The sequence below is a fragment of the Escherichia sp. E10V5 genome (assembly GCF_004212315.1).
Classification (GTDB): Bacteria; Pseudomonadota; Gammaproteobacteria; order Enterobacterales; family Enterobacteriaceae; genus Escherichia.
The window spans coordinates 57,672-171,302 of sequence record NZ_RHJM01000013.1; the positions used below are offsets into that span (position 1 = coordinate 57,672).

119 protein-coding genes, 2 tRNA genes and 1 other RNA gene (2 of these 122 running past the window's edge) are annotated in these 113,631 nt (G+C 51.4%); 60 read left to right on the forward strand and 62 right to left on the reverse strand.

The window, feature by feature from the left end; genetic code table 11:
- Window positions 1-311: the 5' portion of a type II toxin-antitoxin system toxin HigB gene (gene higB / locus D9738_RS10260; RefSeq protein ID WP_000550189.1), read on the reverse strand. It extends 4 nt beyond the left edge of the window; 311 of the gene's 315 nt are visible here — the first part of the coding sequence; its start codon is at window positions 309-311; the stop codon falls past the left edge of the window.
- A 284-nt stretch (window positions 312-595) separates the two neighbouring features.
- Complete coding sequence (gene rlmG / locus D9738_RS10265; protein WP_130210408.1) at window positions 596-1,732, reverse strand: 23S rRNA (guanine(1835)-N(2))-methyltransferase RlmG; 1,137 nt, start codon at window positions 1,730-1,732, stop codon at window positions 596-598.
- Between the two features lie 84 nt (window positions 1,733-1,816).
- Between rlmG and D9738_RS10270 the strand changes: the two genes are divergently transcribed.
- From D9738_RS10270 to sstT, 5 genes are all read left to right on the forward strand, one after another.
- Window positions 1,817-2,320, forward strand: coding sequence for a M48 family metallopeptidase (locus D9738_RS10270; RefSeq protein WP_001295542.1), 504 nt, complete (start codon window positions 1,817-1,819; stop codon window positions 2,318-2,320).
- A 76-nt stretch (window positions 2,321-2,396) separates the two neighbouring features.
- The gene (locus tag D9738_RS10275; protein WP_130260148.1) at window positions 2,397-3,089 is read left to right on the forward strand and encodes a vancomycin high temperature exclusion protein; all 693 of its coding nucleotides are present in this window, start codon (window positions 2,397-2,399) and stop codon (window positions 3,087-3,089) included.
- A 78-nt stretch (window positions 3,090-3,167) separates the two neighbouring features.
- Window positions 3,168-4,154, forward strand: a complete 987-nt coding sequence (locus D9738_RS10280; protein ID WP_130260149.1) for a Gfo/Idh/MocA family oxidoreductase — start codon at window positions 3,168-3,170, stop codon at window positions 4,152-4,154.
- A gap of 282 nt (window positions 4,155-4,436) precedes the next feature.
- Window positions 4,437-5,402 (forward strand): TerC family membrane protein Alx, encoded by a 966-nt coding sequence (alx, locus tag D9738_RS10285; protein ID WP_001098819.1) that lies wholly within the window; start codon window positions 4,437-4,439, stop codon window positions 5,400-5,402.
- Between the two features lie 444 nt (window positions 5,403-5,846).
- Window positions 5,847-7,091, forward strand: a complete 1,245-nt coding sequence (gene sstT, locus D9738_RS10290; RefSeq protein ID WP_130210400.1) for a serine/threonine transporter SstT — start codon at window positions 5,847-5,849, stop codon at window positions 7,089-7,091.
- A 3-nt stretch (window positions 7,092-7,094) separates the two neighbouring features.
- Here the strand turns inward: sstT and D9738_RS10295 are convergent, their stop codons facing one another.
- The 3 genes from D9738_RS10295 to uxaC all read right to left on the reverse strand — a co-directional run bounded on the left by D9738_RS10295 (window position 7,095) and on the right by uxaC (window position 10,802).
- On the reverse strand, window positions 7,095-7,646 hold the full coding sequence (locus D9738_RS10295; RefSeq protein ID WP_130210398.1) for a YgjV family protein: 552 nt from the start codon (window positions 7,644-7,646) through the stop codon (window positions 7,095-7,097).
- A 241-nt stretch (window positions 7,647-7,887) separates the two neighbouring features.
- Complete coding sequence (gene uxaA, locus D9738_RS10300; protein ID WP_130210396.1) at window positions 7,888-9,375, reverse strand: altronate dehydratase; 1,488 nt, start codon at window positions 9,373-9,375, stop codon at window positions 7,888-7,890.
- Window positions 9,376-9,389: 14 nt separating this feature from the next.
- A complete protein-coding gene (uxaC, locus tag D9738_RS10305; RefSeq protein WP_130210394.1) occupies window positions 9,390-10,802 on the reverse strand; it encodes a glucuronate isomerase in 1,413 nt (470 codons plus the stop codon).
- A gap of 483 nt (window positions 10,803-11,285) precedes the next feature.
- Here uxaC and exuT point away from each other — a divergent pair, with 483 nt between their 5' ends.
- The 11 genes from exuT (at window position 11,286) to D9738_RS10360 (ending at window position 18,902) form a co-directional block, all read left to right on the forward strand.
- On the forward strand, window positions 11,286-12,584 hold the full coding sequence (gene exuT, locus D9738_RS10310) for a hexuronate transporter ExuT (protein WP_130210392.1): 1,299 nt from the start codon (window positions 11,286-11,288) through the stop codon (window positions 12,582-12,584).
- A gap of 129 nt (window positions 12,585-12,713) precedes the next feature.
- Window positions 12,714-13,490: a transcriptional regulator ExuR gene (exuR, locus tag D9738_RS10315; RefSeq protein WP_064529587.1), complete on the forward strand. Its 777-nt coding sequence runs from the start codon at window positions 12,714-12,716 to the stop codon at window positions 13,488-13,490.
- 344 nt (window positions 13,491-13,834) lie between these two features.
- A complete protein-coding gene (gene yqjA, locus D9738_RS10320; protein ID WP_064529586.1) occupies window positions 13,835-14,497 on the forward strand; it encodes a DedA family general envelope maintenance protein YqjA in 663 nt (220 codons plus the stop codon).
- A 3-nt stretch (window positions 14,498-14,500) separates the two neighbouring features.
- Window positions 14,501-14,884: an EnvZ/OmpR regulon moderator MzrA gene (mzrA, locus tag D9738_RS10325; RefSeq protein WP_130260150.1), complete on the forward strand. Its 384-nt coding sequence runs from the start codon at window positions 14,501-14,503 to the stop codon at window positions 14,882-14,884.
- A 146-nt stretch (window positions 14,885-15,030) separates the two neighbouring features.
- Window positions 15,031-15,399, forward strand: coding sequence for a DUF1090 family protein YqjC (yqjC, locus tag D9738_RS10330; protein WP_130210388.1), 369 nt, complete (start codon window positions 15,031-15,033; stop codon window positions 15,397-15,399).
- A 37-nt stretch (window positions 15,400-15,436) separates the two neighbouring features.
- A complete protein-coding gene (locus D9738_RS10335; RefSeq protein ID WP_130210386.1) occupies window positions 15,437-15,742 on the forward strand; it encodes a YqjD family protein in 306 nt (101 codons plus the stop codon).
- A gap of 2 nt (window positions 15,743-15,744) precedes the next feature.
- Window positions 15,745-16,149 carry a phage holin family protein gene (locus D9738_RS10340; protein ID WP_130210384.1) on the forward strand — a complete coding sequence of 135 codons (405 nt, stop codon included), beginning with the start codon at window positions 15,745-15,747 and terminating at the stop codon, window positions 16,147-16,149.
- Window positions 16,139-16,438 carry a YqjK-like family protein gene (locus D9738_RS10345; RefSeq protein ID WP_130210382.1) on the forward strand — a complete coding sequence of 100 codons (300 nt, stop codon included), beginning with the start codon at window positions 16,139-16,141 and terminating at the stop codon, window positions 16,436-16,438. The genes D9738_RS10340 and D9738_RS10345 overlap by 11 nt, the downstream gene beginning before the upstream one ends.
- A 186-nt stretch (window positions 16,439-16,624) precedes the next feature.
- Entirely contained in the window at window positions 16,625-17,017 is a 393-nt protein-coding gene (locus tag D9738_RS10350) for a DoxX family protein (RefSeq protein ID WP_063100739.1), read from the forward strand.
- A gap of 246 nt (window positions 17,018-17,263) precedes the next feature.
- On the forward strand, window positions 17,264-18,250 hold the full coding sequence (gene yqjG, locus D9738_RS10355) for a glutathionyl-hydroquinone reductase YqjG (RefSeq protein WP_130210378.1): 987 nt from the start codon (window positions 17,264-17,266) through the stop codon (window positions 18,248-18,250).
- A 283-nt stretch (window positions 18,251-18,533) separates the two neighbouring features.
- Window positions 18,534-18,902 carry a DUF805 domain-containing protein gene (locus tag D9738_RS10360; RefSeq protein WP_130218283.1) on the forward strand — a complete coding sequence of 123 codons (369 nt, stop codon included), beginning with the start codon at window positions 18,534-18,536 and terminating at the stop codon, window positions 18,900-18,902.
- Window positions 18,903-19,109: 207 nt separating this feature from the next.
- Here D9738_RS10360 and yhaJ read toward each other — a convergent pair whose 3' ends face one another.
- Window positions 19,110-20,006 carry a DNA-binding transcriptional regulator YhaJ gene (gene yhaJ / locus D9738_RS10365; RefSeq protein ID WP_001041008.1) on the reverse strand — a complete coding sequence of 299 codons (897 nt, stop codon included), beginning with the start codon at window positions 20,004-20,006 and terminating at the stop codon, window positions 19,110-19,112.
- A 104-nt stretch (window positions 20,007-20,110) separates the two neighbouring features.
- Here yhaJ and D9738_RS10370 point away from each other — a divergent pair, with 104 nt between their 5' ends.
- Both D9738_RS10370 and yhaL read left to right on the forward strand, forming a co-directional pair.
- Window positions 20,111-20,812 carry a pirin family protein gene (locus D9738_RS10370; RefSeq protein WP_130260151.1) on the forward strand — a complete coding sequence of 234 codons (702 nt, stop codon included), beginning with the start codon at window positions 20,111-20,113 and terminating at the stop codon, window positions 20,810-20,812.
- A 21-nt stretch (window positions 20,813-20,833) separates the two neighbouring features.
- A complete protein-coding gene (gene yhaL / locus D9738_RS10375; protein WP_130210466.1) occupies window positions 20,834-20,998 on the forward strand; it encodes a protein YhaL in 165 nt (54 codons plus the stop codon).
- Window positions 20,999-21,037: 39 nt separating this feature from the next.
- Here the strand turns inward: yhaL and D9738_RS10380 are convergent, their stop codons facing one another.
- From D9738_RS10380 to tdcA, 10 genes are all read right to left on the reverse strand, one after another.
- On the reverse strand, window positions 21,038-21,442 hold the full coding sequence (locus tag D9738_RS10380) for a hypothetical protein (protein ID WP_130260152.1): 405 nt from the start codon (window positions 21,440-21,442) through the stop codon (window positions 21,038-21,040).
- Between the two features lie 76 nt (window positions 21,443-21,518).
- Window positions 21,519-22,829, reverse strand: coding sequence for a cysteine desulfidase (cyuA, locus tag D9738_RS10385; RefSeq protein ID WP_130210816.1), 1,311 nt, complete (start codon window positions 22,827-22,829; stop codon window positions 21,519-21,521).
- Window positions 22,830-22,856: 27 nt separating this feature from the next.
- A complete protein-coding gene (locus D9738_RS10390) occupies window positions 22,857-24,188 on the reverse strand; it encodes an amino acid permease (protein ID WP_130210814.1) in 1,332 nt (443 codons plus the stop codon).
- A 277-nt stretch (window positions 24,189-24,465) separates the two neighbouring features.
- Window positions 24,466-25,830, reverse strand: a complete 1,365-nt coding sequence (tdcG, locus tag D9738_RS10395; RefSeq protein WP_130210812.1) for an L-serine ammonia-lyase — start codon at window positions 25,828-25,830, stop codon at window positions 24,466-24,468.
- Between the two features lie 69 nt (window positions 25,831-25,899).
- Window positions 25,900-26,289, reverse strand: a complete 390-nt coding sequence (locus tag D9738_RS10400) for an enamine/imine deaminase (RefSeq protein ID WP_064529572.1) — start codon at window positions 26,287-26,289, stop codon at window positions 25,900-25,902.
- 13 nt (window positions 26,290-26,302) lie between these two features.
- Window positions 26,303-28,597 (reverse strand): 2-ketobutyrate formate-lyase/pyruvate formate-lyase, encoded by a 2,295-nt coding sequence (tdcE, locus tag D9738_RS10405; protein ID WP_130218293.1) that lies wholly within the window; start codon window positions 28,595-28,597, stop codon window positions 26,303-26,305.
- Between the two features lie 33 nt (window positions 28,598-28,630).
- A complete protein-coding gene (tdcD, locus tag D9738_RS10410) occupies window positions 28,631-29,839 on the reverse strand; it encodes a propionate kinase (RefSeq protein ID WP_130259083.1) in 1,209 nt (402 codons plus the stop codon).
- Window positions 29,840-29,864: 25 nt separating this feature from the next.
- Window positions 29,865-31,196, reverse strand: a complete 1,332-nt coding sequence (gene tdcC / locus D9738_RS10415; RefSeq protein ID WP_130210806.1) for a threonine/serine transporter TdcC — start codon at window positions 31,194-31,196, stop codon at window positions 29,865-29,867.
- A 21-nt stretch (window positions 31,197-31,217) separates the two neighbouring features.
- Window positions 31,218-32,207: a bifunctional threonine ammonia-lyase/L-serine ammonia-lyase TdcB gene (gene tdcB, locus D9738_RS10420; protein ID WP_130210804.1), complete on the reverse strand. Its 990-nt coding sequence runs from the start codon at window positions 32,205-32,207 to the stop codon at window positions 31,218-31,220.
- 95 nt (window positions 32,208-32,302) lie between these two features.
- Window positions 32,303-33,241: a transcriptional regulator TdcA gene (gene tdcA / locus D9738_RS10425; RefSeq protein WP_130210820.1), complete on the reverse strand. Its 939-nt coding sequence runs from the start codon at window positions 33,239-33,241 to the stop codon at window positions 32,303-32,305.
- 313 nt (window positions 33,242-33,554) lie between these two features.
- On the opposite strand from tdcA, the gene tdcR reads away from it, so the two are divergent.
- A complete protein-coding gene (tdcR, locus tag D9738_RS10430) occupies window positions 33,555-33,791 on the forward strand; it encodes a transcriptional activator TdcR (protein WP_240780566.1) in 237 nt (78 codons plus the stop codon).
- Window positions 33,792-34,058: 267 nt separating this feature from the next.
- Window positions 34,059-34,253: a hypothetical protein gene (locus D9738_RS10435; protein WP_130260154.1), complete on the forward strand. Its 195-nt coding sequence runs from the start codon at window positions 34,059-34,061 to the stop codon at window positions 34,251-34,253.
- A 3-nt stretch (window positions 34,254-34,256) separates the two neighbouring features.
- Here the strand turns inward: D9738_RS10435 and rnpB are convergent.
- The 5 genes from rnpB to garP form a co-directional block, all read right to left on the reverse strand.
- Window positions 34,257-34,633, reverse strand: an RNA gene (rnpB, locus tag D9738_RS10440) — RNase P RNA component class A.
- A 32-nt stretch (window positions 34,634-34,665) separates the two neighbouring features.
- A complete protein-coding gene (garK, locus tag D9738_RS10445; protein WP_130204650.1) occupies window positions 34,666-35,811 on the reverse strand; it encodes a glycerate 2-kinase in 1,146 nt (381 codons plus the stop codon).
- A gap of 96 nt (window positions 35,812-35,907) precedes the next feature.
- Window positions 35,908-36,798 (reverse strand): 2-hydroxy-3-oxopropionate reductase, encoded by an 891-nt coding sequence (garR, locus tag D9738_RS10450; protein WP_130260155.1) that lies wholly within the window; start codon window positions 36,796-36,798, stop codon window positions 35,908-35,910.
- 29 nt (window positions 36,799-36,827) lie between these two features.
- Window positions 36,828-37,598: a 2-dehydro-3-deoxyglucarate aldolase gene (gene garL / locus D9738_RS10455; protein WP_130204646.1), complete on the reverse strand. Its 771-nt coding sequence runs from the start codon at window positions 37,596-37,598 to the stop codon at window positions 36,828-36,830.
- Between the two features lie 15 nt (window positions 37,599-37,613).
- Window positions 37,614-38,948 carry a galactarate/glucarate/glycerate transporter GarP gene (garP, locus tag D9738_RS10460; protein ID WP_064529564.1) on the reverse strand — a complete coding sequence of 445 codons (1,335 nt, stop codon included), beginning with the start codon at window positions 38,946-38,948 and terminating at the stop codon, window positions 37,614-37,616.
- Window positions 38,949-39,322: 374 nt separating this feature from the next.
- Here garP and garD point away from each other — a divergent pair, with 374 nt between their 5' ends.
- A complete protein-coding gene (garD, locus tag D9738_RS10465) occupies window positions 39,323-40,894 on the forward strand; it encodes a galactarate dehydratase (protein ID WP_130260156.1) in 1,572 nt (523 codons plus the stop codon).
- 62 nt (window positions 40,895-40,956) lie between these two features.
- Here the strand turns inward: garD and agaR are convergent, their stop codons facing one another.
- Entirely contained in the window at window positions 40,957-41,781 is an 825-nt protein-coding gene (agaR, locus tag D9738_RS10470) for an aga operon transcriptional regulator AgaR (protein WP_130260157.1), read from the reverse strand.
- Window positions 41,782-42,029: 248 nt separating this feature from the next.
- Here agaR and kbaZ point away from each other — a divergent pair, with 248 nt between their 5' ends.
- The 12 genes from kbaZ (at window position 42,030) to D9738_RS10530 (ending at window position 52,631) form a co-directional block, all read left to right on the forward strand.
- The gene (gene kbaZ, locus D9738_RS10475) at window positions 42,030-43,310 is read left to right on the forward strand and encodes a tagatose-bisphosphate aldolase subunit KbaZ (protein ID WP_130260158.1); all 1,281 of its coding nucleotides are present in this window, start codon (window positions 42,030-42,032) and stop codon (window positions 43,308-43,310) included.
- 22 nt (window positions 43,311-43,332) lie between these two features.
- Window positions 43,333-43,806, forward strand: a complete 474-nt coding sequence (gene agaV, locus D9738_RS10480) for a PTS N-acetylgalactosamine transporter subunit IIB (protein ID WP_001352914.1) — start codon at window positions 43,333-43,335, stop codon at window positions 43,804-43,806.
- A gap of 10 nt (window positions 43,807-43,816) precedes the next feature.
- Window positions 43,817-44,596 carry a PTS N-acetylgalactosamine transporter subunit IIC gene (agaW, locus tag D9738_RS10485; RefSeq protein ID WP_130260159.1) on the forward strand — a complete coding sequence of 260 codons (780 nt, stop codon included), beginning with the start codon at window positions 43,817-43,819 and terminating at the stop codon, window positions 44,594-44,596.
- A complete protein-coding gene (gene agaE, locus D9738_RS10490) occupies window positions 44,586-45,464 on the forward strand; it encodes a PTS N-acetylgalactosamine transporter subunit IID (RefSeq protein WP_001295548.1) in 879 nt (292 codons plus the stop codon). Before agaW ends, agaE begins: the two co-directional genes overlap by 11 nt.
- 17 nt (window positions 45,465-45,481) lie before the next feature.
- Window positions 45,482-45,916, forward strand: coding sequence for a PTS galactosamine/N-acetylgalactosamine transporter subunit IIA (gene agaF, locus D9738_RS10495; RefSeq protein ID WP_130260160.1), 435 nt, complete (start codon window positions 45,482-45,484; stop codon window positions 45,914-45,916).
- The gene (nagA, locus tag D9738_RS10500) at window positions 45,913-47,046 is read left to right on the forward strand and encodes an N-acetylglucosamine-6-phosphate deacetylase (RefSeq protein WP_130260161.1); all 1,134 of its coding nucleotides are present in this window, start codon (window positions 45,913-45,915) and stop codon (window positions 47,044-47,046) included. Before agaF ends, nagA begins: the two co-directional genes overlap by 4 nt.
- Window positions 47,047-47,395: 349 nt before the next feature.
- Complete coding sequence (locus tag D9738_RS10505) at window positions 47,396-48,550, forward strand: AgaS family sugar isomerase (RefSeq protein ID WP_130260162.1); 1,155 nt, start codon at window positions 47,396-47,398, stop codon at window positions 48,548-48,550.
- A 12-nt stretch (window positions 48,551-48,562) separates the two neighbouring features.
- A complete protein-coding gene (kbaY, locus tag D9738_RS10510; protein WP_000022766.1) occupies window positions 48,563-49,423 on the forward strand; it encodes a tagatose-bisphosphate aldolase subunit KbaY in 861 nt (286 codons plus the stop codon).
- Window positions 49,424-49,589: 166 nt separating this feature from the next.
- Window positions 49,590-50,066: a PTS galactosamine transporter subunit IIB gene (gene agaB / locus D9738_RS10515; RefSeq protein WP_130219231.1), complete on the forward strand. Its 477-nt coding sequence runs from the start codon at window positions 49,590-49,592 to the stop codon at window positions 50,064-50,066.
- Between the two features lie 38 nt (window positions 50,067-50,104).
- The gene (gene agaC, locus D9738_RS10520) at window positions 50,105-50,908 is read left to right on the forward strand and encodes a PTS galactosamine transporter subunit IIC (RefSeq protein ID WP_130204632.1); all 804 of its coding nucleotides are present in this window, start codon (window positions 50,105-50,107) and stop codon (window positions 50,906-50,908) included.
- Window positions 50,898-51,689 carry a PTS galactosamine transporter subunit IID gene (gene agaD, locus D9738_RS10525; protein WP_130204630.1) on the forward strand — a complete coding sequence of 264 codons (792 nt, stop codon included), beginning with the start codon at window positions 50,898-50,900 and terminating at the stop codon, window positions 51,687-51,689. Before agaC ends, agaD begins: the two co-directional genes overlap by 11 nt.
- A 174-nt stretch (window positions 51,690-51,863) precedes the next feature.
- On the forward strand, window positions 51,864-52,631 hold the full coding sequence (locus D9738_RS10530) for a galactosamine-6-phosphate isomerase (RefSeq protein ID WP_130204654.1): 768 nt from the start codon (window positions 51,864-51,866) through the stop codon (window positions 52,629-52,631).
- A 54-nt stretch (window positions 52,632-52,685) separates the two neighbouring features.
- Here D9738_RS10530 and rsmI read toward each other — a convergent pair whose 3' ends face one another.
- Complete coding sequence (gene rsmI / locus D9738_RS10535; RefSeq protein WP_130260163.1) at window positions 52,686-53,549, reverse strand: 16S rRNA (cytidine(1402)-2'-O)-methyltransferase; 864 nt, start codon at window positions 53,547-53,549, stop codon at window positions 52,686-52,688.
- A gap of 64 nt (window positions 53,550-53,613) precedes the next feature.
- On the opposite strand from rsmI, the gene lpoA reads away from it, so the two are divergent.
- Genes lpoA through dolP form a run of 4 tightly spaced genes read left to right on the forward strand, consistent with a single transcriptional unit; the run spans window position 53,614 to window position 57,198 of the window.
- Entirely contained in the window at window positions 53,614-55,650 is a 2,037-nt protein-coding gene (lpoA, locus tag D9738_RS10540; protein WP_130260164.1) for a penicillin-binding protein activator LpoA, read from the forward strand.
- A complete protein-coding gene (locus tag D9738_RS10545; RefSeq protein ID WP_130204624.1) occupies window positions 55,608-56,003 on the forward strand; it encodes a YraN family protein in 396 nt (131 codons plus the stop codon). Before lpoA ends, D9738_RS10545 begins: the two co-directional genes overlap by 43 nt.
- 19 nt (window positions 56,004-56,022) lie before the next feature.
- Complete coding sequence (gene diaA / locus D9738_RS10550; protein ID WP_001158034.1) at window positions 56,023-56,613, forward strand: DnaA initiator-associating protein DiaA; 591 nt, start codon at window positions 56,023-56,025, stop codon at window positions 56,611-56,613.
- A 9-nt stretch (window positions 56,614-56,622) separates the two neighbouring features.
- Window positions 56,623-57,198 (forward strand): division/outer membrane stress-associated lipid-binding lipoprotein, encoded by a 576-nt coding sequence (dolP, locus tag D9738_RS10555; RefSeq protein WP_000646037.1) that lies wholly within the window; start codon window positions 56,623-56,625, stop codon window positions 57,196-57,198.
- 102 nt (window positions 57,199-57,300) lie between these two features.
- Here dolP and D9738_RS10560 read toward each other — a convergent pair whose 3' ends face one another.
- Window positions 57,301-58,341, reverse strand: coding sequence for a permease (locus tag D9738_RS10560; protein WP_130260165.1), 1,041 nt, complete (start codon window positions 58,339-58,341; stop codon window positions 57,301-57,303).
- Between the two features lie 72 nt (window positions 58,342-58,413).
- A complete protein-coding gene (locus D9738_RS10565) occupies window positions 58,414-59,049 on the reverse strand; it encodes an NAD(P)H-binding protein (RefSeq protein WP_000084526.1) in 636 nt (211 codons plus the stop codon).
- A gap of 127 nt (window positions 59,050-59,176) precedes the next feature.
- On the opposite strand from D9738_RS10565, the gene yhbO reads away from it, so the two are divergent.
- Entirely contained in the window at window positions 59,177-59,695 is a 519-nt protein-coding gene (gene yhbO, locus D9738_RS10570) for a protein/nucleic acid deglycase (RefSeq protein ID WP_000037608.1), read from the forward strand.
- Here yhbO and D9738_RS10575 read toward each other — a convergent pair.
- Window positions 59,675-60,118: a YhbP family protein gene (locus D9738_RS10575; RefSeq protein WP_130204618.1), complete on the reverse strand. Its 444-nt coding sequence runs from the start codon at window positions 60,116-60,118 to the stop codon at window positions 59,675-59,677. The two genes, yhbO and D9738_RS10575, sit on opposite strands and share 21 nt — an antisense overlap.
- A 50-nt stretch (window positions 60,119-60,168) precedes the next feature.
- Here D9738_RS10575 and yhbQ point away from each other — a divergent pair, with 50 nt between their 5' ends.
- Window positions 60,169-60,471 (forward strand): DNA damage response exodeoxyribonuclease YhbQ, encoded by a 303-nt coding sequence (gene yhbQ / locus D9738_RS10580; protein ID WP_130204616.1) that lies wholly within the window; start codon window positions 60,169-60,171, stop codon window positions 60,469-60,471.
- Here yhbQ and D9738_RS10585 read toward each other — a convergent pair.
- Complete coding sequence (locus D9738_RS10585; RefSeq protein WP_000908553.1) at window positions 60,458-60,961, reverse strand: N-acetyltransferase; 504 nt, start codon at window positions 60,959-60,961, stop codon at window positions 60,458-60,460. The genes yhbQ and D9738_RS10585 overlap by 14 nt on opposite strands.
- Entirely contained in the window at window positions 60,955-61,479 is a 525-nt protein-coding gene (locus D9738_RS10590; protein WP_046081285.1) for an SCP2 domain-containing protein, read from the reverse strand. Before D9738_RS10590 ends, D9738_RS10585 begins: the two co-directional genes overlap by 7 nt.
- Before the next feature lie 208 nt (window positions 61,480-61,687).
- Here D9738_RS10590 and D9738_RS10595 point away from each other — a divergent pair, with 208 nt between their 5' ends.
- The 3 genes from D9738_RS10595 to D9738_RS10605 all read left to right on the forward strand — a co-directional run bounded on the left by D9738_RS10595 (window position 61,688) and on the right by D9738_RS10605 (window position 64,658).
- Window positions 61,688-62,683: a peptidase U32 family protein gene (locus D9738_RS10595; RefSeq protein ID WP_059270998.1), complete on the forward strand. Its 996-nt coding sequence runs from the start codon at window positions 61,688-61,690 to the stop codon at window positions 62,681-62,683.
- A gap of 8 nt (window positions 62,684-62,691) precedes the next feature.
- Window positions 62,692-63,570 (forward strand): U32 family peptidase, encoded by an 879-nt coding sequence (locus tag D9738_RS10600; protein ID WP_001298329.1) that lies wholly within the window; start codon window positions 62,692-62,694, stop codon window positions 63,568-63,570.
- A gap of 80 nt (window positions 63,571-63,650) precedes the next feature.
- Window positions 63,651-64,658: a luciferase-like monooxygenase gene (locus D9738_RS10605; RefSeq protein ID WP_130260166.1), complete on the forward strand. Its 1,008-nt coding sequence runs from the start codon at window positions 63,651-63,653 to the stop codon at window positions 64,656-64,658.
- Window positions 64,659-64,775: 117 nt separating this feature from the next.
- Here the strand turns inward: D9738_RS10605 and mtr are convergent, their stop codons facing one another.
- The 12 genes from mtr to D9738_RS10670 form a co-directional block, all read right to left on the reverse strand.
- Window positions 64,776-66,020: a tryptophan permease gene (gene mtr, locus D9738_RS10610; RefSeq protein ID WP_130204608.1), complete on the reverse strand. Its 1,245-nt coding sequence runs from the start codon at window positions 66,018-66,020 to the stop codon at window positions 64,776-64,778.
- A 153-nt stretch (window positions 66,021-66,173) separates the two neighbouring features.
- Window positions 66,174-68,042, reverse strand: a complete 1,869-nt coding sequence (gene deaD / locus D9738_RS10615) for an ATP-dependent RNA helicase DeaD (RefSeq protein WP_130260167.1) — start codon at window positions 68,040-68,042, stop codon at window positions 66,174-66,176.
- Window positions 68,035-68,115 (reverse strand): protein YrbN, encoded by an 81-nt coding sequence (yrbN, locus tag D9738_RS10620; protein WP_010723222.1) that lies wholly within the window; start codon window positions 68,113-68,115, stop codon window positions 68,035-68,037. The genes deaD and yrbN overlap by 8 nt, the downstream gene beginning before the upstream one ends.
- Window positions 68,116-68,221: 106 nt before the next feature.
- Window positions 68,222-69,106, reverse strand: a complete 885-nt coding sequence (nlpI, locus tag D9738_RS10625; protein ID WP_000802080.1) for a lipoprotein NlpI — start codon at window positions 69,104-69,106, stop codon at window positions 68,222-68,224.
- 108 nt (window positions 69,107-69,214) lie between these two features.
- Complete coding sequence (gene pnp / locus D9738_RS10630) at window positions 69,215-71,350, reverse strand: polyribonucleotide nucleotidyltransferase (protein ID WP_130260168.1); 2,136 nt, start codon at window positions 71,348-71,350, stop codon at window positions 69,215-69,217.
- A 244-nt stretch (window positions 71,351-71,594) separates the two neighbouring features.
- A complete protein-coding gene (gene rpsO / locus D9738_RS10640; RefSeq protein WP_000059470.1) occupies window positions 71,595-71,864 on the reverse strand; it encodes a 30S ribosomal protein S15 in 270 nt (89 codons plus the stop codon).
- 148 nt (window positions 71,865-72,012) lie between these two features.
- The gene (gene truB / locus D9738_RS10645; protein WP_130204602.1) at window positions 72,013-72,957 is read right to left on the reverse strand and encodes a tRNA pseudouridine(55) synthase TruB; all 945 of its coding nucleotides are present in this window, start codon (window positions 72,955-72,957) and stop codon (window positions 72,013-72,015) included.
- Window positions 72,957-73,358, reverse strand: a complete 402-nt coding sequence (gene rbfA, locus D9738_RS10650; protein WP_001040205.1) for a 30S ribosome-binding factor RbfA — start codon at window positions 73,356-73,358, stop codon at window positions 72,957-72,959. The genes truB and rbfA overlap by 1 nt, the downstream gene beginning before the upstream one ends.
- A 163-nt stretch (window positions 73,359-73,521) precedes the next feature.
- Window positions 73,522-76,194: a translation initiation factor IF-2 gene (infB, locus tag D9738_RS10655; RefSeq protein ID WP_130260169.1), complete on the reverse strand. Its 2,673-nt coding sequence runs from the start codon at window positions 76,192-76,194 to the stop codon at window positions 73,522-73,524.
- A gap of 24 nt (window positions 76,195-76,218) precedes the next feature.
- Window positions 76,219-77,706 carry a transcription termination factor NusA gene (gene nusA, locus D9738_RS10660; RefSeq protein ID WP_130204598.1) on the reverse strand — a complete coding sequence of 496 codons (1,488 nt, stop codon included), beginning with the start codon at window positions 77,704-77,706 and terminating at the stop codon, window positions 76,219-76,221.
- A gap of 27 nt (window positions 77,707-77,733) precedes the next feature.
- A complete protein-coding gene (gene rimP / locus D9738_RS10665) occupies window positions 77,734-78,186 on the reverse strand; it encodes a ribosome maturation factor RimP (RefSeq protein ID WP_001300397.1) in 453 nt (150 codons plus the stop codon).
- A gap of 206 nt (window positions 78,187-78,392) precedes the next feature.
- A tRNA-Met gene (locus tag D9738_RS10670) sits at window positions 78,393-78,469 on the reverse strand.
- Window positions 78,470-78,816: 347 nt separating this feature from the next.
- Between D9738_RS10670 and argG the strand changes: the two genes are divergently transcribed.
- The gene (argG, locus tag D9738_RS10675) at window positions 78,817-80,160 is read left to right on the forward strand and encodes an argininosuccinate synthase (RefSeq protein WP_130260170.1); all 1,344 of its coding nucleotides are present in this window, start codon (window positions 78,817-78,819) and stop codon (window positions 80,158-80,160) included.
- A gap of 275 nt (window positions 80,161-80,435) precedes the next feature.
- Here argG and D9738_RS10680 read toward each other — a convergent pair.
- The 6 genes from D9738_RS10680 to rlmE form a co-directional block, all read right to left on the reverse strand.
- Window positions 80,436-80,522, reverse strand: a tRNA-Leu gene (locus D9738_RS10680).
- Window positions 80,523-80,536: 14 nt separating this feature from the next.
- Window positions 80,537-80,869 carry a preprotein translocase subunit SecG gene (gene secG / locus D9738_RS10685; RefSeq protein WP_001295556.1) on the reverse strand — a complete coding sequence of 111 codons (333 nt, stop codon included), beginning with the start codon at window positions 80,867-80,869 and terminating at the stop codon, window positions 80,537-80,539.
- Window positions 80,870-81,096: 227 nt separating this feature from the next.
- Entirely contained in the window at window positions 81,097-82,434 is a 1,338-nt protein-coding gene (gene glmM, locus D9738_RS10690) for a phosphoglucosamine mutase (RefSeq protein ID WP_000071137.1), read from the reverse strand.
- Window positions 82,427-83,275, reverse strand: a complete 849-nt coding sequence (gene folP, locus D9738_RS10695; RefSeq protein WP_115204343.1) for a dihydropteroate synthase — start codon at window positions 83,273-83,275, stop codon at window positions 82,427-82,429. The genes glmM and folP overlap by 8 nt, the downstream gene beginning before the upstream one ends.
- A gap of 89 nt (window positions 83,276-83,364) precedes the next feature.
- The gene (ftsH, locus tag D9738_RS10700) at window positions 83,365-85,299 is read right to left on the reverse strand and encodes an ATP-dependent zinc metalloprotease FtsH (RefSeq protein ID WP_064529531.1); all 1,935 of its coding nucleotides are present in this window, start codon (window positions 85,297-85,299) and stop codon (window positions 83,365-83,367) included.
- A 99-nt stretch (window positions 85,300-85,398) separates the two neighbouring features.
- On the reverse strand, window positions 85,399-86,028 hold the full coding sequence (gene rlmE, locus D9738_RS10705; RefSeq protein ID WP_000145975.1) for a 23S rRNA (uridine(2552)-2'-O)-methyltransferase RlmE: 630 nt from the start codon (window positions 86,026-86,028) through the stop codon (window positions 85,399-85,401).
- Between the two features lie 126 nt (window positions 86,029-86,154).
- Here rlmE and yhbY point away from each other — a divergent pair, with 126 nt between their 5' ends.
- Window positions 86,155-86,448, forward strand: a complete 294-nt coding sequence (gene yhbY, locus D9738_RS10710; protein ID WP_001054420.1) for a ribosome assembly RNA-binding protein YhbY — start codon at window positions 86,155-86,157, stop codon at window positions 86,446-86,448.
- A 155-nt stretch (window positions 86,449-86,603) separates the two neighbouring features.
- Here the strand turns inward: yhbY and greA are convergent, their stop codons facing one another.
- A complete protein-coding gene (gene greA, locus D9738_RS10715; protein ID WP_064529530.1) occupies window positions 86,604-87,080 on the reverse strand; it encodes a transcription elongation factor GreA in 477 nt (158 codons plus the stop codon).
- Between the two features lie 247 nt (window positions 87,081-87,327).
- On the opposite strand from greA, the gene dacB reads away from it, so the two are divergent.
- Complete coding sequence (gene dacB, locus D9738_RS10720; RefSeq protein WP_130204590.1) at window positions 87,328-88,761, forward strand: serine-type D-Ala-D-Ala carboxypeptidase; 1,434 nt, start codon at window positions 87,328-87,330, stop codon at window positions 88,759-88,761.
- A 39-nt stretch (window positions 88,762-88,800) separates the two neighbouring features.
- Here the strand turns inward: dacB and cgtA are convergent, their stop codons facing one another.
- The 4 genes from cgtA to rplU form a co-directional block, all read right to left on the reverse strand.
- Window positions 88,801-89,973 (reverse strand): Obg family GTPase CgtA, encoded by a 1,173-nt coding sequence (gene cgtA / locus D9738_RS10725; RefSeq protein WP_000673561.1) that lies wholly within the window; start codon window positions 89,971-89,973, stop codon window positions 88,801-88,803.
- Between the two features lie 15 nt (window positions 89,974-89,988).
- Complete coding sequence (locus tag D9738_RS10730) at window positions 89,989-90,954, reverse strand: DMT family transporter (RefSeq protein WP_130204588.1); 966 nt, start codon at window positions 90,952-90,954, stop codon at window positions 89,989-89,991.
- A gap of 125 nt (window positions 90,955-91,079) precedes the next feature.
- Complete coding sequence (rpmA, locus tag D9738_RS10735) at window positions 91,080-91,337, reverse strand: 50S ribosomal protein L27 (RefSeq protein ID WP_000940595.1); 258 nt, start codon at window positions 91,335-91,337, stop codon at window positions 91,080-91,082.
- 20 nt (window positions 91,338-91,357) lie between these two features.
- Entirely contained in the window at window positions 91,358-91,669 is a 312-nt protein-coding gene (gene rplU, locus D9738_RS10740; RefSeq protein ID WP_000271401.1) for a 50S ribosomal protein L21, read from the reverse strand.
- 258 nt (window positions 91,670-91,927) lie between these two features.
- Here rplU and ispB point away from each other — a divergent pair, with 258 nt between their 5' ends.
- Both ispB and sfsB read left to right on the forward strand, forming a co-directional pair.
- A complete protein-coding gene (gene ispB, locus D9738_RS10745; RefSeq protein WP_130204586.1) occupies window positions 91,928-92,899 on the forward strand; it encodes an octaprenyl diphosphate synthase in 972 nt (323 codons plus the stop codon).
- Between the two features lie 226 nt (window positions 92,900-93,125).
- Complete coding sequence (sfsB, locus tag D9738_RS10750; RefSeq protein WP_064529526.1) at window positions 93,126-93,404, forward strand: DNA-binding transcriptional regulator SfsB; 279 nt, start codon at window positions 93,126-93,128, stop codon at window positions 93,402-93,404.
- A 47-nt stretch (window positions 93,405-93,451) separates the two neighbouring features.
- On the opposite strand, the gene murA is transcribed toward sfsB, so the two are convergent.
- The 7 genes from murA to mlaF form a co-directional block, all read right to left on the reverse strand.
- Window positions 93,452-94,711, reverse strand: coding sequence for a UDP-N-acetylglucosamine 1-carboxyvinyltransferase (gene murA / locus D9738_RS10755; RefSeq protein WP_130204584.1), 1,260 nt, complete (start codon window positions 94,709-94,711; stop codon window positions 93,452-93,454).
- Between the two features lie 54 nt (window positions 94,712-94,765).
- Window positions 94,766-95,020, reverse strand: a complete 255-nt coding sequence (gene ibaG, locus D9738_RS10760) for a BolA family iron metabolism protein IbaG (RefSeq protein ID WP_010379217.1) — start codon at window positions 95,018-95,020, stop codon at window positions 94,766-94,768.
- Window positions 95,021-95,179: 159 nt separating this feature from the next.
- Window positions 95,180-95,473 (reverse strand): lipid asymmetry maintenance protein MlaB, encoded by a 294-nt coding sequence (gene mlaB / locus D9738_RS10765; RefSeq protein WP_130260171.1) that lies wholly within the window; start codon window positions 95,471-95,473, stop codon window positions 95,180-95,182.
- Entirely contained in the window at window positions 95,473-96,108 is a 636-nt protein-coding gene (gene mlaC / locus D9738_RS10770) for a phospholipid-binding protein MlaC (protein WP_130204580.1), read from the reverse strand. Before mlaC ends, mlaB begins: the two co-directional genes overlap by 1 nt.
- 18 nt (window positions 96,109-96,126) lie before the next feature.
- Window positions 96,127-96,678: an outer membrane lipid asymmetry maintenance protein MlaD gene (mlaD, locus tag D9738_RS10775; RefSeq protein WP_130223776.1), complete on the reverse strand. Its 552-nt coding sequence runs from the start codon at window positions 96,676-96,678 to the stop codon at window positions 96,127-96,129.
- A 4-nt stretch (window positions 96,679-96,682) separates the two neighbouring features.
- The gene (mlaE, locus tag D9738_RS10780) at window positions 96,683-97,465 is read right to left on the reverse strand and encodes a lipid asymmetry maintenance ABC transporter permease subunit MlaE (protein ID WP_000925792.1); all 783 of its coding nucleotides are present in this window, start codon (window positions 97,463-97,465) and stop codon (window positions 96,683-96,685) included.
- A gap of 7 nt (window positions 97,466-97,472) precedes the next feature.
- Window positions 97,473-98,282, reverse strand: a complete 810-nt coding sequence (mlaF, locus tag D9738_RS10785) for a phospholipid ABC transporter ATP-binding protein MlaF (RefSeq protein WP_130260172.1) — start codon at window positions 98,280-98,282, stop codon at window positions 97,473-97,475.
- A 209-nt stretch (window positions 98,283-98,491) separates the two neighbouring features.
- Here mlaF and D9738_RS10790 point away from each other — a divergent pair, with 209 nt between their 5' ends.
- The 12 genes from D9738_RS10790 to yrbL all read left to right on the forward strand — a co-directional run bounded on the left by D9738_RS10790 (window position 98,492) and on the right by yrbL (window position 107,310).
- Window positions 98,492-99,469: a calcium/sodium antiporter gene (locus D9738_RS10790; protein WP_130219199.1), complete on the forward strand. Its 978-nt coding sequence runs from the start codon at window positions 98,492-98,494 to the stop codon at window positions 99,467-99,469.
- A 13-nt stretch (window positions 99,470-99,482) separates the two neighbouring features.
- Window positions 99,483-100,469 carry an arabinose-5-phosphate isomerase KdsD gene (gene kdsD, locus D9738_RS10795; protein WP_130204572.1) on the forward strand — a complete coding sequence of 329 codons (987 nt, stop codon included), beginning with the start codon at window positions 99,483-99,485 and terminating at the stop codon, window positions 100,467-100,469.
- Between the two features lie 20 nt (window positions 100,470-100,489).
- Window positions 100,490-101,056, forward strand: coding sequence for a 3-deoxy-manno-octulosonate-8-phosphatase KdsC (gene kdsC, locus D9738_RS10800; protein ID WP_130204570.1), 567 nt, complete (start codon window positions 100,490-100,492; stop codon window positions 101,054-101,056).
- Entirely contained in the window at window positions 101,053-101,628 is a 576-nt protein-coding gene (gene lptC, locus D9738_RS10805; protein WP_064529518.1) for an LPS export ABC transporter periplasmic protein LptC, read from the forward strand. The genes kdsC and lptC overlap by 4 nt, the downstream gene beginning before the upstream one ends.
- Window positions 101,597-102,154: a lipopolysaccharide ABC transporter substrate-binding protein LptA gene (gene lptA / locus D9738_RS10810; RefSeq protein WP_064529517.1), complete on the forward strand. Its 558-nt coding sequence runs from the start codon at window positions 101,597-101,599 to the stop codon at window positions 102,152-102,154. The genes lptC and lptA overlap by 32 nt, the downstream gene beginning before the upstream one ends.
- Window positions 102,155-102,160: 6 nt before the next feature.
- Entirely contained in the window at window positions 102,161-102,886 is a 726-nt protein-coding gene (lptB, locus tag D9738_RS10815) for an LPS export ABC transporter ATP-binding protein (protein WP_000224099.1), read from the forward strand.
- Window positions 102,887-102,933: 47 nt separating this feature from the next.
- The gene (gene rpoN / locus D9738_RS10820) at window positions 102,934-104,367 is read left to right on the forward strand and encodes an RNA polymerase factor sigma-54 (protein ID WP_130204568.1); all 1,434 of its coding nucleotides are present in this window, start codon (window positions 102,934-102,936) and stop codon (window positions 104,365-104,367) included.
- Window positions 104,368-104,389: 22 nt separating this feature from the next.
- The gene (gene hpf, locus D9738_RS10825; protein ID WP_001176602.1) at window positions 104,390-104,677 is read left to right on the forward strand and encodes a ribosome hibernation promoting factor; all 288 of its coding nucleotides are present in this window, start codon (window positions 104,390-104,392) and stop codon (window positions 104,675-104,677) included.
- Between the two features lie 117 nt (window positions 104,678-104,794).
- On the forward strand, window positions 104,795-105,286 hold the full coding sequence (gene ptsN / locus D9738_RS10830; RefSeq protein WP_000183677.1) for a PTS IIA-like nitrogen regulatory protein PtsN: 492 nt from the start codon (window positions 104,795-104,797) through the stop codon (window positions 105,284-105,286).
- Window positions 105,287-105,331: 45 nt separating this feature from the next.
- Window positions 105,332-106,186 (forward strand): RNase adapter RapZ, encoded by an 855-nt coding sequence (rapZ, locus tag D9738_RS10835; RefSeq protein WP_000243741.1) that lies wholly within the window; start codon window positions 105,332-105,334, stop codon window positions 106,184-106,186.
- Entirely contained in the window at window positions 106,183-106,455 is a 273-nt protein-coding gene (npr, locus tag D9738_RS10840) for a PTS phosphocarrier protein NPr (RefSeq protein WP_000216792.1), read from the forward strand. The genes rapZ and npr overlap by 4 nt, the downstream gene beginning before the upstream one ends.
- A 222-nt stretch (window positions 106,456-106,677) precedes the next feature.
- Window positions 106,678-107,310 (forward strand): PhoP regulatory network protein YrbL, encoded by a 633-nt coding sequence (gene yrbL / locus D9738_RS10845; RefSeq protein WP_130260173.1) that lies wholly within the window; start codon window positions 106,678-106,680, stop codon window positions 107,308-107,310.
- Here the strand turns inward: yrbL and mtgA are convergent.
- From mtgA to D9738_RS10865, 4 genes are all read right to left on the reverse strand, one after another.
- Window positions 107,307-108,035 carry a monofunctional biosynthetic peptidoglycan transglycosylase gene (gene mtgA / locus D9738_RS10850; protein ID WP_130260174.1) on the reverse strand — a complete coding sequence of 243 codons (729 nt, stop codon included), beginning with the start codon at window positions 108,033-108,035 and terminating at the stop codon, window positions 107,307-107,309. The two genes, yrbL and mtgA, sit on opposite strands and share 4 nt — an antisense overlap.
- Window positions 108,032-108,685: an isoprenoid biosynthesis glyoxalase ElbB gene (gene elbB, locus D9738_RS10855; protein WP_130204562.1), complete on the reverse strand. Its 654-nt coding sequence runs from the start codon at window positions 108,683-108,685 to the stop codon at window positions 108,032-108,034. Before elbB ends, mtgA begins: the two co-directional genes overlap by 4 nt.
- Before the next feature lie 229 nt (window positions 108,686-108,914).
- Window positions 108,915-111,251, reverse strand: coding sequence for an aerobic respiration two-component sensor histidine kinase ArcB (arcB, locus tag D9738_RS10860; RefSeq protein WP_130219189.1), 2,337 nt, complete (start codon window positions 111,249-111,251; stop codon window positions 108,915-108,917).
- A gap of 95 nt (window positions 111,252-111,346) precedes the next feature.
- Window positions 111,347-112,276, reverse strand: a complete 930-nt coding sequence (locus tag D9738_RS10865) for a TIGR01212 family radical SAM protein (RefSeq protein ID WP_130260175.1) — start codon at window positions 112,274-112,276, stop codon at window positions 111,347-111,349.
- Window positions 112,277-112,950: 674 nt separating this feature from the next.
- Here D9738_RS10865 and gltB point away from each other — a divergent pair.
- Window positions 112,951-113,631 carry the 5' end (the start) of a glutamate synthase large subunit gene (gltB, locus tag D9738_RS10870; protein WP_130260176.1) on the forward strand. The gene runs 3,780 nt beyond the window's last position, so only the first 681 of its 4,461 coding nucleotides appear in the window; its start codon is at window positions 112,951-112,953; its stop codon lies beyond the right edge, outside the window.

The window sequence follows — 113,631 nt, forward strand, 5'->3', positions numbered from 1 at the left end:
TTTTTCCCCTTAGTACGATGAACGGCGGTAAAGAAATCGTATTCTTTGTGCGTCATAACTTCACGTATGTAGCACTTTTGCGATTCAAAAAAGACCATTGCTACAACACGTAATTCATTGCCCCCAACATTGAAAACATAATGCTTATCCAGATATTTGAAGTTATCCAGAGATGGGAATACTGCTTTTAATGACTCAGGTTTTTTGAAATATCCCTTAGCAATCGTGTTCCCCAGAGCCACCAACTCCGTTTTATGTTGCGGGTATTTTTCCGCAGCATCTTTCAATGCTTTTTGAGTTATCAGGTGCATTCTTCATCACGTCCGTTGACAAATTGGCAATATGATAACACCCGTTGACAGATTGGCAACGGATGATTTTATCTGCGTGACGGAAGAATAAACGTTGAACAACGCTAAACAAGAGAATGCAGAGGATGGTGACTGGGATTTTTTGTTTTATGGAAGCGCGATTCCAGAACTGGGCAGACATTGCCGGATGCGACGCTTGCCGCGTCTTATCCGGCCTGGGGGTAATGTGCTGAACGTAGGCCAGATAAGGCGTTTACGCCGCATCCGGCAGGTAACTCCCAATCTTATCGACGGCGCCCCAGCTTCACCGCTTTCAGCACCACAAATTTATTATTCGTCGCAATAGTGGTGCAGTTGCCGAAAATTTTCTTCAGTTTGTGGAAGTAATCCAGGTGACGGTTGGCAACGATATACAGCTCGCCGTTGATTTTCAGGCAGCGGCGGGCGTGGTGGAACATTTCCCAGGCGACGTTATCGGTTAGCGCATGTTGCTGATGAAACGGCGGGTTGCAGAGCACAGCATTAAAGCGGAAAGGCTCCACGCCGGAGAGCGCGTTGTTGATCATAAACTCGCAGCGATCCAACGCCTCTGGCATGTTGGTTTCGACGTTCAAACGGCTGGAAGCAACCGCCATCGGTGATTCATCGACAAACACCACTTTCGCCTGCGGGTTTTTATCAAGCAGCGTCAGGCCAATAACGCCGTTACCACAGCCAAGATCGACAATCTCCCCTTCGAGATTTTCCGGCAGATGTTGCATAAAGAAGCGCGCGCCAATATCCAGCCCGGTGCGGGAGAAGACATTCGCATGGTTGTGGATAGTCCAGTCAGTACCTTCCAGCTTCCAGCTAACGGTCTGCGGCGCATCGGCCAGCGGCGGTTCATTGAAAGTGCAATTAATCAGGCGCGCTTTTTTCCATGCCAGCGTGGTGGTGGTCGGGCCGAGCACTTTTTCGAACAGTTCCAGCGTGGAAGTGTGAATGTCACGGGCTTTGGCACCGGCAATAATGCGTGTTTCCGGCGTGACCACTTTGCGCAGCGCACGCAGTTGCTGCTCAAGCAATGCCAGTGTTTTCGGTATTTTGATCAGCACCACGCCCGGCTGTTGCGGGTAGTCAGCGGTGCTGTCAAGAAACTTCACGCTCGACTCATCAATCCCGTTGAGGCGTAAATTCTCGCGTGTCGCCAGTTCGCTGATGTATGAGTCGCCGATGCTGTACGGCTTATGTTCCGCCAGCGCACAGCTTAACGCGCCAAAAGCATCATTCAGGATTAACACCGGGCCGCGGATTTCTGTATCGTCCAACTGTTGCAGCAAATATTCATCCGCCGCTTCCCACGCCTGTAGCGGGTTAACGTCATCCGTCGCCGGAAAACGTTGTAGTGTCAGTGAACGGAAACCGTTGTCTAAGTGGCTCATCGGCCCTCCTGAATGATAAAATTTCGACGTTGCCCCTGAAAAGGGTGCGTGAGTATACCCTTTTTCTCTTTTTCGTGGGCGGTTATGAGCAATCTTACTTATCTTCAGGGTTATCCCGAGCAGCTGCTTTCCCAGGTGCGCACGCTGATTAATGAACAGCGTCTGGGCGATGTGCTGGCAAAACGCTATCCGGGAACGCACGACTACGCCACCGATAAAGCCCTCTGGCAATATACCCAGGATCTAAAAAATCAGTTTCTGCGCAATGCCCCGCCGATCAATAAAGTGATGTATGACAATAAGATCCACGTGCTGAAAAACGCGCTCGGGTTACATACCGCTGTTTCACGTGTGCAGGGCGGCAAGCTGAAAGCGAAGGCGGAGATCCGCGTCGCCACCGTGTTTCGCAACGCGCCAGAACCGTTTTTGCGCATGATTGTGGTGCACGAGCTGGCGCATCTGAAGGAGAAAGAGCACAACAAAGCGTTTTACCAGTTGTGCTGCCATATGGAACCGCAGTACCACCAGCTTGAGTTCGACACTCGCCTGTGGCTGACGCAACTGTCACTGGGACAAGACAAAATCTGAAAATGATCTCAGGCGCTATCTTTTCCTCCTTTAGCGCCTAAAATCGACCTCCCCTCTATCGTTAAGGATAACGACCATGCTGCGCGCATTCGCCCGCCTTCTTCGCCGCATTTGTTTTTCTCGCCGGACTCTCAAAATTGCCTGTTTTCTGTTGCTTGTGGCAGGCGCGACGATTTTTATCGCCGATCGGGCAATGGTCAACGCCAGCCAACAACTCACCTGGAGTGACGTCAACGCTATTCCGGCACGTAACGTGGGTTTATTGTTGGGTGCAAGGCCAGGTAATCGCTACTTTACCCGACGTATTGATACCGCCGCAGAGTTGTACCACGCAGGAAAAGTGAAATGGTTGCTGGTCAGTGGCGACAACGGACGTAAAAATTACGATGAAGCGTCAGGCATGCAGCAGGCTTTGATCGCTAAGGGCGTACCGGCAAAAGTGATCTTCTGTGACTATGCCGGATTCTCAACGCTTGATTCAGTGGTACGTGCCAATAAAGTGTTTGGGGAGAACCATATCACCATTATCTCGCAGGAATTTCATAACCAACGCGCCATCTGGCTGGCAAAACAGTACGGTATCGATGCTATCGGGTTTAACGCGCCAGACCTGAATATGAAGCACGGTTTGTATACTCAGCTGCGGGAGAAACTCGCCAGGGTTAGAGCGGTGATAGACGCAAAAACCCTCCATCGTCAGCCAAAATATCTCGGGCCGTCGGTCATGATTGGGCCCTTTAGCGAGCATGGTTGTCCGACGCAGAAATAATGCGTATCCGCGCACGTCGAAGATGAAAAAGGCGTGCTACATTGACGGCAGAATCCCTTTATGGAGTATCCACGCGTTATGATACGTTTCGCTGTGATTGGTACGAACTGGATCACTCACCAGTTCGTGGAGGCCGCACATGAGAGCGGTAAATATAAGTTAACCGCCGTCTATTCCCGCAGCCTTGAACAGGCCCAGCACTTCGCCAATGAGTTTTCTGTCGAGCATCTGTTTACGTCGCTGGAAGCGATGGCGGAAAGCGATGCCATTGACGCGGTGTATATTGCCAGCCCGAATGCCCTGCATTTTGCCCAGACGCAGCTTTTCCTTAGCCACAAAATTCATGTGATTTGCGAGAAACCGCTGGCGTCGAATCTGGCGGAAGTGGATGCCGCCATTGCCTGTGCGCGGGAAAATCAGGTGGTGCTGTTTGAAGCATTTAAAACGGCCTGCCTGCCTAACTTTCATCTGTTACGCCAGGCGCTGCCAAAAGTCGGCAAACTGCGGAAAGTCTTTTTCAACTACTGCCAGTATTCCTCGCGTTATCAACGTTATCTGGATGGTGAGAATCCCAACACCTTTAATCCGGCATTCTCTAACGGTTCAATTATGGATATCGGCTTTTACTGCCTGGCGTCGGCGGTGGCGTTATTTGGTGAACCGAAAAGCGTGCAGGCAACCGCCAGTTTGCTGGCAAGCGGCGTGGATGCCCACGGCGTGGTGGTGATGGATTACGGTGATTTCAGCGTTACGTTGCAGCACTCAAAAGTCAGTGATTCTGTCCTGGCGAGCGAGATTCAGGGCGAAGCGGGATCGCTGGTGATTGAAAAACTCTCTGAATGCCAGAAAGTCTGCTTTGTGCCGCGCGGCAGCCAGATGCAGGATCTCACTCAGCCACAGCATATTAATACCATGCTCTACGAAGCAGAGCTGTTTGCTGAACTGGTGGATGAGCATCTGATTAATCATCCGGGGCTGGCGGTTAGTCGCATCACCGCCAAACTGCTGACCGAGATCCGCCGCCAGACTGGGGTGATTTTTCCGGCAGATAGCGTAAAACACTAATGGTTACCGTAAAGCAGTGTAAAAGGCATGTAACAGACCATTGACTGGATGAATGGTCTGTCATACTTTGTTACCTGCAAAGGGGAGTAACTTCATTGCCGGTCGATCGTCATTACGATGTGTGAAAAAACACATCCGGTCACCGGGCAACCCGAAAGGAATACGCAGACGTATTCCTTTTTTGTTGTAAGTGAGACCTTGCCGGAAGGCGAGGTCTATGCATAAAAAGCAGCGGCTGACGTCTTCCGACGTTGGCCGTTTTTTTATGTGTAAGGAACTTCTATGAATACTGTCGGCACGCCGTTGCTATGGGGCGGATTCGCTGTTGTTGTCGCCATTATGCTGGCTATCGACCTGTTACTGCAGGGGCGTCGTGGCGCGCATGCCATGACCATGAAACAGGCTGCGGCCTGGTCGCTGGTGTGGGTGACCCTTTCGTTACTGTTTAACGCCGCTTTCTGGTGGTATTTAGTCCAGACGCAGGGGCGCGAAGTCGCGGACCCGCAGGCACTGGCCTTCCTCACCGGTTATCTGATTGAGAAATCGCTGGCGGTCGATAACGTCTTTGTCTGGCTGATGTTGTTCAGCTATTTCTCTGTTCCGGCGGCGTTACAACGGCGCGTGCTGGTATATGGCGTACTCGGGGCGATTGTTCTGCGTACCATCATGATCTTCACCGGTAGTTGGCTGATTTCTCAGTTCGACTGGATCCTGTATATCTTCGGCGCCTTCCTGCTGTTTACCGGTGTGAAGATGGCGCTCGCCCATGAAGATGAATCAGGCATTGGCGACAAGCCGCTGGTGCGCTGGCTGCGCGGTCATTTGCGTATGACCGACACCATCGACAACGAGCATTTTTTTGTGCGTAAGAATGGCTTGTTGTATGCCACGCCGCTGATGCTGGTGCTGATTCTGGTGGAGTTGAGCGACGTGATTTTCGCCGTGGATAGCATTCCGGCTATCTTCGCCGTGACTACCGACCCGTTTATTGTGCTGACCTCAAACTTGTTTGCGATCCTCGGCCTGCGTGCGATGTATTTCCTGCTGGCGGGCGTAGCAGAGCGTTTCTCGATGCTCAAATATGGTCTGGCAGTGATTCTGGTGTTTATCGGTATCAAGATGCTGATTGTCGACTTCTACCATATTCCGATCGCCGTTTCGCTGGGCGTGGTGTTTGGCATTCTGGTGATGACGTTTATTATCAACGCGTGGGTGAATTATCGGCATGATAAGCAGCGGGGAGAATGATTCGCTGTATATTAAGCCATTACTGGAGATAACTCATTCCAGACAAAGATGAGCTACTAATTATGTAATCGGCTTATAGCTCTTTACAAAAAGACCGCACGGGTGCAGGGGGCGGCAGCGATTGGCCGCCCCCTGCGCGCTCCCCGCGCCAGTGACTTTATATGGCATTGCACATTAAAGGAGCGCAACCGTTCTCATATTCCAAATTGTTTTGCCCATATGTCATCTAATCAGCCTTAGTAGCCAGTCCTTCCCTCTGCTTATGTCAAACAAATGTAACCATTAAGTTGCAAAACATGACCTCTCTTTAAAATCCAGCATTTTTCGCTTCCCGAAGCTGTAACTTTCCTTATACTCGACTTGGCAAACACTTTGTTACATCCTGAAAGATGCGTCGACAGAACGCACCAGGGATGTGCGACAACACAACGAAAGGATCGAAAAATGACTACGCAACGTTCACCGGGGCTATTCCGGCGTCTGGCTCAGGGCAGCCTGGTAAAACAAATCCTGGTCGGCCTTGTTCTGGGGATTCTCCTGGCATGGATCTCAAAACCGGCCGCTGAAGCTGTCGGTCTGTTAGGCACTTTGTTCGTCGGTGCATTGAAAGCTGTAGCGCCAATTCTGGTGCTGATGCTGGTAATGGCTTCCATCGCTAACCACCAGCACGGGCAGAAAACCAATATCCGCCCTATTCTGTTCCTCTATCTGCTGGGTACTTTCTCTGCCGCGCTGGCTGCAGTTGTCTTCAGCTTCGCCTTCCCTTCGACCCTGCATTTGTCCAGTAGCGCGAGCGATATTTCCCCGCCGTCAGGCATTGTGGAAGTGATGCGCGGGCTGGTGTTGAGCATGGTTTCCAACCCCATCGACGCCCTGCTGAAAGGTAACTACATCGGGATTCTGGTGTGGGCCATTGGCCTTGGTTTCGCTCTGCGTCACGGTAACGAAACCACCAAAAACCTGGTCAACGATATGTCGAATGCCGTTACCTTTATGGTGAAACTGGTGATTCGTTTCGCACCAATCGGTATTTTTGGTCTGGTAGCTTCAACGCTGGCAACCACCGGTTTCTCCACCCTGTGGGGCTACGCGCAACTGCTGGTGGTGCTGGTTGGCTGTATGTTACTGGTGGCGCTGGTGGTTAACCCGCTGCTGGTATGGTGGAAAATTCGTCGTAACCCATTCCCGCTGGTGCTGCTGTGCCTGCGCGAAAGCGGTGTATACGCCTTCTTCACCCGTAGCTCGGCGGCGAATATTCCGGTAAACATGGCGTTGTGTGAAAAGCTAAATCTGGACCGCGATACCTATTCCGTTTCTATTCCGCTAGGGGCGACGATCAATATGGCAGGCGCAGCCATTACCATTACCGTGTTGACGCTGGCTGCGGTCCATACGCTGGGTATTCCGGTGGATCTGCCCACGGCGCTGCTGTTGAGCGTAGTTGCATCACTTTGTGCCTGTGGTGCATCAGGCGTGGCAGGTGGTTCTCTGCTGCTGATCCCGCTGGCCTGTAATATGTTCGGTATTCCGAACGATATTGCCATGCAGGTGGTTGCCGTCGGCTTTATCATCGGCGTGTTGCAGGACTCCTGCGAAACCGCGCTGAACTCTTCAACTGACGTGCTGTTCACCGCAGCGGCTTGCCAGGCTGAAGATGCACGTCTGGCAAATAGCGCCCTGCGAAACTAATGCTTAGCCCCTTTCGTCTACGGCGGAAGGGGTTTTCTCCACTTTAAACGGATCAATTCCCCTTCTCTGCATACGCCAGAAACGAATGATGTTCAGGCCATTCATTAGCAGAAAACTACCCTCAATCATCGTGCCACCAATCGACCCGGCCCAAATGTTGTGAGTTAACCAACAACAAGTAGAAAACCACATCACGCAGCGCATGGTCAGTCCTTTAAAGCGAAATAGCGCCCAGGTACTGACAATCGTGCCAATGACTGGCAGCAGCTCCATCGGATGATGGAACTTCGCCAGACCAACTCCTCCCGTCAGCACGATGAAGATCGCCATTATCCATAAACTACGGGTACGCAGAGTAATTAACGTACGGATAGCATTGAGGATTGAGCTGGCCCCCGCCGGGAAGACACCCATCAGGAAAAAATGTATGCCAATAAATACGCTATAGATGGAAAGCTGAATTTTGAAGCGACGTTCATCGCGGTTGAAGAATGTTGTAATACCAATCAGAAAGGCGATGACACCCACGCCCTGGGCCAGCCAATACGCGGTCATGATAAATCCTTAGCAGGTATGGAAAAGCAAACGGCGCTTCGAGTTAGAAACGCCGCTTTAGATTGCTGACAAAGTGCATCTCATTTCTTGCCGGATGCGGCGTAAACGCCTTATCCGGCCTACAAGATCGTGCAACTTTACTATATTGCGAAGCGCATCAGGCAATTATGCGTTTATCAACAATCTTAAACGACGCTTCATATTATGAAACGCCGTTTTTTATTCACAACTTATTTCGACTTTACAGCGTTACGCCGCTTTTAAAGATCGCCAGTTCGCGGAAGTCGTTACGCTCGTTGCAGGTTTGCTTACCGTTGGCAAACTCAACGATGGTATCGATAAATTCTTCCAGCAACTGCGGCATCGCTTTACCGTGGATCAGCTGACCCGCGTCAAAGTCGATCCAGTGTTTTTTCTTCGCTGCCAGTTCGCTGTTGGTAGCGATTTTCACCGTCGGTACAAATCCGCCGTACGGCGTGCCGCGACCGGTACTAAACAGCACCATGTGGCAGCCCGCACCCGCCAGGGCGCTGGTCGCTACGGCATCGTTACCCGGTGCACTTAACAGGTTCAGCCCTGGTGTTTTCAAACGTTCGCCGTAGCGCAGCACGTCTACCACCTGGCTGGAGCCCGCTTTCTGCGTACAGCCGAGTGATTTATCTTCCAGCGTGGTGATACCACCCGCTTTGTTCCCCGGCGATGGGTTTTCGTAGATCGGCTGGTCATGGGCAATAAAGTACTGTTTGAAGTCGTTGACCATAGTGACCAGTTTTTCAAACGTCGCTTCATCGCGACAATGGTCCATCAGTAACTGCTCTGCACCGAACATCTCCGGTACTTCGGTCAGCACGGTAGTGCCGCCGTTAGCGATGACGTAATCAGAGAAACGCCCCAGCATTGGGTTAGCAGTAATACCGGAAAGGCCGTCAGAACCGCCGCACTCCAGACCAAACTTCAGTTCGCTGAGTTTACCCGGCTCGCGCTTGTCATTGCGCATGACGTTATACAGCTGATGCAAATGCTCGATCCCGGCTTCAATCTCATCATCCTGCTGTTGGCAGATCATGAAATGAACGCGTTCAGGATCGATATCGCCCAGCGTTTCACGGAAAGCATCAACCTGGTTGTTTTCACAGCCCAGACCAATGACCAACACGGCGCCTGCGTTCGGATGACGCACCATGTTTTGCAGCATGGTGCGGGTATTAATGTGATCGTCGCCCAGCTGCGAGCAGCCATAGGTGTGGCTGAAGAGGAACACACCGTCAGTACCTTCAGCGTTGTTCGTCTCTTTCAAAAAACGGTTCTGGATCTGTCGCGCGATGCCGTTAACGCAGCCCACGGTCGGCAGGATCCACAACTCGTTACGCACCCCGACATCACCGTTAGCGCGACGATAGATCTGCACTTCACGATCTGCCGCTTGCGCAGGCAGATCCTGAAAATCAGGTTGATAGCGATACTGATCCAGATCGCTCAGATTCGTGCGCGTATTGTGGGCGTGAACGTGTTCCCCCGCCGCAATATCCGCCAATGCATAACCAATCGGTAGGCCATATTTAATGACGTTGGCCCCTTTTTCGATATCTGTTAACGCAAATTTATGTCCACGAGCAACATCCTGGCGCAGCGTTACGGTCTGGTTATCGACACTGATTTCAGTGCCTTCCGCCAAATCCACTAACGCGACCGCGACGTTATCCAGCGCATGGATCTTGATGTATTGCATATCAACCCCAGACCTTAGTTCAGTTCAATGGCGAAGTAGTCACGCGCATTGTTAAAGCAAATATTTCTCACCATCTCGCCCAGCAGGTTGATGTCCGCCGGTGCTTCGCCCGCTTCCACCCAGCGGCCAATCATCTGGCACAGAATGCGGCGGAAGTATTCGTGACGGGTGTACGACAGGAAGCTACGGCTGTCAGTCAGCATCCCAACAAAACGGCTCAGCAGACCGAGCTGTGCCAGTTGAGTCATCTGACGTTCCATACCGTCTTTCTGATCGTTAAACCACCAGCCGGAACCGAACTGCATTTTGCCTGGCATACCTTCGCCCTGGAAGTTACCGATCATAGTACCCAGCACTTCGTTATCGCGCGGATTCAGGCAGTAGAGAATGGTTTTCGGCAGCAGGTTTTCTTCGTTCTGTTTGCTCAGCAGCTTAGACAGTTCTTCCGCCATCGGACGGTCGTTGATGGAGTCAAAGCCAACATCCGGCCCCAGCAGTTTGAACTGACGCAGGTTGTTATTACGCAGCGCGCCAATGTGGTACTGCTGTACCCAGCCGCGACGTGCGTATTCGGCGCCCAGGAATACCAGCACCGCAGTTTTGAACTGTGCGACTTCATGCTCACTCAGGGTTTCGCCTGCCAGACGACGTGCCAGGATGCTATCCAGTTCCGCTTCGTTCGCTTCGGCAAACATCACCACGTCCAGCGCGTGGTCAGACACTTTACAGCCGTGAGCGGCAAAGTGATCCAGACGTTTGGTCAGAGCAGTTTGCAGATCAGCAAAGCGACGAATATCGGTATCGGAAACTTCACCCAGCTTCGCCATGTAGTCGTTAAAGGTCGCCTGTTCAATGTTGAAGGCTTTATCCGGACGCCAGCTCGGCAGCACTTTGATGTTGAAAGAGCCGTCTTTGGCGATCTCTGCGTGATGTTCCAGAGAGTCGATCGGGTCGTCGGTAGTGCCGACCATTTTCACGTTCATCTGCTGCATGATGCCGCGCGCGGAGAATTTGTCCTGCGCCAGCAGTTCGTTACATTCGTTCCAGATTTCATCTGCAGTAGACGGAGACAGCAGTTTGCCAGTGATGCCAAACGGACGACGCAGTTCGAGGTGCGTCCAGTGGTATAACGGGTTACCGATCGTGTGCGGAACGGTCGCCGCCCAGGCATCAAACTTCTCACGATCAGATGCATCACCAGTACACAGGCGCTCAGCAACACCATTGGTACGCATTGCACGCCATTTGTAGTGGTCGCCTTTCAGCCAGATGTCATACAGATTCTTAAAGCGATAGTCTTCTGCGATTTGCTGCGGCGGTAAATGGCAGTGGTAGTCGAAAATCGGCTGGTCTTTTGCGTAGTCGTGATACAGACGGCGGGCAAATTCAGTATCTAACAGGAAATCTTCAGTCATAAACGGAGTCATTATCGTCTTCCTCTCAACGAGTGAGCTAGCTTGCTTAGGGTGCGATGCTGACAAAGTTATCACACCAATTTCCAGAGCCCGAAGATATTTTCGTGAGTTAGATCAATAAACGCAGTTAAAAAAATTACTCTCAAAGTGGTAAATCCCTCTGCAAGCCGCGCCAGTTCTGGCTTCGCTCTCATCCAGTAATGCCCCTACAAATATTCCCACATTTGTGATGGCTCTCACCTTTTAAAGTTGTATGACAAGTTATCTTTCTGCCGTCGCGAATCATAAGTCGACGGAATGCAAATTGCCGATTCATTCATTTGTTAGATGAATTGGGTTGACCGGTACGGAAGCCGAATTAGCACGAAACTTTCATGGCAGCGTTCGGGGTGTACCGGTTTTTTTTTCGGTCATCCGGTCGTAACTAACATCCTCTGCCCCAGGCAGGATGATGACCGCGCTTATTGCGGATATAACAAAACGATGAGGTTTTACATGCGTAAAATTAAAGGGTTACGTTGGTACATGATCGCATTGGTGACGCTCGGCACCGTGCTCGGTTACCTGACGCGTAACACTGTGGCGGCAGCTGCACCAACTCTGATGGAAGAGTTAAACATCTCCACCCAACAGTATTCCTACATCATCGCAGCCTATTCTGCTGCATATACGGTCATGCAACCTGTAGCGGGTTATGTACTGGATGTTCTGGGGACGAAAATCGGTTACGCAATGTTTGCCGTGCTGTGGGCGGTATTCTGTGGCGCAACCGCACTGGCTGGTAGCTGGGGCGGTCTGGCGATTGCCCGTGGTGCGGTAGGTGCGGCAGAAGCAGCGATGATCCCTGCAGGTCTGAAAGCCAGTTCTGAATGGTTCCCGGCGAAAGAACGCTCCATCGCAGTAGGTTACTTTAACGTTGGTTCCTCAATTGGTGCGATGATTGCGCCGCCGCTGGTGGTATGGGCAATCGTCATGCACAGCTGGCAGATGGCATTTATTATCTCCGGTGCGTTGAGCTTTATCTGGGCGATGGCATGGCTGATTTTCTATAAACATCCACGCGACCAGAAACATCTGACCGATGAAGAACGTGACTACATTATTAATGGTCAGGAAGCCCAGCACCAGGTTGGCGCGGCGAAGAAAATGTCCGTTGCTCAGATCCTGCGTAACCGTCAGTTCTGGGGTATCGCATTACCGCGCTTCCTGGCTGAACCGGCCTGGGGTACTTTCAACGCGTGGATCCCGCTGTTCATGTTTAAAGTTTACGGCTTTAACCTGAAAGAGATCGCGATGTTCGCCTGGATGCCAATGCTGTTTGCTGACCTTGGTTGTATCCTCGGTGGTTACCTGCCGCCACTGTTCCAGCGTTGGTTTGGTGTGAACCTGATTGTTTCCCGTAAGATGGTGGTAACACTGGGTGCGGTACTGATGATTGGCCCAGGTATGATCGGTCTGTTCACCAACCCGTATGTCGCGATTATGCTGCTGTGTATCGGTGGTTTTGCTCACCAGGCACTGTCTGGCGCGCTGATTACCCTCTCTTCTGACGTGTTTGGTCGTAACGAAGTGGCAACGGCAAACGGTCTGACTGGGATGTCTGCGTGGCTGGCAAGTACGCTGTTTGCGCTGGTTGTAGGTGCACTGGCTGACACCATCGGCTTCAGCCCGCTGTTCGCAGTACTGGCGGTGTTCGACCTGTTAGGTGCGCTGGTTATCTGGACCGTGTTGCAGAACAAACCGGCAATTGAGGTAGCGCAGGAATCACATAACGACCCCGCACCGCAACATTAACGCTAAATGTAAGTTTTAGTTTCCCTTCAAAGCCGCCTTCTCAGGCGGCTTTTTCACCACTGCGAGTAGAGCTAAGCTCGCAAAAGTGGTATAACAAATATAGTCTGCCGTATCATGCCTGGAGCGCATATGGAAATCACTGAACCACGCCGTTTGTACCAACAGCTCGCCGCTGACCTGAAAGAACGCATCGAGCAGGGCGTCTATCTGGTGGGTGATAAACTGCCCGCCGAACGTTTTATTTCTGATGAAAAAAACGTCAGCCGCACCGTGGTTCGTGAAGCCATCATCATGCTTGAAGTCGAGGGCTATGTAGAAGTACGCAAAGGCTCGGGAATTCATGTGGTTTCCAACCAGCCTCGCCATCAGCAGGCGGCGGACGCGAATATGGAATTTGCCAATTACGGTCCGTTTGAACTGCTCCAGGCACGTCAACTTATCGAAAGCAATATTGCCGAGTTTGCTGCAACCCAGGTAACGAAACAGGACATCATGAAACTGATGGCCATCCAGGAGCAGGCGCGCGGCGAACAATGCTTCCGTGATTCCGAGTGGGATTTGCAGTTTCATATTCAGGTCGCATTAGCGACGCAGAACTCTGCACTGGCTGCCATCGTAGAGAAAATGTGGACCCAGCGTAGCCATAACCCGTACTGGAAAAAGCTGCACGAGCACATTGATTCCCGTACCGTCGATAACTGGTGTGATGACCACGATCAGATCCTCAAAGCGTTGATACGCAAAGATCCTCATGCCGCCAAACTTGCAATGTGGCAGCATCTGGAAAATACCAAAATTATGTTGTTTAACGAAACCAGTGACGATTTCGAGTTCAATGCCGACCGCTATTTGTTCGCCGAGAATCCAGTCGTTCATCTGGATACTGTGGCCAACAGCAGCAAATAAACTCCCATTTCTGACAGGCGCAGCAACGCGCCTGTTCGCTTTATCAGTAAGCGAAAAGTATAAAGTGTCAGCCTGTGTAAATCCTCTCGCCACCCTCCTCTGCAATCAGCAAAATCAGACTCCACGGACATGTAATTTTGATAACGAACAACGTTGACCTTTGTTACAATTAGATTCAATTTGAATTTATGCTATTAAATGTTTTCTTATCTCACGTTTTAACAGGGAATAGTTCAGGCCGTATTGGTGTCTCGACCCGCAATATATACAACAACAGCAATAACCTGACGGGTGTGCATCATTTAAAACCGGCGTGGCGTTAACCGATTCACCAGGAATAATGAATGGAACTTTTGACCCAATTGCTGCAAGCCCTGTGGGCGCAGGATTTTGAAACCCTGGCCAATCCGTCGATGATTGGCATGTTGTATTTTGTCTTGTTTGTGATTTTGTTCCTCGAAAACGGCTTGCTTCCAGCGGCCTTTTTACCAGGCGACAGCTTGCTGGTGTTGGTCGGTGTATTGATTGCCAAAGGCGCAATGGGTTACCCGCAGACTATTATGCTGCTCACTGTTGCGGCCAGCCTCGGTTGCTGGGTCAGCTACATACAGGGGCGATGGCTGGGAAACACCCGTACCGTACAAAACTGGCTATCCCATTTACCTGCGCACTACCACCAACGCGCACACCATCTTTTTCATAAACACGGTTTATCTGCGCTGTTAATTGGTCGCTTTATCGCATTTGTCAGAACATTACTGCCGACCATTGCCGGACTGTCAGGGCTGAATAACGCCCGCTTTCAGTTCTTCAACTGGATGAGTGGCCTGCTGTGGGTGTTGATTCTGACAACCTTAGGTTACATGCTCGGCAAGACGCCGGTATTTTTGAAGTATGAGGACCAGCTGATGTCATGCCTGATGCTGCTCCCGGTGGTACTGCTGGTGTTCGGCCTGGCAGGTTCTCTGGTTGTGTTATGGAAAAAGAAATATGGAAATCGGGGGTAAAGGATGCAAATACCTCGCATGTCGCTTCGCCAGCTAACCTGGTTCGGCGCTGCTATATTGCTGGCTGGCACGCTGCTGCTGGCCTGGTCTGCGGTTCGTCAACAAGAATCCACGCTGGCGATCCGCGCCATTCATCAAGGGACGACGATGCCGGACGGTTTTTCCATCTGGCATCACCTTGACGCTCATGGAATTCCTTTCAAAAGCATCACCCCTAAGAATGACACTCTGTTGATTACGTTTGATTCCAGCGATCAAAGCGCCGCCGCCAAAGCGGTCCTCGATAGAACATTGCCTCATGGCTACATCATTGCGCAGCAGGACGATAATAATCAGGCCATGCAATGGCTGACCCGGCTGCGAGACAATTCTCATCGCTTCGGATAACTTCCTGTTATCCGAAACATATCACTCACTTTGGTGATTTCACCGTTACTGTCTATGATTAATAAGGCGGTGGTTAATACCACCGCCTCGTTGTCTGGACAATCGTTCCTCTGTAATGGGTCCGAGTCACAATGGAAGGTTCAAGAATGAAATACCGCATCGCTTTAGCTGTTTCTCTTTTTGCTCTTAGTGTCAGTAGTTATGCCACTACCCTTTGTCAGGAAAAGGAGCAAAATATCCTTAAGGAGATCAGCTATGCCGAAAAACATCAAAACCAGAATCGTATCAACGGCCTGAACAAAGCCCTTAGTGAAGTGCGGGCGAATTGTTCAGATAACCAGTTGCGTGCCGATCATCAAAAGAAAATCGCGAAGCAGAAAGATGAAGTGGCAGAACGCAAGCATGATTTAGCCGAGGCGAAACAAAAAGGCGATGCCGATAAGATTGCTAAACGCGAACGGAAACTGGCAGAAGCGCAGGAAGAGCTGAAAAAGCTGGAAGCGCGCGACTACTAATCCCCAATAGTTAATACTTACTCACCTGGAGAAAACTATGTCGAAAGAACACACTACGGAACACCTGCGTGCTGAGTTGAAATCCCTGTCCGATACGCTGGAAGAGGTGCTTAGCTCCTCTGGCGAAAAGTCAAAAGAAGAGCTGAGTAAGATTCGTAGCAAAGCGGAACAGGCACTGAAGCAGAGTCGCTATCGTCTGGGTGAAACCGGTGATGCGATTGCTAAACAAACCCGCGAAGCGGCGGCGCGTGCCGATGAGTATGTGCGTGAAAATCCGTGGGCGGGAGTTGGTATTGGCGCAGCCATCGGCGTGGTGCTGGGCGTTCTGCTGTCGCGTCGTTAATTATGGCGGACACTCATCACGCGCAAGGGCCCGGTAAAAGCGTTCTGGGAATCGGGCAGCGAATTGTCACCATCATGGTCGAAATGGTGGAGACGCGTCTGCGGCTGGCGGTGGTTGAGCTGGAAGAAGAAAAAGCCAATATCTTTCAGCTTTTACTGATGCTCGGCCTGACGATGCTTTTCGCTGCATTTGGTCTTATGAGCCTGATGGTGCTGATTATCTGGGCAGTTGATCCGCAATATCGCCTGAATGCAATGATTGCCACCACTGTGGTGTTGCTGCTTCTGGCACTCATCGGCGGTATCTGGACATTACGCAAGTCGCGCAAATCCACCTTGCTGCGCCATACGCGTCACGAACTGGCAAACGATCGACAACTTCTCGAGGAGGAATCCCGTGAGCGGTAAAGTCGAACGTGAACAACGTAAGGCACAGCTGCTTCGTCAGATCCAGCAGCAACGGTTGGATCTTTCCGCCAGTCGGCGTGACTGGCTGGAGGCGACAGGCGCCTACGATCGTCGTTGGAATATGCTGTTGAGCCTGCGTTCCTGGGCGCTGGTCGGCAGCAGCGTGATGGCTATCTGGACGATTCGCCATCCGAATATGCTGGTCCGCTGGGCCAGGCGCGGTTTTGGCGTCTGGAGTGCGTGGCGTCTGGTTAAAACCACCCTCAATCAGCAACAGCTTCGCGGTTAAATTCCTCTCTGGCCGGAACTATTCCGGCCTTATCCCTCAAATTTTTTGAAAATTTTTGACAGTTTTCCTTGCTAACAATCACCATTCACTACGTTTATGCTTCTCTCCATCGACAGCAATGACGCTAATACCGCGCCCTTGCACAAAAAAACAATCAGCAGCCTGAGTGGCGCAGTGGAGAGTATGATGAAAAAATTAGAAGATGTTGGTGTACTGGTAGCGCGTATTTTAATGCCGATTCTGTTCATTAGCGCAGGTTGGGGGAAAATTACCGGTTATGCAGGTACTCAACAATACATGGAAGCAATGGGCGTCCCGGGCTTTATGCTGCCGCTGGTGATCCTGCTTGAGTTCGGTGGCGGTTTGGCAATCCTGTTCGGTTTCCTGACTCGCACCACCGCGCTGTTTACCGCTGGCTTTACACTGTTGACGGCGTTTTTATTTCACAGCAACTTTGCTGAAGGCGTCAACTCGCTGATGTTCATGAAAAACCTGACAATTTCTGGCGGATTCCTGCTGCTGGCGATTACCGGACCGGGCGCGTATAGCATCGACCGTCTGCTGAATAAAAAGTGGTAAGCACGCGCTATACTTAACGATAAAAAACGAGGGGGAAACTCCTCGTTTCAGATTGTTGACAAAGTACGCGTTGTTCATGCCGGATGCGGCGTGAACGCCTTATCCTGCCTACAAAAACATGCAAATTCAATATATTGCAAGAACCTCGTAGGCCTGATAAGCATAGCGCATCAGGCAGTTTTGCGTTTGCCATCAGTCTCAAACGAGGAGAAACGCTCCTCGTTTTTGCTATTGGAGGAGAGAAAAATGGGTCAACTGATTGACGGCGTCTGGCATGACACCTGGTACGACACCAAATCCACTGGCGGTAAATTTCAACGTTCAGCTTCCGCATTTCGTAACTGGCTCACTGCCGATGGCGCACCAGGCCCCACTGGCAAAGGTGGATTTGCCGCAGAGAAAGATCGTTATCATCTCTATGTCTCACTCGCCTGCCCGTGGGCGCACCGCACGCTGATCATGCGTAAACTCAAAGGACTGGAACCGTTTATTTCCGTATCCGTGGTGAACCCGCTGATGCTGGAAAACGGCTGGACCTTTGATGACAGTTTCCCGGGTGCAACCGGCGATACGCTCTATCAACATGAATTCCTGTACCAGCTTTATCTCCACGCTGATCCACACTACAGCGGACGAGTTACTGTCCCCGTGCTGTGGGACAAAAAAAATCACACCATTGTCAGCAACGAATCAGCGGAAATCATCCGCATGTTCAATACCGCGTTTGACGCACTGGGCGCAAAAGCGGGTGATTATTACCCCCCTGCTCTGCAAACTAAAATTGACGAACTTAACGGGTGGATATACGACACCGTAAATAATGGCGTCTATAAAGCTGGTTTTGCCACCAGCCAGGAAGCGTACGACGAAGCGGTGGTGAAAGTGTTTGAATCGCTGGCGCGACTGGAACAGATATTAGGGCAGCATCGCTTCCTGACGGGTAACCAGTTAACCGAAGCTGATATTCGCCTGTGGACCACGCTGGTTCGTTTTGATCCGGTGTATGTCACCCACTTCAAGTGCGATAAGCACCGTATCAGCGATTACCTGAATTTGTATGGCTTCCTGCGCGATATCTATCAGATGCCGGGAATAGCTGAAACCGTCAATTTCGACCATATCCGTAATCACTACTTCCGCAGCCATAAGACCATCAACCCAACAGGAATTATTTCGATTGGCCCGTGGCAGGATCTCGATGAACCGCACGGGCGGGATGTTCGCTTCGGTTAAACAAAGGCACCCTTCGTGGTGCCTCTGGTTGTTGGCTAAGTGCGTGTTGTTCATGTCGGATGTGGCGGGAACGCCTTATCTGACCTACAAAACATTGTATATTCAATATATTGCAGAACCCGCCCAGGCCAGATAAGCGTAGCGCATCTGGCGATTTTGCGCTTGCCCTTATCCTTCACAGCGCCTTATTAATTCATCGAGATAATATTTACTGCAAATTCATTCATGTCTATTCTTAATTTGCTGCTTTAAAAACAAGTGATTGAGCAAAATTGAGGCAAAAATGGACTGGTATCTGAAAGTACTAAAAAATTATGTCGGTTTCCGGGGACGTGCACGGCGCAAAGAGTACTGGATGTTTATTCTGGTCAACATCATCTTTACGCTCGTGCTGGGGCTGCTGGATAAAATGCTGGGCTGGCAACGTGCCGGTGGCGAAGGCATCCTGACGACTATCTACGGCATTCTGGTATTTTTGCCGTGGTGGGCAGTACAGTTCCGTCGCCTGCATGACACCGACCGTTCAGCATGGTGGGTGCTACTGTTCTTAATTCCGTTTATCGGTTGGCTGATTATCATCATCTTTAACTGCCAGCCGGGGACACCAGGCGAAAACCGGTTTGGACCTGATCCAAAACTGGAACAGGAATAATAATGAAGCACCTTGTGAAAGGTGCTTCAGATTGTTGACAAAGTGCGCTTTGTTTATGCCGGATGCGGCGAAAACGCCTTATCCAGCCTACAAAATAGCAAAAAATCAATATGTTGCAGTAACTGCGTAGGCCTGATAAGCGTAGCGCATCAGGCAGTTTTGCGTTTGTCAGCAGTCAGAAGCACCTTGTGAAAGGTGCTTTATAGATTATTTTCCAGCGAACAACTTTGGAATTTCCCGCAGACACCAGGATTTTGCTTCTCCCATACTGTCGCGACGCCAGGCCATAATAATATCGATTTCGCTGGTCGATTCCGGACTAACTACACGCAACCGTCCTTCAGCGATATCTTTTTCTACCATCGGGTACGGCATCGTTGCGACGCCAAGCCCTGCCAGCAATGCCTGACGTTTATCTTCAATGGTGCTGACCGTCAGGCGAGGTTGTTTATCCAGTAACTGTACGGTCAATACCGGGCGTTCACGAGCAGTATCTGCCACTGCAATTCCGCGATATTTCACGCGCGTAACTTCAGAAAGCGGTTCCGGCTCCTGATGAATCGGGTGATCAGGTGCTGCCACGTAGACGTTCATCAAGGTGTAAAGCTTACGAGAGTTGATCTCCGACGAGGAACGAAAATGCATATCCGGCGCGATAACAATATCTGCTCGCCCCTGTTCCAGCCGCTCCCACGCCCCCGCCAGCACTTCGGTGATGATTGCCAGTTGGGTATTGGCTTTAGCCGCCAGTTTGTCGATCAACGGGAAAAAGGCAGGTGTGGGCACCAGCGCCTCGGTCACAATGGTGAGATGCGTTTCCCAACCACGCGCGAGGGCTTCGGCATCGGTGGTCAGTTTATCTGCGGCTTCCAGCAGAACACGTCCTCGCTCCAACAACATCCGCCCGACATTGGTGAATTTGGTGCGATGGCCCGAGCGGTCAAACAGCACCACATCGAGCTCTTCTTCCAGTTTTTGCATGGTGTAGCTAAGCGCGGAAGGCACGCGTCCCAGCTCATCGGCCGCCGCCGCAAAACTACCACGGCGATCGATCGCATCCATAACCCTTAGTGCTTCCAGCGTTAATGCCCTTTCTTTGGCCATTTCGTTCTCATTCAGGAAATTTGAACATACCGGGCAGAATATCTGGCTAACAATGTAGCGTCCAGCCCCTTACCATAAAAGGAAGTAAAGAGAGGTCAAGAATTATGATTACTACCCGAACTGCCAGGCAGTGTGGACAAGCAGACTACGGATGGTTGCAGGCCCGGTATACTTTTTCCTTTGGACACTACTTCGACCCTAAATTGTTAGGCTATGCCTCCCTGCGCGTGCTTAACCAGGAAGTGTTGGCTCCAGGGGCCGCCTTCCAGCCACGTACCTACCCAAAAGTTGATATTTTGAATGTGATTCTCGACGGAGAAGCAGAGTATCGGGACAGCGAAGGTAATCATGTTCAGGCCCACGCCGGTGAAGCCTTATTGCTTTCTACTCAGCCGGGCGTGAGTTATAGCGAACATAATATCAGCAAGGACAAACCGTTAACGCGAATGCAGCTCTGGCTGGATGCCTGCCCGCAACGGGAGAATCCGCTGATTCAAAAACTGGCGCTGAATATGGACAAGCAGCAATTAATCGCCTCGCCAGATGGCGCGAAAGGTAGCCTGCAACTGCGCCAGCAGGTGTGGCTGCATCATATTGTGCTCGCCGAGGGAGAAAGCGCGAACTTTCAACTGCACGGTCCGCGTGCTTATTTGCAATCGATCCACGGTCAATTTCATGCGATTACGCATCACGAAGAGAAAGCTGTGCTGACCTGCGGTGATGGCGCATTTATTAGTGACGAGGCTAACATTACACTCGTTGCTGATTCCCCGCTGCGCGCTTTGCTGATAGATTTACCTGTCTAGTTTTTTTACAGGGAGAAGATGATGAGTAAAAAATCGGCGAAGAAACGTCAGCCAGTAAAGTCCGTTGCAGCAAAAGAAACCACCCGCGCTACCAAAAGTTTTGGCTATGAAGAGATGTTGAGTGAGTTGGAGGCGATAGTAGCCGACGCCGAAATACGGTTAGCCGAGGATGAAGCTACCGCATAAAAACAGATTGCCGGATGCGGCGTAAACGCCTTATCCGGCCTACAAAACCAACAAATTGCACACCCCGTAAGCCGGATAAGATGCGCCAGCATCGCATCCGGCACCAGGTACAAAACCCAACAACATCAACAAATCGCACAATCCGTAGGCCGGATAAGATGCGTCAGCATCGCATCCGGCATCAGGTACAAAACCCAACAACATCAACGAATTGCACAATCCGTAAGTCGGATAAGATGCGCCAATATCGCATCCGGCATCAGGTACAAAACCCAACAACATCAACGAATTGCACAATCCGTAAGTCGGATAAGATGCGCCAGCATCGCATCCGGCATCAGGTACAAAACCCAACAACATCAACAAATTGCACAATCCGTAGGTCGGATAAGATGCGTCAGCATCGCATCCGGCATCAGGTACAAAACCCAACAACATCAACAAATCGCACAATCCGTAGGCCGGATAAGATGCGTCAGCATCGCATCCGGCATCAGGTATGACCTCCGAAATCCGGTGCTTACCTGGCCTTACTGGCCATAATCTCGATAATCTGCCGATCCGTTTGCTGCATTGAATGACTTGCCAGCGCACACAGGTTGGCGATTGACTGCTCAACATCATGCGCCACAATCCCTTCATTGCCAGTCACGGCGGTATCATCCAGCGCCATTAACACCGCTTTCCACGCCGCCGACGCACTGGTCGAAACCTTCATCGCGCAACTGTTCGACGCGCCATCGCAAATCATACCGCTAACATCACCGATCATGCTGCTGATTGCCATCGAGATGGTTTCATAACGCCCATCCACCAGCCATGCCATCCCAGCGGCGGCGCCCATTGCGGCGGTCGTTGCGGCACACAGCGCAGACAAACGCGGTAACTGGTTATGGATATAAATCGCGCTCAAATGCGAAAGCATCAGCGCGCGCGCCAGCCGTTCATCATCTGCCCCGAAGTGTTCCGCGACCACCACCACGGGCATTGTCGCGGTGATCCCCTGGTTGCCAGAACCGGAGTTACTCATTGCCGGAAGCGTTGCGCCACCCATACGCGCATCGGATGCCGCGCTGGTACGAATCACAATTGACGAGGAGAGATCTTTCGCCAGCAAACCGCGTGCACACTGTTTTTCCAGCGTCGCGCCAATATGCAGCCCCCAGTTCCCACTCAAACCTTCCTGTGATAACGCGCAGTTTAACTTCGCAGAATCGAGAATAAAGCGGATAGCCTCAAACGGCACTTCATTGACGAACTTCAGGATCTCGGCCAGCGTCGTTCTGGAGAGCACCGCCAGCGGCGACTCTTGCTCGCCCTCTGCCACACACGCCTGCTGGGTAAAAACCACGCCATTGTGCGTCTCGATATGCACAATGTTGGTATGTCCGCCGACGATGGTGACACAAGCCCACTGCTCGCCGTTCCAGACTTTGGCGCGTGAGAAGAGGATTTCATCGCAAGGTTCCTGGATCTTGACCGAGACTTTCCCCGCCGCCAGCAACGCTTTGGCATCAGCAATTGCCTGCGCCGTTGCGTCTTTCAGCACTTCCAGCCCGGCGTTGGCATTTCCACCTAACGCCCCCAGCGCCGCGGCAATCGGCAGCCCCACCATTCCCGTACCGGGAACGGTGACGCCCAGACCGTTCTTCATCAGATTTGGCGAAACCCAGGCTTCTACACGTTCAACCGGACCTTCCAGTTCTGCCGCAGCAACCGCCGCCGCCAGCGCCAGTGAGATCGGTTCAGTACATCCCAGCGCCGGTTTTACTTCCTCCTGAACTGCAAGGATGTAACGCTGCCATAACGGATTTAAAGTCGAATCAAACATAATAAAAACCTTAAAATTTCAGGTAAATCATGAAAATGCCAGGAACGGAGAAACACAAAGCAACAAACCGGTGACGATAATCAGGTACAGAGAGGCACCTTTGTATTTGTGCAATGCCGGTACTTTGTAAACCAACCACGCAGGGATCAGGCACCCTACCATGCCGAAAATCGGGCTACAGATAGAGGTAAAGCTCAACACTGGCGCATTCAGTACGATGGCGCTCCAGGCCAGTAAAATGGCGAAAATCATGATGCCGCGCTGAACGAGATTTTCGTTAATCTTCTCAGCTGGCATCTTGCGGCGCAGGATGTTCATTACGATCCCTTGCGTTGCTTCGCGAAAGCCTAAATAGACGCCAAAGAACGCTGTCATAACGGCAAAGATATTGAGGATGACGCTGACCACTTTCACCCATGCTGCACCGTCGCCGCTAATAAACTGTGCGGCAATCGCCAGCGCGGAAATATTCTGCTCATAGGCTTTTACTGCTTCGTCATGTCCCATCGCCAGAGTGAACGACACTGCGTAGAAAAAGACGGTGACAAACAGGATCCCAAACGCAATGTTCATCGCCCGCAACGCTTTGTGTCGTGCTACTTCGATCGATTTTTCTCGCGAGCGATAGGAAATCACCATCGGGCTTAACGTCTGAATAAACAGAATCGAGGTTAAGGTAAACGGCAGTGTGATAATGGCGTTTTTCACCAGCAGCCCCAGCGGCGGCAGCGAACCTACGTTATACAGATGCCACATCCCGACCATCGATACACCCAGCGCCGCCACCACCAGCAGTTTGGTCAGCACCATGCCGGTCGAAATTTTGAATAACAGTTTCTCGCCGCGTGAAGAGATCGCTACCAGAATACAAATCAGTACCAGGCCATAAAACGGACTGTCAGACAGCAATCCTTCCGTCACGCCGAAAGTATGCAGATAGGAGGCGCTATCGTTAGTGATGGCGGTGGAGTAAACAAACATCCAAATAACCAGCATCACAAAGTAAAGTGCACCTAACAAAATGCCCCAGTTTTTACCCAAATAACCACTAATGACACTCGGGTAATCTTTACACTCTGGAGATTCCGCCAGCGTATTAATAAACAATCGCTGAAACAGATACATTGCCGGGTAGCCAATCACTGATGAGAGCAAAAATACCCACAATCCCATCAATCCGACCTGCACTGGGAGAAAAACTATCCCCGCGCCAATCGCCATCCCAATACTCATAATCACCCAACCGGTGTCGGTACTGTCGAATTTGATAGCTTCACGCCATTCACTTTCACTCATTCCAGCACGACCCGCCGGGGTCGAAGCGTCTGCAATGACGCCTTTATTCGTTGCAATTTCCATAAATTCTCGCTCAATATTTTGTAGGGCTTATTATTTTTTTCGAGCCGCATCAAGGCGATACGCGGTCTACGTTTTTTTGCAGGCGAGTTATTAGAATGAAGAAATGATACGCGTGAGGTCAGAGAAAATCTTCACAATCAAGACTTTGAAATAGCAATTATGGATAATAATTTTCTATCAAATCAATCTTAGAGAAATAGTTATTCTCTATTTGCGGCAGATCACAATAAAAAAGGGTGCACATTTTGTGCACCCCAGTATAAACGCAGATGAGATATCAGCCGCAGACCACTTTAATGGCCAGTCCTCCGCGTGAAGTTTCGCGGTATTTATCGTTCATATCTTTGCCGGTTTCGTACATCGTCTCGATAACTTTATCGAGAGAAACACGCGGTGCAGAAGTGCGTCCCATCGCCATCCGCGCGGCGTTCACGGCTTTAACAGCATTAATAGCATTGCGTTCAATACACGGAATTTGCACCTGCCCGGCAACCGGATCGCAGGTCAGTCCCAGGTTGTGTTCCATAGCGATTTCCGCCGCATTGCACACCTGCGCCGGGCTGCCGCCCAGCAGTTCGGTTAACCCTGCCGCCGCCATTGAACAGGCCACGCCAATTTCGCCCTGACAGCCCACTTCCGCACCGGAAATGGAGGCATTCATTTTATACAGCGCACCGATAGCGCCAGCCGCCAGCAGAAAACGGGCAATGGAGCGCTCATTGAGCGGGCGGCGGAATTTATCGTAATAGGCCAGCACCGCAGGAATAATGCCGCAAGCGCCGTTAGTTGGCGCTGTCACAACACGCCCGCCAGCGGCATTTTCTTCGCTGACTGCCAGAGCAAACATATTGATCCAGTCGATCACGTTCATCGGATCGTTAGAGATATTGTCGCTGGAAACCAGCAAACGCCGCAGCGCCACCGCCCGACGTGGCACATTGAGCGGGCCTGGCAGCACACCTTCGGTATTCATACCGCGTTCAATACCGTCATGCATCACCTGCCAGATACGCGAAAAACCAGCATCAATTTCGGCTTTGCTACGTAGTGCCAACTCGTTTTGCAGCATCAAACCAGAAATAGATAACCCGTTGTAATCACACATTTTCAGCAGCTCACCTGCTGAATGGAAATCGTAAGGGACGAGCGTTTCAACATCCAGTGACAAGCCGAATTGTTCTTCTTCGACAATAAATCCGCCACCGACTGAATAATAGGTTTTGCTTAACAGTTCTTCCTGCTTTTTCCACGCGGTAATACGCATCCCATTCTCATGACGGGGCAGCGTTTCCGCATGGAAAATAATGTTCTTTGCCACTGGGAAATCAACGACATGTGCGCCCGCTGCCACCGGCAACCTTCCGTTGCGCGTCACTAATTCCATAAATGCAGGTATCTCATCAATAACAACGTCCTGCGGACTATTTCCTGCCAGTCCCATGATGATAGCGATATCCGTGGCGTGACCTTTGCCCGTCAGTGACAACGATCCATAAAGATCGACCACAATGTGGCTCGTCGCGGTTAATAAGCCGCTCTTCTCCAGTCGATCAATAAAACTTTTTCCGGCATTCATTGGCCCCACGGTATGAGAACTGGAGGGACCAATCCCAATTTTGAAAATATCGAATGCACTAATCATATCCACACCCTCGGATTGCCGTTCGTGAAGAGGAGCGGAGCGACCCTGCGATCGCCCCGCTCAGGAGCTTTATGCGTTGCGTACCGCGATAGCTTCAATTTCCAGCTTCACATCTTTCGGCAAACGCGCTACCTGCACGCAGCTGCGTGTCGGGTAGGTCGCCTGATGCTCGTCAAAAAACTGCTTGTAGACTTCATTGATGGTGCCAAAGTCATTAAGGTCGGTAATGAACACCGTCATCTTCACGATATCGCCAACGGTCAGCCCGGCAGCAACCACGATCGCTTTGACGTTTTCCAGACTTAAACGCGCCTGATCTTTCACGTCCGCAGGGATCTCCCCGGTCTGTGGGCAAACCGGAATTTGCCCGGAGGTGAATACCATACTGCCTAAATCAACGCCCTGAACATACGGGCCGATTGCGCCTGGCGCACGTTGCGTTTCGATAATCTTTTTCATACATCCTCCGGCATCAAAGCGCCTGGGTAAAGGTACGTGAAATCACATCCTGCTGCTGTTCACGGGTCAGTGCGTTGAAGCGCACGGCGTAGCCAGAGACACGGATTGTCAGGTTCGGGTATTTTTCCGGGTGCTCAATGGCATCCAGCAACATTTCCCGATTCATAACGTTGACGTTGAGGTGCTGACCACCTTCCACATCCGCTTCGTGGTGGAAATAACCATCCAGCAGGCCGACAAGGTTGGTTTTGCGTACCGGATCTTCTTTACCCAGCGCCGCAGGGACAATTGAGAAGGTGTACGAAATACCGTCTTTGGCGTAGGTGAACGGCAGCTTGGCAACGGAGGTCAGCGAAGCCACGGCCCCTTTGCGGTCACGACCGTGCATCGGGTTAGCACCTGGTGCGAACGGTGTACCGGCGCGACGACCATCCGGTGTGTTACCGGTTTTCTGGCCGTACACCACGTTAGAGGTGATGGTCAGAATCGACTGAGTTGGTACGGCGTTACGATAGGTTGGCAGGGCTTTAATTTTCTTCATAAAGCGTTCAACCAGGTCGCAAGCAATGCTGTCTACGCGCTCGTCGTTGTTGCCGTACTGCGGATATTCGCCGTCGATTTCAAAGTCCACCGCCAGGCCGTTTTCGTCACGGATTGGTTTCACGCGAGCATATTTAATTGCGGAAAGTGAATCCGTCGCCACCGACAGGCCCGCAATACCACATGCCATCGTGCGATAGACATCACGATCGTGCAGCGCCATCAGTGAGGCTTCGTAGCTGTACTTGTCATGCATGTAGTGGATGATGTTCAGCGCGCTGATGTACTGCACTGCCAGCCAGTCCATGAAATGGTCAAGGCTGCTCATGACTTTGTCGTAGTCCAGAACGTCGTCCATCAGTGGTGCTGTTTTCGGGCCGACCTGAATCTTCAGCTTCTCATCCACCCCGCCGTTAATTGCGTACAGCAGCGTTTTCGCCAGGTTAGCGCGTGCGCCGAAGAACTGCATCTGCTTACCAATCACCATCGGGCTGACGCAGCAGGCAATCGCGTAATCGTCGCTGTTGAAGTCAGTACGCATCAGATCGTCGTTTTCATACTGCAAAGAAGAAGTGACGATGGAGACTTGTGCCGCATATTTTTTGAAGGCAATCGGCAATGCTTCCGACCACAGAATGGTCAGGTTAGGTTCCGGTGCTGGCCCCATAGTGTGCAGTGTATGCAGGTAACGGAAGGAGTTTTTGGTCACCAGTGTGCGACCGTCCAGCCCCATCCCACCGATGACTTCCGTTGCCCAGATAGGGTCGCCGGAGAACAGCGAATCAAATTCCGGCGTACGCAGGAAGCGCACCATGCGGATCTTCATGATGAAGTGGTCGATCAATTCCTGCGCCTGCTGCTCGTTGAGCACACCGGCTTTGAAGTCACGTTCAATGTAGATATCGAGGAACGATGCAGTACGGCCCAGCGACATCGCGCCGCCGTTTTGCGATTTCACCGCCGCCAGGTAAGCGAAGTAGAGCCACTGCACCGCTTCCTGCGCATTTTGCGCTGGACGAGAGATGTCGAAGCCATATTTCGCCGCCATTTCCTGAATCTGCAGCAGCGCATGACGATGTTCTGCCAGCTCTTCACGCAGACGGATGGTGGCTTCCAGATCTTGCCCTTTTTCCAGACGAGACTGGAGATCGGCAAATTGCAGTTCGCGTTCACGGACCAGATAACTGATCCCGTACAACGCCACGCGGCGATAGTCACCGATAATACGTCCACGGCCATAACCGTCCGGCAGACCAGTCAATACGCCAGATTTACGGCAGCGCAGCATATCCGGTGAGTAAGCATCAAATACGCCCTGGTTATGGGTTTTACGCAGATCGGTAAACACGTATTCAAATTCGCTGTCCATTTCACGGCCATAGGCGTGGAATGAACTTTTAATCATGTTGATGCCGCCAAACGGATGCAGCGCACGTTTCAGTGGCGCATCTGTTTGCAGGCCAACAATTTTTTCCAGCGGCTGGTTGATATAACCGGCATCATGGGCAGTAATGGTGGTGGCAATATTGGTATCGAAATCAACCGGCGCATGGGTCGCGTTTTCGATACGAATACCTTCCATCACCTTTTCCCACAATGCCGTGGTGGCTGGCGTCGCTTCAGCGAGGAAGGATTCATCCCCTTCATACGGTGTATAGTTATGTTGAATAAAATCGCGGACATTAATTTCGTTTTTCCAGTCCGTACCTTTAAAGCCAAGCCATGCGTCGGCGTACAGCTTATCGCTGGTATCAATATCTACCTTCATGAAAAATAATCTCTCTACAATACTTCAACTAAATTATGCAAATTCTGCGGGTGCTTTAACTTTGCCTAAATGAATTGCATCTAGCGCAATCATTTTTTCTTCATTAGTCGGAATAACGGCGCAAATTACGCGCGCATTTTCACTGGACACAATTCTTTCACCGTAAGCGTTAGAGCGATTATTCATTTCTGCATCAATCTCTACGCCTAATACAGTCAAATGTTCCATGACCAGACGACGAATTAAACTTGAATTCTCACCTATTCCGCCGGTGAATATAATTCCATCCAGGCGATGTAATGAGGCAGCGTGTCCGGCAATATGACGGGCAATTCGGTGAACAAACGTTTTAATTGCCAGTTGTGCACGTTCATGACCTTCATGCCAGGCTTTTTCCAGTACACGCAGGTCGGAAGAAAGACCGGAAATCCCCAATAATCCCGATTCTTTATTCACCACGCGTTCCAGATCGCTAAGACTCTGGTTGGTTTGACTGGCCACCCAGGACATCGCGCCGAAGTCGACATCGCCACTGCGCGTCCCCATCATCAGCCCTTCCAGCGGCGTCATACCCATTGAGGTATCCACACTCTGCCCGTTACGAACCGCGCAAATAGACGCGCCATTGCCAAGATGCGCCACCACCAGGCCGGAGTCTTCTTCCGCCAGATCCAGCAGAGAATGCGCACGCTGGGACACATAGCGGTGAGACGTGCCGTGGAAGCCATAGCGGCGCACACCCAGCTCTTCGTAATATTTCCACGGCAGGCCGTATAAAAACGCTTCCGGGGCCATTGTCTGGTGGAAGCTGGTATCAAATACCGCTACCTGAGTTACGCCAGGAAATAATTGCTGGGCCGATTCAATGCCACTTAAATTGGCGTAATTATGCAGCGGCGCCAGTGGAGAAACGCGACGGATATTATCAATGACTTCATCGGTAATAATGGCGGACTCGGTAAAAATACTGCCGCCGTGGGCGATGCGGTGGCCAATTAAGGCCACGCTGTCATTTAAATTCCGTTTTTCCAGTTCAAACGCAATTGCCTTCAATGCACCTTCGTAGCTGTGGTGAGCCAGCGGTGCTGGCTCTCCTCCATTTACGGATAAGAATGCATTTTCCGAATTAATACCGTCGGCAATACCTGACATTAATACTTCACAGTTCGAGGCATCCAACACGGAAAACTTAATTGAAGACGAACCACAGTTAATAACCAAAACAACCGGAAATTCATTCATCTCTTTTCTCATCCTGAGTTACGGATTAAAACAGTTTGTATACGATGTTCAGGATGGTCAGCAGACCAATCACGGTAACAAACACGTTATCCAGACGACCACGGTATTTCGCCAGCGACGGCGCTTTACGGATGGCATACATCGGCAACAGGCACAGCAGTGAAGCGATAATCGGCGCGCCCATGGCTTCAATCAGGTCCAGAATGTTCGGGTTGGCGTAAGCAACTACCCAGGTGGAACCCATGATGAAGATCATGCTGATGGTGTTCAGTTTGCCGGAAGACACTTTCGTCTTATCGCCTTTGTAGCCGAACTTCAGTACCAGACCGTTCAGACCTTCCAGCGTTCCTAGATAGTGACCGAAGAAAGATTTGAAGATAGCAACCAGTGCGATAATAGAAGCGGCATATTCCAGTACGGTGGCGAACGTCGATTTCTCACCGGACATGGAAGCAAAGTGGTTAGCCAGATAAGAAAGCACCGGAATGTTCTGTGCTTTTGCTTCCGCCATGTTTGCCGGAGACAGCGTAAACAGGCAGCTGAAGGCAAAGAACATGACCACGGCAACCATCAGCATGCTGGCACGGGAGATGATCTGTGAGCATTTCTGCTCGGTGAAGTCGCGACCGAAGTCTTTCTCATACTCTTCACGCTTAGAAACCACGAAGGAAGAGACGATTGGCGAGAAGTTAAAGGAGAAGACCATGATGGAAATCCCCAGCCAGACGGTAATCAAGATACCGTCATGACCGGTTAACGTCAGCGCACTGAGGTCAACTTGATCAATAACAGCAGAGTTCCAGTAAGGGATCAGTGACAGAGAAATCAGTACCAGGCTGGCGATAAATGGCCATACCAGGTAACTCATCACTTTAACCATCAGATCCTTACCAAACCAAATGACGAACGCCATCAGCAGCAGCAGGAACAGCGCCACGAAGCCGCGGTTCAACGCCGCAAAGCCAAGCTGGTTTTCCCAGAACGTCATAAAGGTGTTGGTAATGGTTACGCCATAAATCCACAACAGTGGGCAAATCGCGAAGAAGTACAGGAACGTGATGACCACGCCACCCGTTTTACCAAAGTGCTCTTCCACCGTTTCCGTAATGTTGCCGGAAGGGTTAGAGCCTGAAAGACACAGACGCGCCAGCGCCCGGTGGCAATAAAACGCGATGGGGTATGCCAATACCAACATCAGAAGAATCGGGATCAGTCCGCCAAAACCTGCGCGGATAGGGAAGAACAGCACGCCGGCACCAATAGCTGTGCCGAACAAACCCAACGTCCATGTGGTATCTGATTTACGCCAGGACGATTGTTTTGTCTGGCTGGATACAATGCTATCTGAAGTACTCATATCCTATCCTCAACGAGATGATTAAGCGTCAACGAAACCGGTAATTTGAGAGACGCGAGAAAGATCTATATTGCCGCCGGAAATAATGCTGACGGTTTTTCTGTTTTGAATATATTGGTCTAATTTACCGCTTAACAAAGCAGCACATGCCAGAGCGCCTGCGCCTTCGGTGACGACTTTATTGCGCTGAATTAAGGCAATCATACTGTTTCTGATTTCGTCTTCGCTGACCAGCACGATGTCATCGACTAATTCACGAACGATTTGGTAAGTTAAATTACCCGGGCGGGCGACATCACAACCATCCGCCAGGGTGCCGGTAGTTCGGTGCGTGGTTATTTCTCCCGAGTGGAAAGAAGCCGCCATGCCGTGAACGTTTTCTGATTGCACACCAATAACACGAATTGTCGGGTTAATAGATTTAATCGCTACCGCAATACCAGCAATTAAACCGCCACCGCCAATTGGCACAATCACATTATCGACATCATAGAGATCTTCCATAATTTCCAGGCCAATCGTTCCCTGACCGGCAATCACTTTCGGATCATCATAAGGTGGGATAAAAATACGGCCTTCCGTTTCGACAATTTCGCTAACTTTGGCGATGGTGTCGTTAAAGTTGTCGCCGTGCAGAACAACTTCAGCGGAGTAGTCACATGTCGCCGCGACCTTGGATTTTGGCGCGCCTTTCGGCATTACCACTTTCCCGTCGATGCCCAGCATTGCGCAGGAGAGCGAAACCCCTTGCGCATGGTTACCCGCAGAACAGGCCACCACACCTTTGCGTTTTTCAGCATCGGTTAAAGAGCTTAATTTATTAAATGCGCCACGAATTTTAAATGAACCAGTACGCTGCATATTTTCAAACTTAAGGAATATTTCACCTTTGCAACGTTCACTAAAATAATTGGATCGAGGCATGCCTGTTTTATAAATTCGCCCAGCCAATCGTTGTTTTGCTTCGATAATGTCATTAATAGCAACCGGGAGATCGTATGTAATATGCATGATAAACCTCTTAACCTGAATTAAATATGTAGGTAACCGTAACCGACACCCGAGAAAAGACAGGTGGATTATTTATGTTTGAGAAAAACAAATAACTAATCAGCTTCTATTAATTGTCTTCGTCTACACCCATTATAAGATGAATACTCTTTGGCTAGTTCAACCAAAACCGATGCTGCTTTTTTAATACGATAATTTTTTGACCATACCGCGGCATATCGCGCCACGGGCAACGTTTCTTCAACCGGAATAGTAATAAATTGATTAGAACCAAAAGGTGAAGTCATATCACAAGGAATAACGGTTAAGAAATCAGCATTGAGAACAAGATTATAAATTGTCACGACTGAGTCGGTTTTAACGATGTTTTCAATACTGATGCCATTTCTTTGTAACGTGGTGAGAAGTTCGCTGTAGTATCCCATATTAGTTTGCGGCAACACCCACTGTTCGTTTTTCAACGACTCCAGCGTGGTAGTGCCGGTGCATGTTCGGGACTTGCTGGCCACCAGCACAAACTCGGACTCGAACAGCGGCTCAACATGCAAATCCTGAAGCTTCATCTCTGCACTTAACGTACCAATCGCAAAATCGAGGCGTCCGTCGCGGATAGCAGGTAAGAACGAGGACAACTGTGCTTCATACATTGAGACTTGCGCTCTCGGGAACACCTCTTTGAATTTGTTGATCATCCCGGACATAAAGGTAAAGCCAATTAGCGAAGGAAAACCAAATGAGACTTCCACCACGGCTTCAGAGGACATACCGCTTATCTCATTAACCATATTTTTCATTTCGCGGGTAATGGATTCGGAACGTGAGAGCAACAATTGACCGGCTGGCGTCAGCGTTACACCGGTATTTTTCCGTACCACTAATTCCACGCCAAAATAATCTTCAATATCGTTAATGATTTTACTTACAGCAGGTTGAGTTAAACCTAATTCTTTTGCAGCCGAGCCAATAGAGCCACTTCTGATGACTTCCTGAAAGACTACCAGGTGCTGCGTTTTAGGAAGAAGAATAGTGCTCATATCGGCCTGCATTAATTACCTCATTGACGACATGAAGTGTATCAAAATGGAATGAATAGGATATGTGCGACCACTCACAAATTAACTTTCAATTGCTTTCCAGGCATCTACTTAAATTAATATAAATCTTTAATATCAATAAGTTAACATAATAAAATCCGCGTAAAGCCTGACTTTTATCAAAAAACAAAGGGGGGGATAACCATATTTTATGGCGATAACAACACGCTTTATCTGGCTTATTAAAAATGTCCTGCGACGATATTTCAAGCAAATATCGTGTATTTCTCAGGCGAATTTTAAGTTAAATTTAATGAGCAAGTTATCAAATTTTATTATAAACAAATCATATTTACAGGTAAATAATGCGCCGCGTCACATTTTTTCGCGGAATTTGTTGGTCACAAAACATTTATTTTATCAATATTTTAAAAAGTCGAATACAGATATTGATCATCTCGAACAATTGATTAACGTCAATTTTTACCATCATAGCAGGATGTCATTTTGTGAATGCAATCGTTTTCCATGGTTTCTGCTGTCATCATAATGCACGGATAGCATTTTGTGTTGATGATCACAAAACTAATAATTCATATTTGCAGGTAAGTAATCTCGGGAGACAAAAAGGGTGACGAAAAAAGAGTATTTATACTGAAAAAAAGAAACTGACCGATAAGCCGCTTTCTTTTGAGTATAGCGTCGTGGACAGTCATTCATCTTACCGCCGCGTAAAAGCAAAAACCCGCCAGTTTGCACTGGCGGGTTTTCGTTGAAGAGGTGAAACTGACCGATAAGCCGCTTTCTTTTGGGTATAGTGTCGTGGACAGTCATTCATCTTACTGCCGCGCAAAAGCAAAAACCCGCCAGTTTGCACTGGCGGGTTTTCGTTGAAGAGGTGAAACTGACCGATAAGCCGCTTTCTTTTGGGTATAGCGTCGTGGACAGTCATTCATCTTACTGCCGCGCAAAAGCAAAAACCCGCCAGTTTGCACTGGCGGGTTTTCGTTAAAATAGGTGAAACTGACCGATAAGCCGGGTTCTGTCGTGGACAGTCATTCATCTAGGCCAGCAATCGCTCACTGGCTCAAGCAGCCTACCCGGGTTCAGTACGGGCCGTACCTTATGAACCCCTATTTGGCCTTGCTCCGGGTGGAGTTTACCGTGCCACGGACTGTTACCAGCCGCGCGGTGCGCTCTTACCGCACCCTTTCACCCTTACCTGATCCCACTCGCGTGGGCCATCGGCGGTTTGCTCTCTGTTGCACTGGTCGTGGGTTTCCCCCCCAGGCGTTACCTGGCACCCTGCCCTATGGAGCCCGGACTTTCCTCCCCTCCGCCCGTCTCCCCCGAAGAGGACGACGACGAAGCGGCGACTGTCTGGTCAGCTTCGGCGCGCAGTATAGAGGGTTTACACGCCCTTGTCACCCCGCGTTGCGCATTCCAATCGCCAGTGTTGCAGCAATATTGCGCGAAGCTCGGTAAATATTGTCATAAGCCCCGCTGAAAGCTTCATCCAGCGTAACAATACTGTTTAACACGCTGAATACAGCATCGATACCATGCTGGTGCACAACGCCAACATCCTTCGTAAGACTACCCGCAATACCAATTACCGGTTTATTGTATTTCTTCGCCACATTAGCCACCCCAATCGGTACTTTGCCATGGATGCTCTGGCTATCAATGCGCCCTTCTCCGGTGATAACCAGCGTGCAATCATGAATATGTTCTTCCAGATTGAGCGCCGTAGTCACAATCTCAATGCCGCTCTTTAGCTCTGCGCCAAGAAAAGCCATCAACGCCGCGCCCATTCCGCCCGCCGCACCTGCACCGGGGACGTCTTTCACATCAACATGCAGCGATTTTTTGATGACATCAGCATAGTGAGAGAGATTCTTGTCCAGCTCGACAATCGTGGCTTCATTCGCCCCTTTTTGCGGGCCAAAGATCCGCGAAGCGCCACTGTCGCCCACCAGCGGATTGGTGACATCACAGGCGACGCGAATCGTACAATTCTTTAAACGTGGATCGAGGCCACTGATATCAATGGTATTCAGAGTATTAAGACTGCCGCCGCCAAAGCCGATTTCATTGCCATTGGCATCGCTTAACTTCGCTCCCAGCGCCTGCATCATCCCTGCACCGCCATCGTTGGTGGCGCTACCGCCAATACCGATAATGATGCTTGTTGCACCGCTCTCCAGCGCCTGCAGGATTAACTCCCCTGTGCCGCGTGAAGTGGTTACCAGCGGATCACGCTTTTCCGATGGCACCAGCGCCAGCCCACTGGCCGCAGCCATTTCGATAAACGCGGTTTTGCCGTCGCCGGAGATCCCCCAACTGGCATTCACTTTCTCGCCCAGCGGCCCTGTAACCCAGGCGTGACGTTCAGCCCCCTGGGTGGCAGCAATCATCGCTTCCACCGTTCCTTCGCCACCGTCGGCAACAGGAACAGAAACGTACTGTGCATCAGGAAAAATTTCCCGAAATCCTTTTTCTATCGCCTGCGCAACCTCGCTGGCTGATAAACTTTCTTTATAAGAGTCTGGGGCGATTACGATTTTCATACCTTTGCCTGTTACCACATGACGCCGGGGGGCGTTTCTCTTATTCGGCCTGGATTCCAGGCCCGGATAGCAATAAGCCATCCGGGCACGACGTCATTAGCGAGTAACTTCGACTTTCGCCAGTTTTTCGTAGTAGCACGCAAGGGCGCTATGGTCTGCTGTTCCCAGACCATCGGCACGCAGCGCTTGCATCATCTCCATAACCGCAGCCGTCAGCGGCAGTTGCGCGCCAACGCCGTGGGAGGTATCCAGCGCATTCGCCAGATCCTTAATATGCAGATCAATACGGAAACCTGGCTTGAAGTTACGGTCCATCACCATTGGCGCTTTCGCATCCAGCACGGTACTGCCCGCCAGTCCACCACGAATTGCCTGATAAACCAGATCCGGGTTAACGCCTGCTTTGGTTGCCAGCGTCAACGCTTCTGACATCGCGGCAATATTCAGCGCCACAATGACCTGGTTGGCCAGTTTGGTGACGTTGCCTGCACCGATTTCCCCGGTATGTACCACAGACCCCGCCATCGCTTTCATTAAGTCATAGTATTTGTCGAAAATAGCCTTATCGCCACCCACCATCACTGACAGAGTGCCATCAATCGCTTTCGGCTCACCACCGCTAACCGGAGCATCAAGCATATCAATGCCTTTCGCTTTCAGCGCTTCGCTGATTTCACGGCTTGCCAACGGTGCGATAGAACTCATGTCGATCAATACCGTGCCGGGTTTCGCGCCTTCAATAATGCCATTTTCACCCAGCGCCACTTCTTTCACATGAGGAGAGTTTGGCAGCATGGTAATGATGACGTCGCACTGTTCAGCGATCGCTTTAGCCGTAGAAGCTGTTTCTGCACCTGCAGCTATCACTTCTGCGATAACTTCAGGGTTACGGTCAGAAACCACCAGCGAGTAACCTGCTTTCAGAAGGTTTTTACTCATTGGTTTACCCATAATACCCAGGCCAATAAAACCAACTTTCATAGTCATATCAATCATCTCTCTTGTTGCAGTGGTGGTTATTTTTTAAAGGTATCAGCCAGTTTCTGGGTGGCAGAGCGGAACACGCCGAGATCGCTACCAACAGCCACAAACGTCGCGCCCCATTCCAGATAACGACGCGCATCGGCTTCGACCGGTGCGAGGATACCGCTGGGTTTGCCGTGCGCTCTGGCACGGTTAAAAATATGTTGAATCGCTTTTTGTACATCCGGGTGTGATGCATTGCCGAGATGGCCTAATGCCGCAGCCAGATCGCTGGGACCGACGAAGATGCCGTCTACACCTTCGGTAGCGGCGATGGCATCGACGTTATCTACGCCTTGCTGACTTTCAATCTGGACCAGAATGGTGATGTTCTTGTTCGACTGAGCGAAATAATCCGCCACGGTGCCAAACATATTGGCGCGGTGAGAAACGGAGACGCCGCGAATACCTTCTGGTGGATAACGAGTAGATGCCACTGCTTGTACCGCTTCCTCTTCTGTTTCGACAAATGGAATCAGGAAGTTATAGAAACCGATATCCAGAAGACGCTTAATAATTACCGGTTCGTTGGTCGGCACCCGCACCACTGGCGCGCTGGGGCTACCTTTCAGGGCCATCAGCTGGGGAATAAATGTGGAGATATCGTTTGGCGCATGTTCGCCATCCAGCACCAGCCAGTCAAAGCCAGCCAAACCAAGAACTTCAGTGCTAATCGGGTTAGAGAGAGCTGACCAGCAACCAATTTGTACCTGTTTCGCAGCCAGTGCGGCTTTGAATTTATTCGGGAAAATATCGTTATTCATCGCTTATACCTTTGCTTATTTCTGCAATTCCATACGTTTAATGTCGCCAACCACGAAGAGGTAGCAGACCATCGCCATCAGCGCCGAACATCCCACGAAGACCAGTGCCGCATTGAAGGAGTGCAGTTCACTTACCAGGTAACCAATCACCAGTGGAGTGACAATGGAGGCAACATTGCCAAAGACGTTAAATACGCCGCCACAGAGGCCAACAATCTCTTTCGGCGCGGTGTCAGAAATCACCGGCCAGCCCAGCGCACCAAATCCTTTGCCAAAGAAGGCCAGCGCCATCAGCATGACCACCAGCGTGGTGTTGTTGGTGTAGTTACATAAGATGATGGTGGAAGCCAGCAACATTCCCAGTACAATCGGTAGCTTACGAGCCAGGGTCAGTGACAAACCGCGTTTGATCAGATAATCCGAGAAGACACCACCGAGTACGCCGCCAGCAAAACCACACAGTGCCGGAATCGAGGCGACCAGGCCTACCTTCAGAATCGACATGCCTTTTTCCTGCACCAGATAAATCGGGAACCAGGTAAGGAAGAACCAGGTGATGGTGTTGATAAAATATTGTCCGAAAAATACACCCAGCATCATGCGGCTGGAGAGCAATTGCTTGATGTAATGCAGTTTGGGACCGCTTGCCACCGCACTGCCCGGCTTTTTGTGGTCCATATCAACCACCGCGCCATTTTCAGAGATAAACTTCAACTCTTCCGCGGACATGCGTGGGTGATCTGTCGGGTTATGAATCAACTTGATCCACAGCGCCGTCAGCACAAAACCAATCACTCCCATAACGGTAAAGACGTGCTCCCAGCCCCAGGCAAAAGTCAGCCAGCCAAGCAGCGGTGAGAAGAGCGCCAGCGAGAAATATTGCGCCGAGTTAAAGATGGCGGAGGCAGTACCACGTTCTTTCGTCGGGAACCAGGCCGCGACAATACGGGCGTTCGCCGGGAATGACGGCGCTTCCGAAAACCCCAGCATAAAGCGCATAAAGAACATGGAGATCCCAGCCCAGGCCAGCGGAAACATATCGACAAAGCCTTGCAGGAAGGTGAACAGCGACCAGAAAAAGAGGCTGTAAGTGTAAACTTTCTTCGAGCCAAACTTATCAAGCAGCCAGCCGCCGGGGATTTGCATCAGCAAGTAGGCCCAGCCAAAAGCGGAGAAGATGTAACCCATCGAAACCGCACTTAACTGCAACTCTTTTGCTACTTCGGTACCAGCAATAGACAGCGTTGCACGATCGGCGTAGTTAACGGCGGTAACAATAAAAATAATCAGTAATATTAAATAGCGGGTATGCACGCCTTTCTTTTTTTCGTCAACGGTGTCCAGAATCATTTTATTTACCTCGGGTACTTATGCTGATTTTTATTATTATGGGGAAGATGTTATTTATGAGTTTCATTTATGCCGTAATGACAATGAACTCGGGAATCAGTATAAGCAGCGCGAGAATAATAATCATTGTGCAAATGCTAATTTAATTAATACGATTTAAATATTATTTTGAGCATATGCACATAAGGTTGCGCGCTAAAGCACAGATTTACGCATTGCCTTGCCGGGCGGTACTGCAATCCCTGAAATGATTGACATTGATCACATTTCTGCGTTTAAACTCCTGACATTCTTATTTCACCCAATGAAGTCATTTATTTTTAAATGAGACCAGGTCCTCATTTTAATAGTCCCTGGCTGGAGAATATTGCACAATGGCCAACATCGAAATCAGACAAGAAACGCCAACTGCGTTTTATATAAAAGTTCACGACACAGATAATGTGGCAATTATTGTTAATGATAATGGCCTGAAAGCAGGAACGCGTTTTCCGGACGGACTGGAATTAATTGAACATATTCCTCAGGGGCATAAAGTCGCATTGCTGGACATTCCAGCTAATGGAGAAATTATTCGTTATGGCGAAGTGATTGGTTACGCCGTGCGCGCAATCCCACGCGGAAGCTGGATCGACGAATCAATGGTAGTACTACCGGAAGCGCCGCCGTTACACACGCTGCCACTGGCAACCAAAGTCCCGGAACCCTTACCGCCGCTGGAAGGTTATACCTTTGAAGGCTATCGCAATGCTGATGGTAGCGTGGGAACCAAAAACCTGCTCGGCATTACCACCAGCGTCCACTGTGTGGCAGGCGTGGTGGATTACGTAGTAAAAATCATTGAGCGCGATCTGCTGCCAAAATACCCGAACGTCGATGGCGTAGTGGGACTGAATCACCTGTACGGTTGTGGCGTGGCGATTAATGCTCCGGCGGCTGTAGTGCCAATACGTACCATTCACAATATTTCGCTCAATCCAAATTTTGGCGGCGAGGTGATGGTGATTGGCCTGGGCTGTGAAAAATTACAGCCTGAACGTTTACTGATTGGAACGGATGATGTGCAAGCTATTCCAGTAGAAAACGCCAGCATTGTCAGTTTGCAGGATGAAAAGCATGTCGGCTTTCAATCAATGGTCGAGGATATTTTGCAGGTCGCCGAACGCCATCTACAAAAACTGAATCAACGTCAGCGAGAAACCTGTCCTGCTTCGGAACTGGTTGTCGGCATGCAATGCGGCGGCAGCGATGCATTTTCTGGCGTAACGGCAAACCCGGCGGTTGGATATGCGTCTGATTTACTGGTGCGCTGCGGTGCAACGGTGATGTTTTCAGAAGTAACGGAAGTGCGTGACGCGATTCATCTACTGACACCGCGCGCCATTAACGAAGAGGTCGGCAAACGGCTGCTGGAAGAGATGGAGTGGTACGATAACTATCTCAATATGGGAAAAACCGACCGCAGCGCCAACCCTTCGCCGGGCAACAAGAAAGGCGGTCTGGCAAACGTGGTAGAGAAGGCACTCGGCTCCATTGCGAAATCGGGTAAAAGCGCAATTGTTGAAGTGCTGTCGCCCGGTCAACGCCCGACTAAACGCGGATTAATTTACGCCGCGACGCCAGCCAGCGATTTTGTTTGTGGCACGCAACAGGTGGCTTCGGGTATTACCGTGCAAGTGTTTACGACCGGCCGTGGTACACCATACGGCCTGATGGCGGTACCCGTCATTAAAATGGCGACCCGCACCGAGCTGGCAAACCGTTGGTTTGACTTAATGGATATCAACGCAGGCACCATCGCCACCGGCGAAGAAACCATTGAAGAGGTGGGCTGGAAGCTGTTCCACTTTATTCTCGACGTCGCCAGCGGGAAGAAGAAAACCTTCTCGGATCAATGGGGACTGCATAACCAGCTGGCGGTGTTTAACCCGGCACCGGTGACCTGATATACTCATCATACTTCAAGTTGTATTATGCCCGATATCGCTTGTTTATCGGGCATAGTGAGTCACAGCGAAGACGCGTACTCCCCGACCAGAATCACTTCAACCCCTGCCTTTCGCAGCCCTTCCAGGCTATCTGCAGGAATGCCTTTATCGACAATGATCATGTCGATCCGCTGGGTATCGATGATCTTATGTAGGCTGGAGCGGTTGAACTTACTGGAATCGGTGACTACGATGATCCGTTCCGCAACTTCGCACATCCGACGGTTTAAACGAGCTTCATCTTCATTATGCGTGCTGACGCCACGCTCCAGATCAATAGCATCTACGCCAAGAAACAGCATATCGAAGTGGTAATTTTGCAGCGATTGTTCAGCCTGATCGCCGTAAAAAGATTGCGACTGACGGCGCAAATGCCCGCCGGTCATCAGCAGCTCAACGCCTTCCGCTTCCAGCAAAGCATTAGCCACGTTCATACCGTTGGTCATCGCAATTACGTCAGTGTGCTTGCGCATCAGACGAGCAATCTCAAAAGTGGTGGTCCCGGAATCGAGGATCACCCGATGACCTGGCTGAATCAACTCAACGGCAGCTTTCGCAACGCTGCGTTTCATCGCCGTGTTGAGCGCACTTTTATCTTCCACTGATGGCTCGACTGACGGCGTCGTGCTATCGCAGATCAACGCGCCCCCATAGGCCCGCACAGCGATCCCCTGCTTTTCCAGAAACGCCAGATCGTTACGGATCGTCACAGTAGATACACCATACAATGCCGATAGATCATTAACTTGCACACTTCCTTGCTGGCGCAGGCGTTGAATGATCTGCTCTCGTCGCTCACTGGTGCCAGTCACTCGCTTCTCGCCTGAAGCGTCGGTATTACTCATAGTAAGTCCTTTCGTAAAACTTTCGTTTCATTTCGTTTTGCCTATTAACGCCTTTCTATTAAGCAATTGCAAGCCCACCTTGCCCATTGACGCAAGCTACGCTTGTTTCAGTGGCTTTCATTATGTTTCTTTTGTGAATCAGATCAGAAAACTATTATCTTTCGTTTTATTTTTATCTCACCATGCCGCAGTATCAATTGAAACAAAACGAAAGATTAAAGTTGCAGTAATCTGAACTGGAGAGGAAAGTGAAACATCTGACAGAAATGGTGAGACAGCATAAAGAGGGCAAAACAAATGGGATTTATGCCGTTTGTTCCGCACATCCGCTGGTGCTGGAAGCTGCAATCCGCTACGCCTGTGCAAACCAAACGCCGCTACTGATTGAAGCGACGTCCAATCAGGTGGACCAGTTCGGCGGTTATACCGGAATGACGCCAGCCGATTTTCGCGGCTTTGTTTGCCAGCTTGCTGACTCGCTGAATTTCCCACAGGACGCGTTGATTCTGGGTGGCGACCATCTGGGGCCAAACCGCTGGCAAAACCTGCCTGCCGCTCAGGCGATGGCCAATGCCGATGATTTGATTAAAAGCTACGTCGCGGCAGGATTCAAAAAAATTCACCTTGATTGCAGCATGTCCTGTCAGGACGATCCGGTTCCCTTAACCGATGGCATCGTTGCCGAACGCGCCGCTCGTCTGGCGAAAGTGGCGGAAGAAACCTGCCGTGAACATTTTGGCGAGGCCGATCTGGTGTATGTCATTGGCACCGAAGTTCCGGTGCCTGGCGGCGCACATGAAACCTTAAGCGAACTGGCGGTCACCACGCCGGATGCCGCCCGCGCCACGCTGGAAGCCCATCGTCACGCTTTTGAAAAGCAAGGTCTGAATGCCATCTGGCCGCGCATCATCGCGCTGGTAGTTCAGCCTGGCGTCGAATTCGATCACACCAACGTTATTGATTATCAGCCCGCCAAAGCGGCTGCCTTAAGCCAGATGATCGAAAACTACGAAACGCTGATTTTCGAAGCTCACTCTACGGATTATCAAACGCCGCAATCGTTACGTCAGTTGGTTATTGACCATTTTGCCATTCTGAAAGTTGGCCCGGCGCTGACCTTCGCCCTGCGTGAAGCTCTGTTCTCTCTGGCGGCGCTTGAAGAAGAACTGGTGCCAGCGAAAGCCTGTTCCGGTCTACGTCAGGTACTGGAAAACGTGATGCTCGACCGCCCGGAATACTGGCAAAGCCACTACCACGGTGACGGCAACGCGCGTCGTCTGGCGCGTGGTTATAGCTACTCGGATCGCGTGCGCTACTACTGGCCGGACAGCCAGATTGATGACGCTTTCGCCCATCTGGTTCGTAATCTGGCGGATTCACCGATTCCGCTGCCGCTGATCAGCCAGTATCTGCCGCTGCAGTACGTGAAAGTTCGCTCCGGCGAGCTGCAGCCAACGCCACGGGAACTCATTATCAACCATATTCAGGACATCCTGGCGCAGTACCACACAGCCTGTGAAGGCCAATAAGCAAAACAAAGAGGAACACGCTATGCCAAATATTGTTTTAAGCCGGATTGATGAACGCTTGATTCACGGTCAGGTCGGCGTTCAGTGGGTCGGATTTGCGGGGGCAAATCTGGTGCTGGTAGCCAACGATGAGGTTGCCGAAGATCCGGTACAACAAAACCTGATGGAAATGGTACTGGCAGAAGGGATCGCCGTACGTTTCTGGACGCTGCAAAAAGTTATCGACAACATTCATCGCGCCGCCGATCGACAGAAAATCCTGCTGGTTTGTAAAACACCTGCCGATTTCCTGACGCTGGTGAAAGGTGGCGTCCCGGTTAGCCGCATTAACGTTGGCAATATGCACTACGCCAATGGCAAGCAGCAAATCGCCAAAACGGTTTCTGTGGATGCGGGCGATATCGCAGCATTTAACGACCTGAAAGCCGCTGGGGTGGAATGCTTCGTTCAGGGCGTCCCGACAGAGCCTGCTGTGGACCTCTTTAAATTACTTTGAGGGATTCATCATGGAAATCAGTCTGTTGCAGGCATTTGCGTTGGGCATTATCGCCTTTATCGCTGGTCTGGATATGTTTAACGGCCTAACCCATATGCACCGCCCGGTGGTCCTCGGCCCGTTGGTCGGGCTGGTACTTGGCGATCTGCATACCGGTATTTTAACCGGCGGTACGCTGGAACTGGTGTGGATGGGGCTGGCCCCTCTGGCGGGCGCACAGCCGCCTAACGTGATTATCGGTACTATCGTCGGCACGGCGTTTGCCATTACTACTGGCGTGAAACCCGATGTCGCGGTCGGTGTCGCCGTACCTTTCGCGGTTGCGGTACAGATGGGGATTACCTTCCTGTTCTCGGTGATGTCTGGCGTAATGTCCCGCTGCGACCGAATGGCGGAGAACGCCGATACACGCGGCATTGAGCGTGTGAACTATCTGGCGCTGCTGGCGCTCGGCATCTTCTATTTTCTCTGCGCTTTCCTGCCTATCTACTTCGGCGCGGAACATGCAAAAACCATCATTGATGTCCTGCCGCAACGATTAATCGACGGCCTCGGCGTCGCGGGCGGCATCATGCCAGCAATCGGTTTTGCCGTGCTGCTGAAAATCATGATGAAAAACGTCTACATCCCCTACTTCATCCTGGGCTTTGTTGCCGCTGCCTGGCTCAAGTTACCGGTGCTGGCTATTGCTGCCGCTGCGCTGGCGATGGAGCTGATCGACCTGCTGCGTAAATCTCCTGAACCGACTCAACCTGCGGCACAGAAAGAGGAATTTGAAGATGGCATCTAATCAAACTACCCTGCCGAACGTCAGCGAAAATGAAGAAACATTGCTGACTGGCGTCAATGAAAACGTGTATGAAGACCAGAGCATTGGCGCGGAGCTGACGAAAAAAGATATCAACCGCGTCGCCTGGCGTTCCATGCTGTTACAGGCTTCTTTTAACTACGAACGTATGCAGGCTTCCGGTTGGCTGTACGGTCTGCTGCCAGCACTGAAAAAGATCCACACCAATAAACGCGACCTGGCGCGCGCGATGAAAGGCCATATGGGTTTCTTCAATACCCATCCGTTTCTGGTGACGTTTGTTATCGGCATTATCCTTGCGATGGAGCGTTCTAAGCAGGACGTTAACAGTATTCAGAGCACCAAAATTGCCGTCGGTGCGCCACTTGGCGGGATTGGTGATGCGATGTTCTGGCTGACGCTACTGCCAATTTGTGGCGGGATTGGTGCCAGTCTGGCGTTGCAAGGTTCCATCCTCGGCGCTGTGGTATTTATTGTGCTGTTCAACGTGGTACATCTGGGACTGCGTTTTGGTCTGGCGCATTATGCTTACCGTATGGGCGTGGCGGCGATTCCGCTGATTAAAGCGAATACCAAAAAAGTAGGTCATGCTGCGTCAATCGTTGGGATGACGGTAATCGGCGCGCTGGTGGCAACCTATGTTCGCTTAAGCACCACGCTGGAAATCACGGCGGGCGACGCAGTGGTTAAGTTACAGGCTGATGTTATCGACAAACTGATGCCTGCCTTCTTACCGCTGGTCTACACCCTGACCATGTTCTGGCTGGTACGCCGCGGCTGGAGTCCGCTGCGCCTGATTGCAGTTACCGTGGTTCTCGGCATCGTCGGTAAATTCTGCCATTTCCTTTAAATACAATGAGGTATTAGATGTTAAGTATTATTTTGACAGGGCATGGCGGGTTTGCCAGCGGCATGGAAAAAGCAATGAAGCAAATCCTCGGTGAGCAATCGCAGTTTATCGCCATCGATTTTCCCGAAACCTCAAGCACCGCGCTGCTTACATCGCAGCTTGAAGAAGCCATCGCCCAACTGGATTGTGAAGACGGCATTGTTTTCCTGACGGATTTGCTGGGCGGCACGCCGTTTCGCGTGGCTTCAACGCTGGCGATGCAAAAACCGGGCTGTGAAGTGATCACCGGCACCAATTTACAACTGCTACTGGAGATGGTGCTGGAGCGCGAAGGGTTAAGTAGTGAAGAGTTCCGTGTGCAGGCGCTGGAGTGCGGACACCGTGGGCTGACCAGTCTGGTGGACGAACTTAGTCGCTGCCATGAAGAATGTCCGGTCGAGGAAGGAATATGACACAAGTTCTGCGCGCCAGAAGGCTGCTGACTGAAGAGGGCTGGCTTGATGATCATCAGCTGCGTATTGCTGACGGTGTGATCGCGGCAATCGAACCGATTCCACCAGGCGTGACTGAACGCAATGCGGAACTGCTCTGCCCCGCTTACATCGACACCCATGTGCACGGCGGCGCGGGCGTTGATGTGATGGATGACGCACCGGATGCGCTCGACAAGCTGGCAATGCACAAAGCGCGCGAAGGTGTCGGCAGTTGGTTGCCGACTACCGTAACCGCGCCGCTTAATGCCATTCATGCGACGCTGGCGCGTATTGCTCAACGTTGCCAACGCGGCGGACCTGGTGCGCAAGTGCTGGGAAGTTATCTCGAAGGACCGTACTTCACGCCGCAGAATAAAGGCGCACATCCGCCGGAGCTGTTCCGCGAGCTGGAAATTACCGAGCTGGATCAATTGATTACCGTTTCTCAGCACACTTTGCGCGTGGTGGCACTGGCACCGGAAAAAGAAGGGGCATTGCAGGCCATCCGCCATCTTAAACAGCAAAACGTACGGGTGATGCTGGGACATAGCGCAGCAACCTGGCAACAAACCTGCGCTGCGTTTGATGCTGGCGCAGACGGCCTGGTACATTGCTATAACGGGATGACGGGTTTACATCACCGCGAACCGGGAATGGTTGGCGCGGGATTAACAGACAAGCGCGCCTGGCTGGAACTGATAGCCGATGGGCATCATGTACATCCGGCGGCGATGTCGCTGTGTTGTTGCTGTGCGAAAGAGAGAATCGTGCTGATCGCCGACGCGATGCAGGCAGCCGGGATGCCGGATGGTCGCTATACGTTATGTGGTGAAGAAGTGCAGATGCACGGTGGCGTTGTCCGTACCGCGTCCGGTGGGCTGGCGGGCAGTACGCTGTCTGTCGATGCGGCAGTGCGCAATATGGTCGAGTTGACGGGCGTAACGCCTGCGGAAGCCATCCATATGGCGTCGCTGCATCCGGCGCGAATGCTGGGTGTTGATGGTGTTCTGGGATCGCTTAAACCGGGCAAACGCGCCAGCGTCGTTGCGCTGGATAGCGGGCTGCATGTGCAACAAATTTGGGTTCAGGGTCAATTAGCTTCGTTTTAATTGTTTGCTCCGTTATTGGGCCTTCACTTCCCCCGTAAGGCCTTTCTTTTTCTTTCTTTTTAGGCTGCGTAGCGGTGTCGGATGCGACGCTAACGCGTCTTATCCGACCTACGGCAGTGATTGCCAGGCCGAATAAGGCGTTAACGCCGCATGCGGAAATCCCTTTTGCTTCCCTTATCTTTTCTTTCAACGATCACAGATTTCGTTTTATTTCCTTTTTCTTCATTGAACTTTCAGTTTCTTTTCTATAGATTTTAATCAACGAAAGAAATCACAAAGTGAAATGAAACGAAAGGCAAGCGAAAGCTACCACGCCGGAAGTCAAGTTCATCAGACTAAGGATTGAGTTATGCCAGAAAATTACACCCCTGCTGCCGCGACTACCGGTACATGGACCGAAGAAGAGATCCGTCATCAGCCTCGCGCATGGATCCGTTCCCTCACCAACATCGACGCGTTACGTTCCGCGCTCAGTAACTTCCTTGAACCGTTACTGCGCAAAGAGAATCTGCGGATCATCCTGACCGGAGCCGGAACCTCGGCATTTATCGGTGACATCATCGCGCCGTGGCTCGCCAGCCATACCGGTAAAAACTTCAGCGCCGTACCAACCACCGATCTGGTCACTAATCCGATGGACTACCTGAACCCAGCTCATCCGCTGCTGTTGATCTCCTTCGGGCGTTCCGGCAACAGCCCGGAAAGCGTTGCCGCCGTGGAACTGGCGAATCAGTTTGTACCCGAGTGCTATCACCTGCCGATCACCTGCAACGAAGCGGGCGATCTTTACCAAAACGCGATCAACAGCGACAACGCGTTTGCCCTGCTGATGCCCGCAGAAACACACGATCGCGGCTTTGCGATGACCAGCAGCATTACCACCATGATGGCCAGCTGCCTCGCGGTTTTCGCACCTGAGACGATCAACAGCCAGAGCTTCCGCGATGTGGCGGATCGTTGCCAGGCGATCCTGACCTCACTGGGCGATTTCAGCGAAGGTGTGTTTGGTTACGCACCGTGGAAACGGATCGTTTATCTCGGTAGCGGTGGCTTACAGGGCGCAGCACGCGAGTCGGCGCTGAAAGTGCTGGAACTAACGGCGGGTAAACTGGCGGCCTTTTATGATTCCCCGACCGGATTCCGTCATGGCCCGAAATCGCTGGTTGATAACGAAACGTTGGTGGTGGTATTTATCTCCAGCCACCCTTACACCCGTCAGTATGATCTTGATCTGCTGGCAGAACTCCGCCATGACAACCAGGCAATGCGCGTAATCGCCATCGCCGCGGAAAGTAACGACGTTATCGCCGCTGGCCCGCATATCATCCTGCCGCCATCCCGTCACTTTATCGACGTTGAACAGGCATTTTGCTTCCTGATGTACGCCCAGACGTTTGCACTCATGCAGTCGTTGCACATGGGCAATACGCCGGATACCCCATCCGCCAGTGGCACCGTAAACCGCGTGGTGCAAGGCGTAATCATTCATCCGTGGCAGGCATAAGAGGATCGCATTATGAGCATTATCTCCACCAAATATCTGTTACAGGACGCCCAGGCCAATGGCTACGCGGTGCCAGCCTTTAACATTCATAACGCCGAGACGATCCAGGCGATCCTCGAAGTATGTAGCGAAATGCGATCGCCAGTGATCCTCGCCGGGACGCCGGGGACCTTTAAACATATTGCGCTAGAAGAGATCTACGCTCTGTGTAGCGCCTATTCCACAACCTACAACATGCCGCTGGCGCTGCATCTCGACCACCACGAATCACTCGATGATATTCGCCGAAAAGTCCACGCAGGCGTACGCAGTGCGATGATCGACGGCAGTCACTTCCCATTTGCCGAGAACGTGAAGCTGGTGAAATCGGTTGTCGACTTCTGCCACTCGCAGGATTGCAGCGTGGAAGCAGAACTGGGCCGTCTGGGCGGTGTGGAAGATGACATGAGCGTCGACGCCGAAAGTGCATTCCTGACCGATCCACAAGAAGCTAAACGCTTTGTCGAACTGACTGGCGTCGACAGCCTGGCGGTAGCGATTGGTACGGCGCACGGCTTATACAGCAAAACGCCGAAGATTGATTTCCAGCGGCTGGCGGAAATTCGTGAAGTGGTGGATGTTCCTCTGGTGCTGCATGGTGCCAGCGATGTCCCGGATGAATTTGTCCGCCGCACTATTGAGCTTGGTGTAACAAAAGTGAACGTTGCCACGGAATTGAAAATTGCCTTCGCAGGTGCGGTAAAAGCCTGGTTTGCGGAAAATCCGCAGGGTAATGATCCTCGTTATTATATGCGCGTCGGTATGGATGCGATGAAAGAAGTCGTCAGAAATAAAATTAATGTCTGTGGTTCAGCGAATCGAATTTCCGCGTAATCATTAATTTTATACGATTTTTCAGAATGCACTGCCCGATTAATATCGGGTAGTGCCTTAACGGCAAAGGAGATAACTAAACCTTAATAAATACATCAGTACAATATCGCAACAATAATATATTTAAAAAGATTATATTATTCAACTTTATGGTGAGGATTACACAATGAGCAGTCCAAATATTCTCTTAACCCGTATTGATAACCGTCTGGTTCATGGCCAGGTTGGCGTGACCTGGACATCCACTATCGGTGCGAATCTGCTGGTGGTCGTGGATGATGTCGTCGCTAACGATGATATTCAACAGAAATTGATGGGGATTACCGCAGAAACCTACGGCTTTGGCATTCGTTTCTTTACTATCGAAAAAACCATTAATGTTATCGGAAAAGCTGCGCCGCATCAGAAGATCTTCCTGATTTGCCGTACGCCACAAACGGTACGTAAATTGGTCGAAGGTGGCATTGATCTGAAAGATGTCAACGTCGGTAATATGCATTTCTCGGAAGGGAAAAAGCAAATCAGCAGTAAAGTGTATGTCGATTCTCAAGATCTCACGGACTTACATTTTATTAAACAACGCGGCGTAAATGTTTTTATCCAGGACGTCCCCGGCGATCAAAAAGAACAAATTCCTGACTAAATTTAAAATCGCCTTAATATTGGTTTGAGGTAATAAAAATGCATGAAATAACCCTAATTCAGGGGCTATCCCTGGCGGCGTTAGTTTTCGTTCTGGGGATTGATTTTTGGCTGGAAGCCTTATTTTTATTCCGCCCGATAATCGTTTGTACCCTCACTGGCGCTATTCTCGGTGATATTCAGACTGGCTTAATTACCGGTGGTCTGACAGAGCTGGCTTTCGCCGGATTAACCCCTGCTGGTGGTGTTCAGCCGCCCAACCCGATTATGGCGGGGCTGATGACCACTGTCATTGCATGGTCTACGGGCGTTGATGCCAAAACGGCAATTGGTCTTGGCCTGCCGTTTAGTTTGTTAATGCAGTACGTCATTCTGTTCTTCTATTCGGCATTCTCATTATTTATGACCAAAGCCGATAAATGCGCGAAAGAGGCGGATACAGCAGCGTTTTCCCGACTTAACTGGACAACGATGCTGATTGTCGCTTTAGCGTATGCGGTGATTGCTTTCCTCTGTACTTACCTGGCGCAGGGCGCGATGCAGGCGCTGGTGAAGGCGATGCCCGCCTGGCTGACCCACGGCTTTGAAGTGGCTGGCGGCATTCTACCTGCCGTTGGTTTTGGTCTGCTGCTGCGCGTGATGTTCAAAGCGCAATATATCCCTTACCTGATCGCTGGTTTCCTGTTTGTTTGCTACATCCAGGTCAGCAACCTGTTGCCGGTTGCCGTGCTGGGCGCAGGCTTTGCGGTGTATGAGTTTTTCAATGCGAAATCCCGGCAGCAAGCGCAACCGCAGCCCGTTGCCAGTAAAAATGAAGAAGAGGACTACAGCAATGGGATCTGAAATCAGTAAAAAAGATATCACCCGTCTGGGCTTTCGTTCGTCACTCCTGCAAGCGAGCTTTAACTACGAAAGGATGCAGGCGGGCGGTTTTACCTGGGCGATGTTGCCGATCCTGAAAAAGATTTATAAGGACGACAAACCGGGCTTAAGCGCGGCGATGAAAGATAACCTCGAATTTATTAATACCCATCCGAATCTGGTCGGATTCCTGATGGGATTGTTAATTTCGATGGAAGAGAAAGGGGAAAACCGCGACACCATTAAAGGTCTGAAAGTGGCGCTGTTTGGCCCAATCGCCGGGATTGGCGATGCGATTTTCTGGTTCACTTTGTTGCCGATTATGGCGGGAATTTGCTCATCATTTGCCAGCCAGGGAAACCTGCTGGGGCCGATTCTGTTCTTCGCCGTGTACCTGATTATCTTTTTCCTCCGCGTCGGCTGGACCCACGTTGGTTATTCGGTCGGCGTAAAGGCTATCGATAAAGTTAGAGAAAACTCGCAGATGATCGCCCGTTCGGCAACCATCCTCGGGATCACGGTAATTGGCGGGCTGATCGCTTCATATGTGCATATTAACGTGGTGACGTCGTTTGCTATCGACAGTACCCACAGCGTCGCTCTGCAACAGGATTTCTTCGATAAAGTCTTCCCGAATATTTTGCCGATGGCTTATACCCTGCTGATGTATTACTTCCTACGGGTGAAAAAAGCGCATCCGGTGCTGTTAATCGGCGTGACTTTTGTGCTTTCCATCGTTTGTTCCGCCTTCGGCATTTTATAAATAAAACGAGGCACTGCGTCTGGCGCTGCCTCAGATTGTTAACAAAGATCGCTTTGTTCATGCCGGATGCGGCGTTACCGCCTTATCCGGCCTACAAAATCATGCAAATTCAATATATTGCAGAAACGATGTAGGCCTGATAAGCGTAGCGCATCAGGCAATTTTGCGTTTGCCATCGGTTTGAGCATCGCACCTGACGGAGCCTCTTTACTTAAGGAATTTCATCCTGTGCAAATCCTTCAGCAAGTTGAAAACTATACGGCGTTAAGTGAACGCGCCAGCGAATATTTATTGGGTGTGATTCGTAGTAAACCGAACGCCGTGATCTGCCTGGCGACCGGAGCCACGCCATTACTGACGTATTATTATCTGGTGGAAAAAATCCACCAGCAGCATGTTGATGTCAGCCAGCTGACCTTCGTCAAGCTCGACGAATGGGTGGATCTGCCATTAACCCTGCCCGGCACCTGCGAAACCTTCCTTCAGCAACATATCGTACAGCCGCTGGGGCTACGTGAAGACCAGTTCATCAGCTTTCGCTCTGAAGATATTAACGAGACGGAGTGTGAGCGGGTAACGAACCTGATTGCGCTCAAAGGTGGTATCGATTTGTGCGTACTTGGACTGGGGAAAAACGGTCATCTGGGGCTGAACGAGCCGGGAGAAAGCCTGCAACCGGCCTGCCATATCAGCCAACTTGATGCCAGAACGCAGCAACATGAAATGTTAATAACCGCGGGTCGCCCCGTAACCCGGGGGATCACCTTAGGACTGAAGGATATTCTCAATGCCCGCGAAGTTTTGCTACTGGTGACTGGCGAAGGAAAGCAGGATGCAACAGCGCGTTTTCTCACGGCTAAAGTCTCCACCGCTATCCCGGCTTCGTTTTTATGGCTGCATAACCATTTCACATGCGTGATTGATGAGATGTGTCGTCGTTAACTCGCCTGGTACAGGCGTTGTAGCTCTATTCCTGCTGCGACGCCTGTAATCAAATCACTCCCCTTGCTGCTCCAGCGCGTACTTATACAGCGCGTTTTTCTTCACGCCGTGAATTTCTGCTGCCAGCGCCGCCGCTTTTTTCAGCGGAAGCTCGGCCTGTAACAGCGCCAGCGTGCGCAGTGCATCGGCGGGTAAGTCGTCTTCCTGCGCCTTACGGCCTTCGACAATCAGCACCATTTCGCCTTTGCGGCGGTTTTCATCTTCCTTTACCCACGCCAGCAGCTCGCCAACGGGCGCGCCGTGAATGGTTTCCCAGGTTTTGGTGAGCTCACGAGCCAGCACCACGTAGCGCGATTCGCCCAATACCGCAACGATATCTTCCAGGCTATCTAACAGACGGTGGGTCGATTCATAAAAAATCAGCGTACGTGGTTCCGCTTCAATGGCTTTCAACGCATCGCGACGACCTTTTGATTTGGCAGGCAGGAAGCCTTCATAACAAAAACGATCGGATGGTAAACCCGCAGCGCTTAACGCAGTGATGGCAGCACATGGCCCCGGTAGTGGCACTATGCGAATCCCCGCTTCACGGCAGGTACGCACCAGATGGTAGCCAGGATCGTTAATTAGCGGCGTTCCAGCATCGGAAACCAGCGCAATGTTTTGCCCTTCCTGTAGCTTCGCCAGCAGCGTTTCGGCTTTTTGTTGTTCATTATGGTCATGAAGCGCGAACAACCGGGCGTTTATCCCAAAATGTTGCAGCAGTAAACCGGTATGACGGGTATCCTCGGCAGCAATCAGATCAACGGCCTGCAATACCTCAAGCGCACGCTGGGTAATGTCCGCCAGATTACCGATTGGCGTAGGTACAATATAGAGCTGGCCTTGAGAATTATCCGCCGATTGGTGTTGTTTCATTGTGTCGTCCGTATTGCCGATTTAATATTGAGCATTGCGTAAAAAAAATATCACTGGATACATTATGGTACCCTCAACATTTTCTCGTTTGAAAGCCGCGCGTTGTCTGCCTGTTGTTCTGGCAGCCCTAATTTTCGCCGGTTGTGGCACCCATACCCCCGATCAGTCCACTGCCTACATGCAGGGGACGGCGCAGGCCGATTCTGCCTTTTATCTACAGCAGATGCAGCAAAGCTCTGATGATACCAGGATCAACTGGCAATTACTCGCCATTCGTGCACTGGTGAAAGAAGGCAAAACCGGGCAAGCGGTGGAGTTGTTTAACCAACTACCGCAAGAACTAAACGATACCCAGCGTCGCGAGAAAACGCTGCTGGCGGTAGAAATCAAGCTGGCGCAAAAAGATTTTACTGGCGCACAGACCTTGTTGGCAAAAATCACACCAACCGATTTAGAACAAAATCAGCAGGCGCGCTACTGGCAGGCGAAAATCGATGCCAGCCAGGGACGTCCTTCCATTGAATTACTGCGTGCGTTAGTCGCCCAAGAACCTCTGCTCGGCGCGAAGGAAAAGCAACAGAATATTGACGCTACCTGGCAAGCGCTATCGTCCATGCCCCAACAGCAGGCGAATACGCTGGTGATTAACGCCGACGAAAATATCCTGCAAGGCTGGCTGGATCTGCAACGCGTCTGGTTTGATAACCGTAACGATCCCAACATGATGAAAGCCGGGATCGCCGACTGGCAAAAACGTTATCCGAACAACCCGGGCGCGAAAATGCTGCCAACACAGTTGGTAAACGTAAAAGCTTTCAAACCAGCGTCAACCAATAAAATCGCCCTGCTGCTGCCGTTGAATGGTCAGGCTGCGGTATTTGGTCGCACAATTCAACAAGGCTTTGAAGCGGCGAAAAACATTGGCACTCAGCCAGTGACCGCCCAGGTAGCTACCGCGCCTGCCGCTGACGTGGCAGAACAACCCCAGCCACAAACCGTGGATGGCGTTGCCAGCCCGGCACAAGCCTCGGTTAGCGATCTAACGGGTGAAGAAACCGCAGCGCAGCCGGTGCCTGTAAGCGCCCCTGCGGCAAGTACTGCGGCGGTAAGCACGCCAGCGAATCCAGCCGCAGAACTGAAAATCTACGATACCTCTTCACAACCGCTTAGCCAGATCTTAAGCCAGGTTCAGCAAGACGGCGCGAGCATTGTGGTCGGTCCGCTGCTGAAAAATAATGTTGAGGAGTTGCTGAAGAGCAACACTCCACTGAACGTTCTGGCGCTGAATCAGCCGGAAAATATCGAAAACCGCGCTAATATCTGTTACTTCGCGCTATCGCCGGAAGATGAAGCACGCGATGCGGCACGTCATATTCGTGACCAGGGGAAACAGGCGCCGCTGGTGCTGATCCCGCGCAGTTCGCTTGGCGACCGCGTAGCAAACGCCTTCGCGCAAGAGTGGCAGAAATTGGGTGGCGGTACCGTTCTGCAACAAAAATTTGGTTCCATCAGCGAATTACGCGCGGGCGTGAATGGCGGCTCCGGCATCGCTTTAACGGGTAGCCCGATTACCCCCAGAGCGACAACTGATTCCGGCATGACCACAAACAATCCGACGCTGCAAACCACACCAACCGATGACCAGTTCACTAATAACGGTGGTCGTGTCGACGCGGTCTATATTGTGGCAACGCCGGGCGAAATCGCTTTCGTCAAACCGATGATCGCCATGCGTAACGGCAGCCATAGCGGCGCAACGCTGTACGCCAGTTCCCGCAGCGCACAAGGCTCCGCTGGCCCTGATTTCCGACTTGAGATGGAAGGATTACAGTACAGCGAGATCCCGATGCTGGCAGGCGGTAATCTGCCGTTAATGCAGCAGGCGCTCAGCGCGGTGAATAACGATTATTCGCTGGCTCGCATGTATGCAATGGGTGTTGATGCATGGTCGCTGGCAAATCATTTCTCACAAATGCGCCAGGTTCAGGGTTTTGAAATCAACGGTAATACCGGAGGTCTGACGGCTAACCCGGATTGCGTGATTAACAGGAAGTTATCATGGCTACAGTACCAACAAGGTCAGGTAGTCCCCGCCAGTTAACCACTAAACAGACCGGCGATGCGTGGGAAGTACAAGCGCGTCGCTGGCTGGAAGGCAAAGGACTGCGGTTTATCGCCGCTAACGTGAACGAGCGTGGCGGCGAGATCGATCTGATAATGCGTGAAGGCCAGACCACCGTTTTTGTCGAAGTGCGCTACCGCCGCTCTGCCCTATACGGCGGCGCGGTAGCCAGTGTGACCCGCAGCAAACAACACAAATTATTACAGACTGCCCGCTTGTGGCTCGCGCGTCATAATGGGAGTTTTGATACTGTGGATTGCCGGTTCGATGTGGTAGCCTTCACCGGGAATGAGGTTGAGTGGATTAAGGATGCCTTTAATGACCACTCATAATTAAGGTTTAAGGATTAGCGTGCAAGAAAGAATTAAAGCTTGCTTCACTGAAAGCATTCAAACTCAAATTGCGGCGGCAGAGGCGCTTCCGGATGCCATCTCCCGTGCAGCCATGACGCTGGTTCAGTCTCTGCTCAATGGCAACAAAATCCTCTGTTGTGGTAATGGAACCTCCGCTGCCAACGCACAGCATTTTGCTGCCAGCATGATCAACCGTTTCGAAACGGAGCGGCCCAGCCTACCTGCCATTGCACTAAATACTGATAATGTTGTCTTAACGGCGATTGCCAACGATCGCTTACATGATGAAGTGTATGCAAAACAAGTACGGGCGCTGGGGCATGCGGGAGATGTATTGTTAGCCATTTCTACTCGCGGTAACAGCCGCGATATCGTAAAAGCTGTTGAAGCCGCCGTTACACGTGATATGACCATTGTGGCATTAACCGGCTATGACGGCGGTGAACTTGCAGGTTTGTTAGGGCCACAGGATGTGGAGATCCGCATTCCTTCGCATCGTAGTGCTCGCATTCAGGAAATGCATATGCTGACGGTAAATTGCCTGTGCGATCTGATCGATAACACGCTTTTCCCTCACCAGGATGATTAAGGAGAATACATGAAGGCATTATCGCCAATCGCGGTCCTTATTTCCGCGCTGCTGTTGCAAGGTTGTGTTGCCGCTGCCGTAGTGGGTACCGCTGCTGTGGGTACCAAAGCCGCAACTGACCCACGCAGTGTCGGTACCCAGGTGGACGATGGTACTCTGGAAGTGCGCGTGAACAGCGCATTGTCGAAAGACGAGCAGATTAAGAAAGAAGCGCGCATTAATGTAACGGCCTATCAGGGCAAAGTGCTGCTGGTTGGGCAGTCACCAAACTCTGAACTTTCGGCTCGCGCCAAACAGATTGCTATGGGCGTAGATGGCGCGAATGAAGTGTATAACGAGATTCGTCAGGGCCAGCCGATTGGTCTGGGCGAAGCATCTAACGATACGTGGATTACCACCAAAGTGCGTTCGCAGCTCTTAACCAGCGATCTGGTGAAATCGTCCAACGTGAAAGTGACCACCGAAAATGGTGAAGTGTTCCTGATGGGGCTGGTGACTGAACGTGAAGCGAAAGCAGCGGCAGATATTGCCAGCCGGGTGAGCGGCGTGAAGCGTGTAACCACAGCGTTTACGTTTATTAAATAGCAGCCCCTTGTAATGCCTGATGCGACGCTTGCCGCGTCTTATCAGGCCTACAACGATACAAAACGTAGTCCGGATAAGGCGCTCGCGCCGCATCCGGCATATTTACAACAACAGCGCCAGCCCGCCGACAATCACACCAGACACTGCCACCATCGCCCCCGTCAGCCATAAGGCTTTTGCCGGGAACGCTTTACGCAGCATAATCAGCGACGGCAAACTCACTGCCGGGAGCGTCATCAACAATGCCAGCGCCGGAGCAGTTCCCATACCTGCCAGCATCATCGTTTGCACAATTGGAATTTCTGCCGCCGTCGGAATGACAAACAAGCATCCTGCTACCGCCATCGCCACCACCCACATCAGGCTGTTATCGACCGCACCATCGGCATGGGGGAATAACCAGACACGAGCGGTCCCCAACACCAGTACGGCAAGGATATAAACCGGGATCGTGCTCCAGAAAAGCGTCCATAGCGCCCTGCCCCAGCGGCTAAAAAATCCGCCCTGCACTTCCGGCATGTCAATTTCGACCGGTGCCTGCGTTTGCGGTGTCTCACGCACCCATTTTTGCACCAGCGTCGCAATCAGCAACACCATCACCAGCCCCGCCACCAGACGAATCGCGGCAAAGCCCCAGCCGAGGACAAATCCCATAAACACCAGCGTCGCCGGGTTTAACAACGGATTCCCCATCCAGAATGCCAGCGCACCGCCCATCGACACTTGTTGGCGACGCATCCCCGCCGCGACCGGAGCCGCACAGCAGGTACACATCATACCCGGCAGCGAAAACAGCGTTCCCAGCAGCGTGCCGCGAAAGCGCGATTGCCCAAGCGTGCGCAGCAGCCAGTCACGCGGGATCAGCACCTGAATCAACGAGCCGAGAAGCACACCCAGCACCGCCGCTTTCCATACCGCGAGGAAATAGATCATCGCGTAATCCAACGCCGCTTGCCACGGATTAGCATCCGCCTGCGCAAGGATAGATTTACCGATACTGTGGGTTTCAGCGGCAGTAAACGCTTTGCCGTAGTAAGGTTGCCATTTCACATACCAGAGACCGGCAATGACAACGAGAAAGAAAAGCGCGGGTTTCCACCACTGAATGGGCGTTGCCGCCTGAGATGAAGACTGACCAGTCATAGCATTCCCCAGGAATAAGTTATGATAATTGAGCGCGTGAATATTACGCTCGCTATCAATTCTTGGGAATAATTATTCAGCTCTTTTGCGTAATTCTGAAGAGCTTAAAATGGTCACACCTTCATGCTCTGGCCGCATCGCCTCTGCCAGCATGACCCGCGCCACGTCTCTCGCATCAATGGATTTCCAGTTACCGGGTAACAAACGGAACAGCGGCGCAAAAAGCGTTTCGTTCATTCGCTGTTTGCTACGGTCACCCAGCAACATCGACGGGCGAGCGATGGTTAGTTTCGGCCAGTTCTGGGCAATTAAGGCTTCTTCCATCTCCCCTTTGACGCGGTTATAGAAAAACGGCGAGTGGGCATTGGCACCCATAGCACTAACCACCAGCATATGCTGAGCGCCCAGTCGCCGCCCGGTTAATGCGGTGTCCACAACCAGCGTGTAATCGGCATGAATAAACGCCTCTTTGCTCCCCGCTTCTCGCCGCGTGGTGCCGAGACAACAAAACACAATGTCGATGGGATCGGTGACCTGCGCCAGCGCGTCGGTCAGTTGCGGATCATGGGGATTAAACACGCCAGGCATATCGCCCAACGGGCGTCGCGTCGGCGCGGCTATGGCGTTAACTTTCGGTTCATTAATCAACATCCGCAGCAGGTGACCGCCCACCAGCCCCGTTGCGCCTGTAATCAGTACCTGACTCATCTTCGCTCCTTTACAGAATTGTCCGCCTTGCGCTCCCTGGTACATGCACCAGGCTTAATAGTCTACGAGGTAATTATCCCCGATCGTGAGAAATTCGCCTCATCCAATGCAACAACGCGGAGGAAACATGAGTAAGAAGATTGCCGTTTTAATCACTGATGAATTTGAGGATTCAGAATTTACTTCACCTGCTGACGAGTTCCGTAAAGCCGGACACGAAGTGATTACCATTGAAAAACAAGCGGGTAAAACGGTGAAAGGCAAAAAAGGAGAAGCCAGCGTCACCATCGATAAATCCATCGATGAAGTGACGCCAGCAGAGTTTGATGCCCTGCTGCTACCAGGCGGTCATTCACCGGATTATCTGCGTGGCGACAACCGTTTTGTCACCTTCACCCGTGATTTTGTGAATAGCGGCAAACCGGTTTTCGCCATCTGTCACGGCCCGCAGCTGCTGATCAGCGCCGATGTGATTCGGGGGCGCAAACTGACCGCCGTTAAACCGATCATTATTGATGTTAAAAACGCGGGCGCGGAATTTTACGATCAGGAAGTGGTGGTCGATAAAGATCAGCTGGTTACCAGCCGAACACCGGACGATTTGCCAGCGTTTAACCGCGAGGCGTTACGCCTGCTCGGTGCCTGAATTACGTAGCCAAATCATTTTTTTACCAAAGCCCAGCGTATTGTCGGTGAATTTGATTTCATCGAGCCGGATTTCCCACACCGGCGCCGACAGCATTCGGGCAACCGGAAAGCGACGATTGTACGCCTTGCGCGCGTGGTCGCTTTCCTCACCTTCCAGCCTGCGGATCTCGCCTTTAAACTGCACGCCACGGATTAACGCTACCGTTTTCGGCTGCCCGTTTACCGTTCCGGCAACCGCCGCCTGCGGCCCGCTCATCTGCGCGTGGCGCGTTTTTTCTTCCGTCAAAATGTAGAAGGCAACTTTCTGCGCATCAAAAAGATAAAAGGCATTAGCGCACCAGAGTTCCCCTTCCTGCTGCACACACCAGGTGACAACATGTTGTTTTGCCAGCCAACGGCTGATGGCGGTGAGTGTTTCCATTGCTGTTCTCTTTTATACTGTGGGCCAGACCTTAACATGTGACGCAGACGATGACACCCTGGTTTCTTTACTTGATCCGTACCGCCGACAATAAGCTTTATACCGGGATCACCACGGATGTCGAACGCCGCTATCAGCAACATCAGAGCGGCAAAGGGGCAAAAGCACTGCGTGGGAAAGGTGAACTAACGCTGGCGTTTTCCGCGCCAGTGGGTGACCGTTCGCTGGCACTACGGGCGGAATATCGCGTTAAGCAACTGACCAAACGGCAAAAAGAGCGTCTGGTAGCGGAAGGCGCAGGGTTTGCAGAGTTATTAAGGAGTCTGCAAACCCCGGAGATTAAAAGCGATTGAAGTGATCGTGATACTCAACCAGCCCGGTTACGCCATTCAGCGCGTCATCCGCTAAACGATGTACCTGGAAGGCGCTTTCAGTGCCCGGCCAGCGGCAACGCAGATCGTGATGCGCAGCCAGCTCAAAGCCGAAACGACTGTACAGCGCAGGATCGCCCAGCGTCACCACTGCGGCATAGCCGAACTCATTAAGCGAATCGAGTCCTTCATAGACCAGTTGGCGTGCCAGCCCCTGTCCACGGTATTTTTCATCAACCGCCAACGGAGCCATGCCGACCCATTGCAGGTCTTCGCCCTGCACATCAACCGGACTGAATGCCACATAGCCAATGACCTGACCTTCGTCATCTGTCGCCACCAGGCCCAGCGTCAGAAAGCCATCTTCACGCAGATCGTGAACCAGCTTCGCTTCCGCATCGCTTTCGAATGAACGACGCAGCAGGGCATCAATACCCGGCGCATCAATGGGAATTTCTACTCGAATTAGCATGGTTCACCTACCGATGTCTGTTTGGTTTCAGGCGCGGTTTTCATTCCCGCCTCAACAAAATCCGCCAGTTGCAGCAGCATCATACGTAAGGCTTTCGGCATCTGCTCCAGTTCAATGGCGTCCATCAGGTTTTTCACATACAGCCCCAGCTCCGTATCGCCTTCAATCATCAGCCGACGCTGGAAGAAGAGCGTGTCTGGATCTTGTTTACGCGCCGCAATCATCAGCAGATCGCTGGCGTCGGCACTAAAACTCACATCAGCTTGCGCGTTCTGGCTGACAACCAGTTTGCCATTCACCACCGAGGTAAACCATTGCAGGTCAATATCACGCACATGAATACTTAACCAGCGGCCTTCAAGAAACTCCAGCTCGCCGTCGTCCAGCGCCTGACGGAATTGCCAGCTTAAGACCTGCTCAAGAACCTGGCGTTTAAGCGCAAATGGCGTCAGTTTTACCGGTACACTCAACAGAGATGGCCCCAAATGCACAATGCGGGAACGCAGTTTATCCAACACGAGTTTTACTCCCTGCTTCAACAATCATCCTATTTTGCCATATTGGAAAAATAACATGGCGGTATAAATCAACAATTCCATATGAAATTGCTGCTACCACCAATACAACTTTAACTGCCTTAAATCAAAAATTGTCGCAGCAGGGTTAACTAAAATCCCAGTTCGTTAACATTTTTGCGCTTTGACTGCGCAACCTTCAGGAAAAATTATGGAGCTGCTCTGCCCTGCCGGAAATCTCCCGGCGCTTAAGGCGGCCATCGAAAACGGCGCAGATGCTGTTTATATCGGGCTAAAAGATGATACTAATGCCCGTCACTTCGCCGGCCTTAACTTTACCGAGAAAAAATTGCAGGAAGCGGTGAGTTTTGTTCATCAACATCACCGCAAACTTCACATCGCAATTAACACTTTTGCGCATCCGGACGGTTACGCCCGTTGGCAGCGCGCCGTGGATATGGCGGCGCAGCTGGGTGCCGACGCGCTGATCCTCGCCGACCTCGCCATGCTGGAGTACGCCGCCGAGCGATACCCGCATATTGAGCGTCATGTGTCAGTGCAGGCTTCGGCAACCAATGAAGAGGCGATTAACTTCTATCATCGCCATTTTGACGTTGCCCGCGTGGTGCTACCGCGCGTGTTGTCGATTCATCAGGTGAAACAACTGGCGCGGGTTACCCCTGTACCGCTGGAAGTGTTCGCTTTCGGCAGCCTGTGCATTATGTCGGAAGGCCGTTGCTATCTGTCGTCGTATCTGACGGGGGAATCGCCCAACACCGTGGGCGCGTGTTCTCCGGCCCGCTTCGTGCGCTGGCAACAAACGCCGCAGGGGCTGGAATCCCGCCTGAACGAAGTGCTGATCGACCGTTATCAGGACGGCGAAAACGCAGGTTATCCGACGCTGTGTAAAGGGCGTTATCTGGTGGACGGCGAGCGTTATCACGCGCTTGAAGAACCAACCAGTCTCAATACCCTGGAACTGCTGCCGGAGTTAATGGCGGCAAATATTGCTTCGGTGAAAATTGAAGGCCGCCAGCGTAGCCCGGCGTATGTCAGCCAGGTGGCGAAAGTCTGGCGTCAGGCTATCGACCGTTGTAAGGCCGATCCGCAAAACTTCGTACCGCAAAGCGCGTGGATGGAGACGCTCGGGTCGATGTCCGAAGGCACGCAGACCACCCTTGGCGCATATCACCGTAAATGGCAGTGAGAAAAGCAATGAAATATTCCTTAGGGCCAGTGCTGTGGTACTGGCCAAAAGAGACGCTGGAAGAATTTTATCAGCAGGCCGCCGCCAGCAGCGCCGACGTGATTTATCTTGGTGAAGCGGTATGCAGCAAGCGCCGGGCAACCAAAGTTGGCGACTGGCTGGAGATGGCAAAATCGCTCGCCGGAAGTGGCAAGCAGATTGTGCTCTCCACGCTGGCGCTGGTGCAGGCATCCTCCGAACTGGGCGAACTGAAACGCTATGTTGAGAACGGTGAGTTTCTGATTGAAGCCAGCGATCTCGGCGTGGTGAATATGTGCGCTGAGCGCAAACTGCCGTTCGTCGCCGGGCATGCGCTGAACTGCTACAACGCGGTGACGCTGAAAATATTGCTTAAACAGGGCATGATGCGCTGGTGTATGCCGGTGGAACTTTCCCGCGACTGGCTGGTGAATCTGCTTAATCAGTGCGATGAACTGGGCATTCGCAACCAGTTTGAAGTGGAAGTCTTGAGCTACGGTCATCTGCCACTGGCCTACTCCGCCCGCTGCTTTACCGCGCGTTCGGAAGACCGCCCGAAAGATGAGTGTGAAACCTGCTGCATTAAGTATCCGAACGGGCGCAACGTGCTGTCGCAGGAAAACCAACAAGTGTTTGTACTCAACGGCATTCAGACCATGAGCGGCTACGTTTACAACCTCGGTAACGAGCTGGCATCCATGCAGGGATTGGTTGATGTGGTCCGCCTGTCACCGCAGGGTACTGACACTTTCGCGATGCTCGACGCCTTCCGCGCCAATGAAAATGGCGCTGCGCCACTGCCGTTGACGGCAAACAGCGACTGTAACGGCTACTGGAGACGGCTGGCCGGGCTGGAGCTGCAAGCGTAAGTAAATAGCTCACTTTGTTAACAAGTTTAACTACTCTTTAATGCAGTATTAAAGATTAATCGGTAACAAAGTGAGCTGTTATGACTGATAAAACCATTCCGTTTTCGCTACTCGATCTGGCCCCCATCCCCAAAGGTTCTTCAGCACGAGAAGCGTTCTCCCACTCTCTCGACCTCGCTCGTCTGGCTGAAAAGCGCGGCTATCATCGCTACTGGCTGGCGGAACACCACAATATGACCGGCATTGCCAGTGCTGCAACGTCGGTATTGATTGGCTATCTGGCGGCGAATACCACCACGCTGCATCTGGGTTCCGGCGGCGTGATGTTGCCTAACCACTCACCGTTGGTCATTGCCGAACAGTTCGGCACGCTTAATACACTCTATCCGGGGCGAATCGATTTAGGGCTGGGACGTGCTCCAGGTAGCGATCAACGAACCATGATGGCGCTACGTCGTCATATGAGCGGCGATATTGATAATTTCCCCCGCGATGTCGCGGAGCTGGTGGACTGGTTTGACGCCCGCGATCCCAATCCGCATGTGCGCCCAGTACCGGGCTATGGCGAGAAAATCCCGGTGTGGTTGCTAGGCTCCAGCCTTTACAGTGCACAACTGGCAGCGCAGCTTGGTCTGCCGTTCGCGTTTGCCTCACACTTCGCGCCGGATATGCTGTTCCAGGCGCTGCATCTTTATCGCAGCAACTTCAAACCATCGGCACGGCTGGAAAAACCGTACGCGATGGTGTGCATCAATATTATCGCTGCCGACAGCAACCGCGATGCCGAATTCCTGTTTACCTCGATGCAGCAAGCCTTTGTGAAGCTGCGCCGCGGCGAAACCGGGCAACTGCCGCCACCGATTCAAAATATGGATCAGTTCTGGTCGCCATCCGAGCAGTATGGCGTGCAGCAGGCACTGAGTATGTCGTTGGTAGGTGATAAAGCGAAAGTGCGTCATGGCTTGCAGTCGATCCTGCGCGAAACCGACGCTGATGAGATTATGGTTAACGGGCAGATTTTCGACCACCAGGCGCGGCTGCATTCGTTTGAGCTGGCGATGGATGTGAAGGAAGAGTTGTTGGGATAGTGTGTTTTAACGCGGGAAGCCTTATCCGAGCTGGCAACGCTGTCCTACGTAGGCCTGATAAGCGAAGCACATCAGGCATTGTGTAGGCAGCAGACATGTCGGATAAGGCACCGCTGATTACTGATACACCGGCAGCAAATTAAAGCTCGATAAAATATGGATCAATGCGTTACCAACGCCAAACACCAGAATCAGCACAATCATCGGTTTGCCGCCCCAGACGCGGAATTTCGGGCTGCCAAAGCGTTTACGCGATGCGCGGGCCAACAGCGCCGGAACAATTGCCGCCCAGATGGTAGCCGCTAAACCGGCATAACCAATGGCGTACAGGAATCCGTTCGGGAACAGCAGACCACCCACGACAGGCGGGGCAAAGGTCAGCAATGCTGTTTTCAAACGGCCCATAGCCGAGTCGTCGAAACCAAACAGATCTGCCAGATAGTCAAACAAACCCAGCGTTACGCCAAGGAACGAACTCGCTACCGCAAAGTTTGAGAACACGACCAGCAGAAGGTCCAGGCTACGGCTGTTCAGCACGCCGCTTAATGCCTGTACCAGCACATCAATATTACCGCCCTTCTCGGCGATGCCGATAAACTCCGGACGAGGGATGTTACCCATCGTCGCCAGCAACCAGATGGTATACAGCGCCAGCGCCATCAGCGTACCGTACACCAGGCATTTCACGATGGTTTTCGGATCTTTGCCGTAATACTTCATCAGGCTCGGCACGTTACCGTGATAACCAAACGACGCCAGGCAGAACGGCAGGGTCATCAGCAAATACGGCGCATAAGACGCATTGCTTTCGGCGACGTTGAACAATGTCGCAGGCTGTACATGCCCCAGCAGGCTACCGAAGGTGAGGAAGAAGGTAATGACTTTCGCCCCCAGCACAATCGCCGTCATCCGGCTGACCGCTTTGGTGCTCAACCACACCACAAACGCCACCAACAGTGCAAAACCAAAACCCGCCGCGCGTGCCGGGACGTTCAGCGACATCTCCGCGAAGGTGTGATGCAGAATCGAACCACTGGCAGAAATATAGGCATAGGTCAGGATATAGAGCACAAAGGCAATGGAAATGCCGTTGACCACGTTCCAGCCTTTGCCCAGCAAATCTTTGGTGATGGTGTCAAAACTCGAACCGATCCGGTAATTCAGGTTAGCTTCCAGAATCATCAATCCGGAATGCAGCATGCAGAACCAAGTGAAGATCAGCGCCGCCATTGACCAGAAGAACCACGCACCGGACATGACCACTGGCAGAGAAAACATCCCTGCGCCAATAATGGTGCCGCCGATAATCACCACGCCGCCAAGCAGCGACGGTGACGTTTGGGTGGTGGTTAGTGTTGCCATGAGGGCTTCTCTCCAGTGAAAAATAGTGCGACTGCGTTGTTATGCATTGCACTGTACCAGTACATGAGTACAAAAGACAGAAAAAAAGCCCCGATTGTTAAAATCGGGGCTGTATATATTATTTTACAGACTGTGTTCGCTGTTCAGCGATGATTACGCATCGCCACCGAAACGACGACGACCGGTAGAGTCATCACGACGCGGTGCGCGGCCTTCACGACGTTCACCGCTAAAACGGCGACCATCACCACGACCACCTTCACGGCGTTCACCGCTGAAGTTACGACCGCCTTCACGACCACCGCCACGACGCTCACCGCCAGTATGCGGCTGTGCATCGCCCAGTAACTGCATGTTCATCGGCTTGTTGAGAATGCGAGTGCGCGTAAAGTGTTGCAGCACTTCACCCGGCATACCTTTCGGCAGTTCGATGGTGGAGTGAGAAGCAAACAGCTTGATGTTACCGATGTAACGGCTGCTGATGTCGCCTTCGTTAGCAATCGCGCCAACGATATGACGAACTTCAACACCATCATCACGGCCCACTTCAATGCGGTACAGCTGCATATCGCCAACGTCACGACGTTCACGACGCGGACGATCTTCACGGTCGCCGCGCGGGCCACGGTCGTTACGATCGCGCGGACCACGATCATCACGGTCACGGAATTCACGTTTCGGACGCATCGGCGCATCTGGCGGAACAATCAGAGTACGTTCACCCTGTGCCATTTTCAGCAGTGCGGCTGCCAGAGTTTCGAGATCCAGCTCTTCACCTTCTGCAGTCGGCTGAATTTTGCTCAGCAGTGCGCGGTATTGATCCAGATCGCTGCTTTCCAGCTGCTGCTGTACTTTAGCGGCGAATTTTTCCAGACGGCGTTTGCCCAGCAGTTCTGCGTTCGGCAGTTCTACTTCCGGAATAGTCAGCTTCATAGTACGTTCAATGTTGCGCAGCAGACGACGCTCGCGGTTCTCAACGAACAGCAGCGCGCGGCCAGCACGACCCGCACGACCGGTACGACCGATACGGTGAACGTAAGACTCAGAATCCATCGGGATATCGTAGTTAACCACCAGGCTGATACGCTCAACGTCCAGGCCACGGGCCGCAACGTCGGTCGCAATCAGGATGTCCAGACGACCATCTTTCAGGCGTTCCAGTGTCTGCTCACGCAGCGCCTGGTTCATGTCACCGTTCAGCGCGGCGCTGTTGTAGCCGTTACGCTCAAGAGCTTCAGCCACTTCCAGAGTCGCGTTTTTGGTACGAACGAAGATAATCGCCGCATCAAAATCTTCCGCTTCCAGGAAACGTACCAGTGCTTCGTTTTTACGCATGCCCCAGACAGTCCAGTAGCTCTGGCTGATGTCAGGACGGGTCGTTACGCTGGACTGAATGCGCACTTCCTGCGGCTCTTTCATAAAGCGGCGGGTAATGCGACGAATCGCTTCCGGCATGGTTGCAGAGAACAGAGCGGTCTGATGACCTTCCGGGATCTGCGCCATAATGGTTTCAACGTCTTCGATGAAGCCCATGCGCAGCATTTCGTCAGCTTCATCCAGAACCAGACCGCTCAGTTTAGAGAGGTCCAGAGTGCCACGTTTCAGGTGGTCCAGCAGACGGCCCGGAGTACCGACAACGATCTGCGGCCCCTGACGCAGGGCGCGTAATTGCACGTCATAACGCTGGCCGCCGTACAGGGCAACCACGTTTACGCCGCGCATGTGTTTAGAGAAATCCGTCATTGCTTCAGCAACCTGTACCGCCAGTTCGCGGGTCGGTGCCAGCACCAGAATCTGTGGTGCTTTCAGCTCAGGATCAAGATTCTGCAGCAGAGGTAAAGAGAATGCTGCAGTTTTTCCGCTCCCCGTCTGGGCCATACCCAGAACGTCGCGGCCATTCAGCAGATGTGGAATACACTCTGCCTGAATTGGAGATGGTTTTTCGTAACCCAGATCGTTAAGGGCTTCAAGGATAGGAGCCTTCAGGCCCAGATCTGCAAAAGTGGTTTCGAATTCAGCCATGTAGTACGTGTGCCTCAAAATTAATGGCGGCCAGTCTACATAACTCATCATGAAATTGATCAGCAATTTTCATTGAAAAGTGTGAACCGGCTCAAAGTAGGTGTATTAACGAACAACAACGCCCTCACCCGTTAAGGTGATGGCAATCAAAAAAGATTACGGGCTGATGTGTACGTCAGCTATTGCTGGTCCGATTCTGCCAGGTCATCTTGGTCCTGGCCCAGGAGCGATAATTCCAACAATGCGTATCGGTGCTCAACAAAGTTATGAACGTTGTTGGCAACCGCCAGTTTGAACAGTGCCGTGGCGCTGTCCAAATCCCCCAGACTTAGGTAGTACTTACCTAAATAGAAGTTGGTTTCACTGAGATGCTCAGCGAGCGAGGTGTTATCCGTTGCGTCCGCCTTGAGCCTTTCCATTAACGTTTGTTCGCTAATGTTGCCCAAGTAGAACTCGACAATGTTCCATCCCCACTGTTCCTTGTCCGATTTTTCGAAGTGCTGTTTCAACACTTCTTTAGCCTGCTTCTCATCGAGCTTCTGCTCGGCGAGATAAAGCCACAGACTACGGAAAGGATCATTGGGATCGTCTTGATAAAACGCCAGCAGATCATCTTGCGCTAACTTGTCACGACCGCCGTAATATAATGCGATCCCGCGATTCAAGTGCGCGTAGTTGTAAGTTGGATCAAGCTCAAGTACAGAATCAAACGCTTCATAGGCAGCATCAAAATTGCCTGCCTGCGTTAAATATATGCCTAAGTAATTGAATACTTCAGGCATATCCGGTCGGATTGCCAGCGCTTGCGAAAAATCGTTACGCGCTAATGCCCTCAGACCGAGACTATCATACAACACTCCGCGCTCATATAAAAGCTGTGCGCGTTCGTCATCGGTTAAAGCCCGACTGGCAAGGATTTGTTCCATACGTGCCAGAATCACTTCCTGCTGTAAAGTCGGTTGCAATGGTACCGCGAGGACTTCACTTTTACGCCAGGAAGTATTACTGCATCCTGCAAGCGTAAGTGCTGTCGCAACGAAACACCAGCGCAAAAAAGGCTTCATTTCCCACTCCCGAAGACCACGGTTGAATGAACGTCCTGTTCCCGGTTGCTAACAAGGCGTCCTGCCCGGTTAAAAGCCCCCCGCCGCAGCGGAGGGCAAATGGCAACCTTACTCGCCCTGTTCAGCAGCCGGAGCTTCCGGTGCTGCAGCAGGTTGAGACTGCTCAGTCGCTTCTTTAATGCTCAGACGGATACGGCCCTGGCGATCAACTTCCAGAACTTTCACCGGTACTTCCTGACCCATCTGCAGGTAATCGGTCACTTTCTCAACGCGTTTGTCAGCGATTTGAGAGATGTGGACCAGACCTTCTTTACCGCCACCAATGGCAACAAATGCGCCAAAGTCAACGATACGGGTCACTTTACCATTGTAGACGCGGCCCACTTCGATTTCTGCAGTGATCTCTTCGATACGACGAATTGCGTGTTTCGCTTTCTCGCCATCGGTCGCTGCGATCTTCACAGTACCGTCATCTTCGATTTCGATGGTGGTGCCTGTTTCTTCGGTCAGAGCACGGATTACAGAACCGCCTTTACCGATAACATCTTTGATCTTGTCCGGGTTGATCTTGATGGTATGGATACGCGGTGCGAACTCAGAGATATCGCCACGCGGCGCGTTGATCGCCTGTTCCATTACACCCAAGATGTGCAGACGCGCACCTTTAGCCTGGTTCAGTGCAACCTGCATGATCTCTTTGGTGATACCTTCAATTTTGATATCCATCTGCAATGCAGAGATACCGTCGCGGGAACCCGCAACTTTGAAGTCCATATCGCCCAGGTGATCTTCGTCACCCAAAATGTCAGACAGTACAACGTAGTTGTCGCCTTCTTTCACCAGACCCATTGCGATACCCGCAACGGCAGCTTTGATCGGCACACCTGCGTCCATCAGCGCCAGAGAAGCGCCGCACACGGAAGCCATAGAAGAGGAACCGTTGGATTCGGTGATTTCAGACACAACACGTACGGTGTACGGGAATTTGTCCATATCCGGCATTACTGCCAGCACACCGCGCTTCGCCAGACGACCGTGACCAATTTCACGACGCTTCGGAGAACCGACCATGCCGGTTTCACCTACGGAGTACGGAGGGAAGTTGTAGTGGAACAGGAAGGTGTCAGTACGTTCGCCCATCAGTTCATCAAGAACTTGCGCGTCACGTGCAGTACCCAGCGTTGCGGTAACCAGCGCCTGCGTTTCACCACGGGTGAACAGCGCAGAACCGTGAGTACGCGGCAGCACGCCAGTACGCACATCCAGACCACGGATCATATCTTTTTCACGACCGTCGATACGCGGTTCGCCTGCCAGTACGCGGCTACGAACAACATTTTTCTCGATAGCGTGCAGAATTTCACCCAGTTCGTTTTCGTCCAGGGTTTCATCTTCAGCAAGCAGCGTCGCGATGGTTTCAGATTTGATGACGTCAACCTGCGCATAACGCTCTTGTTTGTCGGTGATGCGGTAAGCATCGCTCAGACGAGCTTCAGCCAGTGCAGCAACGCGCGCGTTCAGCGCTTCGTTTACCGGCTCCGGGTGCCAGTCCCAACGCGGTTTACCGGCTTCTTTCACCAGTTCATTGATGTTCTGAATAACAACCTGCTGTTGTTCATGACCGAACACTACTGCGCCCAGCATCTGGTCTTCGCTCAGCAGTTCAGCTTCAGATTCAACCATCAGTACAGCGGCTTCAGTACCCGCAACAACCAAGTCCAGTTTGCTCTCTTTCAGCTCGTCCTGAGTCGGGTTCAGTACGTACTGGTCATTGATGTAACCTACGCGGGCAGCACCAATCGGACCATTGAACGGAATACCAGACAGAGACAGTGCTGCGGAAGCACCAATCATCGCGACGATATCCGGGTTAACCTGCGGGTTAACAGAAACCACGGTGGCGATAACCTGAACTTCGTTGACGAAGCCTTCCGGGAACAGCGGGCGAATCGGGCGGTCAATCAGACGCGCGATCAGGGTTTCGCCTTCGCTTGGGCGGCCTTCACGACGGAAGAAGCTACCCGGGATACGACCAGCAGCGTAGGTACGCTCCTGATAGTTAACGGTCAGTGGGAAGAAGTCCTGACCTGGTTTGGCTTTTTTCTGGCCGACAACGGTAACAAATACCGCGGTGTCATCCATGCTAACCATAACAGCGGCAGTGGCTTGACGCGCCATCATGCCGGTTTCCAGAGTCACGGTGTGTTGGCCGTACTGGAATTTACGAACGATCGGATTAAGCAATGTAATACCCTTTTCTTTCTTAGACAGTACCTTACGGTACTGGTGTTAATACCCGATCTTCTGCGCATCCTCGCGACTAATGACAACCCTAACCCAGCCAAATGTGGGTAAAGCCTCTCATTAGCCGCGCGAACCTCTGCAACGGAAGATCATTCATAGCAACAATACATTAGTTTCCAGTGAATTGCTGCCGTCAGTTTGAAAAAAGGGGCCACTCAGGCCCCTTTTCTGAAACTCGCAAGAATTAGCGACGCAGACCCAGGCGCTCGATGAGCTGGGTGTAACGTGCTACGTCTTTACGTTTCAGGTAGTCGAGCAGTTTACGACGCTGAGAAACCATGCGCAGCAGACCACGACGGCTGTGGTGATCTTTTTTGTGCTCTGCAAAGTGGCCCTGCAGGTGGTTGATCTGTGCAGTCAGCAGTGCTACCTGAACTTCAGTAGAACCGGTGTCGTTTTCACCACGACCAAACTCAGAAACGATTTTAGCTGTTGCTTCAGTACTTAGAGACATTTTAAAACTCCAAAGTATATAGAATGAAAGGACGCCGATCTCTAATTCAGCGATCCCAGTGTACGTTACGCAAAGTGTTAAACATTTTACGCGACGTTAAGCGGCAGTATTCTACTCGTAGCGACCTGTTATCGCAAGACGGTTAACATTACGCCGGATATTCAACCACCAGGCGACGAGGCGCTACGCGGCCTTCATCGTCAATTTCACCCATACCGATAAACTTGCCATTCTCACCTTCTGTAACACGAACCAGTCCTTCCAGCGGCGCACCAGATGTACGAACTGGGTTACCATTTTTGAAGTAAACAGAAGACGTTAACGGAAGATTCACCACCGGATAGTCCGAAGCTGGACTGTCCATTGGCATCAGTAATGGATCAAGTAACTCCGCAGCCGGAATATCCTGCTGTTCAGCTTGCTCAACAAGTTCACGCAGGTGCTCCAGGGTCACCATCCGTTCAACCGGATATTTACTTACCGCCAGACGGCGCAGGTAAATAACATGCGCGCCACAGCCGAGTTTTTCCCCCAGGTCGTCAACGATAGTGCGGATATAAGTGCCTTTTGAGCAGTGAATTTCCAGCTCCAGCTCATTGCCTTCATGGCGAATAAACAGCAATTCATAAACGGTAATCGGGCGCGCTTCACGCGGAACTTCAATGCCCTGACGCGCGTATTCGTACAGTTTTTTGCCCTGATATTTCAGTGCTGAATACATCGAAGGGATCTGTTCGATATCGCCGCGGAAAGTATCCAGCGCCGCCGCCAGTTGCTCTGCACTAAAGGTTACCGGACGTTCTTCAACGATTTGTCCATCGGCGTCAGAAGTATCGGTACGCTGTCCAAGACGCGCAATCACCCGATAGCGTTTGTCGGAGTCCAGCAGATACTGGGAAAACTTCGTCGCTTCCCCGAGGCAAATCGGCAACATGCCAGTTGCCAGCGGGTCCAGCGCGCCTGTGTGTCCGGCACGGTTGGCGTTATATATACGTTTCACTTTTTGCAGCGCATCGTTGCTGGACATACCCTGCGGTTTATCCAGCAACAAAACGCCGTTAATGTCGCGACCGCGACGACGAGGACGACTCATTAGTCCTCCTTGCTGTCGTCCGGGTTAACACGACGTTCTTCGTCATGTTTGACCACGCTGGTCACCAGATTTGACATACGCATCCCTTCAACCAATGAGTTGTCGTAGAAGAAGGTCAGTTCCGGCACGATACGCAAGCGCATCGCTTTACCCAGCAGGCTGCGGATGAAACCAGAAGCTTCCTGCAACGCTTTGATGCCCGCTTTAACCGCGTCTTCATCTTTGTCGTTGAGGAACGTCACATATACTTTGGCATACGCCAGGTCACGAGACATTTCGACACCGGAAACAGTGGTCATCATGCCCAGACGAGGATCTTTAATTTCGCGCTGCAGGATGAGAGCGATCTCTTTTTGCATTTCCTGCGCTACGCGCTGCGGGCGACCAAATTCTTTCGCCATAATAAATTCTCCTGACAAAAAAGGGGCTGTTAGCCCCTTTTTAAAATTAATTTCAGGTGGAAGGGCTGTTCACGTAGGCCTGATAAGACGCGCCAGCGTCGCATCAGGCAATCCATGCCGGATGCGGCGTAAACGCCTTATCCCGCATGGAACCCTAAAAACCTTAAGCGATGGTACGTTGGATCTCGATGATTTCGAATACTTCGATCACATCGCCAGTGCGGACGTCGTTGTAGTTCTTAACGCCGATACCACATTCCATACCGTTACGGACTTCGTTAACGTCATCTTTGAAGCGGCGCAGGGACTCCAGCTCGCCTTCGTAGATAACAACGTTGTCGCGCAGAACGCGGATCGGGTTGTGACGTTTAACCACACCTTCGGTAACCATACAGCCTGCAATGGCACCAAATTTCGGCGATTTGAACACGTCACGAACTTCCGCCAGACCGATAATCTGCTGTTTCAGTTCAGGAGACAGCATACCGCTCATCGCCGCTTTCACTTCGTCGATCAGGTTATAGATGACGGAGTAGTAACGCAGATCCAGGCTTTCCGCTTCAATCACTTTACGTGCAGAGGCATCAGCACGAACGTTAAAGCCAACCAGGATGGCGTTGGACGCCGCAGCCAGGGTGGCGTCGGTTTCGGTGATACCACCTACACCAGAACCGATGATCTTCACTTTAACTTCGTCAGTAGACAGTTTCAGCAAGGAGTCGGAGATCGCTTCCACAGAACCCTGTACGTCTGCCTTCAGGACGATATTCACTTCGTGAACTTCGCCTTCGGTCATGTTGGCGAACATGTTCTCGAGTTTAGATTTCTGCTGACGAGCCAGTTTAACTTCGCGGAATTTGCCCTGACGGTACAGTGCAACTTCACGTGCTTTCTTCTCGTCACGTACAACGGTAACTTCATCACCCGCAGCCGGAACACCGGACAAGCCGAGGATTTCCACCGGAATGGACGGACCTGCTTCCAGCACTTCCTGTCCCAGTTCGTTACGCATCGCACGAACACGACCGTATTCGAAGCCACACAGAACGATATCGCCCTTGTGCAGAGTACCTTCGCGTACCAGTACAGTAGCAACCGGACCACGACCTTTATCGAGGAAGGATTCGATAACCGCACCGCTCGCCATCCCGTTACGTACGGCTTTCAGTTCCAGGACTTCAGCCTGCAGCAGGATAGCATCCAGCAGTTCATCAATACCGGTACCCGCTTTTGCAGATACGTGTACGAACTGGCTTTCGCCGCCCCACTCTTCTGGCAGGATGCCGTACTGAGAGAGTTCGTTCTTAACGCGATCCGGATCGGCTTCTGGCTTATCGATTTTGTTCACAGCAACCACCACCGGAACACCCGCCGCTTTCGCGTGCTGGATAGCTTCGATGGTCTGCGGCATTACGCCGTCGTCTGCAGCAACAACCAGGACTACGATGTCCGTTGCCTGCGCACCACGTGCACGCATTGAAGTAAACGCGGCGTGCCCCGGGGTGTCCAGGAAGGTGATCATGCCGTTTTCAGTTTCAACGTGGTATGCACCAATGTGCTGGGTAATGCCGCCCGCTTCGCCAGAGGCCACTTTCGTTGAACGAATGTAGTCCAGCAGAGAGGTTTTACCGTGGTCAACGTGACCCATGATGGTCACCACCGGCGCGCGCGGTTCAGCCGCAGCACCCGTGTCACGGTCGCTCATTACCGCCTCTTCCAGCTCGTTTTCACGACGCAGGATAACTTTGTGGCCCATCTCTTCAGCAACCAGCTGTGCGGTTTCCTGATCGATAACCTGGTTGATGGTTGCCATTGCGCCCAGTTTCATCATCGCTTTGATGACCTGAGAGCCTTTAACCGCCATCTTGTTAGCCAGTTCGCCAACGGTGATGGTTTCGCCAATCACTACATCACGGTTAACGGCCTGAGCAGGCTTCTGGAAGCCCTGCTGCAGCGAAGAACCTTTACGTTTTCCGCCTTTACCGCCACGTACCGCTGCACGCGCTTCTTCGCGATCAGCTTTTGATTCAGCGTGTTTATTGCCTTTCTTCGGACGCGCTGCTTTCGCGTTACGACCACGGCCACGGCCGCCTTCGACTTCACGATCGCTTTCGTCTTCTGCCTGACGGGCATGTTGAGAGGTAGTAACGTGATAATCGCTGGAATCTTCAGTTGGTTCCGCGTTATCAGTCCATTTATTTTCTTCCGCCATACGACGTGCTTCTTCAGCAACGCGACGTGCTTCTTCTTCGAGTTTACGACGCGCTTCTTCTTCAGCTTTACGCTTGAGCTCTGCAGCTTCCTGCTCACGGCGGGCTTTTTCAGCCTGGGCGGTTTTAGTCATATCGTCTTGTTGATTGCTCACTTTGTCTTTTTCCGCAGCTTCACGTTTCGCTTGTTCAGCGGCTTCACGTTTAGCTTGTTCTGCGGCCTCACGTTCAGCTTTTTGTTGCGCCTCGCGTTTGGCCGATTCTTCTGCCTCACGACGGGCTTGCTCTTCCGCTTCACGCTGCGCTTGCTCTTCCGCCGCAAGGCGCTCGGCCTCTTGCGGGTCACGTTTCACAAAGGTGCGTTTCTTGCGGACTTCGATTTGTACCGATTTGCTTTTTCCACCGGTACCAGGAATGTTAAGGGTGCTGCGTGTTTTACGCTGCAGCGTTAATTTGCCCGGCCCTGAATTTTTCTGGTTCAGGTGGTCAATTAAAGCCTGTTTCTCTTGTGCGGACACAGAGTCGTCAGCAGACTTCCGGATACCTGCATCAGCAAATTGCTGTACCAGGCGTTCCACGGAGGTCTGTCGCTCTGCGGCCAGCGTTTTAATCGTTACATCTGTCATGCTGTTCCTTCCTGCTACAGTTTATTACGCTTCGTCACCGAACCAGCAAATATTACGGGCAGCCATAATCAGTGCTCCGGCTTTTTCGTCGGTCAACCCTTCGATATCAGCCAGATCATCAATGCCCTGTTCGGCGAGATCTTCCAGCGTACAAACGCCACGGGCGGCCAGTTTGAATGCCAAATCACGATCTATCCCTTCAAGGTTCAGCAGATCGTCAGCCGGTTTGTTATCACCGAGGCTTTCTTCCTGGGCCTGTGCAATGGTGGCCAGTGCATTTTTAGCACGCTCACGCAGTGCTTCAACGGTCGGCTCATCAAGGCCTTCGATTTCCAACAGCTCTTTCATCGGCACATAGGCCAGTTCTTCCAACGTTGAGAAACCTTCTTCTACCAGGACAGTCGCGAAGTCTTCGTCAATGTCGAGATAACGGGTGAAGGTGTCAATCGCTGCATGCGCTTCCGCCTGATGCTTAGCCTGCAGGTCGTCAACGGTCATCACGTTGAGTTCCCAACCGCTGAGCTGCGAAGCCAGACGCACGTTCTGACCGTTACGGCCAATCGCCTGCGCCAGGTTACCGGCTTCAACGGCGATATCCATGGTGTGTTTATCTTCATCCACCACGATAGAAGCAACGTCTGCCGGTGCCATCGCATTAATCACGAACTGCGCCGGGTTATCATCCCACAGGACGATATCGATACGCTCGCCGCCCAGTTCAGTAGAAACCGCCTGAACACGCGCGCCACGCATACCTACGCAAGCACCTACCGGATCGATACGTTTATCGTTGGTTTTCACCGCGATTTTCGCACGAGAACCCGGGTCGCGAGCCGCTGCTTTAATTTCAATCACTTCTTCGCCGATTTCTGGCACTTCAATGCGGAACAGTTCGATCAGCATTTCCGGCTTGGAACGGGTAACGAACAGTTGCGCGCCACGCGCTTCCGGGCGAACGGAATAAAGCACGCCACGAACGCGGTCGCCAGGGCGGAAGTTTTCACGCGGCAGCATATCTTCGCGCAGGATCACGGCTTCAGCGTTGTTGCCCAGATCCAGAGAGATGTTGTCGCGGTTTACTTTTTTCACCACGCCGGTGATGATTTCACCTTCGTGTTCACGGAACTGATCAACCACCATCGCACGTTCGGCTTCACGCACTTTCTGCACGATAACCTGTTTTGCCGTCTGGGTGGTGATACGGTCAAAGGTAACAGACTCAATCTGATCTTCAACGTAATCGCCCAGGTTCAGGCTTTCATCTTCATAACGTGCGGCTTCAAGGGTGATTTCCTTGGTCGGCTGGGTGACTTCATCAACAACTAACCAGCGACGGAAGGTGTCAAAATCACCGCTTTTGCGATCGATCTGTACACGGACGTCGATCTCTTGTTCATATTTTTTCTTTGTTGCTGTCGCCAGCGCGCTTTCCAATGCTTCGAAAATCTTCTCGCGAGGTAGCGCCTTTTCATTGGATACGGCTTCAACTACAGCCAAAATTTCTTTGTTCATCGCGGGCTTTTCACCTCATCCAGACTATTAAAAGTGGGGAACCAGGTTCGCCTTCTGGATATTACTCAGCGCGAACACTTCATCTTTACCTTCGACGGTAACTGTGATCATTTCACCGTCTACCGCTTTGATAACGCCCTGCCATTTACGACGGTTTTGTACCGCCATACGGAGAACCAGAGTCACCTCTTCTCCGACAAAACGGGCGTAGTGTTCAGCCGTGAACAGTGGGCGATCGAGACCCGGTGAGGAGACTTCCAGGTTATAAGCAACGGTGATGGGATCTTCAACATCCAGCACAGCACTTACCTGGTGGCTCACATCAGCACAATCATCAACATTGATGCCATCTTCACTATCAATATAGATGCGCAGTGTGGATGTGCGACCGCGAATAAACTCGATGCCAACCAGCTCAAAACCCAGGGCCTCAACTGGCGCAGTAATCATCTCTGTTAATTTTTGCTCTAATGTGGACAAGCCCACCCCCAAGACATAAAAAAAGGGCCTAAAGCCCAGTTATTCTGTAGTCAGATAACAAAAAACCCCGATAAATCGGGGCTTTATATAACTGAACCCTATAACCGCAACTGCGGTCTGGAGCACTTTCCAGAAGGATTTTTTCAAATCCCACTACGAAGGCCGAAGTCTTCACAGTATATTTGAAAAAGAACTCTAAGGGAAAGTGGTTGCGGGGGCCGGATTTGAACCGACGACCTTCGGGTTATGAGCCCGACGAGCTACCAGGCTGCTCCACCCCGCGCCTGAAACGTGGCAAATTCTACTCGTTTTGGGTAAAAAATGCAAATACTGCTGGGATTTGGTGTACCGAGACGGGACGTAAAATCTGCAGGCATTATAGTGATCCGCGCCACATTTTGTCAACATTTATTGCTATTCACGTGAATGGATATCCAGTTCACTTTCATTTGTTGAATACTTTTGTCTTCTCCTGCTCTCCCTTAAGCGCATTATTTTACAAAAAACACACTAAACTCTTCCTGTCTCCGATAAAAGATGATTAAATGAAAACTCATTTATTTTGCATAAAAATTCAGTTAGAGCGGAAATCCAGGCTCATCATCAGTTAATTAAGCAGGGTGTTATTTTATGACGACGATTCTCAAGCATCTCCCGGTAGGTCAACGTATTGGTATCGCTTTTTCTGGCGGTCTGGACACCAGTGCCGCACTGCTGTGGATGCGAAAAAAGGGAGCGGTTCCTTATGCATATACTGCAAACCTGGGCCAGCCAGACGAAGAGGATTATGATGCGATCCCTCGTCGTGCCATGGAATACGGCGCGGAGAACGCTCGTCTGATCGACTGCCGCAAGCAGTTGGTCGCCGAAGGTATTGCCGCTATTCAGTGTGGCGCTTTCCATAACACTACTGGCGGCCTGACCTATTTCAACACGACGCCGCTGGGCCGCGCCGTGACCGGCACCATGCTGGTTGCTGCCATGAAAGAAGATGGCGTGAATATCTGGGGTGACGGCAGCACCTATAAAGGAAACGATATCGAACGTTTCTATCGTTACGGTCTGCTGACCAATGCTGAACTGCAGATTTACAAACCGTGGCTTGATACTGACTTTATTGATGAACTGGGCGGCCGTCATGAAATGTCTGAATTTATGATTGCCTGCGGTTTCGACTACAAAATGTCTGTCGAAAAAGCCTACTCCACGGACTCCAACATGCTTGGTGCAACGCATGAAGCGAAGGATCTGGAATACCTCAACTCCAGCGTCAAAATCGTCAACCCGATTATGGGCGTGAAGTTCTGGGATGAGAGCGTGAAGATCCCGGCAGAAGAAGTCACAGTACGCTTTGAGCAAGGTCATCCAGTGGCGCTGAACGGTAAAACCTTTAGCGACGACGTAGAAATGATGCTGGAAGCTAACCGTATCGGCGGTCGTCACGGCCTGGGCATGAGCGACCAGATTGAAAACCGTATCATCGAAGCGAAAAGCCGGGGTATTTACGAGGCTCCGGGGATGGCACTGCTACATATCGCTTATGAACGTCTGTTGACCGGTATTCACAACGAAGACACCATTGAGCAGTATCATGCTCATGGTCGTCAATTGGGCCGTCTGCTGTACCAGGGGCGTTGGTTTGACTCCCAGGCGCTGATGCTGCGTGACTCTCTGCAACGCTGGGTTGCCAGCCAGATAACAGGTGAAGTGACGCTGGAACTGCGTCGCGGGAACGACTACTCGATCCTCAATACCGTCTCTGACAACCTGACCTATAAAGCAGAGCGTTTGACCATGGAGAAAGGCGACTCTATGTTTACGGCTGAAGATCGTATTGGTCAACTGACCATGCGTAACCTGGATATTACCGATACCCGCGAGAAGCTGTTCGGTTATGCCAAAACTGGACTACTCTCCTCCTCCACCTCTTCGGGCGTGCCGCAGGTGGAGAATCAGGAAAATAAAGTTAAGTAATCTCAGAGCTTTCATGCTAAAGGCCGCCGATGCGGCCTTTTTTACGACCAATATAATGTGATCGCGCATAACGATTTAGATGTCTGTTCCAGCAAAGCTGGCCAATGTCATGAGTTGATTAATATCGCTTGTCGCATGCAAAACTGAAGCTGAACGAACTATTGCGCCGATTCGTTTGACGTTCGAAAGACTACGGAAATTGATCAAGTTGATGACATTCAGGACGGGTCATTAAAACGAAAAAAGACGCTTTTCAGCGTCTCTTTTCTGGAATTTGGTACCGAGGACGGGACTTGAACCCGTAAGCCCTATTGGGCACTACCACCTCAAGGTAGCGTGTCTACCAATTCCACCACCTCGGCACGGATACTACTTTTTAGTTCGGGATATCGCTGGTCGGCTTAGCCGGAGCAGCTGGCTGAGTTTGTTCGGTTTTCGCCGGCGCACTCAGGTTTTCCCATTCGCTACCTTTATTGGTTTTGTTGCTGTTGATGTTACCCAGCACCAGACTGATGATGAAGAATAACGTTGCCAGCAGCGCCGTCATGCGGGTCATGAAGTTACCAGAACCACTTGAACCAAACAGCGTAGCGGAAGCGCCTGCTCCGAAGGAGGCTCCCATATCAGCGCCTTTACCTTGCTGCAGCATGATCAGACCTACAAGGCCAATTGCTACAATAAGGAAAACTACTAAAAGAGCTTCGTACATAATCAACCTGTTCCTTGCGGAGTTGCCGCGTACCAATGCTTCAACCAATAAAGCGGGAGTTTTTAATCTTTCCCACTGAAGCGGGTGTGAATACTAACCAAAGCGAATGACCTTCGCAAGGGCAATTTTATTGCATTGTATCAACTGCGGAAAAAAACAGCAAAACCGATGTACTAAAGAAGAACAAAGGCGACAATCGTCGCCTTTTTAGCCAGTTAGCTATCGAATCAAACCGCTTTTACCGCGTCAGCGATGCGATGCGCAAATTCGGTTACCTGCGCTTCGTCTTCACCTTCTACCATCACGCGAATTAACGGTTCGGTGCCGGATTTACGCAACAGCACACGTCCACGGCTACCCAGCGCTGCTTCAACTTCTGCGGTCACAGCTTTGACTGATTCATGCTCAAGCGGATCGCCGCTACCTGCGGTGTAACGCACGTTAACCAGAATCTGCGGGAACATTTTCATGCCGCTGCAAAGGTCGTGCAGGCTCATATGGTTACGCGCCATCGCCGCCAGGACCTGCAAACCTGCAACAATGCCATCACCGGTGGTGGTTTTATCCAGCAGGATCACATGACCGGAGTTCTCGGCACCGATGCGCCAGCCTTTCTCCTGCATTTTTTCCAGTACGTAGCGATCGCCCACTTTCGCACGAGCAAATGGAATACCTAACTGTTTCAGCGCCAGTTCCAGCCCCATGTTGCTCATCAATGTACCCACAGCACCACCACGCAGCTGGCCCTGACGAAGACCTTCACGCGCGATGATATACATGATCTGATCGCCATCGACTTTATTGCCTTCATGGTCAACCATAATCACGCGGTCGCCGTCACCGTCAAAGGCGATACCGAGATCTGCTTTTTCAGCCAGTACGCGCGCCTGTAACGCACGAACATCAGTTGCGCCCACTTCGGCATTGATGTTTACGCCGTTCGGCTCACAACCGATAGCGATAACATTCGCTCCCAGCTCGCGCAGCACGTTCGGCGCAATGTGATAAGTCGCGCCGTTGGCGCAATCCACCACAATTTTCAGTTCGCTCAAACTAAGTTCATTCGGGAACGTGGCTTTGCAAAACTCGATATAGCGGCCCGCAGCATCAACGATACGGCTGGCTTTACCCAGTTCTGCCGAATCAACGCAGCTAATCTCTTTTTCCATTTCAGCTTCAATGGCTTCTTCAACTGCATCCGGCAGCTTGGTGCCGTCAATAGAAAAGAATTTGATCCCGTTATCATAGAATGGGTTATGTGATGCAGAAATTACAATCCCAGCTTCGGCGCGGAAGGTACGCGTCAGATAAGCCACGGCCGGTGTTGGCATTGGACCGGTAAAGAGCGCGGAAAGACCGGCAGCCGCCAGACCCGCTTCCAGCGCCGACTCCAGCATATAGCCAGAAATACGGGTGTCTTTACCAATAATAATCTTACGGGAGCCGTGGCGCGCCAGCACTTTACCCGCAGCCCACCCCAGCTTAAGCACAAAATCAGGCGTGATCGGCGCATCCCCAACACGACCACGAATCCCATCGGTACCGAAATATTTACGATTACTCATAGCGTTTGTTTTCCTTTGCAGACAGAGTGGCTTCCACCACTCGCATCGCTTCTACGGTTTCTTTGACGTCATGAACACGAATAATGTGCGCGCCTTGCATTGCGGCAATGACCGCACAGGCCAGACTACCGCTCAGGCGCTCGGACGGCCCCACGTTCAACAGCTGTCCAATCATCGATTTTCGTGACATACCCACCAACAGCGGCAGGTTGAAATGATGAAATTCAGCCAGACGCGCCAGTAATGCATAGTTGTGATGGAGATTTTTACCGAAACCGAATCCGGGGTCGAGCAACAATTTCTCTTTTGCGATACCAGCCTGTTCGCAGCGTGCTATTTGCTCAACAAAGTAGCGATTTACCTCGGCAAAGACATCGTCATACTTTGGTGCTTCCTGCATGGTCTTTGGGTTTCCCTGCATATGCATCAGGCAAACTGGCAAACCAGTTTCAGCGGCAGCTTCCAGGGCGCCGGGTTCGGAAAGGGAGCGGATATCATTAATGATGTGAGCGCCTGCTTTCGCTGACTCACGGATCACTTCTGGTTTGGATGTATCCACTGAGATCCAGACTTCAAAGCGTTGCGCAATTGCCTCAACCACAGGAATAACACGTTGCAACTCTTCTTCAACGCTCACTTCCGCAGCCCCTGGACGTGTGGACTCGCCGCCAACGTCAATGATCGTTGCGCCAGCATTGATCATCAGATTCGCATGTTTCACCGCATCAATCAGCGAATTATGCGTGCCGCCATCGGAGAAAGAATCAGGCGTGACGTTGAGGATCCCCATTACGTGAGGATGGCTAAGGTCCAGTGAAGTGCCCTGGGCAAAGAGTTTCATGGTGTTATCCCTGGTATGAATTGATAAGAAAAAACCCCGGAGCACGCCCCGGGGTTTTCGGTACAAATACAGTCATCTGATGCGGGAACTTACTTGTCGCCTAACTGCTCTGACATGGTGTTACCCGGGTTCGGCGTACGCGGTTCATCAACCGGACGAGGAGCCTTTGGACTACCATTGTCGCCAGAATTGTTAGAAGCGCCTGGTTCTTCCCAGCCCGCTGGCGGGCGTACATCGCGACGTGCCATCAGGTCGTCAATCTGCGGTGCATCGATGGTTTCATATTTCATGAGCGCATCTTTCATTGCATGCAGAATATCCAGGTTGTCGTTCAACAACTGACGCGCACGATTGTAGTTACGCTCAATCAGTAACTTCACTTCCTGGTCGATGATACGCGCAGTTTCATCGGACATATGTTTCGCTTTCGCCACGCTACGACCGAGGAACACTTCACCTTCTTCTTCCGCGTACAGCAGCGGACCAAGTTTTTCGGAGAAGCCCCACTGAGTCACCATGTTACGTGCCAGGTTGGTCGCAACTTTAATATCGTTGGACGCACCGGTAGAAACATGTTCCGGCCCGTAGATGATCTCTTCTGCCAGACGACCACCGTACAGCGTAGAAATCTGGCTTTCCAGTTTCTGACGGCTGGCGCTGATTGCGTCGCCCTCAGGCAAGAAGAAAGTCACACCCAACGCACGTCCGCGCGGGATAATCGTCACTTTGTGCACCGGATCGTGTTCCGGCACAAGGCGACCGATAATCGCATGGCCTGCTTCGTGGTATGCAGTCGATTCTTTCTGCGCTTCCGTCATCACCATGGAGCGACGTTCCGCCCCCATCATGATTTTGTCTTTCGCTTTTTCGAACTCAACCATCGACACAACGCGTTTGTTGCCACGAGCAGCGAACAGTGCCGCTTCGTTCACCAGGTTCGCCAGGTCAGCACCGGAGAAACCAGGAGTACCACGGGCAATGATTGCCGCGTCAATATCTGGTGCCAATGGTACGCGACGCATGTGAACTTTCAGGATCTGCTCACGACCGCGAACATCTGGCAAGCCAACCACAACCTGACGGTCGAAACGACCAGGACGCAGCAGCGCCGGGTCCAGAACGTCCGGACGGTTAGTCGCGGCGATAACGATGATACCTTCGTTACCTTCGAAGCCATCCATCTCAACCAGCATCTGGTTCAGAGTCTGTTCACGTTCATCGTGACCACCGCCCAGACCTGCGCCACGCTGGCGGCCGACGGCGTCGATTTCATCGATAAAGATGATACACGGTGCCGCTTTCTTCGCCTGTTCGAACATGTCACGAACACGGGATGCACCCACACCGACGAACATTTCTACGAAGTCAGAACCGGAGATAGTAAAGAACGGAACTTTCGCTTCGCCTGCAATCGCTTTCGCCAGCAGCGTTTTACCGGTACCCGGAGGACCGACCATCAGGACGCCTTTCGGGATCTTACCGCCGAGTTTCTGGAAGCGGCTTGGCTCGCGCAGATACTCAACCAGTTCAGCAACTTCTTCTTTTGCTTCGTCGCAGCCCGCAACGTCAGCAAAGGTCGTTTTGATCTGATCTTCCGTCAGCATGCGCGCTTTGCTCTTACCGAACGACATGGCACCTTTACCACCGCCGCCCTGCATTTGACGCATGAAGAAGATCCAGACACCAATCAGCAACAGCATCGGGAACCAGGAGATGAAGATAGAAGCCAGCAGGCTTGGCTCTTCAGGCGGTTCACCGACAACCTTGACGTTCTTGGTCAGCAGGTTATCCAGTAACTTCGGATCCTGAACCGGAATGTAAGTGGTATAACGGTTACTATCTTTCTTGGTAACGTTGATTTCACGTCCGTTGATACGCGCTTCACGAACCTGGTCGTTATTGACCTCTTGTAGGAAGGTAGAGTAATCCACCTTACGTCCATTAGACTCGCTGGGCCCAAAGCTCTGGAATACTGACATCAGCACAACGGCAATGACCAGCCAGAGTATTAGGTTTTTCGCCATGTCACTCAAGGGATTAACCTCTTATTACAACTGTGTTAAAAACAGCGTCAGGATACTCTATATCCAGCAGCTTTCAAACTTTCGTCTGAAATCTCCCGGTTAGGGTTTACGCCCGGTCGCTACAATATACACTTCCCGCGAACGTGCACGAGAAGAGTCCGGCTTACGAACTTTGACCTTCGTAAACAGGGAGCGAATTTCCCTTAGATACTCATCGAAACCTTCGCCCTGGAACACCTTCACTACAAAACTGCCACCTGGCGCTAATACATCACGACACATTTCTAGCGCCAGTTCCACCAGATACATGGCACGGGGGATATCCACCGCCGGTGTTCCGCTCATGTTTGGTGCCATATCGGACATGACAACCTGGACTTTGCTGTCGCCTACGCGCTCCAGCAGTGCTTTCATCACCAGTTCATCACGAAAATCGCCCTGAAGAAAGTCCACACCAACGATAGGATCCATAGGTAAAAGATCGCAAGCGATGATACGGCCTTTGCCGCCAATTTGGGTGACCACATATTGTGACCAACCACCTGGCGCAGCACCAAGGTCGACAACCGTCATTCCCGGTTTAAAGAGTTTGTCACTTTGCTGTATTTCATCAAGTTTAAACCAGGCACGGGAACGTAACCCCTTTTTCTGTGCCTGTTGAACATATTTATCGCTAAAGTGTTCCTGAAGCCAGCGACTGGAGCTGGCAGAACGCTTCTTACCTGTCATTTAACTTTCCCATTGGGATAACTCATCGTAACCAATTGCGTAAATTTTTACGCGCCTATTTGGCGATATATGGGAGATGGCGGTAGAATGACCCGTTTTCAATCCCAACGTAAGCAAAAAAATACGATGAATCTGAGTACTAAACAAAAACAGCACCTGAAAGGTCTGGCACATCCGCTCAAGCCAGTTGTTCTGCTTGGCAGTAATGGTTTGACCGAAGGGGTGCTGGCCGAGATTGAACAAGCGTTAGAGCACCATGAACTCATCAAGGTGAAAATCGCCACTGAAGATCGCGAAACTAAAACCTTGATCGTGGAAGCTATCGTGCGCGAAACCGGCGCCTGTAATGTACAGGTCATCGGTAAAACGCTGGTGCTTTATCGTCCAACTAAAGAACGTAAAATCTCGCTGCCACGCTAAGATTATCCTAAAGTTACACACATTTGCTGTGTAAAACGAGGGATTTTCCGCAAGCAGGAGAGCAAAATGCCACGCTCTGTTCGTTGATAAAAGGCCGCATAGCGGCCTTTTTCCTTTCTTTACAATACATCAACATTTTGAGTATTGGGTAATTCTTACAGGTATTCCACCTTAATTACTTCAAATTCTACATCGCCGCCCGGCGTTTTGATGACCACTACATCATCTTCTTCTTTGCCAATCAGTCCACGAGCGATAGGCGAGTTTACAGAAATCAGGTTCTGTTTAAAGTCAGCTTCGTCATCGCCTACGATGCGATAGGTCTGTTCTTCATCAGAATCCAGATTCAAAACCGTCACGGTAGCGCCAAAAATCACGCGACCATTGTTTGGCATTTTGGTGACATCAATTACCTGCGCGTTCGACAGCTTGGCTTCGATATCTTTGATACGGCCTTCGCAAAAACCCTGCTGCTCACGCGCAGCGTGGTATTCGGCGTTCTCTTTCAGGTCGCCATGCTCACGCGCTTCCGCGATAGCAGCAATGATTTCAGGACGGCGCACAGATTTCAGAAAATCCAGCTCTTCGCGTAATTTTTCAGCGCCGCGTAAGGTCATCGGAATAGCTTGCATTTGTTATACCTCTTGAATATTCCTGATGGGGAGAGTCTCCACTCGCCCCGGCTGTTCGGCATGCCCGGCACAACTCCTCGTCGGGGCCAGAAGCAAAAAAATACCGACCCGGGAACAGGTCCCAGGCCAGCAATAATTCACATTTTGATAGTCATTTTACCCTGAAGTTCCCGAAGGGTCATCGTTTACTTTATAGGGCGTTGCGCCGTAGTATGACGGCTCGATTCCAGGTTGTTAGCGCGAGATTATGCGATTTTCCAGATTTATCATCGGATTGACCAGCTGTATAGCGTTCAGTGTTCAGGCCGCGAATGTTGATGAGTACATTACTCAACTCCCCGCTGGCGCCAACCTTGCCCTGATGGTGCAAAAAGTCGGCGCGTCTGCCCCCGCTATTGATTACCATAGTCAGCAAATGGCGCTGCCCGCCAGTACGCAGAAGGTGATCACTGCGCTGGCGGCGTTGATTCAACTTGGCCCCGATTTTCGTTTCACCACTACACTTGAAACCAAAGGCAATGTGGAGAACGGCGTACTCAAGGGTGACTTAGTGGCGCGATTTGGTGCCGATCCGACGCTAAAACGTCAGGATATTCGTAATATGGTGGCGACCCTGAAAAAATCAGGCGTCTCCCAAATCGATGGCAATGTGTTCATAGACACGTCCATTTTTGCCAGTCACGATAAAGCCCCCGGCTGGCCCTGGAACGATATGACACAATGCTTTAGCGCCCCGCCTGCCGCCGCCATTGTTGACCGCAATTGCTTTTCCGTCTCGCTCTACAGTGCCCAAAAACCCGGTGATATGGCCTTTGTTCGCGTGGCCTCTTATTACCCTGTGACTATGTTCAGCCAGGTACGCACTCTCCCCCGAGGTTCAGCCGAAGCGCAATATTGCGAGCTGGATGTGGTGCCAGGCGACCTTAACCGCTTTACGTTAACCGGATGCCTACCACAACGTTCAGAGCCGCTACCGTTGGCTTTTGCCGTACAGGATGGCGCCAGCTACGCCGGAGCGATTCTGAAAGATGAGTTAAAACAGGCAGGCATTACCTATTCCGGCACGCTACTGCGACAAACGCAGGTTAACGACCCAGGAACGGTGGTTGCCAGTAAACAGTCGGCCCCTTTGCACGATCTGCTTAAGATTATGCTGAAAAAGTCCGACAACATGATCGCCGATACCGTCTTTCGCATGATTGGTCATGCGCGCTTTAATGTCCCGGGGACATGGCGGGCCGGGTCGGACGCCGTGCGTCAGATCCTGCGTAAGCAGGCGGGTGTGGATATTGGCAACACGATTATTGCAGATGGTTCGGGGCTTTCACGGCATAACCTGATTGCACCAGCCACCATGATGCAGGTGCTGCAATACATTGCCCAACACGACAATGAGCTTAACTTTATCTCAATGCTACCTTTAGCAGGCTACGATGGTTCGTTGCAGTACCGTGCAGGTCTGCATCAAGCGGGCGTAGATGGTAAAGTTTCAGCGAAAACAGGTTCGTTGCAGGGCGTGTATAACCTGGCAGGATTCATCACCACAGCAAGCGGGCAACGAATGGCGTTCGTACAATATCTTTCTGGTTATGCAGTAGAACCCGCGGATCAGCGTAATCGCCGTATTCCGTTGGTACGTTTTGAAAGCCGTTTGTATAAAGATATTTACCAGAACAATTAGTCAAAAAGAAACCCCGGCACATGGCCGGGGTTTTGCTGATTAACGCTTGTAAATGAACTCAACGCCTTCTTCGTCGTCTTCGTCCCAGTCGTCATCCCAGTCTTCATCATCCTCTTCAGCAATCTCTTCAAGCTGCTGACGGTGATAATCATCCCACATGAATTCGACTTTCTCAGGCTGTTTCGCTTCTTCTGCCTGCACGACCGGGTTTTCAATGATAAAGGTCATCACATCCCAGCAGAGATCTTTCACGCCCAGTCCGCTCGCCGCAGAGATCAGATAATATTTATCTTCCCAGCCCAGCGCCTCAGCGATCGCTTTCGCTTTCTCTTCAGCTTCTGCTTTATCCAGCAGGTCGATCTTGTTGAAGACTAACCAGCGTGGTTTCGCCGCCAGATCCTGGCTGTATTTTTCCAGCTCGCTGATAATAATACGCGCGTTTTCAACCGGATCGGTGCCGTCAATCGGATCGATATCGATGAGGTGCAACAGGACGCGGCAACGTTCCAGGTGCTTCAGGAAGCGAATGCCCAGACCTGCGCCTTCCGCAGCGCCTTCAATCAACCCCGGGATATCAGCAACAACGAAGCTCTTCTCGTTGTCCATACGTACCACGCCCAGGCTTGGCACCAGAGTGGTAAACGGATAGTCCGCTACTTTCGGTTTAGCTGCCGAGACAGCGCGAATAAAGGTCGATTTACCCGCGTTTGGCATCCCCAGCATACCGACATCAGCCAGCAGCATCAGCTCCAGCAGCAGCTCGCGCTTATCGCCAGGCGTACCGTTGGTTTTCTGCCGTGGTGTACGGTTAACGGACGATTTGAAACGGGTATTGCCCAGACCGTGCCAGCCGCCCTTCGCAACCAGTAGACGCTGACCGTGTTTGGTCATATCGCCCATAGTTTCACCGGTACCCTGGTCGATTACACGCGTACCTACCGGCACTTTAATCGTCACGTCTTTACCGCGCTTACCGGTACAATCGCGGCTTGCGCCGTTCTGACCGCGCTCTGCACGGAAAGATTTTTCAAAACGATAATCGATAAGCGTGTTCAGGTTCTCGTCGGCTTCCATCCATACGTCACCACCGTCACCGCCGTCGCCGCCATCCGGGCCGCCTTTCGGAATATATTTTTCGCGGCGGAAGCTCACGCAACCATTACCGCCATCACCTGCAACGACCAGAATCGATGCTTCATCAACAAACTTCATTTTATTCTCCGTAAATCATTCGCCTGCGCGGGGTTGCGATACCACCGTTGTATGCTTACGTAATCCGCCCCAAATACGATGACCAATGGCGGAATACATCGCGCCCGCAACCACGACAAACGCACCGAGATAACCTAAAAGGTTTAACATCGGTCTGGCGAAGAAATCGGGCCAGGCCAGTGATAAAAGATCTGAAAAAAACAGCGTAAACAGTGGGGTGAGCGTGATGATCGCGCTCACCTGCGCTGCCTGCCAGCGAGCCATCGCTTCCGCCAGGGCGCCATATCCTACCAAGGTATTCAGTCCGCAAAAAATTAAACATGCGAGCTGCCAGTGGCTAAGCTGCGCTATCACCCCTGGCTTTGCCAGAGGGAAGAGCGCAATTGTACACAAAGTGTACAGTAAAAACAGAATCTGCGGTGAGGCCAGCCGACGCAATAAAACCTTTTGCGCCACGCCATAACTCACCCAGACCGTCGCCGCACCGACCCCAAAGATAACTCCCCAGGTATAATCGGTGAGCTTTGTAAATATCTCGACCAGACTGGTATTAAAAAACATCACCAGGCCGCTCAGGAGCATCAATGCCCCTACAACCTGAGTGCTGCGCATTTTCTCTTTCAGGATAAATACGCTGGCAACCATCATGCCAACCGGCGAGAGTTGCCCAATCACCTGCGAAGCGGTCGGGCTCAGGTATTGCAAGGATGAACTGAACAGGATGAAGTTCCCAAACAGCCCAGCGGTCGCCACTGCCAACAAAATCAACCAGCGTGGCTTACGAAACACGCGTAATGGCGGCAACCTCTTCTTCAGTGCAAGAATGGCACCAAGACCAATACTCGCCATCAAGAAACGGTAAAACACGATTGTCGGAGGCTCCATCACCTCCAGCACCTGCTTCATTGCGATTGGCAACGCCCCCCAGCAAATTGCTGTGGTGAGCGCCAAAAGAATGCCAATGCCTGCCTGCTGCTTCATACCGTATTCCCTGCAAAGCGCATTTGCGGATTAACGCCGCACCATGCGCATTTTACCGGTTATCGAATGTAAAAAGCCCCGCAACGTGTTGCGGGGCTTTCATCCGTTACCGGGACGCGAAAAACTTATTCAGCTTCGATGCTGATAAATTTACGGTTTTTCGGGCCTTTAACTTCGAATTTCACTTTACCGTCTGCTTTAGCAAACAGAGTGTGGTCACGACCGCAACCTACGTTAGCGCCAGCGTGGAATTTGGTACCACGTTGACGAACGATGATGCTACCCGCCAGAACGGATTCGCCACCGAAACGCTTAACGCCCAGGCGTTTAGCTTCTGAATCGCGACCGTTACGTGTGGAGCCGCCAGCCTTTTTATGTGCCATTTGAAATCTCTCCTCAGGTCTTAGGCGCTGATGCCAGTAATTTTCACATCAGTGAACCACTGACGATGGCCCTGCTGCTTACGATAGTGTTTACGACGGCGAAACTTAACGATTTTAACTTTCTCGCCACGACCGTGAGCAACAACTTCAGCTTTGATTACGCCGCCATCAACGAAAGGAACGCCGATTTTGACTTCTTCACCGTTTGCGATCATCAGCACTTCAGCGAACTCAACAGTTTCGCCAGTTGCGATGTCCAGCTTTTCCAGGCGAACGGTCTGACCTTCGCTTACTCGGTGTTGTTTACCACCACTTTGGAAAACCGCGTACATATAAAACTCCGCTTCCGCGCACACCTTTTCAATGATTCAGAGTGCGCTATAAATATTCACAATAGGGCGCGAATATTACGCAAAACGCACGCCTTTGACAAGTGCTACAGTCAATACACGAAGAAAAAAAACACAACTTGTACGGTAACGTTTATCTGTGCCATTTTTTCAGTACAATCACTCTATATTCCTAACCATAAACCCTAAGTTGCCTCTGTTCACAGTAAGGTAATCGGGGCGAAAAGCCCGGCTTTTGCGATGAATTTAGAAAAAATCAATGAGTTAACCGCGCAAGATATGGCGGGTGTTAATGCAGCAATTCTCGAGCAGCTTAATTCCGACGTCCAACTGATCAATCAGTTAGGCTATTACATCGTCAGCGGCGGCGGTAAACGTATTCGTCCGATGATTGCTGTACTGGCTGCACGAGCTGTTGGCTATGAGGGGAATGCACATGTCACCATTGCTGCCCTAATTGAGTTTATCCACACGGCGACCCTGCTACACGACGACGTTGTGGATGAATCAGATATGCGCCGAGGTAAAGCTACCGCCAACGCCGCTTTTGGTAACGCTGCCAGCGTGCTGGTAGGCGATTTTATTTATACCCGTGCGTTCCAGATGATGACCAGCCTCGGCTCGCTCAAAGTGCTGGAAGTGATGTCAGAGGCTGTAAACGTCATCGCGGAAGGTGAAGTTTTGCAACTGATGAACGTTAATGATCCGGACATCACCGAAGAGAACTACATGCGCGTTATTTACAGCAAAACCGCACGTCTGTTCGAGGCTGCGGCTCAGTGTTCCGGTATTCTGGCAGGCTGTACGCCGGAAGAGGAAAAAGGCCTGCAAGATTATGGTCGTTACCTCGGCACGGCTTTCCAGCTGATCGACGATTTGCTCGATTACAATGCCGATGGCGAACAGTTGGGCAAAAATGTCGGTGATGATCTGAACGAAGGTAAACCGACGCTGCCGCTGCTGCATGCGATGCATCATGGCACACCAGAACAGGCACAGATGATCCGTTCCGCCATCGAACAAGGGAACGGTCGACATCTTCTGGAACCGGTTCTGGAAGCAATGAACGCTTGCGGCTCTCTGGAATGGACACGTCAGCGTGCGGAAGAAGAAGCAGACAAAGCCATTGCTGCATTGCAAGTGTTGCCGGATACCCCATGGCGAGAGGCGTTAATCGGCCTCGCGCACATCGCTGTTCAACGCGATCGTTAATCCCTTCCTGTTATCCCGCGTACTGCGCGGGATAATTCTAATAAACTCCAAAAAACTCTCAATCAATCGCAAAATTGTCTGAAATACAGATAACTTATCTTAATATATTCTGAATATTCACACTCCTTACAGGAACTTTTTAGAACAATGCGCCATCAGGAGTATAGTGGCGTTACCCGGAGTGCATGTTCTGAAAGTAAGCGACTAACTTAAGGAGTGAGGGAAGATGGAGAATAATTTTATTGACTGGCATCCCGCCGATATCATTGCGGGTTTGCGGAAAAGAGGAACGTCAATGGCGGCGGAATCTCGCAGAAATGGTTTGAGTTCCTCGACACTGGCGAATGCATTATCGCGTCCCTGGCCGAAAGGAGAGATGATTATTGCGAAAGCATTAGGAACTGATCCCTGGGTTATCTGGCCATCACGCTATCATGACCCGCTGACCCATGAGTTTATCGACAGATCGCAGTTGATGCGCAGCTACACCAAACCGCAAAAATGAGTAGCCTGGCGGTAGCCCCGCGAACGGGGCTGCCAGCTATCGGACGATTACTCGCCTTTCACACGCTCAATGTTAGCACCAAGCGCGCGAAGTTTGTCTTCAATGCGTTCGTAGCCACGATCGATGTGATAAATACGATCAACAACCGTAGTACCTTCTGCAATGCAGCCAGCCAGCACCAGACTTGCTGAAGCACGCAGATCGGTTGCCATTACCTGTGCGCCGGAAAGTTTTTCAACACCGTGACAAATAACGGTATTGCTTTCAATTTCGGCATGCGCGCCCATACGGCTTAGCTCAGGTACGTGCATAAAGCGGTTTTCAAAGACCGTTTCGGTGATAAATCCGGTTCCTTCTGCCACCAGGTTCAGCAGCGTGAACTGGGCCTGCATATCGGTCGGGAACGCCGGATGCGGCGCAGTACGTACGTTAACGGCCTTCGGACGTTTGCCGTGCATATCCAGGCTAATCCAGTCTTCGCCTACTTCGATGTCCGCCCCAGCGTCACGCAGTTTCGCCAGCACAGCGTCAAGGGTATCTGGCTGGGCGTTACGGCAGATGATTTTGCCGCGAGAGATCGCCGCAGCAACCAGGAAAGTACCGGTTTCAATTCGATCCGGCAGGACGCGGTAAACGCCGCCACCTAAACGTTCTACCCCTTCGATGACAATACGATCGGTACCCTGGCCGCTAATTTTCGCGCCCAGCGTAACCAGGAAGTTCGCGGTATCGACGATTTCCGGTTCACGCGCCGCGTTTTCAATAATCGTGGTGCCTTCCGCCAGGGTTGCAGCACACATAATGGTCACGGTTGCACCAACACTGACTTTATCCATCACGATGTGCGCGCCTTTCAGACGGCCATCGACGGAAGCTTTAACGTAACCTTCTTCCAGTTTGATGGTCGCGCCTAATTGCTCAAGGCCGGAAATATGTAAATCAACCGGACGAGCGCCAATCGTACAACCACCAGGCAAAGAAACCTGCCCCTGACCAAAACGAGCCACCAGCGGCCCAAGCGCCCAGATAGAGGCACGCATGGTTTTAACCAGATCGTAAGGCGCGCAGAAGACATTAACGTCACGGGCATCGATACGCACAGAACCATTACGTTCTACTTTGGCGCCAAGCTGGCTAAGCAGCTTCATTGATGTATCGACGTCTTTCAGTTTCGGGACGTTCTGGATCTCCACCGGTTCTTCCGCCAGCAGTGCAGCGAAAAGGATAGGCAGAGCAGCATTTTTAGCGCCGGAAATTGTGACTTCGCCCTGGAGCTTCGTTGGCCCCTGAACACGAAATTTATCCATTTAGTATGTTCTCAGTTAACAATTCATATCCGCTACCGGCGTATCGCCCATAGCTCAAAAGCCGTTCAGTTTGCGATCACGCGCCCACTCCGCAGGGGTATACGCTTTGATCGACACAGCATGAATGCGGTTATCCGCAATATATTCCATCAGCGGACCGTAAACCGTCTGCTGTTTTTTAACCCGGCTCATGCCATCAAACATCTCACCCACGGCAATAACCTGAAAGTGGCTGCCATCGCCGGAAACGTGGACTTCCTGGAGGGAAAGAGCGTTCATCAGCACGCTCTGAATTTCATTATTTTCCATGGGATCTTCATTCATCAGTTAATAAACCAGTGAAACATCTTAGAGCAAAGTTGCGCTGTCATAAATAAGCAAAAAGCCTTGCTGATTAATCAGACAAGGCTCGACTTACTGGTAGGTTTGCCGGACTGGCGGGTAACGCCTTATCCAGCCTGAAAAAAATTAACGAGGCAGAACATCAGACGGCAAATTATACAATTTTGCCAGGGTATACACCTTGTCGTTTACCCCCTGAAGCGTCACGCTGTTGCCTTGCTTTTTCGCCAGATCGATCAGATGGAGCAGCAACGCCAGTCCACCCGTATCAACGCGGGACACTCGACTAAGATCGATGCGGGTAATCCCCCTCACCGCTTCGTCACGCATTTCCCAAAGCGGCAGCAGAACGTCCTGATCCAGCTCTCCGGTCAATACCAGGGTGTCACCCGTCTGCGTCCAGCTCAGTGACTCGCTCATTATTTTTTCTCTTCCAGGGTGATTTTCTGTTGAGAAATAGACTTCAGTTGTGCGGTCAGACCATCGATGCCTTTCGTGCGCAGTAAAGTCCCCCACTCATTTTGTTTCGTGGTGATCATGCTGACGCCTTCGGCAATCATGTCATAAGCCTGCCACTTGCCAGTCTGAGAGTTTTTACGCCACTGGAAATCGAGACGTACCGGTGGACGGCCATTCGGGTCAATAATGGTGACGCGGATAGGCACAATGGTTTTATCACCCAACGGCTGTTCTGGCGCAATCTGATAGGTCTGACCGTGATACATCGCCAGCGCCTGACCGTAAGCCTGCTTCAGATACTCATGGAAAGCGGCAAAGTAGGCTTCACGCTGGGCTGGGGTCGCGCTTTTGTAGTACTGACCCAGTACCAGCGCACCGGCGTATTTTATCTGTACGTACGGAAGCAGTTCCTGATCGACGATGGTACGCAGGTAATCAGGATTAGCCCGAATTTGCGATTGTTCATTCTTCAGGCGATCGAACGTTTTCTGTGCCGCCTCGTCCATCAGCTTATACGGATTGGTCTGATCTGCCGCGGTTGCCGCACTCAGCGGTGCAATCATTAGCAAAGCGACCATCATTAAACGTTTAAACATGCGTCGGTTCTCCTGAAATTATTTCGTTGTACCCACAGGTTCAGTGGTTTCATTATTACCTGGCGCAGCGGCTGGCGCATCGCCACTATTCTTATTGTCATCACCTTTACTGCCATAAAGGAACTGACCAATGAGATCTTCCAGAACCATCGCAGATTTGGTGTCCTGAATCGTATCCCCCTCTTTCAGAATAGCAGTCCCCAGTTCCGGGTCTTCAAAACCGACGTTTAATGCCAGATATTGTTCCCCAAGCAAACCGGAAGTACGAATGCTCAACGAACTGGTATCAGGAATGTGGTTATAACGTTGTTCAATTTCCAGCGTCACGCGCGGTAGATAGGTTTTCGGGTCCAGCGTAATATCTGCAACCCGGCCGACGACAACACCACCAATACTGACCGGAGAGCGCGCTTTCAGCCCGCCGATATTATCGAACGTCGCATAAAGCGTGTAGGTCGGTTCAGTTCGCATTGACGTCACGTTTGCCGCTTTCAGGCAAACAAACAGCGCCGCCAGCAGTGCTGCTAATAAAAAGATACCCACCCAAATTTCATTTTTTTTCGTTTGCATGAACTCAATTCCCAAACATCAATGCGGTCAGCACAAAATCCAGCCCCAGTACGGCCAGAGACGAGTGGACAACGGTACGAGTGGTTGCCCGGCTAATCCCGGCAGAGGTCGGGATGGCGTCATAACCGTTAAACAGCGAAATCCACGTCACCGTAATAGCGAACACCACGCTCTTAATCAGACAGTTGACCAGATCCATACGCCAGTCGACGGCGTTTTGCATTGCCGACCAGAAGAACCCACTATCAATGCCTTTCCAACTGACGCCAACCAGCGATCCGCCCCAGATCCCCACGGCGACGAAAATTATCGTCAGCAGCGGTAGTGAAATTACCCCAGCCCAGAAACGTGGGGAAATGACGCGGCGCAGTGGATCCACAGCCATCATCTCCATGCTGGAGAGCTGCTCTGTGGCGCGCATCAAACCGATTTCCGCAGTTAACGCCGAACCGGCACGTCCGGCAAACAGCAGTGCTGCGACCACCGGCCCCAGTTCGCGCAGCAGCGACAAGGCCACCAGCATCCCCAGACTGGTTTCCGCACTATAAGTGGTCAGCACCAGATAACCTTGCAGACCCAGCACCATTCCGATGAACACGCCAGAAACCACAATAATCAGCATCGACAGGACGCCGACATTATAGAGCTGACGCACCAACAGCGGCGCATGTTTGCGAAATTCCGGTTTGCCGACCAGCGCATTGAATAACATTAACCCGGCCCGCCCGAACGTTCTCAGGGTTTTAATCCCTTTATGTCCGAGCGACGCCAGCGCATTTAACAGCATGAGTGGCTTAACTCCCTGGTAAAAGATCAGCGTGATAATCGCCGGCAGGATAGCGGAACGGAACTGGTCCGTCAGCAATCCCGTCCAGAAACTGACGTACGCGAGGATCAGGATTCGCCTGCAACGCCTGGGCGCTACCGTGAGCGACAATCTTTTTGTCTGCCAGGATCCAGGCGTGATCAGCGATACTTAAAACTTCCGGCACATCGTGAGAAACCACCACACAGGTTACGCCCAGCGCGCTGTTCAGCTCGGAAATCAGCTTCACCAGGACGCCCATAGTGATGGGATCTTGCCCAACAAACGGCTCATCAAACATGATGAGATCCGGCTCCAGCGCAATTGCACGCGCCAGCGCCGCACGACGCGCCATCCCGCCTGAAAGCTCCGATGGCATAAGTTTGGCCGCTCCGCGCAGCCCAACGGCTTCCAGCTTCATCATCACCGTGCTATGCAGCAACGGCACGGGAAGGTGGGTATGCTCGCGCAGTGGGTAGGCGACGTTGTCAAAAACGTTCATATCGGTGAACAGCGCGCCGGACTGAAACAACATGCTCATCCGTTTACGCACGGTATACAGGCGCGAACGAGACATCGCCGGAATATTCTCATCATCAAAAAGGATCTCACCGTGATCTGGCGCGATTTGCCCACCAATCAGACGGAGTAGCGTCGTTTTACCGATGCCTGATGGCCCCATAATCGCCGTGATCTTCCCTCGCGGCACGGTCAGGGAAATATTATCGAAGATGCAGCGATTGCCACGCGTAAAACTGACATCGCGCATATCGACTAAATTCGCCACAGACTGCTCCATAATTCACCCTTTGTCTTGCGTTGATTTTCTAAGCATGGCGCTCAATTTAACCTTGAACCCAACATATTTACAGAATATTACCCGCCGCGGTTAGCGAAAGCTGGCATTTGTTTTACTTTTTAGCCGCATAAAGTCAAAATTAAGAATTCATTACGGCTTTCTGAAAATCTTCAGCGGACCGGCGAGTATACCTGAAGAAAGGACGTTAGATGCTTTTAGCTACGGCACTGTTAATTGTTGGTTTACTTTTGGTCGTTTACAGTGCCGACCGTCTGGTATTTGCCGCCTCTATTCTTTGCCGCACTTTTGGCATCCCACCGCTGATCATCGGCATGACGGTGGTCAGTATTGGTACGTCACTTCCAGAAATAATCGTTTCGCTTGCCGCGTCGCTGCATGAACAACGAGATTTAGCCGTCGGCACAGCACTCGGCTCAAACATAATCAATATTTTACTGATCCTCGGTCTGGCTGCGCTGGTGCGCCCTTTTACCGTACATTCCGATGTTCTGCGCCGTGAATTACCATTAATGTTATTAGTCAGTGTGGTGGCCGGTTCCGTACTCTATGACGGACAACTTGGTCGCAGCGATGGTATCTTTCTCCTCTTTCTGGCTGTGCTATGGCTGCTGTTCATTGTTAAACTTGCACGTCAGGCAGAACGTCAGGGGACTGACAGCCTGACCAGAGAACAGCTTGCAGAGCTACCGCGCGAAGGCGGTTTACCTGTCGCGTTTTTATGGCTCGGCATTGCATTGATTATCATGCCGGTAGCAACGCGGATGGTGATTGACAACGCCACCGTACTGGCGAATTACTTTGCCATCAGCGAGTTGACTATTGGTCTGACGGCAATCGCTATCGGCACTAGTCTGCCGGAACTGGCAACCGCGATAGCAGGTTTTCGCAAAGGTGAAAACGACATTGCTGTCGGTAATATCATTGGCGCAAACATTTTTAATATTGTCATCGTGCTGGGTTTACCCGCGCTGATAACGCCCGGGGAGGTTAACCCACTGGCGTACAGCCGTGACTGCAGCGTGATGCTGTTGGTCAGTATTATTTTTGCGTTGCTATGCTGGCGACGCTCCCGGCAATCTGGCCGTGGCATTGGGGTATTATTAACAGGCGGATTTGTCGTATGGCTGGCGATGTTGTACTGGTTATCGCCAATACTCGTTGAATAACTGGAAACGCATTATGTCGCACGTAGAGTTGCAACCGGGTTTTGACTTTCAGCAAGCAGGTAAAGAAGTCCTGGCGATTGAACGTGAATGCCTGGCAGAGCTTGATCAATACATCAATCAGAATTTCACGCTCGCCTGTGAAAAGATGTTCTGGTGTAAAGGTAAAGTCGTGGTCATGGGAATGGGTAAATCGGGACACATTGGGCGCAAAATGGCAGCAACCTTTGCAAGCACCGGTACTCCGTCATTTTTCGTCCATCCCGGTGAGGCCGCACATGGCGATTTAGGCATGGTCACCCCGCAGGACGTGGTCATTGCGATTTCTAACTCAGGTGAATCCAGCGAAATCACGGCCTTAATCCCGGTACTCAAACGCCTGCATGTACCGTTAATTTGCATCACCGGTCGTCCGGAGAGCAGCATGGCACGCGCAGCAGACGTGCATCTGTGTGTTAAAGTAGCAAAAGAAGCTTGTCCGTTAGGGCTGGCACCAACCAGCAGTACTACCGCGACGCTGGTCATGGGAGATGCGCTCGCCGTCGCCTTGTTGAAAGCGCGCGGCTTTACCGCCGAAGATTTTGCACTTTCGCATCCAGGCGGCGCACTTGGTCGTAAACTTCTGCTTCGCGTCAGCGATATTATGCATACGGGCGACGAGATCCCGCATGTCAAGAAAACGGCCAGCCTGCGCGATGCGCTGCTGGAAGTCACCCGCAAAAATCTTGGTATGACCGTCATTTGCGATGACAATATGATGATTGAAGGCATATTTACCGACGGTGATTTACGCCGTGTCTTCGATATGGGCGTGGATGTCCGTCAGTTAGGTATTGCCGATGTGATGACGCCAGGGGGAATTCGTGTACGTCCTGGCATTCTGGCCGTTGAGGCGCTGAACTTAATGCAGTCCCGCCATATCACTTCCGTAATGGTTGCCGATGGCGACCACTTACTCGGTGTGTTACATATGCACGATTTATTGCGTGCTGGCGTAGTGTAAAGATTCAAGGATAAACAACAATGAGTAAAGCAGGTGCGTCGCTTGCGACCTGTTACGGCCCTGTTAGCGCCAATGTGATGGCAAAAGCAGAGAACATTCGTCTGCTGATCCTCGACGTTGATGGCGTATTGTCAGATGGTCTGATTTATATGGGTAACAATGGCGAAGAGCTGAAAGCGTTCAATGTTCGTGACGGTTACGGTATCCGCTGTGCGCTCACCTCTGATATTGAAGTCGCCATCATTACTGGACGAAAGGCTAAACTGGTAGAAGATCGGTGTGCAACGTTAGGGATCACCCATCTGTATCAGGGGCAATCAAACAAGCTTATCGCCTTTGGCGATCTGCTGGAAAAACTGGCGATTGCGCCAGAAAACGTGGCTTACGTTGGTGATGATCTTATCGACTGGCCAGTGATGGAAAAAGTGGGCTTAAGCGTGGCCGTAGCCGATGCGCATCCGCTATTGATTCCGCGCGCTGATTACGTGACGCGCATTGCTGGCGGTCGTGGCGCGGTTCGTGAAGTTTGCGACTTATTACTTCTGGCGCAGGGCAAACTGGATGAAGCCAAAGGGCAATCGATATGAGTAAAGCCAGACGTTGGGTTATCATTGTGCTATCACTGGCGGTTCTGGTGATGATCGGCGTTAACATGACCGAGAAAGACGATACCGCCCAGGTGGTCGTCAACAACAATGATCCCACCTATAAAAGCGAGCATACGGACACGCTCGTCTATAACCCAGAAGGAGCCCTAAGCTATCGATTGATTGCTCAACACGTTGAATATTATTCCGATCAGGCCGTTTCGTGGTTTACGCAACCCGTACTTACCACGTTTGATAAGGATAAAATCCCAACATGGTCGGTTAAAGCAGATAAAGCCAAGCTAACCAATGACCGGATGCTCTATTTATATGGACACGTTGAAGTCAACGCACTCGTGCCGGACTCTCAACTTCGCAGAATCACGACGGATAACGCGCAGATCAATCTGGTGACGCAGGATGTTACCTCTGAAGACCTCGTCACGTTATACGGAACAACATTTAACTCCAGCGGTCTGAAAATGCGCGGCAACTTACGCAGCAAGAATGCCGAGCTGATTGAAAAGGTTAGAACATCCTATGAAATTCAAAACAAACAAACTCAGCCTTAATCTTGTGCTTGCCAGCTCACTTCTGGCCGCCAGCATTCCGGCATTTGCCGTTACCGGAGATACTGACCAACCGATCCACATTGAGTCGGACCAGCAATCTCTTGATATGCAAGGCAACGTGGTTACCTTTACCGGTAATGTCGTTGTGACTCAAGGCACCATTAAAATTAATGCCGATAAAGTAGTCGTCACCCGTCCGGGTGGTGAACAAGGCAAGGAAGTGATCGACGGTTACGGTAACCCGGCCACCTTCTATCAAATGCAGGATAACGGTAAGCCAGTCGAAGGCCATGCTTCCCAGATGCATTACGAACTGGCAAAAGATTTTGTCGTTCTGACGGGTAATGCTTATCTGCAGCAGGTCGATAGCAATATTAAGGGCGATAAGATCACTTACCTGGTGAAAGAGCAGAAAATGCAGGCTTTCAGTGACAAAGGTAAGCGTGTGACCACCGTTCTGGTGCCGTCACAGTTGCAGGACAAAAACAACAAAGGCCAGACCCCGGCGCAGAAGAAGGGTAATTAATTCGTTATGGCAACTTTAACTGCAAAGAACCTTGCAAAAGCCTATAAAGGCCGCCGCGTGGTGGAAGACGTCAGCCTGACCGTCAACTCCGGGGAGATTGTCGGTCTGCTGGGGCCTAACGGTGCCGGTAAGACGACCACTTTCTACATGGTCGTTGGCATTGTGCCGCGCGATGCGGGCAACATTATTATTGATGACGACGATATCAGCCTTCTGCCGCTGCATGCGCGTGCGCGTCGCGGTATCGGCTATTTGCCGCAGGAAGCCTCTATTTTCCGTCGCCTCAGCGTTTACGATAACCTGATGGCGGTACTGCAAATTCGTGACGACTTATCCGCTGAACAGCGTGAAGATCGCGCGAACGAGCTGATGGAAGAGTTCCACATTGAGCATTTACGCGACAGCATGGGGCAATCGCTCTCCGGTGGTGAACGCCGTCGTGTAGAAATTGCGCGCGCACTGGCTGCGAATCCGAAATTTATCCTCCTCGATGAACCATTTGCCGGGGTTGACCCGATCTCGGTTATCGACATCAAACGTATCATTGAACACCTGCGCGACAGCGGCCTGGGCGTGCTTATCACCGACCATAACGTGCGTGAAACGCTGGCTGTTTGTGAACGCGCTTATATCGTCAGCCAGGGGCATTTAATCGCTCATGGCACGCCGACAGAAATCTTACAAGATGAACATGTTAAGCGTGTATACCTTGGGGAAGACTTCAGACTCTGATAGGGTAGAAGTTTGCGACGTTTTAGCAGGAGAGTACGATTCTGAACATGAAGCAAGGTTTGCAACTCAGGCTTAGCCAACAACTGGCGATGACGCCTCAGCTACAACAGGCGATTCGTCTGTTGCAGTTGTCCACGCTGGAGCTTCAGCAGGAGCTACAGCAGGCGCTGGAAAGTAATCCATTGCTTGAGCAAATCGACACTCATGATGAAATCGACACTCACGAAACGCCAGACAGCGAAACGCTGGATACCGCTGACGCACTCGAACAAAAAGAGATGCCAGAAGAGCTGCCGCTCGATGCCAGTTGGGATACCATCTACACCGCCGGTACGCCATCAGGCACCAGCGGTGACTACATCGACGATGAGCTGCCGGTCTATCAGGGCGAAACGACGCAGACCTTGCAGGATTATCTGATGTGGCAGGTCGAGCTGACACCGTTTTCCGACACTGACCGCGCTATCGCCACCTCCATAGTCGATGCCGTTGATGACACCGGTTATCTGACCGTCCCGCTGGAAGATATTCTCGAAAGTATGGGCGATGAAGAGATCGACATCGATGAAGTTGAAGCAGTCCTGAAACGCATCCAGCGTTTTGATCCGGTCGGTGTGGCGGCGAAAGATCTGCGTGACTGTCTGCTGATCCAACTTTCCCAATTCGATAAAATCACGCCGTGGCTGGAAGAAGCTCGACTGATCATTAGCGATCATCTCGATCTGCTGGCCAATCACGACTTTCGCTCATTAATGCGCGTCACGCGTCTGAAAGAAGATGTGCTGAAAGAAGCCGTCAATCTGATCCAGTCACTCGATCCACGCCCCGGCCAGTCGATCCAGACCGGTGAACCGGAATATGTCATCCCTGATGTGCTGGTGCGTAAGCATAACGGCCAGTGGACGGTTGAACTGAACAGCGACAGTATTCCACGTCTGCAAATCAACCAGCATTACGCCTCAATGTGCAATAACGCACGTAACGATGGCGACAGTCAGTTTATCCGCAGCAATCTGCAGGATGCTAAATGGTTGATTAAGAGCCTGGAAAGCCGTAACGATACGCTGCTGCGCGTCAGTCGCTGTATTGTTGAACAACAGCAAGCCTTCTTTGAGCAAGGCGAAGAATATATGAAACCGATGGTGCTGGCTGATATCGCCCAGGCCGTCGAGATGCATGAATCGACGATATCTCGCGTGACCACGCAAAAGTACCTGCATAGTCCACGAGGCATTTTTGAACTGAAGTATTTCTTTTCCAGTCACGTCAATACCGAAGGGGGTGGCGAGGCCTCTTCCACGGCGATTCGTGCACTGGTGAAGAAATTAATCGCGGCGGAAAACCCAGCGAAACCGTTGAGCGACAGCAAGTTAACCTCTTTGTTGTCAGAACAAGGTATCATGGTGGCACGCCGTACTGTTGCGAAGTACCGAGAGTCTTTATCCATTCCGCCGTCAAACCAGCGTAAACAGCTCGTTTGACCCAACCGATAAGGAAGACACTATGCAGCTCAACATTACCGGAAATAACGTCGAGATCACCGAGGCCCTGCGCGAATTTGTCACCTCAAAGTTTGCCAAACTTGAGCAATATTTTGACCGAATCAACCAGGTTTATGTTGTTCTGAAAGTGGAGAAAGTCACCCACACCTCAGATGCAACACTGCATGTTAACGGTGGCGAAATTCATGCCAGCGCGGAAGGTCAGGACATGTACGCCGCCATTGATGGCTTAATTGATAAGTTGGCACGTCAGCTAACCAAGCATAAAGATAAATTGAAACAACACTAATTGTCCGGGCAATTAGCAAGTGCATGGCGGCCTGTTGTATGGCACAACAGGCCATTTGTACGGTTAATGCTCCGAATCTGCCCCACTGTTTGAGTGGGCAGATTCTTAGGTGAAATTATGACAAATAATGATACAACTCTACAGCTTAGCAGTGTTCTTAACAGGGAATGTACGCGAAGCCGCGTCCACTGTCAGAGCAAAAAACGCGCCCTGGAAATCATCAGCGAACTGGCGGCAAAACAACTTAGCCTGCCACCGCAGGTGGTTTTTGAAGCTATTCTGACGCGGGAAAAAATGGGCAGTACCGGTATTGGTAATGGCATTGCCATTCCGCACGGCAAACTGGAAGAAGATACCCTACGCGCGGTTGGCGTTTTCGTTCAGCTAGAAACACCCATTGCTTTTGATGCCATCGATAACCAGCCGGTAGACTTACTTTTTGCCCTGTTGGTACCCGCAGACCAAACCAAAACGCACCTGCACACTCTTTCGCTGGTCGCGAAACGTCTGGCGGACAAAACTATCTGCCGCCGTTTACGTGCAGCCCAGAGCGATGAAGAGCTGTATCAAATCATTACGGATACCGAAGGTACTCCGGATGAAACGTAGTTATTCTGTAATGTCTCTTTTAGACGTTGTGAGGAGAAACAGTACATGGTACTGATGATCGTCAGCGGACGTTCAGGGTCAGGCAAATCTGTCGCCCTGCGGGCGCTGGAAGATATGGGTTTTTACTGCGTGGATAACCTTCCAGTAGTGCTGTTACCCGATCTGGCTCGGACTCTGGCCGATCGCGAGATTTCTGCCGCCGTCAGCATTGATGTCCGCAATATGCCAGAGTCGCCAGAAATATTCGAACAGGCGATGAGCAATCTGCCTGATGCTTTCTCACCGCAACTCCTGTTTCTCGATGCAGATCGTAACACGCTGATTCGTCGTTACAGCGATACGCGCCGCCTGCATCCGCTTTCCAGCAAAAATCTGTCGCTGGAAAGTGCTATCGACAAAGAAAGCGATCTGCTGGAACCGCTGCGTTCACGGGCGGATCTGATTGTCGATACGTCTGAAATGTCCGTTCATGAACTGGCAGAAATGCTGCGTACCCGCCTGCTGGGTAAACGCGAGCGTGAACTGACAATGGTCTTTGAATCCTTCGGCTTCAAGCACGGTATTCCTATCGACGCGGATTACGTCTTTGACGTACGTTTCCTGCCGAACCCACACTGGGATCCGAAACTGCGTCCGATGACGGGCCTTGATAAACCTGTCGCCGCATTCCTCGATAGGCACACAGAAGTACACAATTTTATCTACCAGACGCGTAGCTATCTTGAGCTATGGTTACCTATGCTGGAAACCAACAACCGTAGCTACCTGACGGTCGCCATTGGTTGTACTGGCGGGAAACACCGTTCGGTGTATATTGCAGAACAGTTGGCTGACTACTTCCGCTCACGCGGTAAAAACGTCCAGTCACGCCATCGCACGCTGGAAAAACGTAAACCATGACCGTCAAACAAACTGTCGAAATCACTAACAAGCTGGGCATGCATGCCCGGCCTGCTATGAAACTATTTGAATTAATGCAGGGTTTTGACGCCGAAGTGCTTTTACGTAATGACGAAGGCACCGAGGCTGAAGCCAACAGCGTTATTGCGCTGTTGATGCTGGATTCTGCCAAAGGACGACAGATTGAAGTCGAAGCGACCGGTCCGCAGGAAGTTGAGGCGCTGGCCGCCGTCATCGCCCTCTTTAACTCAGGTTTTGATGAAGATTAATCTTCGTCATTCTGACGCTTAATTCCCCCGGGCACGCCCCTTCCGCCCTAACGTACGAAAAAAGCACAACCCCCAAATATCCCCATTTCTCGCAAATTGTACATTTCGTGCGCTTTTCTGTAAGTATAAAACCTTAAGAAAACCTTAAAAAAGCTTGTTTAGGTTTTGTTTAAGTTAAGCCCTCATACTGGAGACGGTCAGAAAATACCTCCAGGAGATGGCATGATTCGCTTATCTGAACAAAGTCCCCTGGGCACCGGAAGACATCGAAAATGTTATGCGCATCCGGAAGATGCCCAACGCTGTATTAAAATTGTCTACCACCGTGGCGACGGTGGTGATAAAGAGATCCGCCGTGAGTTAAAGTACTATGCGCATCTTGGTCGTCGTTTGAAAGACTGGAGCGGTATTCCGCGCTATCACGGTACGGTTGAGACTGATTGCGGAACCGGTTATGTCTACGATGTGATTGCCGATTTTGATGGCAAACCGTCTATTACACTGAGCGAATTTGCTAAACAATGCCATTACGAAGAAGATATCGCGCAACTGCGTCAGTTATTGAAACAGTTACAGCGTTATTTGCAGAATAACCACATCGTGACGATGTCACTGAAGCCGCAGAATGTCCTCTGCCACCGCATCAGTGAGTCAGAAATTATCCCTGTCGTCTGTGACAACATTGGTGAAAGCACGTTGATTCCATTGGCGACCTGGTCGAAGTGGTGTTGTCTGCGTAAACAACAGCGACTGTGGCGACGTTTTATCGCTCAACCAGCGTTATCTGTTGCTCTGCAAAAAGAGACGCAACCGCGTGAAAACAAAAAGCTCGCCCTCTCCTCGCGCGAAGCTTAATACAGCTGGTGTTGTTGCATAAACGACTCACCGCCTAACTGATGCATTTGCTGCAAAATCCACGCCTGACGGCTACGCACGTAGCCCGAAGGTGCAGTAACTTTGAAACGAAGTGGATTGGGTAATACAGCCGCCAGTAACGCTGCTTCCGAACGGGTAAGTTTGCTGGCGGATTTATGGAAATAACGCTGTGCCGCAGCCTCGACGCCAAACACTCCGTCGCCAAATTCGGCGACATTCAGGTAAACCGTCAGGATGCGTTTTTTGCTCCAGACCGTTTCTATCCCCAGTGTTAATCCGGCTTCCAGCCCTTTTCGTACCCAGCTTCGCCCATCCCACAAAAAGAGATTTTTGGTTGTCTGCTGCGAAATTGTTGATGCGCCGCGAATGCGGTTTTCATTGCGCTCGTTGTGCGCCAGGGCTTTCTCAATGGAAGCGACATCAAAACCCCAGTGCTCGGGAAATTTCTGATCTTCTGCGGCAATCACCGCCAGCCCCATCCACGGCGAGATTTGATCCATACTGACCCAGTCAGAATGCGCCACGTAACGAAAGTTACCGTGCAGCCAGGCACTTAGCTGACGCTCGGCCATCACCGCAGAGAACGGGACTGGCGCTATACTAAACAGCGCTATACCCCCGCCCCAGAGCACAAAGAGGACAATCGATAACCGCAGAATGAAACGGCGAACGAAACCGAACGCCGTTACGCGGCGTTTGCTCATTCCGCCAGAACCAGTACGCGGGAAACCAGCTTATCAATGCCACTTGCTGCTTCCGCAATGTTCTGTGCCAACATATACGCAGGTGTGGTAACAATCTTATTGTCTTCATCAACGACAATATCATCTACCGGACATGGCACATGCTCCGCGCCCATATCTTCCAGCACTTCTGCGGTATCGATATCAGTACCGATAGTCAAACGCAGCGGGAAATTGAAGATTTTCGGCAACATTGCCGGGGCAATGCACATAAAGCCAAGCGGTTTTCCGGCCTGATGCATTGCCAGCGCCAGCGCCTTTAACTCACGGTCCACGCTGCATTCACTGCCAAGACTGGCAAAATCACTCAAATTCTTTGCCGCGCCAAATCCACCCGGCACAATTAACGCATCCAGTTCGGCGGCATCAGCCTGTGCCAGAGGGCGGATCTCACCACGCGTAATACGCGCCGCTTCAATCAACACATTGCGCGTTTCCGCCATTGCTTCACCGGTTAAATGGTTAATGACATCAACCTGCTGCTTATCTGGAGCAAAACAAACTGCCTGCGCGCCGCTGCGAGATATCGCTAATAACGTCAATACCGCTTCATGAATTTCAGAACCGTCATAGACGCCGCATCCGCTCAGAACTACGCCAATTTTCTTCATTGTGATCATCCTTTCCCAATTGACTGAAACACATTAATTTTTTTAATAAAAACGCTACGCATCACACATTTAACTGATTCATGTAACAAATCATTTAAGATTTGCTATCTTAAATGCATGCGGCCTGAAAAACAGTGCTGTGCCTTTGTTACTTATCATAAAAAATTACGGCGCAGCCAAGATTTCCCTGGTGTTGGCGCAGTATTCGCGCACCCCGGTTTAGCCGGGGTCATTTTTTAGCGGCTTTTGCCACCCACGCTTTCAGCACTTCTACGTCGTGACGCCACTCTTCTTTCATCTCTTCAATCCATTCACCAACATTATCTTCCCATGCAGGAAGATCGGGAGACTGAATTTGCTGACCCAGCTGTTGTAAATGGCGTAACCCCACAGAACCTGCTGCGCCTTTAATTTTATGTCCTTCCTCAACGATGCCTTTTTTGTCCTGTGCCGTCAGGTTCGACTCCAGTACGCTGACATATCCCGGCATCATCTTCTCAAACACGGCCAACCCGTCGGTAATCAACTTCGGTCCTACAAGTTCGAGATACTGTTCCAGCATGGGAATATCGAGCAATGCTTCTGATTTACCACTCTCTTCTGTCGTCACCGTGCTCTCCTCATCATCCTGGGTATCCCAGAATTTCTTGATCATCGCGGTTAGCGCCGGAACAGAAAGCGGCTTACTCAGCACATCATCCATTCCAGCATTGAGGTACTCTTGTTTATCTTTCAGCACGTTGGCGGTTAAGGCCACCAGCGGTGGTAAATCTTCACGCGGATAACGCTTCGTCAGTTCGCGTGATATATCCAGCCCGGTCATATCTGGTAACTGAATATCCAGCAATACAAGGTCGTATTCGCCCGGCTTAAACATCTCCAGTGCTGCCTTACCAGACATCGCCACATCAACGCTGTTGCCCAGTTTTTCCAGCACCGAACGGGCAACGATGACGTTCAGCTCAATGTCCTCTACCAACAGCACATTCAGCGCCGGTAAAGGCATATCATCTTCGTCAAACGCATCATCCACTTCTTCCGCCACCGACGGCGCGTGGATCGTCAGGGTAAAGGTAGAGCCTTTACCTTGTTCGCTGGTGACAGTGATATCACCGCCCATATTTTTCGCCAGTCGACGAGAAACCGCCAGGCCAATACCCGTACCGGTTGCAGGTTTGCCACCGTGGCTGTCTTTCACCTGATAATACATGGCGAAAATTTTATCCAGTTCATTCTGTGGAATACCGATGCCGGAGTCTTCCACTTCAAAATGCAGCATGTCGCCTTCGTCATAACGTACGCGAACAGTCACCTGGCCCTTCTGGGTAAATTTCACAGCGTTACTGATTAAGTTCCACAGGATCTGGCGTAAGCGAGTCCCGTCGGTAATCACCTGATGCGGCAGCGGCAGTGTTGGTTCAAGAACAAAGCGCAAGCCTTTTTGTTGCGCCTGCAGTGCGGAGAGATTTTCCAGATCGGCCAGGAAGCTGGTGAAATCAACCGGCTGGTTATCGAGCTGAACTTTACGTCGCTCCATCTTATCCATATCAATAATATCGTTGAAGATATTCCCCAAAGTGATGGCGGAAACATGGATAGTTTTGAGATATTTTTCCTGCTCGGCGGTGAGCTCTGTATCCAGCAGAATTCGGCTTAAGCCGACGATACCGTTCAGCGGCGTACGCAACTCATGACTGATGGTGGAGATAAAGGTTGTTTTGTCGCGGCTGGCGCGTTCGAGCGCATCCTGATAACGCTTACGCTCGGTAATGTCGCGGCCGAACCCCATCAAGCCGTGACGTTTACCCACGCGGTCGTAGTACGGCACTTTACGGATTTCAAAGCAGGCTTTGCGTCCATCCGGGTAATCCAGCCACTGCTCATAGGTCAGTGACACATTATGACGGAACACCTTCTCGTCGGTTTCAATGACTTTCGCTGCGGCTTCCGGCGAGTAAACGTCCGCAGGTTTCAAATGCACCAACTGTTTTTCGCTTTTCCCGGTCAGCAGTTCCATCGCACGGTTACAGCCGGAAAACTCTTTATCTTCGTTACGGTAAAAAACCAGATCGGGTGAAGCATCAAGGAAGGAACGTAAGAACGAAGATTGTTGTTCGAGTTGAATTTGCGTCTCTTCGCGCTCTTTGATTTCAATTTTCAGCTGACCGAAGGTTTCCTGCAGTTCTGCTTCTGCTTTTTCACGAACGGCGATTTCCTGATTTAGCTGGGCAATATTATCTTTTAACTGAACGTTGAGGCTTAGATCGCGCTCGCGCATCTCCTCCAGCTTTTGTACCAGACGTGACAGGCGTTGCCGTGACTCCTCGAGTTGCTCAACGACTACCGAAAGAAAGTAGACCGCCCATGGCGTAATCAACAAACCAAAGAAAATAGAGCGGATAACATCAATGCTTTCGACCTGACCATGCAGCACCATGGTTACCGCCATTTGTACCACAATGGCAAGAACGACGAGGGCCAGCGCCAGCAACATTGAGAAGCGCACCAGACCTAACTTCATCATCAGGTCAACATAGTACTGCGCCAGCAGACGAATTTGCTTCATTAGGGGATTCCTTCACGACAACCTGCCCCAATAATACCCAATTCTGACAGTTACGTTATAAATTGTGTGAGAAATGCGGAATTCCCCTCAATGGCCTACGCCGTTGGAGGTAGCCACGGACGTCCCAGCGCCGATCCCTGTACGCCATGTTCAGTAAGATAGCGATCCAACTCAACCATCCCCGTCCAGCGATTTTCACACCATAGCGGTGCAAGTAGCGTCGGGCGACGGGCGCTGGCGGAAATGCGGTGGTAGATCACTTCCGGCGGAGTATGGCGAATCATTTCTCCGGCAGTGAGCGTGTAATCTTCCAGTTCGATACCGTTCAAACGCCCCGCTTCCCAGGCTTTCGCCATAATGCTGCCTTTTACAATATGCAGCGGATGCAGTTTTATGCCGTCCACGCCGGTTTCAACCACTCGCTCCAGCGTTTGCAAACATTCAGCCTGCCCTTCGCCAGGCAGGCCGACAATTAAGTGAGAACACACCTTCAGCCCGCGCTCACGCGCCAGCTGCGTCGTGCGCTGATAGCAGGCAAAATCATGACCGCGATTGATGCGATGCAGCGTTTTGTCGTGTGCGGTTTGCAGCCCCAGTTCCAGCCACACTTCATAGCCCTGGTCTTTATATTCGCAAAGCAGATCCAGCACCGCATCTGGCACGCAGTCCGGGCGCGTACCAACACACAAACCAACGATATTGGCCTGGCTTACCGCCTGTTGATACATAGAACGCAGCACCTGAACTTCCGCAAAGGTGCTGGTATACGCCTGAAAGTAAGCCAGATAGCGTTTCGCGCGGTTAACTAAATTCGCCTGGTGCGCCAGTTGCTCGGCAATGGAACGATGCTGCTGCGCTTCATCGGCAAACGAGGCAACATTACAGAATGTGCAGCCGCCACGCCCGATGGTACCGTCACGGTTAGGGCAGCTAAAACCGCCGTGCAGCGTCAGCTTATGCACCTTTTGCCCATAGCGACGGGTGAGATCACCACCAAACATATTGACTAATTTCTGTAACTGCATAATCTGATAGACCGCGCCTTGAAAAGAGGCCAAAGCCTGCCATTTTTAGCTCAATTCGGCGATGACCTGGATCAATCGTCCCGGCCTGCTTTTATCAACTGCATAATCAATCAAAATTACCGAAATTTCATGCATAATCACATAAATCACTTTTGCTTATCTTGTGTCAGATTTTTTTATCTCCTTATGGATTTTAGGCAAAAACAGTAGCATGAAACGTCATTACCAATTAAGGCAGTATAAAATGCTGGTTTTCTCGTCACTTCAAGGCAGGATAAGGGTTAACACGCCTTAATGACAGTCAGGAATTGGCTGTTTCTCTAACGACGTCCCTTTTAGCCTTAAATAGAAAATCTATTTTAATTTCAGCTAATTAATAAAGAATTTTGCGCTAAAGCACATTTTTGTACCAATAAGCTTGCCATTTGACCTGTATCAGCTTTCCCGATAAGTTGGAAATCCGCTGGAAGCTTTCTGGATGAGCAGCCTGCTCATCATATTTATGCAGTAATTGAGATCCCCTCTTCACCGTATTAACCGATGCGAAAAGGACAACAAGGGGGCGAATGCGAGGCGCGCGTATGACACGCAAACCCCGTCGCCACGCTCTTTCTGTGCCCGTGCGTAGCGGTTCGGAAGTGGGGTTCCCGCAGAGCCTGGGGAGGTTCACTGATATGTTGTACGATAAATCCCTTGAGAAGGATAACTGTGGTTTCGGCCTGATCGCCCACATAGAAGGCGAACCTAGCCACAAGGTAGTGCGTACTGCAATACACGCACTGGCCCGAATGCAGCACCGTGGTGCGATTCTCGCCGATGGTAAAACCGGTGACGGTTGCGGCCTGCTATTACAAAAACCGGATCGCTTTTTTCGCATCGTTGCGCAGGAGCGCGGCTGGCGTTTAGCAAAAAACTACGCCGTCGGGATGCTCTTCCTGAATAAAGATCCTGAACTCGCCGCTGCCGCACGCCGCATCGTTGAAGAAGAGCTGCAACGCGAAACCTTGTCGATTGTGGGCTGGCGTGATGTCCCCACTAACGAAGGCGTGCTGGGTGAAATCGCCCTCTCTTCTCTGCCGCGCATTGAGCAAATTTTCGTTAACGCTCCGGCTGGCTGGCGTCCGCGTGATATGGAGCGCCGTCTGTTTATCGCCCGCCGCCGCATTGAAAAGCGTCTCGAAGCCGACAAAGACTTCTACGTCTGTAGCCTGTCGAATCTGGTGAACATCTATAAAGGTCTGTGTATGCCGGCAGATCTGCCGCGCTTTTATCTGGATCTTGCGGACCTGCGTCTGGAATCTGCCATTTGCCTGTTCCACCAGCGCTTCTCCACTAACACCGTACCGCGCTGGCCG

What these genes read in the sequence shown, in the direction of transcription:
- rlmG (WP_130210408.1), bottom strand. Translation starts at nt 1,732, where the DNA reads ATGAGCCACTTAGACAACGGTTTCCGTTCACTGACACTACAACGTTTT.
- D9738_RS10270 (WP_001295542.1), top strand. Translation starts at nt 1,817, where the DNA reads ATGAGCAATCTTACTTATCTTCAGGGTTATCCCGAGCAGCTGCTTTCC.
- D9738_RS10275 (WP_130260148.1), top strand. Translation starts at nt 2,397, where the DNA reads ATGCTGCGCGCATTCGCCCGCCTTCTTCGCCGCATTTGTTTTTCTCGC.
- D9738_RS10280 (WP_130260149.1), top strand. Translation starts at nt 3,168, where the DNA reads ATGATACGTTTCGCTGTGATTGGTACGAACTGGATCACTCACCAGTTC.
- alx (WP_001098819.1), top strand. Translation starts at nt 4,437, where the DNA reads ATGAATACTGTCGGCACGCCGTTGCTATGGGGCGGATTCGCTGTTGTT.
- sstT (WP_130210400.1), top strand. Translation starts at nt 5,847, where the DNA reads ATGACTACGCAACGTTCACCGGGGCTATTCCGGCGTCTGGCTCAGGGC.
- D9738_RS10295 (WP_130210398.1), bottom strand. Translation starts at nt 7,646, where the DNA reads ATGACCGCGTATTGGCTGGCCCAGGGCGTGGGTGTCATCGCCTTTCTG.
- uxaA (WP_130210396.1), bottom strand. Translation starts at nt 9,375, where the DNA reads ATGCAATACATCAAGATCCATGCGCTGGATAACGTCGCGGTCGCGTTA.
- uxaC (WP_130210394.1), bottom strand. Translation starts at nt 10,802, where the DNA reads ATGACTCCGTTTATGACTGAAGATTTCCTGTTAGATACTGAATTTGCC.
- exuT (WP_130210392.1), top strand. Translation starts at nt 11,286, where the DNA reads ATGCGTAAAATTAAAGGGTTACGTTGGTACATGATCGCATTGGTGACG.
- exuR (WP_064529587.1), top strand. Translation starts at nt 12,714, where the DNA reads ATGGAAATCACTGAACCACGCCGTTTGTACCAACAGCTCGCCGCTGAC.
- yqjA (WP_064529586.1), top strand. Translation starts at nt 13,835, where the DNA reads ATGGAACTTTTGACCCAATTGCTGCAAGCCCTGTGGGCGCAGGATTTT.
- mzrA (WP_130260150.1), top strand. Translation starts at nt 14,501, where the DNA reads ATGCAAATACCTCGCATGTCGCTTCGCCAGCTAACCTGGTTCGGCGCT.
- yqjC (WP_130210388.1), top strand. Translation starts at nt 15,031, where the DNA reads ATGAAATACCGCATCGCTTTAGCTGTTTCTCTTTTTGCTCTTAGTGTC.
- D9738_RS10335 (WP_130210386.1), top strand. Translation starts at nt 15,437, where the DNA reads ATGTCGAAAGAACACACTACGGAACACCTGCGTGCTGAGTTGAAATCC.
- D9738_RS10340 (WP_130210384.1), top strand. Translation starts at nt 15,745, where the DNA reads ATGGCGGACACTCATCACGCGCAAGGGCCCGGTAAAAGCGTTCTGGGA.
- D9738_RS10350 (WP_063100739.1), top strand. Translation starts at nt 16,625, where the DNA reads ATGAAAAAATTAGAAGATGTTGGTGTACTGGTAGCGCGTATTTTAATG.
- yqjG (WP_130210378.1), top strand. Translation starts at nt 17,264, where the DNA reads ATGGGTCAACTGATTGACGGCGTCTGGCATGACACCTGGTACGACACC.
- D9738_RS10360 (WP_130218283.1), top strand. Translation starts at nt 18,534, where the DNA reads ATGGACTGGTATCTGAAAGTACTAAAAAATTATGTCGGTTTCCGGGGA.
- yhaJ (WP_001041008.1), bottom strand. Translation starts at nt 20,006, where the DNA reads ATGGCCAAAGAAAGGGCATTAACGCTGGAAGCACTAAGGGTTATGGAT.
- D9738_RS10370 (WP_130260151.1), top strand. Translation starts at nt 20,111, where the DNA reads ATGATTACTACCCGAACTGCCAGGCAGTGTGGACAAGCAGACTACGGA.
- yhaL (WP_130210466.1), top strand. Translation starts at nt 20,834, where the DNA reads ATGAGTAAAAAATCGGCGAAGAAACGTCAGCCAGTAAAGTCCGTTGCA.
- cyuA (WP_130210816.1), bottom strand. Translation starts at nt 22,829, where the DNA reads ATGTTTGATTCGACTTTAAATCCGTTATGGCAGCGTTACATCCTTGCA.
- D9738_RS10390 (WP_130210814.1), bottom strand. Translation starts at nt 24,188, where the DNA reads ATGGAAATTGCAACGAATAAAGGCGTCATTGCAGACGCTTCGACCCCG.
- tdcG (WP_130210812.1), bottom strand. Translation starts at nt 25,830, where the DNA reads ATGATTAGTGCATTCGATATTTTCAAAATTGGGATTGGTCCCTCCAGT.
- D9738_RS10400 (WP_064529572.1), bottom strand. Translation starts at nt 26,289, where the DNA reads ATGAAAAAGATTATCGAAACGCAACGTGCGCCAGGCGCAATCGGCCCG.
- tdcE (WP_130218293.1), bottom strand. Translation starts at nt 28,597, where the DNA reads ATGAAGGTAGATATTGATACCAGCGATAAGCTGTACGCCGACGCATGG.
- tdcD (WP_130259083.1), bottom strand. Translation starts at nt 29,839, where the DNA reads ATGAATGAATTTCCGGTTGTTTTGGTTATTAACTGTGGTTCGTCTTCA.
- tdcC (WP_130210806.1), bottom strand. Translation starts at nt 31,196, where the DNA reads ATGAGTACTTCAGATAGCATTGTATCCAGCCAGACAAAACAATCGTCC.
- tdcB (WP_130210804.1), bottom strand. Translation starts at nt 32,207, where the DNA reads ATGCATATTACATACGATCTCCCGGTTGCTATTAATGACATTATCGAA.
- tdcA (WP_130210820.1), bottom strand. Translation starts at nt 33,241, where the DNA reads ATGAGCACTATTCTTCTTCCTAAAACGCAGCACCTGGTAGTCTTTCAG.
- tdcR (WP_240780566.1), top strand. Translation starts at nt 33,555, where the DNA reads ATGAGCAAGTTATCAAATTTTATTATAAACAAATCATATTTACAGGTA.
- garK (WP_130204650.1), bottom strand. Translation starts at nt 35,811, where the DNA reads ATGAAAATCGTAATCGCCCCAGACTCTTATAAAGAAAGTTTATCAGCC.
- garR (WP_130260155.1), bottom strand. Translation starts at nt 36,798, where the DNA reads ATGACTATGAAAGTTGGTTTTATTGGCCTGGGTATTATGGGTAAACCA.
- garL (WP_130204646.1), bottom strand. Translation starts at nt 37,598, where the DNA reads ATGAATAACGATATTTTCCCGAATAAATTCAAAGCCGCACTGGCTGCG.
- garP (WP_064529564.1), bottom strand. Translation starts at nt 38,948, where the DNA reads ATGATTCTGGACACCGTTGACGAAAAAAAGAAAGGCGTGCATACCCGC.
- garD (WP_130260156.1), top strand. Translation starts at nt 39,323, where the DNA reads ATGGCCAACATCGAAATCAGACAAGAAACGCCAACTGCGTTTTATATA.
- agaR (WP_130260157.1), bottom strand. Translation starts at nt 41,781, where the DNA reads ATGAGTAATACCGACGCTTCAGGCGAGAAGCGAGTGACTGGCACCAGT.
- agaV (WP_001352914.1), top strand. Translation starts at nt 43,333, where the DNA reads ATGCCAAATATTGTTTTAAGCCGGATTGATGAACGCTTGATTCACGGT.
- agaW (WP_130260159.1), top strand. Translation starts at nt 43,817, where the DNA reads ATGGAAATCAGTCTGTTGCAGGCATTTGCGTTGGGCATTATCGCCTTT.
- agaE (WP_001295548.1), top strand. Translation starts at nt 44,586, where the DNA reads ATGGCATCTAATCAAACTACCCTGCCGAACGTCAGCGAAAATGAAGAA.
- agaF (WP_130260160.1), top strand. Translation starts at nt 45,482, where the DNA reads ATGTTAAGTATTATTTTGACAGGGCATGGCGGGTTTGCCAGCGGCATG.
- nagA (WP_130260161.1), top strand. Translation starts at nt 45,913, where the DNA reads ATGACACAAGTTCTGCGCGCCAGAAGGCTGCTGACTGAAGAGGGCTGG.
- D9738_RS10505 (WP_130260162.1), top strand. Translation starts at nt 47,396, where the DNA reads ATGCCAGAAAATTACACCCCTGCTGCCGCGACTACCGGTACATGGACC.
- kbaY (WP_000022766.1), top strand. Translation starts at nt 48,563, where the DNA reads ATGAGCATTATCTCCACCAAATATCTGTTACAGGACGCCCAGGCCAAT.
- agaB (WP_130219231.1), top strand. Translation starts at nt 49,590, where the DNA reads ATGAGCAGTCCAAATATTCTCTTAACCCGTATTGATAACCGTCTGGTT.
- agaC (WP_130204632.1), top strand. Translation starts at nt 50,105, where the DNA reads ATGCATGAAATAACCCTAATTCAGGGGCTATCCCTGGCGGCGTTAGTT.
- agaD (WP_130204630.1), top strand. Translation starts at nt 50,898, where the DNA reads ATGGGATCTGAAATCAGTAAAAAAGATATCACCCGTCTGGGCTTTCGT.
- rsmI (WP_130260163.1), bottom strand. Translation starts at nt 53,549, where the DNA reads ATGAAACAACACCAATCGGCGGATAATTCTCAAGGCCAGCTCTATATT.
- lpoA (WP_130260164.1), top strand. Translation starts at nt 53,614, where the DNA reads ATGGTACCCTCAACATTTTCTCGTTTGAAAGCCGCGCGTTGTCTGCCT.
- D9738_RS10545 (WP_130204624.1), top strand. Translation starts at nt 55,608, where the DNA reads ATGGCTACAGTACCAACAAGGTCAGGTAGTCCCCGCCAGTTAACCACT.
- dolP (WP_000646037.1), top strand. Translation starts at nt 56,623, where the DNA reads ATGAAGGCATTATCGCCAATCGCGGTCCTTATTTCCGCGCTGCTGTTG.
- D9738_RS10560 (WP_130260165.1), bottom strand. Translation starts at nt 58,341, where the DNA reads ATGACTGGTCAGTCTTCATCTCAGGCGGCAACGCCCATTCAGTGGTGG.
- D9738_RS10565 (WP_000084526.1), bottom strand. Translation starts at nt 59,049, where the DNA reads ATGAGTCAGGTACTGATTACAGGCGCAACGGGGCTGGTGGGCGGTCAC.
- yhbO (WP_000037608.1), top strand. Translation starts at nt 59,177, where the DNA reads ATGAGTAAGAAGATTGCCGTTTTAATCACTGATGAATTTGAGGATTCA.
- D9738_RS10575 (WP_130204618.1), bottom strand. Translation starts at nt 60,118, where the DNA reads ATGGAAACACTCACCGCCATCAGCCGTTGGCTGGCAAAACAACATGTT.
- yhbQ (WP_130204616.1), top strand. Translation starts at nt 60,169, where the DNA reads ATGACACCCTGGTTTCTTTACTTGATCCGTACCGCCGACAATAAGCTT.
- D9738_RS10585 (WP_000908553.1), bottom strand. Translation starts at nt 60,961, where the DNA reads ATGCTAATTCGAGTAGAAATTCCCATTGATGCGCCGGGTATTGATGCC.
- D9738_RS10595 (WP_059270998.1), top strand. Translation starts at nt 61,688, where the DNA reads ATGGAGCTGCTCTGCCCTGCCGGAAATCTCCCGGCGCTTAAGGCGGCC.
- D9738_RS10600 (WP_001298329.1), top strand. Translation starts at nt 62,692, where the DNA reads ATGAAATATTCCTTAGGGCCAGTGCTGTGGTACTGGCCAAAAGAGACG.
- D9738_RS10605 (WP_130260166.1), top strand. Translation starts at nt 63,651, where the DNA reads ATGACTGATAAAACCATTCCGTTTTCGCTACTCGATCTGGCCCCCATC.
- mtr (WP_130204608.1), bottom strand. Translation starts at nt 66,020, where the DNA reads ATGGCAACACTAACCACCACCCAAACGTCACCGTCGCTGCTTGGCGGC.
- deaD (WP_130260167.1), bottom strand. Translation starts at nt 68,042, where the DNA reads ATGGCTGAATTCGAAACCACTTTTGCAGATCTGGGCCTGAAGGCTCCT.
- yrbN (WP_010723222.1), bottom strand. Translation starts at nt 68,115, where the DNA reads ATGAAAATTGCTGATCAATTTCATGATGAGTTATGTAGACTGGCCGCC.
- nlpI (WP_000802080.1), bottom strand. Translation starts at nt 69,106, where the DNA reads ATGAAGCCTTTTTTGCGCTGGTGTTTCGTTGCGACAGCACTTACGCTT.
- rpsO (WP_000059470.1), bottom strand. Translation starts at nt 71,864, where the DNA reads ATGTCTCTAAGTACTGAAGCAACAGCTAAAATCGTTTCTGAGTTTGGT.
- truB (WP_130204602.1), bottom strand. Translation starts at nt 72,957, where the DNA reads ATGAGTCGTCCTCGTCGTCGCGGTCGCGACATTAACGGCGTTTTGTTG.
- rbfA (WP_001040205.1), bottom strand. Translation starts at nt 73,358, where the DNA reads ATGGCGAAAGAATTTGGTCGCCCGCAGCGCGTAGCGCAGGAAATGCAA.
- infB (WP_130260169.1), bottom strand. Translation starts at nt 76,194, where the DNA reads ATGACAGATGTAACGATTAAAACGCTGGCCGCAGAGCGACAGACCTCC.
- nusA (WP_130204598.1), bottom strand. Translation starts at nt 77,706, where the DNA reads ATGAACAAAGAAATTTTGGCTGTAGTTGAAGCCGTATCCAATGAAAAG.
- argG (WP_130260170.1), top strand. Translation starts at nt 78,817, where the DNA reads ATGACGACGATTCTCAAGCATCTCCCGGTAGGTCAACGTATTGGTATC.
- secG (WP_001295556.1), bottom strand. Translation starts at nt 80,869, where the DNA reads ATGTACGAAGCTCTTTTAGTAGTTTTCCTTATTGTAGCAATTGGCCTT.
- glmM (WP_000071137.1), bottom strand. Translation starts at nt 82,434, where the DNA reads ATGAGTAATCGTAAATATTTCGGTACCGATGGGATTCGTGGTCGTGTT.
- folP (WP_115204343.1), bottom strand. Translation starts at nt 83,275, where the DNA reads ATGAAACTCTTTGCCCAGGGCACTTCACTGGACCTTAGCCATCCTCAC.
- ftsH (WP_064529531.1), bottom strand. Translation starts at nt 85,299, where the DNA reads ATGGCGAAAAACCTAATACTCTGGCTGGTCATTGCCGTTGTGCTGATG.
- rlmE (WP_000145975.1), bottom strand. Translation starts at nt 86,028, where the DNA reads ATGACAGGTAAGAAGCGTTCTGCCAGCTCCAGTCGCTGGCTTCAGGAA.
- yhbY (WP_001054420.1), top strand. Translation starts at nt 86,155, where the DNA reads ATGAATCTGAGTACTAAACAAAAACAGCACCTGAAAGGTCTGGCACAT.
- greA (WP_064529530.1), bottom strand. Translation starts at nt 87,080, where the DNA reads ATGCAAGCTATTCCGATGACCTTACGCGGCGCTGAAAAATTACGCGAA.
- dacB (WP_130204590.1), top strand. Translation starts at nt 87,328, where the DNA reads ATGCGATTTTCCAGATTTATCATCGGATTGACCAGCTGTATAGCGTTC.
- cgtA (WP_000673561.1), bottom strand. Translation starts at nt 89,973, where the DNA reads ATGAAGTTTGTTGATGAAGCATCGATTCTGGTCGTTGCAGGTGATGGC.
- D9738_RS10730 (WP_130204588.1), bottom strand. Translation starts at nt 90,954, where the DNA reads ATGAAGCAGCAGGCAGGCATTGGCATTCTTTTGGCGCTCACCACAGCA.
- rpmA (WP_000940595.1), bottom strand. Translation starts at nt 91,337, where the DNA reads ATGGCACATAAAAAGGCTGGCGGCTCCACACGTAACGGTCGCGATTCA.
- rplU (WP_000271401.1), bottom strand. Translation starts at nt 91,669, where the DNA reads ATGTACGCGGTTTTCCAAAGTGGTGGTAAACAACACCGAGTAAGCGAA.
- ispB (WP_130204586.1), top strand. Translation starts at nt 91,928, where the DNA reads ATGAATTTAGAAAAAATCAATGAGTTAACCGCGCAAGATATGGCGGGT.
- sfsB (WP_064529526.1), top strand. Translation starts at nt 93,126, where the DNA reads ATGGAGAATAATTTTATTGACTGGCATCCCGCCGATATCATTGCGGGT.
- murA (WP_130204584.1), bottom strand. Translation starts at nt 94,711, where the DNA reads ATGGATAAATTTCGTGTTCAGGGGCCAACGAAGCTCCAGGGCGAAGTC.
- ibaG (WP_010379217.1), bottom strand. Translation starts at nt 95,020, where the DNA reads ATGGAAAATAATGAAATTCAGAGCGTGCTGATGAACGCTCTTTCCCTC.
- mlaB (WP_130260171.1), bottom strand. Translation starts at nt 95,473, where the DNA reads ATGAGCGAGTCACTGAGCTGGACGCAGACGGGTGACACCCTGGTATTG.
- mlaC (WP_130204580.1), bottom strand. Translation starts at nt 96,108, where the DNA reads ATGTTTAAACGTTTAATGATGGTCGCTTTGCTAATGATTGCACCGCTG.
- mlaD (WP_130223776.1), bottom strand. Translation starts at nt 96,678, where the DNA reads ATGCAAACGAAAAAAAATGAAATTTGGGTGGGTATCTTTTTATTAGCA.
- mlaE (WP_000925792.1), bottom strand. Translation starts at nt 97,465, where the DNA reads ATGCTGTTAAATGCGCTGGCGTCGCTCGGACATAAAGGGATTAAAACC.
- mlaF (WP_130260172.1), bottom strand. Translation starts at nt 98,282, where the DNA reads ATGGAGCAGTCTGTGGCGAATTTAGTCGATATGCGCGATGTCAGTTTT.
- D9738_RS10790 (WP_130219199.1), top strand. Translation starts at nt 98,492, where the DNA reads ATGCTTTTAGCTACGGCACTGTTAATTGTTGGTTTACTTTTGGTCGTT.
- kdsD (WP_130204572.1), top strand. Translation starts at nt 99,483, where the DNA reads ATGTCGCACGTAGAGTTGCAACCGGGTTTTGACTTTCAGCAAGCAGGT.
- kdsC (WP_130204570.1), top strand. Translation starts at nt 100,490, where the DNA reads ATGAGTAAAGCAGGTGCGTCGCTTGCGACCTGTTACGGCCCTGTTAGC.
- lptC (WP_064529518.1), top strand. Translation starts at nt 101,053, where the DNA reads ATGAGTAAAGCCAGACGTTGGGTTATCATTGTGCTATCACTGGCGGTT.
- lptA (WP_064529517.1), top strand. Translation starts at nt 101,597, where the DNA reads ATGAAATTCAAAACAAACAAACTCAGCCTTAATCTTGTGCTTGCCAGC.
- lptB (WP_000224099.1), top strand. Translation starts at nt 102,161, where the DNA reads ATGGCAACTTTAACTGCAAAGAACCTTGCAAAAGCCTATAAAGGCCGC.
- rpoN (WP_130204568.1), top strand. Translation starts at nt 102,934, where the DNA reads ATGAAGCAAGGTTTGCAACTCAGGCTTAGCCAACAACTGGCGATGACG.
- hpf (WP_001176602.1), top strand. Translation starts at nt 104,390, where the DNA reads ATGCAGCTCAACATTACCGGAAATAACGTCGAGATCACCGAGGCCCTG.
- ptsN (WP_000183677.1), top strand. Translation starts at nt 104,795, where the DNA reads ATGACAAATAATGATACAACTCTACAGCTTAGCAGTGTTCTTAACAGG.
- rapZ (WP_000243741.1), top strand. Translation starts at nt 105,332, where the DNA reads ATGGTACTGATGATCGTCAGCGGACGTTCAGGGTCAGGCAAATCTGTC.
- npr (WP_000216792.1), top strand. Translation starts at nt 106,183, where the DNA reads ATGACCGTCAAACAAACTGTCGAAATCACTAACAAGCTGGGCATGCAT.
- yrbL (WP_130260173.1), top strand. Translation starts at nt 106,678, where the DNA reads ATGATTCGCTTATCTGAACAAAGTCCCCTGGGCACCGGAAGACATCGA.
- mtgA (WP_130260174.1), bottom strand. Translation starts at nt 108,035, where the DNA reads ATGAGCAAACGCCGCGTAACGGCGTTCGGTTTCGTTCGCCGTTTCATT.
- elbB (WP_130204562.1), bottom strand. Translation starts at nt 108,685, where the DNA reads ATGAAGAAAATTGGCGTAGTTCTGAGCGGATGCGGCGTCTATGACGGT.
- arcB (WP_130219189.1), bottom strand. Translation starts at nt 111,251, where the DNA reads ATGAAGCAAATTCGTCTGCTGGCGCAGTACTATGTTGACCTGATGATG.
- D9738_RS10865 (WP_130260175.1), bottom strand. Translation starts at nt 112,276, where the DNA reads ATGCAGTTACAGAAATTAGTCAATATGTTTGGTGGTGATCTCACCCGT.